Genomic DNA, 115,343 nt, shown 5'->3' with positions numbered 1-115,343 from the left:
GCGCCTTTTTTTCTGGTACGTGCACCCTGCAATGGCTGCATTTGACCATTGTTTGAGGGGTATCGGCACGCTGCGCTCGCTTACTGCGGGCTGCGCTCTTTGCCTTTATGCGACGCCACAGGGTCAACAAGGCGAACACGACGAGTGCGAGCACCAGCAGTTTCATAAGCCCCATGGTCTTGCCCCCAGCAAAATGATGGGACATTGTAGCTTAACCACGACTGGCGCCAAAGCCTGGACACAGTCTCCAGACTTGAAGGTGATGTCTTACGATGTGCTGTTGCGGGGTAGCGAGTGACCATGGCCAGATCCCCATGAAGAGGCTCTGGCCAGAGAGTGGCGGCGATCTAGTCAAATAGACCGAAGGTAATGCGGCTCCAGATCGAGCGACCCTGTTCTTCTTCTACGTCTTGTGAAGGAGCACGGATCTCGCGGGGTAACGCATTCAGAGCCTCAAGATATTGCTGCTGCATCTCACGTTCCATCTGCGTTCCAGTGTTACGTGATGGCGGGGTCATGACCTTGTCCATCAGGTCGCCAGCCATGCCAGTGAACATACCGCGCTCGCGCTTGGCAGGCTCGACATGATGGCGGAAGCTGTCCCCTTCAAGGCTTGGATGCTCAGGGTAATTGGCCCGTAGTACTGCCAGAGACGTTTCTGCCAGCTCTGGCATCGCCATGCGTTGATAGGCTTCGACCATGATTGCAAGGCCGTCGGCTACTGCTGGGGTCTGCTGAAAATTCTCGACCACGTATCGCCCGCGGTTTGCAGCGGCAACGTTGGCTTGACGTTTGAGATAGTAGTGCGCCACGTTCACATCGTAGGAAGCCAGCAGGTTGCGCAGGTACACCATCCGCAAGCGCGCATCCGGGGCATAACGGCTTTCAGGGTACCGGCTCACCAACTGGGCGAATTCATTGAAGGAGTCGCGTGCTGCACCAGGATCACGGCGGGTCATGTCTAGCGGGAGAAAGCGCTCGAAAATGCCCCTGTCACGGGTGAAGGAGGTCATTCCTCGCATGTAATAGGCGTAGTCCACGTTCGGATGCTGGGGATGCAGGCGGATGAACCGATCTGCCGAAGATTTGGATGCTTCCGGCTCAAGGTTTTCATAGTAGGCATATATCAGTTCCAGCTGCGCCTGCTGGGCAAAACGACCAAATGGATAGCGTGACTCCAGAGCGCGCAGTTTTTCCACCGCTGCGCTGTAACTGTTGGCATCCAGATCCTGTTGGGCCAGCAGGTACAGTTCTGATTCGCTCAGGGATTCGTCTAGCACCTGATTGGATGCACAGGCTGAAATGAGCGCGAGCAGACCGACCAGCAGAAAGTGTTTCATCGACATATGTGACACCTGGATGGACGACCATGCGCTGTTGCGCCGACAGCCGTCCTGTTATAGTTGCAACCTGTTTTCGGGTATCCGGCTGAGTCGGCTGGTACCCGTAAAGAAGCCGTATTTAACCACAGCGCATCGCCGATTCCAAAATAGGATTGCGTCGCCGCCAAAGCGCCCATTGCGCCCTCCAGTGAGTCCCGAATGTCCGATCGTATCTGCATGACCGCGTTAGTTGCCCCCGAAAGTGGTGGCCAGCGCCTTGACCAGGTGGCCGCCCAGCTATTTCCTGATTTTTCCCGTTCAAGGCTGCAGGGGTGGATCAAAGACGGCTGTCTTACCGTGGACGGCCGCAGCGTGCGCCCTCGGGATACGGTATACGGGGGCGAGAAACTGGTCCTTGATGCAGAGCGGGAAGTGCAGGGTGACTGGCAACCCGAAGCCATTGCGCTGGATGTTATTTATGAAGACCAGGCGCTGATGGTCATCAACAAACCCGCCGGGTTGGTAGTCCATCCGGCAGCAGGGCATCAGGACGGCACGCTGCTTAATGCGCTGTTGCATCATGCGCCAGAGCTGGCCAAGGTGCCCCGGGCGGGCATCGTACATCGTCTTGACAAGGACACGACCGGCCTGATGGTCGTAGCCAAGACACTGGAAGCGCAGACGGATCTGGTTGCGCAACTCCAGGCGAGATCGGTAACCCGGGAATACGAAGCGGTAACTGTTGGCGTCATGACCGCCGGTGGGAAAGTCGATCAGCCGATTGCCAGGCATGGCACCAACAGGCAGAAAATGGCGGTGATGGTCGGCGGTAAACAGGCAGTTAGTCATTACCGGGTTATCACGCGTTTTCGTGCACACACCCATGTGCGGGTGAAGCTTGAAACTGGACGTACTCACCAGATCCGCGTGCACATGAGTTATATCCATTTTCCGCTGATAGGCGACCAGACCTATGGCGGGCGCATGCGGATTCCCGCTGGCGCGACCCCTGAACTGATCGAAACCTTGCGCGGCTTTCCTCGTCAGGCGTTACATGCAAGGCGCCTGGAGTTGCAGCATCCCGACGACGGGCGGACCATGAGTTGGGAAGTGCCGTTGCCCGCGGACATGCAGAATCTGCTGGCGCTGTTACGTGAAGACGGTGAGCTGGGCGAATGAGTTTCACTGCTCTACAGGCTCAATGGCCGGCCCCGGAGCAGGTGAGGACCTGCATCACGACCCGTCGTGGAGGGTGCAGCCAGGGACCCTGGAAAGGGTTCAATCTCGGTGATCACGTGGGCGATGAACCAGCCCATGTCGCGGCCAACCGGGCGGAGTTGCAGCGGTCGCTGGGAGCGAGGCCAGCCTGGTTGAAACAGGTCCACGGAACTGTCGTCGTTGAGGCCAATGCAGGGCAGATACTGGAAGCTGATGCGGCATGGACAGAGGAGCCTGGATTGGCCTGCAGCATAATGACGGCCGATTGTCTGCCAGTGCTGCTGTGCAATCAGGCCGGCACGCGAGTGGCGGCAGCCCATGCGGGGTGGCGGGGATTGCTCGCTGGGGTTCTGGACAATACGGTGGACGCAATGGATGAGGCCCCCGGGAACCTGATGGCCTGGCTCGGACCTGCCATCGGACCTCAGGCATTCGAGGTCGGGCCAGAAGTATTCGAGGCCTTCTGTGCTGCTCATGCGCTTTCGCGTGAGGCCTTCGTGCCCTCAGGGCGCAGTGATCATTACCTGGCCGACATATACATGTTGGCTCGCCAGCGCTTAGAAGCGTGCGGGGTGCAGCGCATTTACGGGGCTGAGCATTGCACGGTGAGTGACCCAACCCAATTTTTTTCCTATCGACGTGATGGCCAGACTGGACGATTCGTTTCGATGATCTGGCTCGAGAACCCGGCTTGACTGCAAGTCTTTAACGCATAATGACAAAAAATTGACTCTGATCAAGGTTTCACACCTTGAAACGTCAGCTACTGTCCCTATTAAAAGTCCATACTCAATGATAACGATGCTGCCAGGCGCCGCCTGCGGCTTTCAGTAAAGGATGGACATAGTATGCGAATCGACCGATTTACCAGTAAATTGCAGATGGCACTCTCCGATGCCCAGTCATTGGCTGTCGGGCGCGATAATCCGCAAATCGAACCAGTACATCTGATGCTTGCCCTGATGGATCAGCAGCAAGGCTCGATCAAGCCTTTGCTGCGTCAGGTGGGTTTTGACACCAATGCCCTGCGTGCGGCTCTGGACGATGCTCTCGAGAAGCTTGCGACTGTCAGTAACCCCACCGGCGATATCAATCTTTCACAGGATATGGCCCGGCTGTTCAATCAGGCCGACCGTTTGGCGCAGCAGCGCAATGATCAGTTCATATCCAGTGAACTGGTGCTGCTTGCCGCCATGGAAAGTAATACCGCGCTGGGCAAGATCCTGCTCGACCAGGGCGTATCCAAGAAAGCCCTGGAAACCGCAATCAGCAACCTGCGCGGCGGCGAATCAGTCAACGACCCGAACGCGGAAGAGTCCCGTCAGGCGTTGGACAAGTACACCGTGGATCTGACGGCCAAGGCCGAAGCAGGCAAGCTCGATCCGGTTATTGGCCGTGATGATGAGATCCGTCGCACGATTCAGGTCCTGCAGCGCCGCACCAAGAATAACCCGGTACTGATCGGTGAGCCCGGCGTGGGCAAGACTGCAATCGTCGAGGGGCTGGCGCAACGCATCATCAATGGCGAGGTGCCCGACGGCCTGCGCGACAAGCGACTGCTGTCATTGGATATGGGCTCGCTGATTGCCGGCGCCAAGTTCCGCGGCGAATTCGAGGAGCGGCTCAAATCCGTACTAAACGAGCTGTCCAAGCAGGAAGGGCGGGTCATCCTGTTCATCGACGAGCTGCACACCATGGTCGGTGCCGGCAAAGCCGAGGGCTCGATGGACGCGGGCAATATGCTCAAGCCCGCCTTGGCCCGCGGCGAGCTGCACTGTGTGGGTGCCACCACGCTGGATGAGTACCGCAAGTACATTGAAAAGGATGCCGCACTAGAGCGCCGTTTTCAGAAGGTGCAGGTGGATGAGCCCAGCGAGGAGGACACCATTGCCATTCTGCGTGGCCTGAAAGAGCGCTATGAGGTGCACCACAAGGTCGCTATTACTGATAGCGCGATCATTGCCGCCGCCAAGCTGAGCCACAGGTACATCACTGATCGCCAGTTGCCGGACAAGGCAATCGACCTGGTCGACGAAGCGGCGAGTCGTATTCGCATGGAAATCGATTCCAAGCCGGAGGTGCTCGACCGACTGGAGCGCCGCCTGATACAGCTCAAGGTCGAACGTGAAGCCTTGAAGAAGGAAGATGACGAGGCCGCTCTCAAGCGCCTGGAGAAACTCAAGGAAGATATAGCCCGGCTTGAGCGCGAGTACGCCGATCTGGAAGAGATCTGGAAGTCGGAAAAAGCTGACGTCCAGGGAACCGCGCAAATCCAGGAGAAAATCGAGCAGGCTCGCCAGGAGCTCGAGACCGCCCGGCGCAAGGGCGAGCTGGCGCGCATGGCCGAATTGCAATACGGCGTGATACCCGACCTGGAGCGCAGCCAGCAGATGGCCGAGCAACACGGGCCCACCGAGAATCAGTTGCTGCGTAGCAAGGTAACCGAAGAGGAAATCGCCGAAGTCGTTTCCAAGTGGACCGGTATTCCGGTATCGAAGATGCTTGAAGGCGAACGTGACAAGCTGCTGCGCATGGAGGAGGGCCTGCACAAGCGGGTGATTGGCCAGCATGAAGCGGTGGTCGCGGTATCCAATGCGGTGCGCCGCTCCCGGGCCGGTCTGAGCGATCCGAATCGCCCCAGCGGCTCGTTCATGTTCCTCGGGCCGACTGGTGTCGGCAAGACCGAACTATGCAAAGCGCTGGCAGAATTCCTGTTCGATACCGAAGAGGCGATGGTGCGCATCGACATGTCCGAGTTTATGGAAAAGCATTCTGTGGCGCGCCTGATCGGCGCCCCTCCGGGATATGTAGGTTACGAAGAGGGTGGCTATCTGACTGAGGCGGTTCGCCGCAAGCCCTATTCGGTGATCCTGCTGGACGAGGTCGAAAAAGCCCACCCGGATGTGTTCAACGTATTGCTGCAGGTGCTTGAGGATGGTCGTCTGACGGACAGCCAGGGGCGCACTGTGGATTTTCGCAATACCGTGATTGTGATGACCTCAAACCTGGGCTCCACGCAGATTCAGGAGCTGGTCGGAGATCCCGAAGGGCAGCACGCGGCAGTGATGGATGCCATTGGGCAGCATTTCCGTCCTGAGTTTATTAACCGGATCGACGAAGTAGTTGTTTTCGAGCCGCTGGGAAGGGATCAGATTGCAGGTATCGCTGGTATCCAGATGCAACGCCTGGGCGACCGCCTGGCCGAGCGAGAGTTGAGTCTGGAGCTAACGGATGAAGCCCTGGAAAAACTGATCGCTGTTGGCTACGACCCGGTCTACGGGGCGCGGCCGTTGAAACGGGCCATACAGCGCTGGATCGAAAACCCACTGGCACAGCGTATTCTGTCTGGTGATTTCGAGCCGGGTGTAACCATCCAGGCCACAGTTGTAGATGATCAATTTGTTTTCACTGGCTGAGGAATGACCGGGGACCGAGTTCTGTCTCGGCCCCCGGTGTAACTACAACAACATAGACCGAATGTCGCCCAGTAGCTCGCCTAGCCGCTTGGTGAATTGCGCCGCGGCTGCACCATTAATGGCCCGGTGATCGTAGGACAACGATAGCGGTAACATCAGGTGCGGCTGAAACGCTTCACCATCCCATACCGGCTGCATGGTCGCTTTCGACACGCCGAGTATGGCCACCTCGGGTGCATTGACGATCGGCGTGAAGTAAGTCCCGCCGATATGCCCCAGGCTGGAGATAGTAAAGCAGGCACCCTGCATCGCATCGGCGCTGATCTTCTTGGTGCGTGCTTTTTCCGCCAGTTCGGCCGCTTCGCCGGCCAGTTGCAGCAAGCTCTTCTTATCCACATCGCGAATCACTGGCACCATCAGACCGTCCGGCGTGTCGACTGCAAACCCGATATGCACATATTTCTTGTAGATCAGCTGTTTTCCATTCGGCGCCAATGAGGCGTTGAAATTGTCCATCTCGCGCAGCAGATGGGCACAGGCCTTGAGCAGGAAGGGTAGCACGGTGAGCTTGACTCCAGCTTTCTCGGCGACGGTCTTCTGCGCCTTGCGGAAGCTCTCCAGCTCACTGATATCCGCCAGGTCGAACTGGGTCACATGCGGAACATTCAGCCAACTGCGGTGGATGTTTGTAGCCCCGGCCTGCTGTAGTCGTGTCATGTCTCGGGTTTCGATCTCGCCGAAACGGCTGAAATCGATTTGTGGTACCGACGGAATGCCCGCGCTGCCCGCGGCCGCAGATTGTTTCTCCTGTTTGGCCAGGCTTTTCACGTACTTTTGAACGTCTTCCTTGAGGATACGGTCGCGCGGACCGCTGGGTTTCACCTTGGCCAGCTCTATGCCGAATTCACGGGCCAGCAAACGCACCGCTGGACCGGCATGTACCTTGGTACCTTCGCGGCTGGGACCACCCACCGGCGGCGGAGTTTCTTCCTCGGGCTGCTCGTCCTGTTTGTCGCCGACCTCTTGCCCAGTCTGCTTCGGAGCGGCGGGCTCGGGATCGTTTTTCTTTTCTTCCGCCTTTGGGGCAGATGCCTGAGTATCGGGCTTTTCCGGTTTTGGTTTTTCTTTGCCCTCACTCGCGGTGCGCATGTGCAGGATCAGATCGCCGGTACCAGCCTGATCGCCTTTTTTGACCTCCACCGACTCCACGGTGCCGGCAAAGGGTGCTGGGATCTCCATGCTGGCCTTGTCGGATTCGAGCACAATAAGTGACTGGTCTGCCTCGACCCTGTCGCCCTTGGCCACTAGTATTTCAATGACTTCGGCCTTGCTGTCGGAACCCAGATCAGGAACCTTGACCTCTTTCACTTCACCTTTGGTATCACTGTCGTCTGCACTCGCTTTGGTTTCCGCAGTTGCGGGCTCTGCGGGTTCGTTATCCTGCTTCTCTTCTTGCTTGGTCTTGTTGCTGGATTCTTTGGCTTCAGGCTCCTCCTCTGACTTGTCCTCTTCTTCGTCTGTAGCCTCCAGCTCAATCAGGTCATCGCCTTCCTTGAGGCTGTCGCCCATGCTGACCTTGATTGACTTGACCGTGCCTGCCTTGGGGCAGGGGATTTCCATACTGGCCTTGTCGGACTCCAAAACTACCAGGCTTTGCTCCGCCTCGACCTTGTCGCCAGCCTTGACCAGTATTTCAATGACTTCGCCTTCACCGTCACCGATGCCGGGTACCTTGATTACTTCACTCATTGCATCGCTCCTCAGCAGTCCAGCGGGTTGGTTTTGCCTGGATCGATACCGAAGGATTTCAGCGCGTCGCCGAGCACCTTTGAATCCAGATCCCCGGACTCCACTAGCGCGACCAGCGCGCTGTAGGCCACCCAGTTACGATCAACCTCGAAGAAATGCCGTAGCTTGCGACGGCTGTCGCTACGCCCGAAACCATCGGTTCCCAACACTTTGTAGGTGCCAGGCACCCATTGGCGAATCTGGTCGGCAAAGAGCTTCATATAGTCAGTCGAAGCGATGACCGGACCCGCACGCTTGGCCAGATTACGCTCGACGAAGCTGACCTTGGCGGTTTTGGTCGGGTGCAGGCGATTCCAGCGTTCTACATCCAGGCCGTCCCGGCGTAGCTCATTGAAACTGGTCACGCTCCATATATCCGCGGTGACCTTGAACTGCTCCTTGAGGATATTCGCGGCTTCGATTACCTCGCGCAAAATGGTGCCGCTGCCGAGCAGCTGTACGTGCAGCTTGGCTGGTTTCTTCGCCTCTTCGAGCAGATACATGCCGCGCATGATGCCCTCTTCAACATCCTTGCTCTTGGGCATCGGCGGTTGTTCGTAGGCTTCATTCATCACGGTGAGATAGAAATAGACGTTCTCCTGCTCCTCCATCATCCGCCGCGCACCCTCGCGGATGATCACAGCAAGCTCGTAACCATAGGTGGGGTCGTAGCTACGGCAGTTGGGGATCGTCGACGCCAGAATATGGCTGTGACCGTCCTCGTGTTGCAGGCCCTCGCCGTTGAGAGTGGTACGCCCGGCTGTGCCACCGATCAGAAAGCCCTTGGCACGGCTGTCACCGGCCGCCCAGGCAAGATCGCCGATACGCTGAAAGCCGAACATTGAATAGAAAATGTAAAACGGCAGCATCGGCTGGTTGTAGGTGCTGTAGGCCGTGGCGGCGGCTATCCAGCTGGACATCGCCCCGGCTTCATTAATGCCTTCCTCGAGGATCTGACCCTTCTTGTCCTCGCGATAGAACATCACCTGATTCTTGTCGACGGGCTCGTAAAGCTGGCCGACCGAGGAGTAGATGCCCAGTTGGCGGAACATGCCCTCCATACCAAAGGTTCGTGCCTCATCCGGTACGATAGGCACGATTCGCGGTCCTAGCTCCTTGTCCTTCACTAGTTGCGAGAGAATGCGCACAAACGCCATGGTCGTGGATATCTCCCGATCGCCGCTGCCATCGAGGATCGCTTTCAGGGTGTCGAGTGGTGGCACGGGCACCTTGAAGCTTTCGGCACGACGCTGGGGCATATAGCCGCCGAGTTTCTCGCGCCGCGAGTGCAGGTACTTGTACTCGGCGCTGCCTTCTTCGGGTTTGTAGAAGGGCAGTTTCTCCAGATCCTTGTCGTTGACCGGGATGTCGAATCGGTCACGGAACAGCTTGAGACTGTCAATATCGACTTTCTTGGTGTTATGAGCGGTGTTCTGACCCTGGCCGGCGCCGGTGCCGTAGCCTTTGATAGTCTTGGCCAGAATCACAGATGGCTGACCAGTGTGGTTCACCGCGTCGTGGTAGGCCGCGTAAACCTTGTAGGGGTCGTGGCCACCGCGGTTGAGCTTCCAGATTTCCTCGTCGGTCAGATCCTTGACCATCTCCTGGAGTTCCGGGCGGGTGCCGAAGAAATGCTCGCGTACGTAGGCGCCATCGTTCGCTTTGTAGTTCTGATAGTCACCATCGACCGCTTCTTCCATGCGCTGCTGTAGCAGGCCGTCGTGATCGCGAGCCAGCAGAGGGTCCCACATGCGGCCCCAGATGACCTTGATCACGTTCCAGTCGGCACCGCGGAAGCTGCCTTCGAGTTCCTGGATAATCTTGCCATTGCCGCGCACCGGACCATCCAGGCGCTGCAGGTTGCAGTTGACGACGAAAATCAGGTTGTCGAGCTTCTCTCGGCCGGCCAATGAGATGGCACCCAGGGACTCGGGTTCGTCGGTCTCACCGTCGCCAACAAAACACCAGACCTTCTGCTTGCCGGGCTTGATAAAGCCTCGGTGCTCAAGATACTTCATGAAACGTGCCTGGTAGATCGCCTGGATGGGACCAAGCCCCATGGATACGGTCGGGAACTGCCAGAAGTCAGGCATCAGCCAGGGGTGAGGGTAGGAGGAGAGTCCTTTGCCATCGGTTTCCTGACGAAAGTTGTTGAGCTGGTCTTCGGATATGCGACCTTCCAGGTAGGCGCGGGCGTAGATGCCGGGGGAAGCGTGCCCCTGGAAGAAGACCAGATCACCGCCGTGTTCATCGGTGGGTGCCTTGAAAAAGTAATTGAAGCCTATGTCGTAGAGCGTAGCGCTGGAAGCAAAAGTGGAAATGTGACCACCCAGATCCGGATCTTGCTGGTTGGTACGCATGACCATGGCCAGGGCGTTCCAGCGAACCATCGAGCGGATGCGCCGCTCCATGAACAAATCACCGGGCATCGGAGACTCGTGGGTAACAGGTATGGTATTGCGATAGGGTGTAGTGATTGCGTAGGGCAGCGGTGTGCCGCTTCGGCTGGCGAGCTCCCCGAGGCGGGTGATCAGGTAGTGCGCACGGTCCTCGCCTTCGTTATCCAGAACAGATTCCAGAGAGTCGAGCCATTCCTGGGTTTCAAGGGGATCGATATCGTCTTGCTTCATTATTAGCTCCAGACCTTGTGGGCCTTATCAGTCCCTGCGAGCACAACGCTCAAGTTGACTGACGAGTATTAGATTCGGTGTTTGTAGTATAACTACAAAAAATACGCTTATCACGATAATGAGCTGCTACTTTGGTAGTAAAACTACATTATGACCAGGCGGTCCATGGTTGGGCCTCTTTTCCATACCTTGTTGGCGTGGCAAGCTGCAGCATTATCGATTACAGGATAGACCATGGTTTTTTCTCCGCCGTCCCCCCTCCCGGTTTCGTTGCAGCCGCTGGTTGATCATCATTTGGCCCAATGGAGCGCGGCAGTCGCGCGCGATGACCTCAAACAGCCGCAAGAGTATGTTGAAGTGTTCACGGCCGAGCTGCGTCATGTGCTGGCAGGTAGCGATTTCGTTGCCGAGCAGTTGCGACGCGATCCGGCCATGGCCTGGAGGTTAACCTGCGATGATCTGCTATGGCGCCCTCTGGCCGAGGGCGAGATGGCGACAATGCTGGCCGAGGCTCTGGCCTCGGCTGATACGGAGGAATTGCTGGGGCAAGCCCTGCGCCGGTTCCGCCAGGAACAGCAGGTGCGGATTATCTGGCGGGATCTGACCCGCCGGGCTGCAACTGCTGAGACCGTTCGAGATTTATCCGAGATGGCTGATCAATGCATCGAGGCTGCCTATCGTTGGTTGTACGCAGATACCTGCACCGCCCAGGGAACGCCAACGAGCGAAGCGGGCGAACCTCAGCATCTGGTGGTGTTGGGGATGGGCAAGCTGGGTGCGCGCGAACTCAATTTGTCCTCGGATATCGATCTGATCTTCGCCTACCCGGAGGCCGGCGAGACGCAAGGCGGGCGGCGCAGTCTTTCCAATCAGGAGTTTTTTATCCGGCTTGGACAGCGGTTGATCAAGGCACTGGACGCTATAACCGTTGATGGCTTCGTTTTTCGCGTGGACATGCGGTTGCGCCCTTATGGCGACAGTGGTGCGCTGGTATTCAGTTTCGATGCCCTGGAGCAGTACTACCAGAGTCAGGGTCGTGACTGGGAGCGGTATGCCATGATCAAGGCCCGCGTTGTGGCCGGAGACCAGGCAGCGGGCGCCGAACTGCAAGCCATGCTCAAGCCTTTTGTATACCGGCGTTACCTGGATTTTGCTGCCATTGAAGCGCTGCGTAGTCTCAAACTCATGATCCAGCGAGAGGTTCAGCGCAAGGGCCTGCAGGACAACGTAAAACTGGGCTCCGGCGGTATTCGTGAAATCGAGTTTATCGGACAGGCTTTTCAGCTCATCCATGGTGGACGCGAAAGAGCGCTACAGCAGCGACCGATTCTCACGGTGCTTGATGTATTGGGGGCCAACGTATATCTGCCGTCGGCAGTAGTGGAGGAGCTCAAGTCAGCTTATCTATTTCTCCGTGATGTCGAGCATGCACTTCAGGCCATTGATGATCGTCAGACCCAGATGTTGCCAACAGACGCTCAGGGCCGGGCTCGCATCGCCTACATAATGGGATTTGACGACTGGAGCTCGTTCCGAGAGACACTGGATATGCACCGCGATCGTGTCGCAAATCATTTCGCAGGTGTCATTGCCGATCCTGATGAGGATCAGGATGAGGAGCCCGGCTGGCATGCCGAATGGATACCGGTATGGGAAAGTGGTGATCCTGAGCAGGCCGTCGAGCAGCTACGTTCAGGAGGGTTCAAGGATCCTGATGAGGCCTGGCGCAAGATCGGTGGCCTGCTTAATTCGGGTCGGGTCAAGTCCATGCAGAGGCTGGGTCGCGAGCGACTGGATGTGTTTGTACCTCGGCTTCTGGGTATGGCCAGCGAACAGGATGACCCGGATCTGGCCCTGGATCGCGTCATGCCACTTGTAGAGGCTGTTGCCCGGCGGTCAGCCTATCTTCTGCTATTGACCGAGAACCCCGGGGCGTTGCGTGAATTGCTGGTGCTGTGTTCTGCCAGCCCCTGGATTGCCGGACAGATAACCCGCTATCCGGTTGTCCTGGATGAGCTGCTGAATGCAGGGCGGCTGTATCGGCCACCGGAAACCGAAGAGCTTGTTGATGAGCTTCGTCAGCAATTGATGCGCATTCCCGAGGATGACCTGGAACAGCAGATGGAGGTGCTTCGATACTTCAGGAGAGCCCATGTGCTGCGGGTTGCGGCCTCTGAAATTGCTGGCAGCCTGCCGCTCATGAAAGTCAGCGATTATCTTACCTGGATCGCCGAGGCGATCTTGCAGCAGGTTCTGCAGCTGGCCTGGCGGGAGATGACTCTGCGCCACGGCAAGCCCAAGCGCGCGGATGGCTCCGACTGTGAAATGGACTTTGTAATTCTGGGATACGGCAAGGTTGGTGGCGTTGAACTGGGTCACGGGTCTGACCTGGACCTGGTTTTCATCCACGATGGAGATGGCCAGGCTGAAACCGATGGTCCCAGGCCGATCGATGGCAGCAGGTTTTACACCCGTCTCGGTCAGCGGATCATTCATATGCTTAATGCGCAGACCACATCCGGCGCTCTGTATGAAGTGGATATGCGCCTGCGCCCCTCCGGCGAGTCTGGTTTGTTGGTGAGTTCGCTGGCGTCCTATGCGCGTTATCAGCGCGAAGAAGCCTGGACCTGGGAACACCAGGCTCTGGTCAGGGCTCGCGTGTTGGCCGGGTGCAAGCGCTTGAGTCATCGTTTCCACGTGTTGCGTGCCGAGGTGCTCGGCAAGCCCCGTGACGAGGCTGCACTGCGTGCCGAGGTCACGGGCATGCGACAAAAAATGCGCGACAATCTGGGTACCAGGGCAACCAGTGCGGGATTCGCCCCGTTGGCGTTTACTGAACAGGCGTCGTTTGATCTCAAGCAGGATGCCGGAGGTATCGTCGACATCGAATTTATGGTGCAATATGCCGTCCTGGCCTGGTCGTGCCAGCACCCCGAATTGCTGCGGTACACCGACAACATCCGAATACTTGATGGGCTGCGAGACGCTGGCTTGGTATCTGGCGAAGACGTGCAGCGTCTGCAGGAGGCTTACAAAGCTTACCGTGCAGCAGCCCACCGCCTGGCATTGCAAAAGCAGCCAGGCAAGGTAAGCGGCGACCAGTTCCACGATTTTCGTCGCGCTGTCATGGCCCTCTGGCAACAGTGGCTACCTGATTAGGCGTGGCAGGATCGGTCGTTCTTCTCGACAGAGGAGGGCGGCCGACACAAACGAGTTTAGATCTACCAGTTTAGTACAACCTCATATTATGGAGCGGGCTGCAATGTCGATGGCCGATCGTGATGGCTTTATCTGGTTTGACGGCGAAATGGTGCCTTGGCGCGACGCCAATATTCATGTGCTTACACATTCTCTGCATTACGGCATGGCCGTATTCGAGGGTGTACGCGCCTACAAGACGCCGGATGGCACCGCAATATTCCGGCTCGATGCGCACACCGACCGGCTGTTCGATTCAGCTCACATCATGGGCATGAAGATCCCCTTCAGCAAAGAGGAGATCAACGAAGCCATGCGCGCTGCAGTGCGTGACAACAATCTGGAAACCGCTTACATCCGCCCGCTGGCATTTTACGGATCCGAAGGCATGGGAATCCGGGCTGACAACCTCAAGGTACACGTGACAGTCGCCGCCTGGCATTGGGGCGCTTACATGGGTGATGAAGCGCTGGAACGCGGTATCAAGATCCGCACAAGTTCCTTTACTCGCCACCACGTCAACATCACGATGACTCGGGCCAAGGCCAGCGGCGCTTACATGAACTCCATGCTGGCGCTGCAGGAAGCCGTATCTGCCGGTGCAGATGAAGCCTTGCTGCTGGATCCAGAAGGTTACGTGGCTGAAGGGTCGGGCGAGAATATCTTCATCATCAAAGGCGGAGTGATTTACACACCCGAGGTGACTGCCTGTTTGAACGGTATTACCCGTAGTACGGTTCTGACACTGGCACGCGAGCTGAATATTCCGATTGTTGAGAAGCGCATCACCCGGGATGAAGTCTATATTGCCGATGAAGCCTTTTTCACCGGTACAGCCGCGGAAGTAACGCCCATTCGCGAATTGGACTGCCGTCAGATTGGTGCGGGTCACCGGGGCCCTATTACCGAGAAGCTGCAGAAGGCCTACTTCGATCTGGTCAACGGCCAGAGCGGCGCTCATCCTGAGTGGCGGACGCTTGTCCGGTGAGCGCTCTGCCGCAAGCGTCGAGCTGCACCCCCTTCTTTACGGGGTGCACGCTACTGACTTGCCGCCTGAAACGTGCGGTCTGACGCTGAGTTTATGAATATTCTTATTGTTGGACCCAGCTGGGTCGGGGATATGGTGATGGCGCAAACGCTGTTCACCTGCCTGCGTAACCAGCATGGCCCAGACTGCAAGATCGACGTGCTGGCTCCAGACTGGAGCCGGCCGATTCTCGAACGCATGCCGGAAGTCAGGCAGGCGCTCAGCTTTCCGCTGGGGCATGGCGCACTTGAGCTTGGTACTCGCCGGCGTATAGGCAAGGAGCTGGCAGGGTGTTACGACCAAGCCTTTGTTCTACCCAATTCGCTCAAGTCCGCACTGGTCCCCTTCTTTGCCGGGATTCCCATGCGGACCGGTTGGCGTGGCGAAATGCGCTATGGCTTGCTCAACGACGTGCGAGTGCTGGACAAGGCGCGTTATCCGCTCATGATCGAACGTTTCATGGCTCTGGCTTTTGCGCCTCAAGTTGCAATATCCCAGCCCTATCCAAGACCCGCCTTAAAGATCGAGAATGATAGCCGCGAAGCAGCGCTTGGCCGTTTTGGCCTGGCCCTGGATCGACCAGTGCTGGCTCTTTGCCCGGGTGCAGAGTTTGGCGAGTCCAAGCGTTGGCCGAGCGAGCATTATGCTGCTGTGGCGGATGAGAAAATTCGCCAGGGTTGGCAGGTGTGGATTTTCGGCTCGAAGAAGGACCATCCGGTCGGCGAGGATATTCGCCAGCGCCTGATACCTGGATTACGTGAAGAGTCAGTCAACCTCTCGGGTGAGACCAGTCTTGCCGAAGCAATCGATCTGCTGTCCTGTGCCGGCGCTGTAGTCAGTAACGACTCGGGCCTGATGCATGTGGCGGCGGCGCTGGATAGGCCTCTTGTTGCTGTCTATGGATCCACCTCACCCGGATTCACACCGCCTCTGGCTTCCAGCGTGGAGACTCTGCAGCTGGGCCTCGAATGCAGCCCCTGTTTCGATCGTACTTGCCGGTTTGGCCACTACAACTGCCTGCGCGACCTGCGCCCCGGTCTTGTCGTAGCGGCACTTGATCGTCTTGTCGGCGAGCCTCTTGCCGACCCGCAGGACAGCTGACCCATGCGCGTACTACTGATCAAGACCTCCTCCATGGGGGACGTGATTCATACCCTGCCTGCCTTGACCGATGCGCGCCGGGCGATTCCCGATATCGAGTTCGACTGGGTGGTGGAGGAGGGATTTGCCGAGATTCCGGCCTGGCATCCGGCAGTTGCGCAGGTCATCCCTGTGGCTATTCGTCGCTGGCGCAAGAACCCGCTGAAAACCTTGCGTAGCGGCGAGTGGAAGAGTTTTCGCCGCCGCCTGAAAAGCACGCGATATGACCTGATTATTGATGCTCAGGGTTTGCTCAAGAGTGCATTTCTGACCCGCTACGCCCAGGGCCCGGTGGTCGGGCTCGACCGTACTTCGGCCCGGGAGCCGCTTGCCAGCCGGTTTTATGATAGTGGTATCGACGTGCCCTGGGGCCAGCATGCGGTCGAGCGAGTGCGGCAGTTATTCGCCACTGCCCTTGGCTATCCGTTGCCGACCGGAATGGGGGACTACGGGCTCGATTGCGAGTATTTCAACGGTGGACCTGTCACTCAGCCCTATGTGCTTTTTCTACACGGTACCACCTGGGCCTCAAAGCACTGGCCAGAGTTGTATTGGCGCAGGCTGGCTGAATTGGCGAGAGAGCAGGGCCTTGAGGTGCGGCTGCCCTGGGGTAGCGCTGCCGAAAAAGCCCGGGCCGAGCGAATTGCCGACAGTCTTGATGGTGTGCAGGTATTACCTCCAATGCAGCTGGCAGGGATTGCGCGAATCATCGCCGGAGCCCGCGCCTGTGTTGCGGTCGACACCGGGCTTGGCCACCTTGCCGCTGCCCTCAATGTACCCGGCATCTCCCTGTTCGGGCCAACCAATGCCGGATTCACCGGCGCCTATGGTAGCGCTCAGATTCATCTGGCGAGTGATTTTCCCTGCGCGCCGTGCATGCAGAAGCGCTGCGTATATACTCCCACGCCTGCTGATGCCCGCGAGTTCGATCTGCACAGCGAACAACCACTATGCTTTACCCGGCTGTCTCCCGACAGAGTCATGACTCAACTGGAAGGACTGTTGGCGCAAGAGAGAGCGCTCTGATGCAACTGGCTTTTGTACTTTACAAGTATTTTCCCTTTGGCGGGCTGCAGCGCGACTTCATGCGTATCGCCCGCGTATGCCAGGATCGTGGACATGCTGTCCGGGTCTACACGCTGATCTGGGAAGGTGAAGTCCCTGACGGATTCGAAGTATTGGTCGCGCCGGTGAAAGCGTTCTCCAATCATCGTCGTAACGAGAAATTTACCGCTTGGGTTCAGGCGGATCTGGCGAGGCGACCAGTCGACCGGGTCGTTGGATTCAACAAGATGCCAGGCTTGGACGTCTATTACGCAGCTGACCCCTGCTTTGAAGACAAAGCGCAAACGCTGCGTAACCCTCTTTATCGCATTGGGGGTCGGTATCGCCATTTCTCAGAGTATGAAAACGCCGTTTTTGCCCCCGAGCGTGGCACGGAGATCCTGATGATCTCCGAGGTACAAAAGCCCCTGTTCATGAAGCACTACCGTACCCCCGAGGATCGGTTTCACCTGCTGCCCCCGGGTATCGCACCCGATCGTAGAGCCCCACCCGACGCCGCCGCACAGCGCGCAGCCTTTCGCAGTGAATTCGGTTTAGGTAGTGACGATCTTCTGCTGCTGCAGGTGGGCTCCGGCTTCAAGACCAAGGGCCTGGATCGATCCATTGCGGCGCTCGCGAGTCTGCCCGCGAATCTGCGCAAACGCACACGGCTGATTGTTATTGGTCAGGACGATGCCAAGCCGTTTCAGATGCAGGCGCGGGCCGCCGGCTTGAGCAAACAGGTCGAATTTCTCGCCGGTAGGGATGACGTACCCCGTTTTCTGCTGGGCGCAGATTTGTTGGTGCATCCTGCCTACAATGAGAACACCGGCACCGTGTTGCTCGAAGCGCTCGTAGCGGGTTTGCCAGTGTTGGTTACTGACGTCTGTGGCTATGCACATTACATTGAAGAAGCGGACTGCGGGCGTGTGATTCCGACGCCCTTCGAGCAGCACCAGTTCAATAAGACCTTGTTACAGGTTCTCGAGGATCGTGAAGTCCGTTTGCGCTGGCATGACAATGCGCTGGCGTTTGCCGACCGCGCGGATCTTTATAGCCTGCCGGACAGAGCTGCTGATGTGATTCTGGGAGAGACGCTTTGACTTTGCACCTATCCGAACCCTTTGCCACTCTCTGGGCGGGCCGGGATGCGTTTCGCCAGGTCGAGGAGCTTCAGGGTGAGGTGTTTCGCGAACTGGAGGCACGGCGCACGTTGCGCACCGAGGTTGCCGGTCAGGGATATTTCGTCAAGATTCATCGTGGTGTCGGCTGGGCTGAAATCCTGAAAAACTGGCTAACCTTGAAACGACCTGTGCTGGGTGCCGATCAGGAATGGAAAGCCATTGGTGTCCTTACCGCTGCGGGGGTCCCCACCATGACAGCGGTTGCCTTCGGTGAACGCGGGGTGAATCCGGCTAACCTTCACTCCTTCATCATTACCGAAGAGCTCGCGCCAACGGTCAGTCTTGAGGATTTCAGTCAGGACTGGCTGGTCAATCCGGCGCCGCCAACGCTTAAGCGGGCTTTGATAATTGAAGTGGCGCGCATGACCCGTAACATGCATGGGGCGGGTGTGAACCATAGAGACTGCTATATCTGTCATTTTCTGCTGCACACCGACAGGCAGCCAACAGCTGAGAATTTCAAATTGTCGCTGATTGATCTGCACCGGGCCCAGATTCGTAACAAGGTGCCGCGTCGCTGGCGCGACAAGGACCTGGCCGGGTTGTACTTCTCGGCACTGAATATTGGTCTCACACGCCGCGATAAGCTGCGTTTTTTACGCGAATATTTCGCTCGACCGCTACGTCAGGTGCTTTCTGATGAAAGTGCTCTGTTGGCAATGCTTGAAGCCAAGGCCGGGCTTCTTCAGGCGCGCTTCGAGCGCAAGTATGCCAAGGGTCCTGATGCATGACGGGTTGGACGCTTAATCCAGAGTATGCAACCGGGGTCAGTGGAGAGCACTTTGCGGACCTCGATACGGTGTTTGCACTGGAGGGAGAGCAAATCACCAGCGACCCGATCAGTACTGTCCATAAGGTGTGGGTTGCCGACCGCTACTATTACGTCAAGCGTTATACCGGGGCAGGCAAGAATCTGCGCCGTTATATCGGGAGGGCGCGGATTCAGGCGGAATGGGAGAATCTGCAGCACTTTCAGGCATGGGGTATACCCTCTGCGATTATTGTCGGTTTCGGCCTGGAGCGTCGCAATGGTGCCTTTTTCCGTGGCGCGCTGGTTACCCAAGAGCTTTCCGATACAGCAGATCTTGCCCAGATAGCCAAAAGTAACGATCCGCGTTTTCGCAACCCTGCCTGGGTCAATCATGTTTCGCGGCAGGTCGCACACGCAACACGCATGATGCACGATCAGAGGTTCGCCCATAACGATCTCAAGTGGCGGAATATTCTGGTTGATGAAAAAACCTACCCCGATGTTTTCATGATCGATTGCCCCAGTGGCTCGTTCTGGTGGGGCCCGCCGCTTGAGTACCGGATCATCAAGGACCTCGCCTGCCTCGACAAACTGGGCAAGCAGGTCCTTACGCGGACCCAGCGACTGCGCTTCTATTTTGATTACTGTGAAAACCGTCGTCTGACGGCTAGAGACAGAAAACGTATCAAAGCTATCGTGGCGTTTTTCAGGGGGCGCGAATGACCAGTCCAGCCTTTATCGCAGTGAATGCGCGCGACGTTCTGGCCCGCCACGGACTTGATAGCTTTGACAGCCTCTGGCGTTACGGTGATGCAGAGAATGGTTTGGCGCCCTCGCGTGGCAAGGGCTGGAAAAAGGTCGTGCGTATCGAGCTTGAAGATGCCAACGGCGCCCCCCAGAGTTTTTATCTCAAGCGACAGGATCACCAGTTGGCGCGCAGTTTCAGACATCCGCTGGGCGAGCCGACATTCGCCCGCGAGTTTCGCGCTATCCAGCATTTTGCGCACCAGGGTATTCCTGCACTGGAGGCAGCCTTCTTTGCCCAGCGCTGCGAAGGAGGACATAAACAAGCGATCTTGCTTACCCGCGCCCTGGATATCTACAAGCCGCTCACCTGGTGGTTCGAGCGCTGGCAAACCCTGGCCTGGCGCGACAGGCAGGATCTGATTCTGGCTGCTGCGGCGCTGGTTCGCTCTCTGCACAATGCCGAGCGGATGCACAATAGCCTCTATCCGCGACATATCTTTCTCAAGCTTGACGCAGATGGCGCAGGGGCGCGGCTGATCGATCTGGTAGAGACCCGGCATGCCTGGTTTGGCGAGCGCGACAGGGTTCGGGATTTGCGTAGCCTGCTGCGCAAGAGCCATGTGGCGACGCCAGGACAGAAGCTACGGTTTTTGTTGGCTTATACGGGTAAAAAACGCCTGACGGCTTATCCTAGAAACCTTTTGTCGCAGTTGTTGACCCGTGCCGGGCTCAGGCGATAGTAGGCCTTACTCGATGAGCTCCAAGTCGTTAACTGCAATTTGCGTTATCCTTGTTACATATTCAGGTTGGGAATGAACATGAACGAGGATTTTTTTGCGGCGGGCGAGAATGGAAAATTGCTTGCTCGCCACGGTTTGAACAACTTCGAAGCCTTGTGGGATCTCAAGCTCGATGCAGTAGATGCACCAAATACCACTCGTGGTGGCTGGAGCACGGTTTATCGTATGGATCTTGAAGATGAATCAGGTAAACAACATGGCTTTTATCTCAAGCGTCAGGATAATCACCTGACCCGGAGCCTGTGGCACCCCTTCGGTGAGCCTACCTTTGCACGGGAATATAGAGCAATTCGTATCTATGCCCGTGACAAGATTCCAGCTTTGGAGGCTGTTGCCTTTGCTCAGCGTCGCCATGCAGGTCATCAACGTGCCTTGCTGGTGACAAAAGCTCTGGATCATTATGCGCCTCTGGATCAGTGGCTTGAAGGATGGAAGAAACTTCCACGCACGGAAAGGAAAAGACTGATCAGGGCCATCGCAACGCTCGTCAGTCGCTTACACCGGTCTGGTAAGGTGCACCATTGCCTTTACGCCAAGCATATCTTTATCAGGATGGACGCCGACGTTGCCAAGGCACGCCTTATCGATCTGGAAAAAACCCGTCGAAGCTGGCTTGGCAAACATGATCTGATATCCGATCTTGCCACCCTTAACCGTCGTACGACGCAGCCTACGCGCACCCAGAGGCTGAGCTTTCTGTTGGCTTACCTCGACAAGCGCAAGGTCGACGATGAAGTTCGCGTTTGGGTAAGACGAATCGGTAAGCGCATTCAAAGGAAATCAGTAGCTTGAGTCAGAGCGTTATTCATATCCTGCGCGAGGCAGGTCGAACGCCTCCGTTACCCTTGACGCTGGCGACACCCTCTGGGGAGTTGACGGTGACCAATTGGTTGCGTGTGTTGCCGCAACGCCGGCTGGTTGGTGTGGGTAAGCTTGCCGGGCAAGCTGTTCTGGTCAAACTCTTTATTGCCAATCGTGCAAGGCAGCACTGGCAGCGTGAGATTGACGGTCTGGCTGCACTTCAGGCGGCGCAACTGCAGACGCCAGGTGTTCTAGCCAAGGGTGCGCTGGCGCCGGAAGGTTTTTTTATTTGTACTGACTACCTTGAAGAAGCCGTGACTCTGCAGCAGATGTGGAGTGAGCTGGGCAGGTTATCCAATAGGTTACAGCCCTCGCCTGAGAATCCCGAAGCCATAACCTTATTAGGGCGAGCATTGAGCAGTATCGGTCTCTTGCATCGCGCCGGCCTGATTCAGTCCGATCTGCATATGGGTAATTTCCTGTTGCACGGTGACCAGGTCCACGTGATTGATGGTGACGCGGTCATTGCCTTGTCCCAGGGTCAGCCCTTGAGTGCAAAAGACGCAGAAAAAAATCTGGCAGTCTTCTTCGCCCAGCTCGACTCTTGCTGGGATTCGCTGGTCGAGTTGTTACTCATAGACTACTTGCAGGTTAACGCCGAGCGAGCGCTCAACCCTGATCGGCTGATGGTGCAGGTGCGGGAGGTACGGCTCAAGCGGTTGAACGACTGGCTGTCCAAGGCGGTGCGTGACTGTACGCATTTTTCAGTACGCCGTTGCTGGACCCGCTTTGCCGCTGTCGTGCGTGAACAGGCCCTTGCCTTGGGCCCCATTCTGGATCATCCGAATGCGCCCTTCGCGGGTGCGCCCACCCTGAAAGATGGCGGCAGCAGCAGCGTCACCCTGGTCGAGACCGCTGAAGGATCTCTGGTCGTCAAGCGCTACAACATCAAGGGCATCTTGCACTGGCTGACTCGCTTCTGGCGACCGAGTCGAGCCTGGCACTCGTGGCTGGCTGGTCATCGGTTGCAGTTTCTGGGAATTGCCACGCCAGCGCCCCTTGCGATGATAGAGAGCCGCTTCGGACCTCTGCGCCGCCGTGCCTGGTTGGTCACTGAATATTGTCCTGGACAGAATCTCCTTGAGCTCTTCGGCGCAGACGGCCTTCATCCGCCAAACGATCAGCAGGGGGCGGCGCTTTTGGCCATGACCAGCCAGCTCTTTGAAGCGCGGATCAGTCATGGGGACTTCAAGGCAACGAACCTTCTTTGGGATGCTGGTCAGGTCTGGTTGATAGATCTGGATAGTATGCAGGCGCACAACTCAGAATCTGCATTCCAGGCGGCCTGGGCCAAAGACAGGGCGAGGCTGGTGCGGAACTGGCCAACGGGCAGCCCGCTGGCTATCTGGCTCGATGCTCGCTTGCCCCGCTGAGGCCCATTGCTCGGGCTTGAGTCCTCGTGCTCGGTCGTAACAAGGCAAAGGGGGCGCGATAGCGCGTATCCGTGTAAAATCTCCGGTACATTGATAGCTGTTCTGACGAGGCAAACCTGTGGCATTGACTATTCTCGGACTCTCCGGCGCACTGAGCCATGATCCCTCTGCGGCCCTGTACATTGACGGCAAGCTGATTGCAGCAGTGGAGGAAGAGCGTTTCGTGCGGGACAAGCATGCCAAGAATCGCATGCCCTATGAATCGGCCAAGTTCTGTCTGGAGCAGGCGGGCATCACACCAGCGGATGTCGACATAGTCACCATTCCCTTTGCACCTATCAGTATCTTCGGCAAGGCCCGCTGGCACTATGCCAAGCGTTACTGGTACGCGCCGGACAGAGCACTCGATGCCATTCTGATGGGCAATCGCCGTTTCAATCGCTATCGCAAGAAGATCCTCTGGTGCCTGGAGCAACTGGGCTTCGATGCCAAGAAAGTGCGTCTTGAGCCGGTCGAGCACCACCTGGCACACGCCTCAAGCGCCTACCATTGCTCGGGTTTCAAGGAAAAGACGGCCATCATGGGTATCGATGGCAAGGGTGAGTACGCGACCACTTTTTTCGGCTATGGCGAGAATGGCAAGATCCACAAGATCAAGGAATTCTACGATCCCGATTCCCTGGGCGGTCTCTACGGCGCGTTGACCGAATACCTGGGCTTTGAAATGCTCGATGGCGAGTTCAAGGTCATGGGCATGGCGCCCTACGGTGATGCGAGCAAATATGATTTTTCGCGCCTTGCCAAATTCGAGAATGGCGAGCTGATCATCAATACCGATTACGCAAACGTGATCGGTTTCCGTCGCTATAAGGAGAAGGGCAAAGGCTATTACTTCTCACCCAAGTTGATCGAGTGGCTGGGCCCCAAGCGCGAAGGCGACATCGCCGACGACCCCTATATCCACTACGCCGCCAGCATGCAGGCTTTGTTCGAGAAGCTGGCGTTGGAGATGATGGAGTACTACCTGGGCGACATCCTGCGCGAAACGGGCAAGATTGCCTTTGCCGGTGGCTGCGCCCTGAACGTAAAACTCAATCAGCGCATTATTGCCCGTCAGGAAGTAAAGGAGCTGTTCGTGCAGCCGGCCTCGGGCGATGCGGGTACCGCCGTTGGCGCGGCAGCCTATATCTCGGAGCAAAACGGCGTGCCGGTGGAGAAGATGGAGCATGTCTATCTGGGCCCCAGCTACAGCAACGAAGACATCATTGCTGCGTGCGCCCGTCATCCGGGCAACCCCCAGTGGGAAAAGCTCGAGGACGTCACCGGAGAAATTGCCAAAGTGCTGCACGAGGGCAATCCGGTTGCCTGGTTCCAGGGTCGGATGGAGTTTGGTCCGCGCGCACTGGGTGGCCGCTCCATCATTGGCTGCCCCAGCGTCAAGGGCGTGGCCGATCGCATCAACGCTCAGATCAAGTTCCGCGAGCGCTGGCGCCCGTTCTGCCCGTCCATGCTCGATACTGTTGCTCCGCAGATGCTCGGCATGGATCACCCGTCGCCTTTCATGACCTTCACCTTCGAAGTGAACGACGAATGGAAGAGCCGTGTGCACGAGGTTGTGCACGAGGACGGTACCGCACGCGCCCAGGTACTCAAGCGTGACTATAACCCGCGCTACTACGATCTGATGAAAGAGCTCGAAAGGGTTACTGGCAATGGTGTCGTGCTCAACACCTCACTGAACCGCCGCGGTGAACCGATGGTGTGCTCACCCAAGGATGCGCTGGACATGTTCTTTGGGTCGGATCTGGAGTATCTGATCATGGAGGATATTCTGGTGGTGAAAAAGGCTGACGAGAAGGAATGAGCGCTGGCGATGTAGTGTATTTCTCGAAGATGTTTCAGGCAGTGCCTCACCTGGCCCAGGTGGGCGCGCAGCTGCCTGGTGTATTCGTGTCCAGCCGCCGCTCTACCTTGAAGGCCGTAAACAACCTTTATCCTCAATTCGAGACAGCGCGATATTCACGCTATTTTGGTCCTTTGGCCAAAGGCAATCGTTTACTCAAGAAAGCGGATGTTATTGTCACTGGTTCGCCCTACGGGTCGTTCCTTGCACCCTACACAGCTGCAAAAAAATGCACTGTATTCCACGGCACCTACATGATGCTGAGCAGGGACGCGTTGTTGAGAAACAGTCATTTTGATCTCTTGTGCGTGATCGGACCTCGCATGCAGGGCATGATCGAACGCTTTGCTCCGGAAATTGCGTTGCATACAGTGGAAACCGGATTTCTTCCTTTTTGCGAGTACCCCGAACGCTCGGATTCCTTGCGCAGTGCGGTACTAGCCGGTCTGAACCTTGACCCTGCCAACCGCACAGTTGTGTACACGCCCAGTCGACGCGGTATCGGCTCCTGGGAGCGAGTGGCTGAGCAACTGATACGTACTGCGCCAGCGCACTTCAACCTTATCCTGAGGCCGCACCCCAGTCAGGGGTTGACCTCCAGGTCTCGTGATCGGGCCAGCTTCAAGCGAGTTCAGTCGCTCATCTCCCAGCGCCGTAATGCGATGCTGGACCTGACCTCGCAGCCATTGCCTGTTGCGTTAGCTGTGGCTGACCTTGTGTTGTCGGATGCCAACTCCCCAGCGGAAGAGTCGCTGTTTTACGATTTGCCGCAATTTTTCATTGAAACACCGGAATTCTCACGCGCTACGCTGGCTCAATTGGGCAAGCGTGAGGAGATGCACCCGACTGATCTTGATCGATTGCTTGGGTTGTATGATTGCGGTACGTCGGAGTTTGTTGACAATCAATGCGACTTTTCCGACTCTCTGGACAAAGCAATCGATGAATCTGCCCGTTATGCCGAACAACGCCAGGTCTATTTTTCCTGGGTGTTCGGCGCCCGTGACCGCGATGCCAACCGGCGTGTAGCTGAAGCTATCAAAACTCATTTGCTCGTATAGGCCCCTGTATATGTTCAACAACAAGACTATTCTTATTACTGGCGGCACTGGCTCCTTTGGCAACACATTCGTGCCCATGACGCTGGCCAAGTACAACCCGAAAAAGATCATCATTTTTTCCCGGGATGAAATGAAGCAGTGGGACATGGCCAAGAAGTTCGAGGATGACCCGCGGTTGCGTTTCTTCATCGGTGACGTGCGTGACAAGGACCGGCTTTACCGTGCATTGGACGGGGTGGATTATGTGGTCCACGCGGCAGCGACCAAGATCGTACCGACTGCCGAATACAACCCCTTCGAGTGCATCAAGACAAACGTATTCGGGGCGATGAACCTGATTGATGCCTGCATCGACAAGGGCGTGCAAGGCGTTGTTGCGCTCTCAACCGACAAGGCCAGCAGTCCGATTAACCTGTATGGGGCGACCAAGCTCACGTCGGACAAATTGTTCGTTTCCGGAAACTCCTATGCAGGCGAACACGGTACCCGCTTTTCTGTAGTGCGTTACGGTAACGTGATGGGTTCCCGCGGTTCTGTCATTCCCTTCTTCATGTCGATCAGGGACAAGGGCGTGTTACCTATCACTGACGAGCGGATGACCAGATTCATGATCTCCCTGGAAGAGGGTGTTGAGCTTGTATGGCATGCCTTTGAAGACATGGAGGGAGGGGAAATCTACGTGAAGAAGATTCCGTCCATGAAGGTCACAGACCTGGCCCGTGTAGTCGCGCCGGAGGCCAGACAGGAAGTCGTTGGAATCAGAGCGGGCGAGAAGTTGCACGAACAGATGATCAGCGCTGAAGATGCCTATTACACCTACGAGTATCCGGAACATTTCAAGATACTGCCGGTGATTAACAATTGGAGCAACTCGCCAGAACGTATCAAGGACGGCAAGAAAGTGGCCGAAGGTTTCGTCTATTCCAGCGACAATAATGCCGAGTGGATGACTGACGCTGATCTGCAGAAATGGATTGACGATAACCGCGAAAAAATCGGGAATATCTGATCATGATTCCTTATGGCCGGCAGGAGATTACCGAAGAGGATATCGAGGCTGTGGTCGCGGTACTCCGCTCCGACTTCCTCACCCAGGGACCCATGGTTCCTCGTTTTGAGGCGTCGGTTGCGGAGCATGTCGGCGCCCAGCATGCGCTTGCCGTCAACAGCGCAACCTCAGCACTGCATATCGCCTGTCTTGCACTTGATCTGACTCCTGGCGACCTGTTGTGGACTTCACCGGTTACTTTCGTCGCGTCAGCCAATTGCGGTTTGTATTGCGGTGCCGACGTTGATTTTGTGGATATAGACCCACGTACCTATAACCTGTGCCCGGTCGCGCTGGAAATCAAACTCGAACGCGCTGAGGCGGCTGGTCGGCTTCCCAAGGTTTTGGTGGCAGTGCATCTGTGTGGGCAGCCTTGTGACATGGCCCGTATTTACGCCCTGTCGCAACGTTATGGCTTTCGGATCGTAGAGGATGCATCCCATGCGATTGGCGGCAAATACCAGGGTGAATTCATTGGTAGCGGACGTTACAGCGATATCACGGTCTTCAGCTTTCACCCGGTGAAGATTGTTACCACTGCAGAGGGTGGCATGGCGCTGACCAATGATGCTGTACTGGCAGATCGAATGAACAGGCTGCGCAGTCATGGGATTACCCGTGAACCGGAGCAGATGACCCACGCCTCCGACGGCCCCTGGTACTACCAGCAGATCGACCTGGGCTTCAATTACCGTATGACTGAACTGCAGGCGGCACTGGGTGTCAGCCAGATGCACCGACTAGACCAGTACGTCGCCGCCCGTCATGCGCTGGCCAGACGTTATGACCGTGAACTGGAAAGTCTACCAGTGGTCATTCCTTGGCAGCATCCGGATAGCTATTCCGGCTTGCACCTGTACCCGATTCGCCTGGACCTGACGCGTACCTCACGCAGTCACCGCCAGGTATTCGAGTCGTTACGCGAAAAAGGCATTGGAGTGAACCTGCACTATATCCCGGTTCATCTGCAGCCTTACTATCAACAGCTGGGTTTCAATCCTGGCGACTTCCCAGAGGCCGAGCGCTATTACAGCGAGGCGGTCAGCCTGCCGATGTTTCCCGGCTTGACCGAGGCGCAACAGGACGAGGTGGTCGATGCGTTGCGGGCAAGCCTATGAGCGTCCTGGAAACAGAGCGCCTGCTCCTGAGGCCCTTGACCGAGGCTGATGCCAGCCAGCGTTATGCAGGCTGGCTGAATGATCCTGAGGTCAACCAGTACCTTGAAACGCGGCACTCGCTTCAGACAGTCGATAGTTGCCGGGAGTTTATTCGACAGTGCAATGCCGACCCGGGAAGCCATTTGCTTGGCGTGTTCCTCAAGGGGAGTGGGCAGCATATAGGCAATGTAAAGGTGGGCTTTATAAATGCCCTCTATGAGCACGGCCAGATCAGCCTGTTCATCGGCGAAAAGACCTGTTGGGGTCAAGGGTTTTCAAGCGAATTGGTGCGGGAAGTCAGCCGTTATGCATTCGCAAATCTGGGTCTCAACCGGCTAGAGGCGGGTTGCTATGAGGACAACCTGGCATCGCTGCGGGTCTTTCTGAAATGTGGTTATACGGTGGAAGGCTTTCTGCGCGAGCAGGTAACTCTCAATGGCAAGAGGATGGGGGTCTTCTGGCTTGGGGTGCTCAAGCATGAGTACAACTGAAACTCTTAGCAAACTGGCGCTCGGCACTGTGCAGTTCGGCCTGCCCTACGGAGTGGCCAATCAGCAGGGTCAGGTGCGCAGGGATCAGGCCAGCCTCATCATAGAGCGGGCGCGTCTGGCGGGTATCAGGACGCTCGACACTGCTATCGCGTACGGTACCAGCGAACAGGTTCTGGGCAGTATGGATCTGAGCGATTTCGATATCGTTACCAAGTTGCCGGCTTTGCCTGATGATTGCACAGATGTGGATGCTTGGGTCGCGTCTCAGCTCGACCAATCCCTTGCCAGGCTCAGTGTGGCAAGCGTCAACGGCCTGATGTTGCATCGTCCTGGCCAGTTGCTTGAAGCCAGAGGCGCAGAGCTTTTCCAAGCTATGCAGTCGCAGCGTGACCAGGGCCGGGTTGAGCGCATAGGCATTTCCATCTACGCGCCTGCGGAACTTGACGCGCTTTGTGACCGTTACCATTTCGATCTGATCCAAGCGCCATTCAATATAATGGATGACCGGCTAGCCGAGTCCGGCTGGCTGGATCGCTTGCATGCGTTGGGCACATCTCTGCACGTGAGGTCGGTATTTATGCAGGGTCTATTGTTGATGCCCGAGGGCACAAGGCCTGAAACATTTGACCGCTGGACCGACCGTTGGCAGGTCTGGCAAACCTGGCTTGATGATGTCGGGCTGACACCGCTCCAGGCTTGTCTGCGCCACGCCCTGTCAGTGCCCCAGATAGAAAAGGTCATAGTGGGTGTCGACAGCCCGACGCAATTGGCAGAAATTATTGACGCAGCCGGGGGGCATTGCCCGACCCGACCCAATGCCATTGGCTGTACCGACGAAGCGTTGCTTAACCCGTCTCTCTGGAATCTGTCATGAAAACCGTTGCCATTGTACAGGCGCGTATGGGCTCAACCCGGTTGCCGGATAAGGTCATGAAAATCATTGGCGGTCGCCCGATGATTGAAGTGTTGTTGCAGCGCCTGGCCAGAGCAGGAGAAGTTGACGAGATTGTTGTTGCGACCTCGATCGAGCCCCGTAATGACCGGCTCGTACAGCATGTGCGTCAATTGGGCTATCGTTGTGTGCAGGGAAGCGAAAATGATGTATTGAGCAGATTTATCACGGCTGCAGCGCAAAGCGATGCAGAGGTTATTGTGCGTATCACCGGCGACTGTCCGTTGGTCGATCCGGCTCTGGTCGATGAGGCGATACGCCGGTTCCGTGCTGCCGACGTGGATTATTTCACCAATGCTGCGCCCCCAACCTACCCCGATGGGCTGGATATCGAAGTATTCACCATGACAGCGCTCGAACGTAGTGCCAGGGAGACGAATAGCCCATTCGACCATGAACACGTTACGCCCTACCTTCGTGAGTCGGGACGCTTTCTGACGGATGTTATGCTCAATGCACAGGACCTCTCAGCGTTACGCTGGACAGTAGACGAGCCTGCTGATCTGGAAGTGGTCCAGCGTATCTTTCAGCACTTCGCGCCGGATCTGCACTTCGGATGGCAGGAGGTGCTCAAGCTCCAGCACGCGCAGCCTGAGCTGTTCAAGGCTAACCAAACCCTAATACGCAACGAAGGAGCCACCATGGGCACCGGACAAAAACTCTGGAAACGAGCCAAACAGGTTATACCCGGCGGCAACATGTTGCTGTCCAAGCGTCCCGAAATGTTCCTTCCTGAACAATGGCCCGCCTATTTCAGCAAGGCCAAGGGCTGCACCGTATGGGATATGGATGGCAACGAATTTACCGACATGTGCATCATGGGTATTGGCACCAATACCCTGGGTTACGGGCATCCGGAAGTGGACGACGCGGTGCGCGGCACGATCGACAGCGGCAATATGTCGACCTTCAATTGTCCGGAAGAGGTGTGGCTTGCCGAGCGATTGATCGAACTACATCCATGGGCGGACATGGTCCGTTACGCGCGATCCGGCGGTGAAGCCAACGCCATAGCCATCCGCATCGCCCGCGCAGCCTCGGGTAAAGACAAGGTCGCAGTATGTGGCTATCACGGCTGGCACGATTGGTATCTGTCGGCAAACCTTGGCGATGATGCGAATCTGGCCGGTCATCTGCTGCCAGGTCTGGATCCTAAAGGCGTCCCGGCCAACCTTAAGGGCACGGTCTTTCCGTTCAACTACAACAACTATGACGAGCTTGAAGCGCTGGTAAATCGCCATGACATAGGTGTGATCAAGATGGAAGTGGTCCGCAACATGGGGCCGGAAAACAACTTCTTGCAGCGAGTCAGACAGTTGGCTACAGACCGCGGCATAGTGCTTATCTTCGACGAATGCACGTCCGGCTTCAGGCAGTCCTTTGGTGGCCTGCACAAGCTTCACGGCGTGGAGCCGGACATGGCAATGTTCGGCAAGGCCCTGGGTAACGGTTATGCTATTACCGCGACTATAGGCCGTCGTGAAGTCATGGAAGCAGCGCAGTCGACCTTTATCAGCAGCACGTTCTGGACCGAGCGCATCGGACCAACTGCCGCACTGAAAACACTGGAAGTGATGGAGCGCGAGAAATCCTGGGAAACCATCACCCAGACAGGTCTGAACATCCGTGAGGGCTGGCAGAAGCTGGCAGACAAGCACGGCTTGAGCGTCAATCACTTCGGTTTGCCGGCCCTGACCGGTTTTACCTTTAATAGTCCTCATGCACTCGCTTACAAGACTCTGATTACGCAGGAAATGCTCGCCAAGGGCTATTTGGCGAGCAACGCCGTGTATGTCTGTACTGAACATACCAAGTCGGTGGTCGACGCTTATTTTGAACAGTTGGACCCGATCTTTGCCTTGGTCAAGGAGTGTGAGGACGGACGCTCGGTAGAAAGCTTGCTCAAAGGCCCTGTTTGTCATGGGGGGTTTAAAAGGCTTAATTGATGAAGCTGAATATCTGGTTTCGGGTGGATGCTGCAACCTGGATTGGTATTGGTCACGTTATGCGCTGTCTGACCTTGGCTGATGCAATGCGCAAGCTCGGACATAGCTGCCAGTTTATCTCCAGGTCACATGCCGGAAACCTGATAGCGCACATACGGAGTAAGGGTTACGCGGTTACTCAGTTACCCGGTATTGATAGGGTGTTATCAGGAGCGACGGCCGGATCGGTTCAACCCGATCATTCTTCTTGGCTTGGGTGCCATTGGAGCGAGGATGCAGCGCAGTCCCAGGCGGCCCTAGGAGACAGTTCGGTTGATTGGTTGATCATCGATCATTATGCGCTGGACTCGCGTTGGGAATCTGAGCTGAAAGCGGTTTGCGGCAGAGTAATGGTGATTGATGATCTGGCGGATCGTTCACACGATTGCGACCTGCTCCTCGATCAGACCATAGGGCGTCGTCCAGCGGATTACCTTCCCTGGTTAAAGAAGGGCTCCGAGGTGTTGTGTGGGAGTCAATACGCGCTGTTACGACCCGAGTTTGCCCGATTGCGTTCCAGTAGCCTTCTGCGGCGACGTACTGACGATATCCGTCATGTGCTGATCACCATGGGAGGCGTAGATCAGCATAATGCGACGGGGCAGGTGCTTAATGCACTGAATTGCACAGGGTTTCCCCAGGATGGCCGCATAACGGTGGTTATGGGTGCGACTGCGCCCTGGTTGGCGGAGGTGCGACAGCAGGCCGGCCAGTTGGCTATGTCGGTCGAGGTCAGGACAGATGTAATTGATATGGCCGAATTGATGGCAGTCAGTGATCTCGCTATTGGTGCGGCAGGTGCAACCTCCTGGGAGCGTTGCTGTCTTGGGTTGCCGGCTATCATGGTGGTGCTGGCAGCGAATCAAACCGGCGTTGCTGCAGGCTTAAAAGAGGTTGGTGCTGCCGAGATTATCGAAGATACGCTGCAGATTGGAGCAAGACTGCCGCGGCTAATCGAAACCCTGTTAGCCAGCCCCGAGCGTTGCAGGGAGATGAGTCAGCGTGCGGCGACCGTCGCCGATGGTTGCGGTGCCGGGCGGGTAGCACAGCGTCTGGAGGCGTTGATATGAACTCACAGGTCGCAGCCTTGCGCTCGATGAAGGAGACTGATCTCGAACGGGTGCTAACCTGGCGCAATCATGAGGATGTACGGCGGTTCATGTACACCCAACATGAGATTGGTACGCAGGAGCATCGGGCGTGGTTCGAACGCGCCTCCCTGGATCCCAGGCGCCACCTGCTGGTTTTCGAGGTAGATGATATGCCTCGGGCGTTTCTGGCAATCAATCTGACAGGTAGCGACACCGTCGCCGACTGGGGCTTTTATATTGCACCGGATGCGCAGCCGGGTACTGGTAGGGCATTGGGCGCTGCTGGCCTGCACTATGCGTTTGTCGTGCTGGGCCTGCACAAGATTTGCGGGCAGGCGCTGGGCTACAATGACCGCTCCATTCGGTTTCACGAGCGTCTTGGCTTCACCCGAGAGGGCGTGTTGCGCGATCAGCACTTCGATGGAAAAGATTATCATGCCATTGTCTGCTTCGGCCTGCTGGCCGAGGAATGGCGTACTGTACAAGCGCAAAAGAGTACATCATGAAAACGACACCCAGTATTCACATTGCGGGCCGCCGCATCGCTGCAGACGAGCCGCCCTACATCATCGCCGAACTGTCTGCTAACCATAACGGTAGCCTCGATACAGCGTTGAAAATCATCGAGGAGGCGAAGATCGCAGGTGCAGATGCGGTCAAGTTGCAGACCTACACAGCTGACACCATCACACTTGACTGCGACTCCGAAGAGTTCCAGATTCACGGCGGGCTGTGGGATGGAAAGACGCTCTACAAGCTTTACCAGGAAGCCCATATGCCCTGGGAGTGGCATGCTCCGCTTTTCGCCCGTGCCCGTGAACTGGGTATCACCATATTCAGCTCGCCCTTTGATACTACCGCGGTAGATCTGCTCGAGGATCTTGATACGCCTGCCTACAAGATTGCCTCCTTCGAGGCGATTGACCTGCCTCTGATTCGCTACGTGGCGCAGACCGGCAAGCCGATGATCATTTCCACGGGTATGGCAGATGCGGAGGAAATAGAGGAGGCCGTCGAGGCTGCTCGCTCGGGAGGCTGTCAGGAGCTGGCGATACTGCACTGCGTGAGCGGGTATCCCGCACCTGCCGCAGATTACAACCTGCTTACCATCCCTGACATGATGCGTCGACATGGACTGGTAACTGGTTTGTCTGACCATACGCTGGACAACACGACGGCTATTGCCAGTGTTGTGCTGGGCGCCTCGATCATTGAAAAACACTTTACGCTGGATCGTAGTGGAGGCGGCCCGGATGACAGCTTTTCGCTTCAGCCTGCAGAGTTGATGGAGCTGTGTCGGGATAGCAAAACCGCCTGGTCAGCACTTGGGCAAGTCGATTACGGCAGGAAATCCAGCGAGCAGGGCAACGCCCAGTTCCGACGTTCTTTGTATGTTGTCAGGGACATGAATGCTGGTGAAGCTTTTACCCTTGAAAATCTTCGAAGCATTCGGCCCGGGTATGGCCTTGCCCCCAAACATCTGGAAAGGGTACTGGGTAAACGATCTTCCCAGCCGATAAAGCGCGGCACACCCCTTAGCGAAGCTCTTTTGGCTTAGGTTTAGGAGGTCCTGTTTGGGCGGGTGAAGCTTTCCTTGCGTGTTATGTAGGTAACATCGTCTGGAATGTCCTTGTTGACGAAACTCATGGCGCCAATCCTTACATTGCTTCCAATGACCAGTCCGGAGCCAATGATGCATGTATGCGCGCCGATATCGACATTGTCTCCCAGAGTTATCGCCTGATTACCCACTTCGATTGAACCGATGGTGGTGCACTGGCGGATGCAACAGTTTTTGCCAATATGAACACCCGAGTAGATGATGATCGCAGTGGGGTGTCCGAGTGATAGCCCCTCGTCGATTTGGGCACCCAGCATGATCTCAACGCCGAATGTCCGAGTCAGTGACTTGTTTATCTGTTTGCCTATCGAGCGGGTGACACGATAAGGCAGGCTGTACAGATACTGGGAAAGCCTGAGCCAGAATAGACATTTGGACGAATTGCTTCGGCGCGCCCTGCGAATGAGGCGCCACCAGGAAAAGCGTTTTTTCGAGTCGAGTATCTCGACATGCCAGAATTGCTTCAATTGGGCAAAAGTGGAAGGCATGACAGTTCCTGGAGCAAAGCAGCAGAAGCGGATCAGGTTTTTCTGCTGTATGGGTCAATTACATTCCGAGCACTAGGATTAACCAACGCCCAGTCGTTCTGGTAACGCAACAAATGACGATAGTTCCGATTGCGCATTCGTCTGGATAGCGGCTTGCCCAGGCAGCGCATGTCGGAGATGTCGATCAAACCAAGTTCGCCAGCGGGCGTCAGTACGATATTACCCAAGTGCAGCGAGCGAAAATAGACTCCAATGTCGTGCAAATGTGTGATGAATTCGGCCAGCATGCCAAAGAGTTCGAGCTGTTCAAGACTGGGCTGCTGGTTGAGCATCTGCCGGAGCGTGATGCCTTCCAGAGGTTCGTAATGGACCACCGAGCGGTATGGGTCGGTCAGTTTGTACAGTTTGATGATGCGAGGGCAGGGTATGCCCAGACGCTCCAGCTCCTCGGCATTTTTTGCAAAGCGCGTCGCTGGTGGAAACAGCACGGTTTTTGAGAGCCAGCTCTTGCGGCGGAACAGTTTGAGATAGGAGCCGTCTTTCAGTCGCAGAACCTTCTCGCCATGGCCATCCTTTTCCACAACCTCGGCATCTCTGCGCATGGCTGCGAACTGCTCGCTACTCATTGACTGCATAGGGCTTTCCTGAACCAAAACGGCAGTTTACCTCACTTTCGCAGCGCTCGCTGCGCCCCCCGGTTGCTGTGTTAAACTCTGGGCCCGGTCCATTATCGCGAAGTGCCCATGTCCGATTCCGAGAAAGAAAGTTTCGCCCGATCCAGTGCGCGGATCTACATGCGTCTGCTGGGATACGTGAAGCCATATTGGTTGCCTTTTGGTATCAGTATCCTGGGGTTCATGATCTTCGCTTCGAGCCAGCCAGCCATGGCGTGGATGCTCAAGTATTTTGTCGACGGGTTGAGTCAGGGGTCGGGCGGTATGTTTCTGGGCGTTCCGCTGATCTGGGGCTTCCCGCTGTTCATTATTCTGGTTGCGTTCTATCAGGGCGCCGGTTCTTTTTTGGGTAACTATTACATCGCAAAAGTGTCACTTGGCGTGGTGCATGACTTGCGCACATCGCTGTTCAACAACTTGCTGACCTTGCCCAATCGCTATCTTGATAACCACAACTCGGGTCACCTTGTCTCGCGTATCACCTTTAACGTGACCATGGTGACCGGGGCGGCCACTGATGCCATAAAAGTGGTGTTTCGCGAAGGTATGACGGTGGTTTTCCTGTTTGCCTATCTGTTGTGGATGAACTGGCAGTTGACGCTGGTATTGATGGCGATCCTTCCGGTGATCGGCGTGATGGTCAATAGCACCAGCAAGAAGTTTCGCAAGCAGAGCCACAAGATTCAGGCGGCAATGGGAGATGTAACCCATGTCACTACGGAAACCATTTCCGGCTATCGGGTAGTACGCAGTTTTGGTGGGGAAGAGTACGAAACCCGCCGCTTCTATCAGGCGAGCGAGGCTAACCGCCAACGTGGCTTGAAGATGACGCGCACCGGCGCGGTTTTCACTCCAACATTGCAGCTGGTTACCTTCAGTGCAATGTCGGTTGTGATGTTTCTGGTCCTGTTCCTGCGGGGGGATTCCACTGTGGGTGACCTAGTTTCCTATATTACCGCTGCAGCGCTTCTGCCCAAACCGATCCGTCAGCTATCGGAGGTAAGCGCGAATATTCAGAAAGGTATTGCGGCGGCCGAGAGTATCTTTGAACAGCTTGATGAAGTGCCCGAGACTGACAGTGGCACTATCGAACGTGAGCGGGTTTCCGGGGAAATAGAAGTCCGCGATCTGGATTTCAGTTATCCCAATACCGACAAAAAGGTGCTTGAAGGTATCAATTTCCGCGTTCAACCAGGACAAATGGTCGCTCTGGTAGGTCGCTCCGGAAGTGGCAAGTCGACACTTGTCAGCCTGATTCCGCGTTTTTATCACCATGATCAAGGGCATATTTTAATCGATGGAGTGGACGTAGAAGATTTTCGGCTACGCAATCTTCGCCGGCACATTGCCCTGGTCACCCAGCACGTCACGCTGTTCAACGATACGATCGCCAACAACATCGCCTATGGTGATCTGGCTGGTGCGCCCCGTGATGCCATCGAGAGAGCGGTGGAGGCAGCCTATGCCAAGGAGTTCATCGACAAGATGCCCCAGGGTCTGGATACCATGGTTGGCGAAAATGGCGTGCTGCTTTCCGGCGGGCAGCGCCAGCGTTTGGCTATAGCCCGTGCGTTACTGAAAGACGCTCCGGTGTTGATTCTGGACGAAGCCACTTCGGCACTCGATACTGAGTCAGAGCGGCACATTCAGGGTGCATTGGACCGGGTTATGCAGGGCCGTACCACGCTGGTGATAGCACACCGGCTGTCGACCATCGAAAAGGCCGACATCATCATGGTGATGGATCAGGGCCAAATCGTAGAGCGCGGTAGCCACGCGGAGTTGATTGCGCAGAATGGCTATTATGCTCGCCTGCACAGCATGCAGTTCCAGGATGAGCCCTCCGCTGAGGCCTGAGACCCTTATATTTGCCCTTAGGGGCTGACTGAATACAGGTAGAACCAATGAAGTTGACCATGCCACGTTTTGACTCGGCGCCGGTGCTGGTGGTGGGCGATGTCATGCTTGATCGCTACTGGCACGGACCTACCCATCGAATATCGCCAGAGGCGCCGGTCCCGGTAGTCAAGGTTGAGCAGATCGAGGATCGGCCTGGCGGTGCAGGGAACGTGGCTTTAAACATTGCAGCGCTGGGTGCGCCGGCCTGGTTGGTCGGGGTGACAGGCGAAGATGAAGCCGCGCTAAGTCTGCGTCAGCGGTTGAATGCCGCTGGCGTGTATTGCGATTTTCAGGCCCATAGCGATCGCCCCACCATCACCAAATTGCGCGTCATGAGCCGTCACCAGCAACTCATTAGGCTCGATTTTGAGGAGCCCTTCGATACTGACGGCAAAGCGATTCTCGAGTCGGTGCGCGGTCTGCTCGACAAGGTCAAAGTAATGATCCTGTCGGACTACGGTAAAGGCGCGTTGGTCAACCATCAGGCGTTGATTGCTCTAGCAAAAGAGCGCGGCGTGCCGGTGCTTGCCGATCCCAAGGGCAAGGACTTCAGTATTTACCGGGGCGCTACGCTGATTACCCCGAATATGACCGAGTTTGAGGCGGTTGTTGGCCATTGCAGCAGCGAGCAGATGCTTGTCGAAAAAGGTATGGCGCTGGTCGAGGAGTTGCAACTGGACGCTATGCTGGTGACCCGAAGTGAGCAGGGTATGACGTTGCTGCGCCGCGGAGAGCCGGCGCTGCATATGCCCGCCAGGGCCCGGGAAGTTTTTGATGTAACGGGTGCTGGCGATACCGTTATTTCCACTCTGGCCGCTGCCCTGGCCGCAGGGGAGGCGATGCCTAACGCAGTCGGTTTATCCAATTTGGCTGCCGGGATTGTTATTGGCAAGTTGGGTACAGCCGCTATCAGTGCGCCGGAACTGCGACGCGCAGTTCAGCGCGAACAGGGGAGCGAGCGGGGTGTGGTAGGGCTGGAGCAGCTTGTTCAGGCAGTTGACGATGCGCGCGCCCACGGGGAGCGAATTGTATTCACCAATGGTTGCTTCGATATTATCCATGCGGGCCACGTGGGCTACCTGGAGGAGGCTCGCAGTCTTGGCGATCGACTCATTGTTGCGATTAACGATGACGCGTCAGTGAGCCGGCTCAAGGGGCCGGGCCGGCCGATCAATAGCGTGGAGCGGCGCATGACGGTGCTGGCGGGGCTGGGGGCGGTCGATTGGGTGGTCAGCTTTGCCGAAGATACCCCCGAGGAATTGCTCAAGGCCCTCAAGCCCGACATTCTGGTCAAGGGTGGAGATTACAGTGTTGACCAGGTGGTAGGCGCGCCTTTGGTGCACAGCTGGGGCGGTGAGGTAAAGGTGTTGAATTTTGTTGAAAGCTGCTCGACAACGGCCATCGTCGAGCGCATCCGCGAGCGTGACAAGGACTGAAGCGCTTCACAGCCGCTGCAGACCCTCTTCCCAGTCGCAGCGGCTGGCGTCAACAACCCATCCCTCTTGAGCGGCCATGGCTTCGCTGAAAAACCGATTCTGCGGGCGACGCAGTTGCAACTCGCCGCGGATCAGGCTGAACAGCTCTCCAGTGGCTTTGCCATCGCGTATTTCAGCCAGAAAAATCTCGGGCTTCTGATAATCCATCTCTACCACAAGCTCGCCGGTACTTTCCTCAAGTCTCTCGTCTGCATGCAGGAGCGTGAGGTCGTTACATTTCTCCGGCAGCTCCAGCTGCATGGCGTAAACCAATTGCAGGGAGTTGGTTGGCAGATGCAGATAGGCGCGAGGACGCTCGACCAGGTGCAATTCACGGCAGAGTATTGGCCGGGTGCCACATTGTCTGGGTGACAGCTTGAAGGAAAAGCGCTTGCAGCGGTTCAGCAGTGGTGCATAGGGCGTCGGTAGCCAGGTATCGAGATAGCTGCCCTGTAACCAGCCATGGCTGCATTCAATAAGAAGCTCTTCGGCAAGCTCGGTCATGACCGGTAGCAGCGGGACGCGGAGCTCGTGGGCCGGCACATAGCCGGAGATCAACTTGAGCACACTGTCACCCTGATCGGTTCGTTTCTGACGAATCAGCACCCGAAACTGCCTGTCCTGCCAGTTCAGGCTCAGGTCAACAGAGACGCCGAGGTTGGCTGCGGTCAGCTCGAAATTGTCCGGATCGTCGATCTCAATGGGTTCACGCAGGGCCTGCATCTGGCTGAAACTCAGAGGGTTGCCAACGGGGGTGTAGCAGAGCACTTCTGAGCTGGCTTTGACTTCAATGGCCTGGGTTCTGAATACTTCCGGATCCTTGCGGGCGATGATACGTGACATGCGCTTGCCTCTTATCGATGCAATACCCTGAGCGCCGTAGCGACGTTCTCGCGCAGGTGGGTTGGGTTGATGGTGCCAATCACGGCACTGGCGACGGCTGGATGGCTATAAATGAGCTGAAGGCTGGCGAACATCGGGTCTTCACCGTTAAGGCAGACATGTCCACTGGCCAACGCTTTTTTGATCAGTATGCCCTTGTTGTGTGACAACGCATGGTCGAGCACGGGCTTTTCCTGCTGATCTTGCAGATTGTACGTCACCATCGCGCAATCACCCTCATCCAATCCGCGAATACCACCATCTATTGTCTTGCCTGAAAAGCCGAAGGCGCGGATGAGGCCGGCACGCTTGAGCTCCGCCAATGTCGAGTAGACTGCCTCCCCAAGCACACCGATGTCATTTCCGTCGGAATGCACCAGCACCAGGTCGAGATAATCGGTTTTCAAGCGGCGTAACGAGCGTTCGATCGACATGCGGGTATGGGCCGCGCTGAAATCGAAATGGGACTGCCCGTTTTCAAACTCCTCGCCGACCTTTGTGCATATCACCCAGTCGTGGCGGCTGCTTCCGAGAAGGCCGCCCAGGCGCTCTTCGCTGATCCCGTAGGCTGGCGCGGTGTCGAGCAGATTGATCCCCAGATCATGCGCCAGGGCAAGTATGTCCTTTGCCTGGCGATCATCCGGTAGCTCGAAACTGGCAGGGTACTTGACGCCCTGATTGCGACCGAATTTGACGGTACCCAATCCCAGGGGGGAGACCATCAGTTCGGTACTGCCCAGGCGTCGAAAAAACGGCTGCAGACTGGTCATCGAAAACAGATGTCCCAAGCCGGTGCAGCAAGCTGTGGCCGGGGCAAGTCCGCGTAGTCGTCGCTGAGACTGGGGCGCACTCCCTGGCTATGCAGCTGGCTGACGGCCTGATCGCTCAAATCAGGAGCCAGGGCGAGTTTGGTCGGCCAACTGACCAGCACGTTGTGTACTGGCTGCAGATAGGCGGTATCGGGACGGACCAGGCCGCTCTGTGCGGGTTCGGCCCGGTTAACGGGCAGGGTGGTCCATTGGCAATGGGTGAGATCGACCCAGGGCAGTAATTCCTTAAGCTCCTGCTGGGCCTTGCTCACCAGTGCATCGGGGGTGAGCTGCACGCCCTGCTCGGCCAATTCGCCACCCAGATACCAGCACCATTGCCCATCGGCGCACGGATGGGTCGTGATCGTCATACGCGGCTTGGGGCTGCTCCCCAGGCAGTGAGCATAGAGGGGCGGCAGATTGGGACCCTTGACCAGTACCATTTGCAGAGGACGGCGCTGCATGGCTGGTTGAGTGACGCCCCAGTCCTGCAGAAGGGCTTCGTTGCCTTCGCCGGCGGTCAAGACATATCGTTGAGCCTTGATCTGATACCCGTTAATGCGCACGGCATCGATGCTGCCATCTTCGCGACGCTCAATCTGTGGTGCGCTATCGGAAACCAGGCTGTCACCTGCCAGCTCGCTCAGGCGTCTCACCGCGTCGGGTACATCGATTACCAGTTCAGCGAGCCGATAGACCTTGCCCCGAAAGGCGGGATTGGCAAACACCTCGGGCAGGTCCTTGCCCTTGACCGCATCAACCTTGCCGCGCAGAGCCTTGCTGGCGAAAAAGCCTGCCAGGTTGCTGATCAGGCTGCCAGGGGACCAGAGATAATGATGTTCTGAAAGAAGATTCACTCCGCGCAGATCAAGTTCGCCGTCACCCTGCAGGCAGGTTCGCCAGCGATTGGGCATGCCGGCAATAGACTCGGCTGCGGCGGTCAACTTCCCATGAAGCGCATATTTGGTGCCGCCATGAATGATGCCCTGGGACTTGCCACTTTGCCCGCCCCCGAGCGCACCACGCTCGATCAGGAGGGTGCTGTAGCCCAGACCACGTAAGCGGGCGTTAAGCCACAGGCCGGCGATTCCGCCGCCCAGAATACAGATGTCGGTTTCGAGAGTTTTACTCATGGACTCCGGCGCTCGCGCGCTTGTGTATGTCTAAAGGGGGCTAGTATAGACACTGCCGGTGCCTGTGGTCACATCTGCTACTATGAGTCGCACGCTGGAACCCTGTTCTGAGTGCCTTGCCCATCGAGGATCTTCAATGACGCGTACCCTCTACAGTGTTTTTTTCACTCTGTGCATGCCGCTGGTATTGCTGCGCTTGCTCATACGTGCTCGCAAGGCACCCGCCTATGCCCGACGCTGGCATGAACGTCTCAGCCTGGGCGGTGATCTGCGCCCTGACGGTATCTGGGTACATGCGGTTTCGGTGGGCGAAACCATTGCCGCTGCGCCTATGGTGAAGGCGTTGCTGGAGCGTTATCCGCACCTTCCCATCACCATTACCTGTATGACACCCACAGGTTCGGAACAAATTCGCAAACTGTTTGGTGACAAGGTCGGGCATGCCTACCTGCCCTATGACCTGCCGTGGCTGCAAGGCCGTTTCATCCACCGCCTCCGTCCCCGCATTGGCGTGATCATGGAGACCGAGCTATGGCCAAATATGGTGCATGAGGCCAAGGCCGCCAGGGTGCCGCTGGTACTGGCCAATGCGCGGCTTTCAGAGCGCTCTGCACGGGGTTACCAACGGGTGGCTTGGCTGGTGCGCCCGATGTTTGCCGCGCTTGACTGGGTAGCAGTGCAGACCCAGGCCGAAGCTCAGCGATTTGCTCGTCTGGGCGTAGACCAGAGTGCGATGTCCATTACCGGCAGTATCAAATTTGATCTGCAGCCTGATCCGGCAGTGCTTGATCAGGCATCCAGTCTGCGTGCACAAATGGGTGAGAGACCCGTCTGGATCGCGGCCAGCACCCACGGTGGGGAGGATGAGCAGGTATTAGCTGCACACCGGGAGGTGTTGGCGTTGCACCCGGACGCGTTACTTATTCTTGTACCCCGTCACCCGGAGCGCTTTAACGAAGTGGCCAGACTGATTGAGGATGCAGACCTGAAGTGTGTCCGACGCAGCAGCGGCGAGACGCCTATGCGAGCAGATCAGGTACTGCTCGGTGACAGCATGGGCGAGCTGTTGATGTTTTATGCCTGCGCAGATGCAGCCTTTGTTGGCGGTTCGCTGGTGTCCCATGGTGGCCATAATTATCTGGAGCCAGCGGCACTGGGTTTGCCGATTCTCTCTGGTCCCCATTCGTTCAACTTCACTGAGATCAGCGAGCTTCTCGAAGGTGCAGGCGCACTGCAGCGTGTGCAGGATCAGGCCGAGTTGGCAGAGGCAGTCACACACCTGTTGAGTGAGCCTATGGTAGCCAGGCAGACAGGTGCCAAGGGTCTAACTGTGGTTAGGGACAATCAGGGGGCGCTGCAACGTCTTTTGGATGGTATCGCCGTCAGGCTGAGGGCTTGAGGCTAAGCAATGATGGATGTCTGATCCGACATCACCCCCGCTGATTGATCAGCGGGGGCAAGCGTCAATCAGAATGTACTGCGCACAGGTTCATTGGCTGTGTCCGTGTCCATGTCGAACGGGCCACTGCGTTCAACCGGGCCATTGGGCTCAACTGAACCGCTTCGCTCAACGGCGGGACGTTGCATTGACATGCTCTGAACCTCCTCCTCATTGAAGGGAGGAATGAAATCCTCGTCGGGATTATATTGCGGATCAAGCCACTGAGAGAGCTCTATCAGGTCCTCAGGGCTCAATGTGCCCGCTGCCTGCTTCAGACGCAGCGTATCAATAATGTAATTGTACCGGGTGGTGTTGTAGTCGCGGACTGCGCGAAACAGATTGCGCTCAGCCTCAAGGACGTCCACCACGTTGCGCGTACCCACTTCGTAACCGGTCTGGGTAGCATCACGTGCTGCCCTTGCAGAAATGATTGCCTGCCTGCGCGCTTCAACTTCTTCGACACTGGAGGTTACCGTGCGGAAAAGATTCCGGGTCGACTCCACTACCTCACGCAACCTGGCTTCGCTGAGGCGCTCACTCTGGGTCAGACGGTAGCCTGACTCTCGCACCTGTGAGCTTCTGCTTCCGCCTATGAACAGCGGTAGGGTCACCTCGATACCGATGCTGGCCTGTTCCGTATCGCCGTTCCTGTTGGTGGCTCCAAGTGCACCACCCAGTTCGGCTCCGCCGCTGCTGTGGTTGTAACGGGCAAAGGCGTCAACGGTAGGCGCAAAAGTAGCCTTGCTGCCGCGCAGTGTTTCAGCCGCCGTGTCCACCGCCAGTCGACTGGCTTGCAGGCTGAGATTCTGGCTCGCTGCGGTATCTACCCACTCCTGCAGATCTGCCGGCAATGGCGGCATGATGGGCATTTCATGGCGTATACCTGCCAGGCTGTCGTAATCGCTCAGCGTCAGGCGCGTCAGTGCCTGGTAGCTGACGGTCAGATTGGTCTGTGCGGTAAGCCGGGTGGCCCGGGCGGTATCGTAACCCGCCAGCGCTTCAAGTACATCTGTACGGGCAGACAAACCCACCTCGAATCGTTCCCTGGCCTGATCCAGCTGACGCTCGAAAGCATCTTCTTCAGCTCGGGCGGTCGCGAGATTATCCGATGCACGCAGTACGTTGAAATAGGCTTGCGCCACTTCAATGATCAAGTCCTGCTGAATTGCGGAAAACTCAACCATCGCCTGGGCGCTGACCGACTTGGCGGCCTGATAATTGAACCAGCTCTCTGCCCTAAATAGCGGCTGTGTCAGGTTCGCCTGGTAATAGTTGGTATTGTAGGTGTCGTTTCCCTGGCTCTCTATCTCAATGCGTTCACGGGATACACCCGCGCCCAGGCTGATATTGGGCAGAAGCAACGCGCGTGCCTGGGGCAGGGCTTCCTGTCGAGCGAGCGTGTCGGCCTCGGCTGCGGCCAGGTCGGCACTGTATAGAAGGGCTTCTTGGTAGACGGTCATCAGGTCAGCCTGGGCGGCAGCCTGGCCTGAGACTCCAGCCAGCACAATGGCAACGTACAGAGGGCGCAGCATGCAGAGTTCCTTCGCATGGGAGAAATAATCAGCCAAGGCTAAGGAGATGTCGGCTGGGGGTCAAGCAATGCTTGGGGCCTGGTGCGGAACAAAGTGTTTCTCACTCTCTCAGCGGGCGTATGTTAAGCTTTTTACTCATCTTGACGGGGTGCCTGCGGTTTTGCCGAGGGCTGAGATAATACCCGTTGAACCTGATCCGGTTTATACCGGCGTAGGAATCGAGATGCGTGCCTGCCCGCAGACCTTCGGGGTCCGTGCCGCCTGCCGTTTCGGTTCCCTGCGAACCACAACGCAGCGGAGCACAATAATGAGTTTTCAGCAGTCCGATATTGCCATTCTTACCTCTGGCGCCGATGGCGCCGCTTCCCAGCCATTTCCGAAATCGCGCAAGGTTTACGTAACCGGCTCACGTCCGGATATCCGCGTGCCTATGCGTGAGATCAGTCTTGCCGACACTCCCACCGACCTGGGTGGTGAGAAGAATGCGCCGGTAACCGTTTACGATACCTCAGGCCCTTACACCGATCCGCAGGTCAATATCGATCTGCGCGCTGGACTGGCGGACGTGCGTGGTGCATGGATCGGAGAGCGTGATGATACCGAAATCCTTACCGGTCTTAGCTCCGAATTCGGCAGGCAGCGCCTGGCCGATCCGGCCCTGGACAGGATGCGCTTTGCCCATGTGCGGCACCCTCGTCGGGCGAAAAAAGGTCGTAACGTGTCTCAGATGCATTACGCGCTTAAGGGCATCATCACCCCTGAGATGGAATACATCGCTATTCGCGAAAACATGAAGCTGCAGCAGGCGCGTGATGCCGGATTGCTGGCTAATCAGCACCCAGGTCAGAGCTTTGGGGCGTCAGTGCCGCAGGAGATTACGGCCGAATTCGTTCGTGAAGAAGTGGCCAGGGGTCGAGCGATCATTCCAGCCAATATCAACCATCCGGAATTGGAGCCGATGATCATAGGGCGTAATTTCCTGGTCAAGATCAATGGCAATATCGGTAATTCGGCGCTGGGTTCTTCGATTGAAGAAGAAGTGGAAAAAATGACCTGGGGTATACGCTGGGGTTCGGACACCATTATGGATCTGTCCACCGGCAAGAATATTCACGAAACACGTGAGTGGATTATCCGTAACTCACCCGTACCTATTGGTACCGTGCCGATCTATCAAGCACTTGAAAAGGTCAACGGCGTTGCCGAGGACCTGACCTGGGAGATATTCCGCGACACATTGATAGAGCAGGCCGAGCAGGGCGTCGATTATTTCACCATCCACGCTGGCGTGCGGCTGCGTTACGTCCCGATGACGGCCAAGCGTGTCACCGGCATTGTTTCGCGCGGGGGTTCGATCATGGCCAAGTGGTGTCTGGCACATCACAAGGAAAGCTTTCTCTATACCCATTTCGAAGATATCTGCGAAATCATGAAGGCATACGACGTGTCTTTCTCCCTGGGAGATGGTCTGCGACCGGGGTCCATCGCCGACGCCAACGACGAGGCCCAGTTCGGTGAACTGGAAACCCTTGGCGAACTGACCAAGATTGCCTGGAAGCATGATGTTCAGGTAATGATCGAGGGCCCCGGTCACGTTCCAATGCAGTTGATAAAGGAAAACATGGATAAGCAGCTCGAATGCTGTGACGAAGCGCCGTTTTACACCCTGGGGCCTTTGACTACGGATATAGCGCCGGGCTACGACCACATCACCTCGGGTATTGGCGCCGCAATGATCGGCTGGTTCGGCTGTGCGATGCTTTGCTATGTGACCCCCAAGGAGCACCTGGGGCTGCCGGATCGTGACGATGTGAAAACCGGCATTATTACTTACAAAATTGCGGCGCACGCTGCAGACCTGGCGAAGGGGCATCCTGGCGCACAGATTCGCGACAATGCCTTGTCCAAGGCCCGTTTCGAGTTTCGCTGGGAAGACCAGTTCAATCTGGGTCTGGACCCTGACACGGCGCGCAGCTATCACGATGAGACGTTGCCCAAGGACTCGGCCAAGGTCGCCCACTTCTGTTCCATGTGTGGGCCCAAGTTCTGCTCGATGAAAATCACTCAGGAGGTCCGTGAATACGCGGCTGGCCAGCGCATTGAAGCAGTCGATCTTGCGTTGGAGGAGGGTATGAAAGCCAAGTCTGCGGAGTTCAGATCCAGCGGTTCACAGTTGTATCAAAAGGTCTGAAGCCTTGCCGAAGCCCCGGCAGGTATGCGAGTTTAGGTAATCAAACGCATACATCGCCTTGGGGGCTTCTGGTTGGACACTTTTACACGCGCCGATGTGGAGATCATTCGCAGGGAAACCGGCTTTAGCGGTTTCTACCGGATGGATATTCTCACGCTCCGCCATCGCCTCTTTAGCGGTGGCTGGGGGCCCGAGCTCAGGCGCGAGCTTTTTGTGCGCCGCGATGCCGTCTGCGTGCTCCCTTACGATCCTTGGGCAGACACCGTGGTGCTGCTTGAGCAGGTGCGGGTGGGCGCCCTGGACAAAAGCGAGCGTCCCTGGCTGGTCGAACTGGTTGCAGGCTTGTTCGATGCTGGCGAGAGTCCGGAAGAGGTAGCCCATCGCGAAGCGCGAGAAGAGGCTGATCTGACATTGCTGCAATTGCTGCCGATCGTGCGTTACTACCCCTCTCCCGGCGGCAGCGACGAGCGGGTACACCTGTACTGTGCGCTGGTCGATAGCAGGGGCGTCGGCGGCATCCATGGTCTTGAGACCGAAGGCGAAGATATTCGCGTCAGCGTCTGGTCGCGCACTGAGGCGATCAGCGCGATGGAAAAAGGTCAGATTGATAACGCGGCGAGCATAATCGGTCTGCAATGGCTGAGCATGCATGCTGCGCGTCTTCGTGCAGAAGCGGGGGCTCGACCATGAACGCCCTGCGCAAGCCCCGTTACAAGGTTGATCTGGTTGGTCTTCAGGCCGTATGTGAAGCCAATTATTGGCGGCTGATCAGCCTGATGCCGGATATGGCCTCTAGCGATTACCTGAGACTGCTTGTCGAGGCAGAGGATGGTCAACCGCAAAGTCTGAGCCTGCATGTGCTCGAGCGTTGCCGTTACACCACGACGTTGCGCCTGACACATCAGCGTGAGCATGAATGGCTGACCCCACCGAGCATGGAGGTACGCTTGTATCACGATGCGGGAATGGCGGAGGTGGTTGCTGCCTATAATCGGCGGCGTTTTCGCGGGGTTTACCCTTATCCGAACGAACAGATGCTGCAGCCGGACGAAAAATTCCAGTTGAATCAGTTCCTCGGGGAGTGGCTCGGTTACTGCCAGCAGTATGGTCGCAGTGACCAGCCTGTTATCATTCAACGCTAAAATGCGGCTCGCCACCCTGCGGAGGCTCAGGCTGTTAACCAGTCGCTGGAATCAGCGCCACCTTATTGCCATTATAGGCGCAGTACAGTGATCAGGAGCGGGTGATTGATGTCGTCACCGATAGGAAACCAATCAGAGGCCGTTTGCATCGTACAGCTTACGGACTCACATCTTTACGCAAGCCCTGATGCAGACCTGCTTGGTCTGGATACCTATGCCAGCTTGCGCGCGGTAGTTGACCTGGTACTGGATCAGGTACCAAAGATAGATCTCGTGCTGGCCACGGGCGACATTACACAGGACGGCGACGAGCGAGCCTACCGCCGGTTCATAGATACCGTCGAGCCGCTGCCGGCTCCCTGTTACTGGATACCCGGCAATCATGACGACGCCAGTATCATGGCCCGCCTGGGGACTGACGAGGGTCTGAGTGAGGAGTGGGTTGATGCTGGTAACTGGCGCATCGTTCTACTCGATTCCAGCATTCCCGGCGCTGTGCCTGGTCATCTGTCAGGGCAGCAATTGAACAGGTTGCAGCGGGCCATTGATAGCGCAGACGAACGTTTTGTGATGGTTTGTCTCCACCATCATCCGGTACCCATTGGATGCGACTGGATGGATCCGCTGGGGCTGCTCAACGCGGAGGATTTCTGGTCGCGATTGCAGGCCGCCGAACGTGTCAAACTGGTGCTCTGGGGACATATTCATCAGGAGCTGGATCAGCAGCGGGACGGGATTCGCCTGCTGGCTACGCCATCAACCTGCGTGCAGTTCGCCAGACACAGCTCTGATTTTGCGACGGATACGCAGGCGCCCGGTTATCGTATGCTCAGGTTGATGCCCGACGGGCACATTGAAACACGAGTTTCGCGTCTGGAGTCAGGTCGTTTCTTACCTGATCCGGGCGCGGTAGGATATTGATAAGGCACATGCCTGAATTAATTGAGATCAATGCATCTAGATAAATGGATCGCGGTCGGGGGGACGCAACCGGATTGCACGTTACCTCCCCCTGAATGTTAATCTCCCCCGCATTGCAAGAATCAAGGATACCCAGACAGCCCATGTCTCAATCGACCTATAACGCCGATGCACTGGAAGTTCTCAGTGGTCTGGACCCGGTGCGCCGCCGCCCGGGGATGTACACCGATACCACCCGTCCGAACCACTTGGCCCAGGAGGTCATCGACAACAGCGTCGATGAGGCCCTGGCTGGCCATGCGCGCCGGCTATCGGTCATTCTTCACGCCGATAATGCGCTGGAGGTATCTGACGACGGACGCGGGATGCCGGTCGATATCCACGCCGAAGAAGGCATATCCGGGGTTGAATTGATCTTTACCCGGCTGCACGCGGGCGGTAAGTTTTCGAGCAAGAACTATATGTTTTCCGGTGGCCTGCATGGTGTCGGAATTTCCGTGGTTAACGCGCTTTCTTTGCGTGTAGACGTTCGGGTTCGTCGGGACGGCCAGGAATTCGCCATGGCCTTCGAAAATGGCGAGAAAGTCAGTGAGCTCGAGGTTGTTGGCACTGTTGGCAAACGCAATACCGGCACCACGGTAACCTTCCATCCCAACCCCGATTATTTTGATTCCCCCAAATTCAGCATCACCAGGCTGAAGCACCTGCTCAAGGCCAAAGCGGTGCTGTGCCCAGGTCTTACGGTCGAGTTTGACGACCGCCAGTCCGGCGAGCAGCACACATGGTTCTACGAAGACGGTCTGCGTGATTATCTTATGGATGCCTGTGCCGAATGGCCCAAGCTGCCGGAGGAACCTTTTACCGGTAGCCTCAAGGCGCGCCAGGAGACAGTCGATTGGGCCGTACTTTGGCTGCCTGAAGGCGGCGACCTGGTGCAGGAAAGCTACGTCAACCTGATTCCTACTGCCCAGGGCGGCACTCACGTCAATGGTCTGCGTGCCGGTCTGCTTGAGGCAATTCGCGAGTTTTGCGAGTTTCGAAACCTGTTGCCGCGTGGCGTCAAACTGGCGCCCGAAGATATCTGGGAGCGGGTGAGCTACGTTTTATCGCTGAAGATGGCTGAAGCGCAGTTTTCCGGTCAGACCAAGGAACGGCTGTCTTCACGTGAGTCCGCTGCTTTCGTCTCCGGCGTGGTGAAGGATGCATTCAGTCTATGGCTGAACCAGCACGCCGATATTGGCATGCAAATCGCCGAGCTGGCGATCAATCACGCCGGACGCAGGCTGAAGGCAGGCAAGAAGATCGAGCGCAAACGCATCACCCAGGGCCCTGCATTACCGGGCAAGCTGGCTGATTGCGCAGGTCAGGATAGCCGCCGCTCCGAGCTGTTTCTGGTGGAGGGTGACTCAGCCGGGGGCAGTGCCAAGCAGGCGCGGGACAAGGAGTTTCAGGCCGTCATGCCCTTGCGTGGCAAGATTCTCAACACCTGGGAGGTGGACTCGGGCGAGGTGCTGGCTTCCCAGGAAGTGCACGATATTGCCGTAGCCATCGGGGTGGACCCAGGCTCGCCAGATTTGCTGCAGTTGCGTTATGGAAAGATCTGCATCCTTGCTGATGCCGACTCGGATGGTCTGCACATTGCAACGCTCTTGTGTGCCCTGTTCGTCAAGCATTTTCAGCCACTGGTTGCCGCCGGCCACGTGTTTGTGGCGATGCCGCCTCTGTACCGCATCGATATTGGGAAAGAACTTTTCTACGCCCTGGATGACGGAGAAAAGCAGGGCATCCTTGATCGTATCGAAGCCGAAGGCAAGCGGGGCAAGATCCAGGTAACGCGATTCAAGGGCCTGGGCGAGATGAATCCCCTGCAATTACGTGAAACCACCATGGCTCCCGATACTCGACGTCTGGTGCAACTGACCATTGATGATATGCCTGGAACCGAAGCGTTGATGGACATGCTTCTGTCGAAAAAGCGCGCGCCTGATCGCAAGGTATGGCTGGAGAGCAAGGGTGATATGGCCGAAGTGTTGTTGTGATCAGCGGTTGAGGCGACTTCACCGCCTGGGAGGTTGATAATTGAGCGAGACCGGATCAACACAACGCATGGGCAAGGTCATGATGATACTGGCCTGGGTCATCGGACTCGGTCTGGCGGCCATGTGGTTTTCCGGCGTGGAAGAGCGACGACTCAATCCCAATCAAGCGCCTCAATCGATTACGACCAACAGCGGTATCGAAGTGCGCCTGGCGTCCAACCCCCAGGGACATTACCTGATGACAGGCGAAATAAACGGCCGCGAGGTAACCTTCCTGCTGGATACCGGCGCGACCTTCGTTGCAATCCCCGCTAACGTCGCCAACCGTCTGGACTTGCCCAGAGGACGACGTATAGCGGTCAGCACAGCCAATGGTACGGCCGATAGCTTCACCACCAATATCGATACATTGCAGCTGGGGGAGATCCTGCTCAATGACGTGAACGCGGGTATTGTGCCCGGGATGGATGGCGAGGAAATATTGCTCGGTATGAGCGCGCTGCGTCAGCTGGATTTTACCCAGCGCGGCGGTGAGTTGATATTGCGTCAGCATCGCTGACAGACGCTGGCGGGTCATCCCGCGAGCTATGCCCAATAGAGGATATGTATGAGTGACAGTCTGGATCTGAGTATGGATGGTGTTGAGCGCCGGGCTTTATCGGCCTTTACCGAGGAAGCCTATCTCAACTACTCCATGTACGTGATCATGGATCGGGCGCTACCGCATATCGGTGACGGCCTCAAGCCGGTACAAAGACGCATCATCTATGCGATGAGCGAGCTAGGGCTTAGCGCCACCTCCAAGCACAAGAAATCCGCGCGCACCATTGGTGACGTGCTGGGTAAGTATCACCCCCATGGTGACTCGGCCTGTTACGAAGCCATGGTGCTGATGGCTCAACCTTTCTCCTACCGCTATACGCTGGTAGACGGCCAGGGCAACTGGGGTGCTCCGGATGATCCCAAGTCCTTTGCTGCAATGCGTTACACCGAGGCCCGTCTGGCACGGTACAGCGAAGTATTGCTGACTGAAGTAGGGCAGGGCACGGTCGACTGGCAACCTAATTTCGACGGCACCCTAGATGAGCCCATGGTGCTACCCGCCCGGCTGCCTAATCTGCTGCTCAATGGCACTACCGGGATTGCTGTGGGTATGGCGACCGATGTACCTCCCCATAATCTGCGTGAGGTCGCAGCGGCTTGTGTGCGCCTGCTTGATGATCCCGGAGCGGGACTCGACGAGTTGATGGAGCACATTCAGGGCCCAGACTACCCCACAGAAGCTGAAATCATTACGCCACGCAGCGATCTGCTGAGGATGTATGCCAGCGGCCGTGGATCGGTCAAAGCACGCGCGGTCTGGACACGTGAAGATGGCGATATTGTGATAACGGCACTGCCGCACCAGGTCTCCGGCTCCAAGGTATTGGAGCAGATAGCCGCACAGATGCAGTCAAAAAAGCTGCCGATGGTTGCCGATTTACGTGATGAGTCCGACCACGAAAATCCAACCCGTATCGTGATTGTGCCGCGCTCCAACCGTGTGGATGCCGAAGAGCTGATGCAGCACCTGTTCGCTACTACCGAGCTCGAGCATAGCTACCGCGTCAATATGAACGTGATTGGCACTGATGGCCGGCCCGCCGTGAAAGACCTGCGCGGACTCATCGGTGAATGGCTGGGCTTTCGTATCTCGACGGTGCGGCGTCGCTTGCAGTTCCGCCTCGACAAGGTGCTGGCACGCCTGCACCTGTTGGAAGGTCTGATGATAGCCATGCTCAATCTGGACGAGGTGATTCATATCATCCGTACCGAGGAGCATCCCCGTGCCGAACTGATGAGCCGTTTTGCTCTGAGTGAATTGCAGGCCGATTACATCCTCGACACGCGTCTGCGCCAGTTAGCCCGCCTGGAAGAAATGAAGATCCGCGGTGAGCAGGATGCTCTGGCTGAGGAAAGAGACAAGCTTCAGGCATTACTGGGAAGTGACAAGTTGCTGCGCAACCTGGTGCGCGATGAGCTCATAGCTGACGGGGAGACTTACGGAGACGATCGTCGCTCACCGCTGGTGGAGCGGCGCGAGGCGAAAGCACTTTCAGAGACCGAGCTGCTGCCATCGGAGCCGGTCACCGTAGTGCTCTCGGAAAAGGGTTGGGTGCGTTGTGCCAAGGGCCATGATGTAGACGGTACAGGCCTGGCTTACAAGGCGGGGGATGCCTTCCTGGCGCAGGCTAGCGGGCGCTCGAATCAGCAGGTTGTCTTTATCGATTCGACCGGTCGCAGCTACTCGCTGTTGGCACACACGTTACCCTCCGCGCGTGGCCAGGGGGAGCCGCTGACTGGAAGGCTCAATCCAGTGCCGGGCGCGCGCTTTGAAAGCGTCCTGATGCCAGATGATCAAGCTTTGTACCTGTTGGCATCAGACGCAGGTTATGGCTTTGTTGCCCAGGGTGCAGATCTGCAGGCGAAGAACAAAAACGGTAAAGCACTGCTCTCTGTGCCAGAGGGGGGGAAGGTGATGAACCCAGTTGCGATAGCCAACGACAAGGAAGATCAGGTTGTTGCAGTGTCGAATGAAGGACGGTTACTGGTCTTTCCCCTGGCCGATCTGCCAAGACTGGCCAAGGGCAAAGGCAACAAGATTCTGTCCGTGCCCTCGGCTCGGGTGAAAACCCGCGAGGAATTTGTGCTCGATATTGCTGTGCTGCCACGCGAGGCGAACCTGGTGCTGACTGCCGGCAAACGCACGCTGACTTTGCGCCCCAGTGATCTGGAGCATTACCGGGGTGAGCGGGGCCGGCGTGGCAACAAGTTGCCACGGGGTTTTCAGAAGGTGGACCAGGTCAGTATCGAGCAGGCAAAGGGTACTGTCAGTTCGGACGCTGATGGTAAAAGTGTGTGAGTTGGCGTTCCAGCATGGCCTGGTAAGGACCACTGAGTCTTTCGATACAATAGATCCCCGGCTGGCTGGCCAGTCGGCGAACTATGCCCCGCTCCTTGAGAGCGCCACTGTCAGCCAGACTGGCGTCGAGCAAAAGCAGGTTGCGGCTGTGCTGGACGATGTCGAGAATAGCCAGGCATTCAGCCCGGCCAGCCAGGCTTTTATCTGATTCAGATCTCAGATCCTCGCTGTGACCGATCGCCAGTTGTACGTGCAGCGTGATTCCCGTATCGGCGATTTCGACTTGAAGCTCATGGCCCATTACGCGCAAGAGTTCCCCGCAACAGAGGGCATGGGTCAATTCGTCCTGACGACACTCCCTGGCATGGAACACGAGCAGGCTGGTGCCATCATGGAGGGTGTGCAAGTGGCCATTATATAGCTCACAGGCCCGCTGCAATTGTTCCCGGTAGCGTTCAAGGAGTGCCATCAGGCGCGGACGCGGAAGGCGCCTGAGTGCTTCCTGGTTGCCCAGTCTGACGGCCAGAATTGCTGATTCTGGCTGGCTCGGGACTTGCGGTATCGGCTCTTGTGAACCGGCGTCTGTTGCTTGGTCTGATGCTGACTCTTCTTGAGATACCTCGACATTAAAGTCATTGGTGTTTGTCAGCCCTTGTGTCTGGTCGACTTGTTCCGTTGGATCACTGGGCTTTGTTGTCTCGATCTGTGGGGGGTCGTCAGCCAACGAACTATCCGACTCCAGAGCGGATTTCTTGCTTATGGGATCGGTAACTTCCGATTGATCATCTGCGATATGGGCGGTCGGTTGTTCGATCGAGTGTTCTGGTTCTGGTTCTGGCGGCAGATCGACAATGCGGCGCTTTTCGAATGTACGTGCGAGTTCGCCCAGCTCGTCCTGTCGCTGGGCGCCTGGTATCGGTTGTCCGGAATCGCCATACCACAGGCCGAGCCCGCGCACAGTCTGGCGCATGCCGCTGCCCAGTCGCCAGGCGACGAGTCCAGCCAGTAGCGCCACTATCAAGGCACCCCAGAACAGACGCCACAGCACATTGTTTGAAGGACCGACAAAGGGCTCAGCCGCAAGGTGCAATTGAACCTGACCAACCATAGCCTCCTGAAAATAAACTGTAGCGTCGAACTGACCTTGTCCGGGCGCTACCTTGTTGCGCCCAGTTTCGCTTCCGGCTTCGGCAATCAGGCGATTTTCGGCTGTAAACAGCCGGATATGACTTACGAGGGGATTGCGCTTCCATTGTGCCAGTTGAATGTTGAGACTCAACTGGTCGTCCGCTGCCAGCGGGTCTGACACCGAGGCGGCGATCTGTCTAGCCAGTTCACCGCCGATGGCGTCGGCTTGATCGGCAACATCAACATGAAGCTGGACCTTGGCAATGCCCAGCAGCACAACGATTGCCATAAGTGGAATGAGCACGAGTAATAGCAGCCGGCCGGTCAGTTTCGTGCTGTGGGCACGCCAGGCGGCATAGCAGCGTAGAAACAGGTTGTCGGAATCCGGAGGTGTCTGATTCAAGGTATGACTCTGTCGGTGAGAGAGTGAACAAAAGGGGCCGCAAGTCAAAATGGTGACGGCAAAGCGGTGCCTGAAGGCGTATTGCGCGAAGTATAGCTATTCCTGCCAGACCGCAAAAGGCTGCATCTGTGAGCTGGTAGCCAATTGCAGGTAGAATGGGCCCATTATCAAGTTGAGACTGGAGCGGGTATTTTGAAGGAAATTGTGCTGATTAATATAACCGGCCCGGACCGGCCCGGCCTCACAGCTGCTATTACCGGTATTCTGGCCCGCGCAGAAGTGAATATCCTGGATATCGGACAAGCTGTGATTCACGACACTTTGTCCTTTGGCATTCTGGTGGAAATGGATGGCGGCGAAGTCATGGCCGACGTTCTCAAGGATGTGCTCTTTCGTGGCTACGAGCTGGATCAGCAGGTACGTTTTACGCCAGTCAGCACAGAGGAGTACGGTCGCTGGGTTACTGGCCAGGGGAAGCCTCGGCACATAGTGACCCTGCTTGCCCGCCGGGTAACCGCTGATCACATAGCCAGGGTCAGCGAAATTACCGCACGCTATGGTTTGAATATCGATCATATCGACCGCCTGTCCGGACGCATTCCCGAGGGTTTGCCTGCTGATCAGGGCAAGGGCTGTATCGAGTTCTCGGTTCGCGGCGAGCCTGGCGATCCAGCCCGCATGCGTGCGGAGTTCCTTACCATCGCTCAGGAGCTCAACGTCGATATTGCCTTCCAGCAGGATAGTGTTTTCCGACGCAACCGTCGACTCGTGGTCTTCGATATGGACTCCACTCTGATCGACGCTGAAGTGATTGATGAGCTGGCGAAGGCAGCCGGTGTCGGTGAACAGGTGTCTGAGATCACCGAACGTGCCATGCGTGGCGAGTTGGATTTCAAAGCCAGTTTCCGTGAGCGTATGGCGCTACTGAAAGGACTCCCTGAAACCGTGTTGGAGGAGGTCGCCAGCTCACTTCGCATGACTGAGGGAGCGGAGACTCTGATCAGTCAGTTACGCAGGCTGGGTTACAAGACAGCCATTCTTTCAGGCGGTTTCAGTTACTTTGCCGAAGGGCTGCAGAAGCGACTGGGGATCGATTACGTATACGCCAATGCGCTACAGATCGAAAACGGGATGGTCACTGGCGACGTTGTGGAACCGATTGTGGACGGCCAGCGCAAGGCCGATTTGCTGCGCGAGCTGGCTCAACGTGAAGGCATCAGCCTGGAACAGACCATTGCAGTAGGTGACGGTGCCAACGACTTGCCGATGTTGTCCATCGCCGGGTTGGGCGTAGCATTCCGGGCCAAGCCTCTGGTTAAACAGTCTGCAAAGCAGGCAATTTCGACGCTGGGCCTGGATGGTATTCTGTATCTGTTGGGGTTCCGCGACCGCGATGGCTTCTGAGCCACCGATTACTCGGCGGAGAAGTCGTAATTCATGCTGTCGGTTGGCGACTGCAAATAATGCCCCTGAATATAGTTGACTCCGGCCTGCCAGAGGGTCGGCATCATGGTTGCGCTGTCTACGTAGGGGGCGATAGTCAGCTTACCCATTCCGTGTAGGGTGCCGACCATTTCCTTCAGCGTTTTAACCGCATCTGGGTCCGACAGTTCTCGGGTGAAGGAGCCATCTATCTTGATGAAGTCGACTTGCAGGTGTTTCAGAGCCGCATAAGGATTGAGCGCGCACCCAAAATGACTCAGTGACACCTTGCAGTGCATCGTTTTGAGCGACTCAGTCAAAACCTTTGCCTGCTTCATATAGGTGTTGGCATCGGCGTCGTTGAACTGGAATATGATGCAGTCGGAGGGCAGCCGGTTTTCCTGTAGCAGGCCCGAGACCCAATGGGCCAGTTGAGGATCCTGCAGGCTTGCACTGCTGAGATTGATCAGCAGCCGGGTATCAGATCCCTTGCCGCGTTGTCCGGCAAGCAGGCGTATAGCCTGACAAATGACCCAGCGATCTATCTGAGCTGCCAGGCCGGCATCGTTTATGGCCGGCAAAAACTCGGCTGCAGGTACTTCTTCTCCCTGGGAGTTGAGCAGGCGCAAGTAGGTTTCATAATGCTCGTGGTTGTCGCCACGCAGGCTGATCACGGGCTGAAAGAGCAGCTTGAAACCGTTGGTCTCCAGGGCATGGGTTACCAACGCAATCAGGTTGCCCCGGTTTGCCTGGTTTGCCAGTTCTTCCAGGGGATTGAAGATCTTGATCGCGTTGCCCCCTGCCTGACTGACCTGCTCGGCCAGGCGATGGGCCCGGTCGATTGCTTCCTCAGGCTTGGGACTGGTCTCATTGATCGAGGAAACCCCCATGCTTACAGTGACTTGCAGGGTTTTTCCGCTGGCTTCGAACAGGTTCGCCTCGATTTTGTCCCGCAAGTTGTCCAGGGCCTTGAGGATCGTTTCTGGCTCCTTGCCATTGAGCAGAATGCTGAAGGCGTCGTCGCTGAAGCGCGAGATTAGTGTCGATTCCGGGAAGGCCTTGCGCAGTATCTGGGCAAGATCGGCCAGCAGCAGGTCGGCGCTGCCGATCCCTATTTTGGTTTGCAGGGCGCTGAAGCTGTCAACGCTCATGTAGATCAGCGAGCTGGCCATGCCACCCTGGACTACCTGCTCGCTGACGCGTTCCAGCTCTTCCTGGAAGTAGGCGCGATTGAACAGGCCGGTTACCAGATCCTGGCTGGCCAGAGTCTTGAGCTTCTGTTCGAAGTCGGCACTGGCCGTTTCAACGCGGATCACCACTTGGGTACAGGGTTCGCCATCATAGCTGGCAGGGGAAAAACTCAGCGTGACAGGGAACTGCTTTCCATCCACATCCATGCCGTAGCAGCGCATCTCGTTCTGCCCGCCCTTGTCGTTGTAATGGCGCAGGAAGGCTTTGAATTCAGTTTGGTCTTTTGACGCTATGAGCCCCACCATGGGCTCGGCAGCCAGATCGTCGGCATCCTCATAGCCAAACAGCCGAATATAGGCCCGGTTGGCGTAAATGTGCATCCCGTCGTGAACGTAGGCAATCGCGTCAACCGAGCTGTCGAGCAATAGCTGACAACGTTTCTCGGTTTCGCGCAGTGACTGTTCGGCAATGCGTTGCTGGCGACGGGCCGACAGACTGGCAAGCTCGCGTTTGACAACAAGGGCAAGTAGCGCGTCGGAAGAGTCTGCGACAGCATCTTGCATGCCCTGGATCAGGGCGTCAGCGCGAGTGCTTTCGGTCATGTCGCTGGTGATCAGTACGAAGGGAATGTCACGTGATTGGCGGATGATCATGGCGTGGGCATCATTGGCGCCCATGAAGCTGGTTTCCGCCGCTGCTAGGCACAGATCCCAGTTCTGCTGCAGTGATTCCTGTAAATCTTCAACCGAGGTGATTCGATGTGCCCGGGTTGCGTGTCCGGCATTTCGTAGGATGCTGACCAGGCGCTCGGCGTTGTTCTGCGAGTCATCCAGAATCAATAATCTGATGGCGTGAGTATCGGTGCCCATGGTCTTCCAGACTTAAGTAGGGCCGACGCGACCCGTTATTTATAAGACCTGAATTTACAGAGACTTCCAGAGGGAGTCAAAGTCATCATCGGTACTCACCGTGAGTGCCGAGCCGACAGGTTGAGGCTTGTTCTTGTTATCGCCGGGCTCTTCAATCAGATGATACTCGAACTGGCTGAAGCTGCCGCTGGCTGCAATACGATCAGTCAGATGTGCACGGTTCTCACGATTCCCTTGCAGGATCATTACCTTGCTGTTGACGCTGAACGGCATCCTCGGGGTAATGATAGTCGCTGGACGGTCTATAGCCGTTACCTCTGGCAGAATCAGGCCGCGCAGATACTGGCTGGGCTGCCCCGTCTTGCGGATCAGTTTGATCGCGCAGGGCGTACAATGCGGGGCAATCAACTCGACACCCATTTGCGTGCCACCGCCCCGGACCTGACGAATCCAGCGTACTACAGCCAGACTCCAGTCCTGATCGCTTTCTTCCTGAACGCCAAGCAGTTCACCAGCCTGCAGCTGTTTGGGTACTTCTTTTGGCCAGGTCAGACAAAATCCACCGGGGCTGTGGTTGACGATGGGCAGGGCGTGTATCGGATAATGCTCCTCGCCCTCATCAGAACTGTTGTCACCCAGTTCATTGTAATGAATCTGCTCCACGCCATGCGGTTCCCAATCTACCGATGTACCACCGTCGAACGCACCGCTCCAGCCTTCCTGGCGGGCTCTCTGGGCTGAGTCGGAGAATGGGTTCATATCGTGTTCATCTGCGCTGATGAACTTTGCGAAAGAGCTCTGTGCGATGCGAAAGTGCGTAGCACTCATCCCGATGCTGATCTTCAGCGAGCCGCGGCCAGGCACGCGATTGAAAGTGCGCTCTGCAAGGTCTCCCCAGGACTGGCTAAGGTGCTGCAGCATTTCGACGCCCAGGCCATCTGGAACACGCAAGGCAATCTGGCTTTCGCCGTTGAGCATGTATTCCTTGATCGCTCCGACCAGCCGATCGGTACTCAGACCGAGACTTTCCGACAAGTTTTCATCGCGTATCAGGGAGCGGTAACGGGGAGGGCAGTCCATCGTGGGATTGATGATGAAAAGTGCTTTTGGATCTTCTGGCGAAACGAGTGAGGCTAGCCTGGACCAGTCCTCAAGGACCGCAAAGAGTCTGCCCATGGCGCTCTGGCGCATCTGGTTGGGTCTGGCGGATCCCATCAGCAGAGCTATCAGATAGCATTGTTCAATGCTCAGAGGTTTGCCTTCGAGGCTTTCGTTGTCCTGAATTGGCTGCAGGTGCAAGTCCCGCTTGCGGGCCAGTTGATACAGCTGATGCAGTTCGACCCATACGCCGTCAGCTACCGGGCAGTAGAGTTGAAATGCTCTGAGCAGCGGACCGCACAGGCCGCGCATGGCACGCTGGATCGCTAGGCCGATAATGGCGCTGTGATCGCGCGAGCGGACCTGACGTTCGTGTGCCACGACTATCTTGTAGCCGTTGGCCAGATGATTCTGCAGAGACTGGGACAGGTTGGCGACTTTGCGTGGCTTGTCCTCGAGCACTATCGACTGGCCCAGATAGTACTTTGACAGGGCGCTACAAACATAATGAACTTCCGGGCGTATCTTTTCGAGGATCGCCAGGCGTTTCTCCGGTGCAATGTCGAGCTGATTGATTTCTATCAGCCCCTGATACAGCTGCCGGGCAGTCTCGCCAATGTTTGCTTTGGGCAGATTGGCGATCCAGTGGACAATGCCCTTCTCGCTACTCTCGGCAAAGCTCAAGGATTTGAGATTTTGCTGAGGTATACGCAAATTCAGCTTTTGGGCGTTGCTATCCATAACGGTCTTGTCCCTATCAAACGTTCCAGTCTGAGTCCCGCTTTTTTTTGAGCGGATTCCGAATATGCGAAAAGAAGGCGGCATCGTCAATACTCTAGCAGCAAACCCCTATTCGCGCGAAGCTCTTGCGTCTGTTGTGCCAAGGCAGCTTGCTTGCCATGGAACTCAGTCAAGCGCGAGACGCTTCATGCTGATACCAGGTCTACGTGAATTGGCACCTTGGCCGCTTCTCCGGCGACCTCGCGTACAAGTCGGGGTACTAGAAACCCCGGGAGACGAGTAAGCATCCTGCCAACCAGCTGCTGGGCATCAGCGTCGGCCACATGAAAGTGGTGTGCGCCTCTAACCCGATCAAGTACATGGAGATAATAGGGTATTACGCCCTGATCGCCCAGTGCTTCGCTCAGATCGATCAGTTGTTCGAGCTTGTGGTTGACGCCCCGCAACAGTACCGCCTGATTCAATAATGTCATGCCGGCTGCACGCATTCGTTGAATTGCCTGCGCCGTATCCCCGTCGATTTCATTGGCATGGTTGCAATGCAGCACCATTGTGACCGGCAGGCGCGTGCCACACAGGGCGTCAATCAACGTGTCAGTTACCCGTTGGGGAATGACCACGGGGAGCCGGGTGTGCACGCGCAAACGTCGCACATGGGGTATGGCAGCAACTTCTCGTGTCAGCCAGGCGAGGCGCCGGTCATTCACAGCCAGCGGGTCACCACCGCTGAAGATGACCTCACGGATGCTCATATCCTGACGTATATAGTCAATCGCGTCCTGCCATTGAGCAGTGCCGGGGTTGTTCTGCTCATATGGAAAGTGTCTACGGAAGCAATAGCGGCAATTGATCGCGCAGCCACCGCTGACAATCAACAGAAGTCGGCCATGATATTTGTGTATTACACCTGGCAGGGCATTGGCGTGTTGCTCGCCCAGGGGATCAAGCACATAGCCGGGCTGTTCCCGCAGCTCCTCGCCAATAGGTAATACTTGCCTGAGCAGAGGGTCGTCCGGGTCTCCGGGCCTCATCCTGGCCAGGTAGGGCTCGGGCACGCGCAAGGCGAATTCACGACTTGCCGCGTGGATGTGTGAATCCAGATCAGGATCCAGATTGAGCCTGCGCAGCAGTTCAGCGGGATCCGTGATGCTCGTGGCGAGCAGATTTTGCCAGCTTGCGGGCTCAACAGGCGTCGAAGATACATGTATCATTGGGGTTTTCCGCGCATGGGTGGCTGGGCATTCGTCTGACGAAGGTTCAATACGCCGGGCACAGTCCGGGTTTGCTGGCTGGAGCTTTGCTCTGCGCGTTACCGGATCTTCCGTTCAAACTGTCAGTGGGAAATGTATGGCCAATTATTCTACCAACGAATTCAAGCCGGGTCTCAAGGTGATGCTCGATGGCGATCCCTGTGCGATTATCGAGAACGAGTACGTCAAGCCGGGCAAGGGTCAGGCGTTCAACCGGGTCAAGATTCGCAATCTGAAGACCGGCCGAGTCAACGACCGTACCTTCAAGTCTGGTGACAGCCTGGAAGGCGCGGACGTCATGGACCGCGAGATGGAATATCTCTATGCCGACGGCGAATTCTGGCATTTCATGGCTACCGACGGTTCCTTCGAGCAGGTTGGTGCAGATGAAAAGGCTGTCAGCGATGCCAGTAACTGGCTCAAGGAGCAGGTTATTTACCAGGTGACATTGTTCAATGGTGCACCCATCGCCGTAACCGCACCCAACTTCGTTGAGCTTGAAGTGGTCGATACTGATCCGGGCGTGCGCGGCGATACTTCCGGTGGTGGGACCAAACCTGCCAAGCTGATGACTGGCGCCGTGGTCAAGGTGCCTTTGTTCATCAACGTCGGCGATGTGCTCAAGGTTGACACACGTAGCGGTGATTACGTCGGTCGCGCCTGACCTGCAGTGCCATTGTGGCGCCTTTTGAGGTGCCTGATATGTAATATGAAAACCGGGGCCTGGCTCCGGTTTTCTCATTCCGGTGCGGAGAATAAGCATGCAGCAGTGGCAACCGTCAGCGTCGATCGAGGCTCTGCGTGGCCGTGCAAGGGTGGTTGACAGGATACGTCAGTTTTTCGCTGCAAAGGGGGTGCTGGAGGTGGATACACCCGTTCTCTCGGTTGCTGCGGTGAGCGATCCTCAGCTATTTCCCTTTTCTACTGCTTTTGTTCCCGACGGCGGAGGCCCGTCCAGCTGGCGCTATTTGCATACGTCCCCGGAATATCCCATGAAGCGGCTGCTCGCCGCTGGTAGTGGGGCGATATGGCAATTGTGCAAAGTTTTCCGCAATGGTGAAAGTGGAGGGCGGCACAATCCTGAATTCAGTATGCTGGAATGGTACCGGCCGGGCTTTGATCATCATCGTTTGATGGACGAGGTTGATGAGCTGGTCTGCGATATTCTGGGATGTGCACCGGCTAGACGCGTTGGATATGCAGCGCTTTTTGCCAAGATACTGGAGTTGGATATCTATTGCTGCTCCGATGAGCAGCTTGCCAGGGAAGGGCTCGAACGTTGTGGATTTGTCGGGGAGTTGGACCGCGATGGCTGGCTTGAGCTGCTGTTCTCGCACTGCATCGAGCCCACTCTGATCGAGCCAACCCTGGTGTACGCCTTTCCTGCGTCGCAGGCAGCACTGGCCAAAATTGTCGAAGACGATGACGTTTTACCCAGTGCTGCGCGCTTCGAATTGTTCGTCAAGGGGATGGAGCTGGCCAACGGGTATCTGGAGCTGACTGACCCTGAGGAGCAGCGTCGGCGGTTTGGTGCGGACAAGCAGCGGCGTCAGGATCTTGGGAGGGCCGTTCTGCCGATGGATGATCTTTTGGTTCAGGCGCTTCACGCAGGCATGCCATCCTCTGCTGGGGTCGCGCTTGGAGTAGACAGACTGGTAATGCTGGCGCTGGGAGCCGAACGCATCGATCAGGTGATTGCGTTCGGCTTTGACCGCGCCTGAACAGGAGCGGTTGGCACTCAGTTGCTGTTGACGCGTCCCATGCTCTGCCCCATGCGCACTGCGTCCCCGGCCTTGAGGGAGTCGTCCCAACCAGTTTGCCCTGGGCCGAATAGTACAATGGCCGTTGAGCCAAGTTTGAATCGCCCCATTTCCTCGCCTCGGCTCAGGCTGGGTGCAGCCTGTCCATAGGCCTGCGCTTTGAGTTGACGTCGAGGCGGCGTCACCAGTCCGGCCCAGGGGGTTTCCACTGAGGCGACGATCATCGCACCGACCAGTACCACCGCCATAGGTCCGGCATCAGTGTCGAACAGGCATACAACCCGCTCGTTGCGTGCGAACAGTTCAGGCACATTTTCGGCAGTACTGCGATTGACCGAGAAGAGTTTGCCGGGCACGTAGATCATTTCCCGAAGTACACCTCCCAGTGGCATGTGCACTCGGTGATAGTCCCTGGGAGAAAGATATACCGTAGCAAACTGACCGCCCTGGAACATAGCTGCATGCTCTGGGCTGCCGCCGAGCAATTCAAGGGCACTGAAGCTTTGACCCTTGGCCTGGAAAATACGGCCATGCTCAATGGCTCCCAATTGACTTATTGCACCATCGGCGGGGCACAGAATACTGTCTGCGGCCGGGTCTAACGGGCGCGCGCCATCTTTCAGCTTGCGGGTGAAAAAATCATTGAAGCAGGGGTATGCGGTGAGGTCCTCCTGAACGGCTTCGGTCATATCAACCTGGTATCGTTTGGCAAACCAGCCGATAAAAGCGTTCTTCAGCCATGGCCAGCGACAATCGGCTACGCAGCCGGCTAACCTGGAAATCAGGTGCTGGGGCAGCAGGTATTGCATGATGATAAACAAGCGTTCGCGCATTGGGTTTCCTCAGGATTCGACGGGAGTGTCGGGATGGTTGCCCCATTCGGACCAGGAGCCCGCATAGGCTCTGACGCGTGGATAACCAAGAATTTTTGCTGCCAGGTAGGTAAAGCCGGAGCGATGGTGGGTCTGGCAATGGGTAACAATTTGCTTGTCAGGTGTAATACCCACCGCCTCTAACTGCTGCGCGAGATCGCTACGCAGCCGCAGGCCACGATGGGGATCCATGCCGGCGGTCCATTCGAAGTTTATTGCTCCCGGAATATGGCCACCTTTTTTAGCGAGGACCTTCTCGCCCCGGTACTCTGAAGGGCTGCGCGCATCCCATATAACCAGATTGTCGTCCTTGAGAGCTCCATGCAGTTCATTGAGGCTTATGCTCGGGCTGGGCTCGATATGCAGTTGAGGAAGTGTGCTAGGGACGCTATTTGAGGTTTGTTCGGTCGGTAGTCCCGACTGTATCCAGGCCTTGAGGCCACCGTTTATATAGCTGTAGTTTTTATGACCGACCGAATCGAGTAACCAGATGAAGCGTCCGGCCCAACCGCCACCCTCGTCGTCATAGATCACATAGTGAAGTCCCGCATGGTGACCTAGCTCACCCAGAAGCTGCTGAAGTTGCTCATAAGGAGGCAAAAACCCCGGGATCGGAGGGCTGGAAGCGGTTCGCGCTGGTGCCAGATGCACGGCACCCGGGATATGGGCTTGTTGATACTGGTCTGGCGTAGAAAGATCTACCAGGCGCAGCATGTCGTGGCGCGGGAGCCGAGCGAATTCTTCGGGTTCCATCAGCAGTGGTAACAGAGGCTCGGGCATACTTATCTCCAGTCTTCGTGTGCAGGCATCATAGCGGTTCAGGGCTTCTGCATGAAGCCGACAAGCGCATGGCTAAGGCATTCGGCAGTCTTGATCAAAGCTTTCCGACGTTTTTCATCAACTGGTCCCTGCCCTGTTATGTCGCCCTGACAGCCGAGTAATCCTATGATCAACCCCTTGTGCAGCAACGGAAACAGGCTTGCTGTTGCTTCGCCCGTAATTCGGCGCATTTCTGGCGGAACGGTTTCGCTACTGCGTCGGCGCCCTCCGGCGCTCAAGTCATGACTGGCACTGCTTAGCAGCCAGCGGCCCCAGGCGGTGCCCCGGCAGTCACCAAGCTGTATACCCACCGGATCTTTATCCTCGGTGAAACCATTTGCGGCATACACAGTAAGCTGGCGTTTGCGGGCGTTATAAAGGGCAATCCAGCACTGTTCAGCCCCTAGCCCTTGAGCAGTTGCTTGCAGCGCAGTGTCGACTATTGCCGCGATGCTGGAGAAGCCGGATGCCTGGGAGGCCAGCGCCTGGCAGTTTTTTCGCCAGAGGGCGGCGCCAAGCAGGGGTTTTTCTTCCATAGAGCTTTGGGAGACTGCTGGCGAAGCAATTACCTCGCCCTGACCCTTGTGCAGTCGTGTTCCACAAGGCCAGATCAGTGCCTCAGCCGGCAGCCAAACGGAGTCGCCGTAGTGCTTGTAAATGGCCCTGGCGCTGGAGACCGCATTGGCATGGCAAGCGGTTTGTACCTCGTCAACTTGCTGGCCGAGATATAGCGCCGTGAGCTGTTGCCAGCGGCGGGTGTGTCTGGCATCCCAGTCATGATGGGCTCCAAGGGCAATACCATTTGCCATGAGCAGGCTGTTGGCGGGTAACGTCAGCCATTGATAGAGGCTACGGTCTCCATCCAGGGCGGCTTGCTGTTCTCGGGGATGCTGGGTGTCGCGGGCTATGTGCAAGGCCCGAACCATGGTCCTGCGGCTGCTGCCAAGGGAGCGATAACCCTGGATGATCCAGGGTGGTAGCCACCAGTCCTCGGCCAGTTGCTGTGCCAGACCCAGCACACGATCGCTGTCCAGCAACCAGTGACTGAGTGAGCTGCCAGCGGCTTTGCTGTCCAGATGACGCGCGTCCCATTCGGCAAAGACTTCCGGACGCTGGTAAACCAGAACCCAGCAAGGTGCCAGAAACAACAGGCTGGCAAGAGACACCTCGTGCCAGAGTCGTGCCATGCGATGCGCGAACAGGCCCTGCGCCTGCGCCAAGGCGTGCTCGCTGATACTCAGCAATTGCCGGTAGGCATATGGCGTTTGCTCGGCCTCAATCACCGGCAGGCTTCTGATAATGTTTGTCAGGCGTTGGGTGCCAAGCATATTGCAGGCGTGTTCGAGGGTCAGAACATCAATGTCCCTGCGCCGCGCAGCCTCACCTGCCACGCGGCAGACCTGCAATGCGGCGGCGGGCACCTGAAGGAGCTTGGCGGTCAGTTCTGACAGGTTCAGCATCTCGCTCTCGAGGTGTTCGCAAAGCATCTGCTGCTGTTTTATTTCAATTGGCAACACAAAGCCATTCAGGCTTTGCCGTAGGCTGCCGATATCATCATTTACCGCGCTTTTAGTTTCTTGTTCTGTGCTCATAGGGTTTGCGGCTTTACAATTGGGGTATTGGCTACTCACACGACTATAACGTGAACATGGCTGTTTTGCTGCCGCAGCAGGGTAGTTTCGTAACTTTCAAGGAATTTGACGGGTTTATGTTGAAAATCGGCGGTTATCTGGTTGTTCTATGCAGCGTGCTCGGTGGCTTCATGCTGTCCGGCGGACAGCTTGCGGCACTATGGCATCCCTTCGAGATCCTCATTATCGGCGGGGCGGCGTTTGGCGCATTCCTGGTTGCCAACAATATGTCGACGATCAAAAAGGTATTTGCCAAGGCGCCGGTGATTATCTTTGGCCATCGTTTTGGCAAGCCATTCTATCTGGATGTGCTTGGTGTGCTCTACGAAGTACTCAACAAGAGCCGGCGCGAAGGCATGATGTCGATCGAAGCGGATATCGAAGAGCCTGCGGAAAGCCCGATATTCAGCAAGTATCCGGCGATTCTGAAAGACAAGCACATGACAGAGTTCGTCTGTGATTATTTGCGCATCATGTCAACGGGCAATATGGCGCCCCACGAGTTGGAGGCCCTCTTCGATGTCGAGATTTCCAGTCTTACCGAGGAGCTGCAAGGCCCTAGCCATGCGGTAACGCGTATTGCTGACGGTTTGCCGGCGTTTGGTATTGTCGCTGCGGTATTGGGCATCGTGATTACCATGAGTATTCTGGGCGATGCCGATAGCACGATGATCGGTCAAAAGGTTGCGACCGCTCTGGTGGGTACTTTCCTGGGTATCTGGGCGGCTTACGGTTTTGTCGGACCCTTTGCTGCAGCGATGGAGCATGAGGCCCACGAGGAAGCCAATACCTACGAGGCGATCAAGATGTGTCTGGTAGCCAGCGCCCAGGGCCTGCCTCCGGCCCTCGCGGTGGAGTTTGGACGTAAGGCGCTGTTGCCAGAGCACCGCCCCAGCTTTATTGAGCTTGAAGAGTCGGTCAAGGGGCGCTGATAGGTGGATAATAATCAGCCGATCATTGTAAAGCGCATTAGCCGCAAGGCCGGTGGCCACCATGGTGGCGCCTGGAAGATTGCCTTTGCCGACTTCGCAGTGGCGATGATGGCATTCTTTCTCGTTATGTGGCTGTTGACCGTTGCGAGTCCAGAGGAACTGCAGCAGATTTCTGGTTATTTCAATGATCCCATCGGTTTTGAAGAGGGCGGCAGTCCCTTCGCCATTGACCTGGGCGGTACCCCGACAGTTGCGCCCGACCGCACGCTAAGTGATATCCAGGAGGATCAGTCACGTATTCCTGATGACGGCCAAGCCGAGTCAGCAGCTCAAGAGGCTGAGCGGGTTGTGAGTGAGAGCGTTGAAAAGCTCGAGCTGGACATGCTTCTCCAGGAGTTGCAGAACAAAATCGATGAGGAGCCTGTGCTGCAGCGCTTCAAGGATCAGATTTTACTTGAGATTACTCAGGATGGACTCCGAATCCAGATTGTGGATGCCGAAAACCGGCCGATGTTCGCCAGCGGGAGTCCGCAATTGCAACCCTATTTTGAAGAGATCCTGCTGTCTCTTAGCGAAACCATTTCGGTCGTCCCGAAGAAGATAAGCATAGGTGGTCACACGGATGCAGCGCCCTTTGTGGGGCGAGGCGGATACGGAAACTGGGAGTTGTCGACAGAGAGGGCCAACGCCGCTCGCCGCACGATGCTCGCCGCAGGATACCCGGAAGATCAGCTCGCAAGGGTAGTGGGATTCGCTGATTCTGCCCTGTTTGATCGTGCCGATCCTTTGAATCCGATCAACCGGCGAATTGATATTGTAGTGCTGAACAAGCGCGCTGAAGATCAGATTCTTGATGGTCTGGGGGATAGAGAAGGCGGAACGGGTCCCGAGGAATTGCCCTCGACTGACGAGCCCGATCCGAATCTGGGTGCTTCCGCCATTGGCTTGCCTGCGCCGCTTCCCGTCGTGGAGGAGCCGCCAGTCGAGACTCCTAGATCAATAGGCCCGCGGCCGACAAACTTCTTCGATGACGGCGGGAACGCGCAGTCTATTGATCCATAGGTCAGTGCCGGGCGCTCAGTAGCTTTGCGGACCGATGCTGGACAGTATCTGCCGATAGCTGCTGATGCGACTGGCGGAGATGTCCCCGCGTTCTACGGCATTGAGCAGGGCGCAACCGGGTTCGTGTAGGTGCGCGCAATCGCGGAATTTGCAGAATCCGAGAAACGGTCTGAATTCGACGAAGCCTTCCAGCAGATCTTCATGACTGATATGGGTCAGTCCGAATTCACGAATACCGGGGGAGTCAATCAGATCGCCGCCCTCGGGGAAGTGAAAGAGTTTGGCCGTGGTGGTTGTATGCGTTCCCTGGCCGCTGGATTCCGACAGAGCCCCTACTCGTAGATCAACGCCCGGCAACAATGCGTTGATCAGCGATGACTTGCCCACCCCGGATTGCCCGACAAATACGCTGATATGGTCCTTGAGTGCCGCCTGCAACTCTCCCAGCCCCGCCCCGGAGCTCGCCGAAAGTTCGAGTACCTGGTAACCAAGTCTGGCATACACATCCAGCCAGGAGCGGATGTCAGCGAACTCGCCACCCAGTAACAGGTCGGCTTTGTTCAATACCAGCAGGGGGCTCAATCCGGCCTGCTCCGCAGCGACCAGATAACGATCGATCAGCGTCGTGTAGGGAGTGGGCAGGGGCGCAAAAACGATAACCAGCCGATCAACGTTGGCGGCTACCGGCTTGAGCTGACCCCGGTGATCCGGACGGTTCAGCTCTGACTCGCGTGGCAGTTGGGCGACGATGACACCGCCAGACTGATTGTCGGCGCGCCATATTACCCGGTCGCCAGTGACCATCGCCGGCAGGTTTGCACGCAGGTGACAGCGGCGAATCTGCCCGGCGTTTGCCCCCTCTGTGGTTTCTACATCAACCTGCACGCCAAAGTGCGCGATAACCAGTCCCTGCTGCTCAGGACCCAGGTCTCCACCGAGGATGCTTTCTTCGGCCTGATCTGCTCGGCGGCTGGCGCGTACGGTGCGCTCGTCCTGGATTTTCTGAATACGCCAGTTCTGGCGTCGGGTGAGGTGTCGCTTGGCCATGTGTCGCACTATTTCCGGAAGTTTCGCCAGTGTAGCACGCGCCGCGTATACTCGATTACATCCATCTTATTGCAGGAGAGCACATGACAAACGACGAGAACCTCATCTGGATCGATCTGGAAATGACCGGCCTGGATACGGACAATGATGTCATTATCGAGATTGCTACCGTAGTGACTGATTCACAGCTCAATGTGCTCGCAGAGGGGCCGGTCATGGCTGTAAAGCAGCCAGATGCCCTGCTTGATGGCATGGACGAGTGGAATACCCGACAACATGGTGGCTCGGGTCTGACCAAGCGAGTGCGAGAGAGCAATGTTAGCGCCGCCGAGGCGCAGGCTCAGACACTGGCTTTTCTCCAGCAGTGGGTCCCGGCGCGCAAGTCACCCATGTGCGGCAACAGCATTTGTCAGGATCGACGTTTTCTGCACCGGGGTATGCCAGAGCTTGAGCAGTACTTCCATTATCGCAATCTCGATGTTTCGACCCTCAAAGAGCTGGTTTCCCGCTGGGCGCCGGAGCTCAAGAGCGGTTTCAAGAAGGACAGCAGTCATCTTGCCCTTGATGATATTTATGACTCAATTGCCGAGCTGAAGTATTACCGCGAACACTTTTTGAAGTATTGATCAGGCTGGATGATCGTGGCGCTGCAAAGCCCAGGTGACATGTTCGCGAACCAGTTCGGAGGGGTGATCGAGGCGCGCCTTGAGGGCTTCGATTACCGGGATGCTGGTGGTTGCATTGCCAAGCCCCACGGCCAGGTTACGCAGCCAGCGCTCGTGACCGATGCGTCGTATGGGTGAGCCTTGCGTATTACTCAGGAAGGTATCTTCATCCCAGAGGAACAGGCTCGCCAGCGTGGCCTGATCAAGCTGATGGCGGGGGTTGAAGTCACTTTCGGCAGTTGGCCTGGCGAACTTGTTCCATGGGCAGACCATTTGGCAGTCGTCACAGCCGAATACACGGTTTCCCATTAATGGCCGCAGTTCAAGTGGTATTGAGCCCTTGAGCTCGATGGTCAGGTAGGAAATGCAGCGCCGTGCATCAAGCACGTGGGCGTCGACGAATGCGTCGGTGGGGCATGAAGTAAGGCATGCACTGCAGCTTCCGCAATGTTCCTTTTCCTGGGCATCATCCACCGGGAGTGGCAGATCCGTGAACAGTTCACCGAGAAAGAAATAGCTGCCGGCCTTCGGGTGAATCAGCATGGTGTTCTTGCCAATCCAGCCCAGACCTGCGCGGGTGGCGAGCGCGCGCTCCATTACTGGCGCGCTGTCAACGAAGGCGCGGTAGCCAAAAGGGCCGATCAGCGCCTGGATCTGCTCAGCCAGCTGTTGCAGCCTGCGGCGCATCAGCTTGTGATAATCACGTCCAAGGGCGTAGCGAGATATGTAGGCGTGTGAGGATTGTTTGAGGCGTTTTGCCATGGCGGTATCCGCCGGCAGATAGTCCATGCGCACGGAAATTACCCGACAGGTGCCAGGGACCAGTTCGGCGGGGCGGGTGCGCTTGCTGCCGTGGCTTGTCATCCACTCCATTTCACCCTGATAGCCTGCGTCCAACCAGGAATGCAGCCGCGCTTCGTGCTCGCCTATCTGTGCGGCACTGATGCCCACTTGCTGAAATCCCAGTTCCTGTCCCAGTTCCCGAATGCGTTCTGCGAGCATGTTCGGGTCGAGGGAAAGGTTGGTGGTGGCGTCGGTCATACTGATCCGGTCTGAATAGTTGGGGGGCAGCAAATTAGTACCTACAATTGTGCCAGACATTGCCAAAGGGAACATGCCCATGACCATCACACTACCGACCCGTATCTACAATGCCGCTCAAACCCGCATCATTGACGCGGCTATTATCGAGGGTGGTGTTGCGGGCAGCGAGTTGATGCAGAGGGCTGCTGAGGCATTGTGGGAGCAGCTCCTGCGGCGCTGGCCGGATAGTGGCGAGCTGACGGTGCTCTGTGGGGGTGGAAACAACGCTGGCGACGGTTATCTGGTAGCTCGCCTGGCTCATATGGCGGGCTGGGACGTTCGCATTCTGGCGGTCTCGGCGCCTGAGAAGTTGAGTGGGGACGCAGGGCGAGCATACCAGCTGGCAACCGCCTGCGGAGTCGAGGTAATGGCCTGGCAGGAAGGTGAGCTGCTTCGCGGAGTGGTGCTTGATGCGATGCTTGGTACCGGGCTTGATGCTGAAGTGCGTGAGCCCTTTGCAAGGGCGATCAGGGCAATCAATGCCAGTGGTTTGCCGGTGGTATCGGTCGATTTACCCAGCGGTTTGCACGCTGATACTGGCGCAGTGCTAGGGGAGGCAATCAAGGCAGACATGACGGTCACCTTTATTACCTTGAAAATCGGATTGTTCACCGGGCAGGGTCCGGATATGGTCGGCGAGCTGCATTTTGCTCCGCTGGCGGATCTGCCCTTCGAAATGCCTTCACCAGTTGCGCATCGGTTAAGTCTCAACGGTTGGTCCGAGACGCTAGCGCCGCGATTGCGCAGCTCTCACAAGGGCATGTTCGGCCACGCGCTGGTTATCGGCGGTGGTCTGGGAATGGGTGGCGCTGTGCTGCTCGCTGCTGAAACCGCGCTGCGCAGCGGTGCGGGCAAGGTCAGTGCGGCAACGCGAAGTGCGCATATTGCGCCGTTGCTGGCCCGCTGCCCCGAGGTGATGGTCCACGCTGCGGATGATCCGCAGGAGGTAGAAGAGCTCATAGGTCATGCCAGCGTGCTGATTGTGGGCCCGGGGCTGGGCAGGAGCCAATGGGCGCAAGACATAATGGACCGGGTATTGCGCAGTGATCTGCCCAAGGTTCTGGATGCGGATGCTCTGAATATCATTGCCGAGCGTTTTGTTGATGGCAGGGACCTCGGCGAGAACTGTATTATCACGCCACATCCAGCCGAGGCCGCGCGTCTGCTGGGATGGTCCACGTCGGATATCCAGAAAAACCGTCTACTGGCGTTGGAGCAACTGACCCGGCGCTACGGTTGCGCGGTGGTGCTCAAGGGCGTAGGTACTCTGGTGGCTGGCGGTGATCCGAGTGGGGCGCCGGTCGCACTGTGCACGGCGGGCAATCCCGGCATGGCTACTGCCGGCATGGGTGATGTGCTGTCAGGCCTTTGCGGAGCCTTGCTGGCGCAGAAAGTACCGGCCGGAACTGCAGCCCGTTATGCAGTCCTGGTTCACGCATTGGCCGGTGACCAGGCCGCGGCGCTGGGGCAGCGCGGCCTGCTGGCTACCGATCTGATGATGGCAATTCGTCGATTACTCAATATACGAGAGATAACATGATTCAAGTCATCCATGCCGAGGGAGATCAAGCCATGGAGGCGGTCGGCGCGGCCATTGGTCGCGCTATGCAAGCGCGTGGCGTAATCTATCTGCAGGGCGATCTTGGTGCGGGAAAGACTACCCTGAGTCGAGGTCTCATTCGTGGGCAAGGGCATTCGGGGGCGGTCAAAAGCCCGACCTTTACCCTGGTCGAACCCTATGAGCTTAATGATAGCGCTATTTATCATTTCGACCTGTATCGTTTGCTGGATCCTGAAGAGCTGGAGTTTCTGGGTATCCGTGACTATTTTTCCCCGGACAGCCTGTGCATGATCGAGTGGCCAGAGAAGGGGGCGGGAGTTTTGCCAAGCCCGGATATGACCATTACCATAGGCACTACGCCGACTGGTCGCAGGCTCGAGGTGCAAGGGCATAGCGAGCATGGCCAGACAGCATGCCGACAATTACAAACACGGGATGATGCACAGACGTGATCTTGAGAGGCGGAAGTACAGGTCGGACAACACTTTGCTGGCTGATCGGAGGCATTTGCATGCTGGTCGCCGGTCTGGCGCAGGCGGCAGATATCGAGAACGTCAGGCTATGGCGAGCTCCTGATAACACGCGTCTGGTGTTTGATCTTTCCGGGCCGGCTGACCACAGTCTGTTCAGTCTATCTAACCCTGAGCGGTTGGTTATTGATATCAGTGGGGCCCGTTTTACCGCGGACGTATCGGGCCTGCCGCTGAGTGATACGCCTCTGACCGGGGTGCGATCTGCTCCCAGGGACGAGAAAGACCTGCGAGTGGTCCTGGATTTATCCCGGGAGGTCAACCCCAAGAGTTTTGCCCTTCCGCCCAACCAGCAGTATGGACATCGTCTGGTAATCGATTTGTACGACCATGCCGAGCCGCGTGAAACATTGACTGCCCCTGCGCCACCCAGTGCTTCGCCGCTTCCTCAGGCACCCAGCCGGCCTGCCAGCCTGGCGGGAGAGCGTAATATCAAGATCGCGATCGATGCCGGACACGGCGGTGAAGATCCGGGAGCAATTGGACCGGGTGGCGTCCGTGAAAAGGAAGTTGTACTGGCAATCTCCCGTGAGCTGAAAAAGATGGTTGATGCCGAGCCAGGTTTCGAGGCGGTTCTGGTGCGCACGGGGGATTATTTCATTCCGCTACGCAAGCGTACTGAAATTGCCCGCAAACACAGTGCGGACTTGTTCGTTTCAGTGCACGCCGATGCCTTCACCAGGGCCAGCGCCTTCGGCGCTTCCGTATTTGCCCTGTCGGACAGTGGTGCCACCTCAGAAACTGCCCGCTTTCTGGCGGATCGGGAGAACCGTTCGGATCTGATCGGTGGGGTTGGCGGAGTGAGTCTGGATAACAAGGACCAGATACTGGCCAGCGTATTGCTTGATTTATCAATGACAGCGACATTGTCGGCCAGTCTCGATGTCGGTCAGCAGGTCTTGTCAGCGGTGGGCAGTATTACTCCGCTTCACAAGCGCCGGGTTGAGCAAGCGGGTTTCATGGTGCTCAAGTCCCCGGATATTCCGTCGATTCTGGTCGAAACGGGTTTTATTTCCAATCCGGGCGAAGCCCGCAAGTTAGTTACCGGAACTCATCAGCAGGCGCTTGCGCGGGCCATGCACTCAGGCATCAGGGATTATTTTCACCGTAACCCGCCGCCGGGTACGCGGGTAGCGGCATTGAAATCCAGCGGTAAGCTTCAGGCTCAGCGCCCGCGCCAATATGAGGTGGTCAGAGGCGATACACTGTCCCTTATCGCTACGCGTTTTGGTGTGAGTCTGTCTGGCTTGCGTCAGGCCAACAGTCTGGGCAGTGACAAGATACGGGTCGGACAGATTCTGACGGTGCCGGCCGGCAGCATGCTGGTCAGGAACGAGCCCTGATATGTCACGCATCGAACTACTTAGTCCTCGATTGGCTAATCAGATTGCAGCCGGTGAGGTCGTGGAAAGGCCTGCATCGGTAATCAAGGAGTTGCTGGAGAATGCTCTGGATGCGGGCGCAGCGCGTATCGATATCGAAGTGGAGCAGGGCGGTGTGAAGCTTCTGAGGGTGCGTGATGACGGCGAGGGTATCGTTCAGGACGATCTCCCGTTGGCGCTATCCCGTCATGCGACCAGCAAGATCCGCGACCTTGACGATCTTGAAAAGGTGATAACTCTTGGGTTTCGCGGTGAAGCTCTGGCTTCTGTCAGTTCGGTTTCCCGTTTGACCCTGACGTCCTGTGCAAAAGGGGCTGATCAGGCCTGGGCTGTCGAGACCGAAGGGCGTGATATGGCGCCTCATATGCAGCCGGCTGCTCACCCCCAGGGCACCACTGTTGAAGTGCGTGATCTGTTTTTCAATACGCCGGCCCGCCGCAAATTCCTGCGCACTGAAAAAACAGAATTTGGCCACCTTGAAGAGGTAGTCAAGCGCCTGGCGTTATCTCGCTTTGATGTGGCTTTTACGCTGCGTCATAACGGCCGCACCGTGTTCAGCTTGCGTCCAGCCCATGGGGAGATGGAGTTACGTCGCCGTGTGGCCAGTGTGTGTGGGCCGACGTTTATCGAACAATCGCTGTCTATTGATAGCGAGCGCAGCGGCTTGCGGTTGTGGGGCTGGGTCGGGCTGCCGACCTTTTCACGCAGTCAGGCCGATCTGCAATATTTTTTCGTCAATGGCCGCATGATCAGGGACAAGTTGGTCGTGCACGCGGTACGCCAAGCCTATCGCGATGTATTGTTCCATGGCCGTCATCCGACGTTCGTGCTGTTTCTCGAGGTGGATCCTGCTGTTGTTGATGTCAACGTGCATCCCACCAAGCACGAAGTACGCTTTCGCGACGGTCGAATGGTGCACGACTTTCTGTTCAGTACGCTTCATCGTGCGCTGGCAGATCAGCGCCCGGGTGATCGTTCGCAAAGTGATCTGAGCGAAGCGCCCGTCAATATGCCGTCAGCGACAGGCCAGGCGGCCGGGATCTTTTCCGGACAGGAGCGCATGCCTCTTAACGAGTCGCGCGGAGAGTGGTCCGTCCCTGGTTCGTTACCCGAGCGTCCATCGCATCGAGAGCTGGCAGGCAACCTTGATGCCTACCCTGGTCTGTACGGTGTTAATCCTGTTCAGGGTGATTCGGCCGCCGCGTCCGGCCAGAGTGCCACTGCTGTAGTGAGTGAGTTCGCGGTTAGCCCGGACCATGGCGTGCCGCCACTGGGCTATGCGCTAGCCCAGCTGCATGGGGTGTACATTCTTGCAGAGAATGCGGAAGGTTTGATTGTTGTCGACATGCACGCGGCCCATGAGCGCATTACCTATGAACGACTCAAGCTCGCTATGAATGAGGAGGGATTGAGGGGGCAGCCTCTGTTGGTTCCTGAATCGGTCGCTCTCAGTCAGCGGGAAGTGGATTGTGCAGAAGAACATGCCGACTGGTTTTCCCGCCTGGGCTTTGTGGTGCAGAGGATGGGGCCTGAAACGTTGGGTATTCGCGAAATACCGGCGCTATTGCGCCAGGCAGATGCGGTGCAGCTGGTCCGGGATGTCTTGAGTGACCTTCTCGAATATGGCACCAGCGACCGTATCGAGGCGCACCGCAACGAACTTCTCTCCACCATGGCCTGTCACGGTTCAGTCCGCGCCAACAGGCGGCTTACACTAACGGAAATGAACGCTCTTTTGCGTGATATGGAGCAAACAGAGCGCAGCGCCCAATGCAACCATGGCCGCCCAACCTGGACGAAAATGAGTATGAGCGACCTTGATAAGCTGTTTCTGCGTGGTCGCTGACCTGTTGCTGGTGATAGCCCCATGAGCGATCTGCTGCCGCCCGTCATTTGCCTGATGGGGCCAACGGCTTCCGGCAAGACGGAGTTGGCCATGCATCTGGCTGATCGCTATCCCTGTGAGCTGGTGAGCGTGGACTCGGCGCTGATCTATCGCGGTATGGACATAGGTACCGCCAAGCCTGACAAGGATACCCTGCTGCGCTATCCGCATCATCTGGTTGATATTCTCGACCCAAGCGAAAGCTATTCTGCGGCGCGATTTCGTGCCGATGCCCTCGAACTCACACGCGATATTGTTGCGCGGGGTCGGATACCCTTGCTGGTGGGCGGCACCATGCTGTATTTCCGGGCGCTTGCTGAAGGACTCGCATCCATGCCCGCTGCTGATGTCGGGGTCCGTAAGGAAATCGAGCAGATAGCTGCGAGCGAGGGATGGCAAGGTGTGCATGCGCGGCTTGCTGCTGTCGATCCAGAGGCTGCACAACGCATTCATCCGAATGATCCACAGCGCCTGCAGCGTGCTTACGAGGTATACATGTTGACAGGTATAAGCCTGTCTGAATGGCATCGCCGAGAAAGCATAGAAAAAGCGGAAGCGAAGGGCTCCCACGATAACTTTTTGCCTTATACTATGCACTATATGTCCATTGCTCCCCTTGAAAGGCGGGTTTTGCACGATCGAATAGCCAGTCGTTTTGACGTCATGATGCGGCAGGGATTTCTCGAAGAGGTCGAGTCCCTGTATGCCAGAGCCGACCTGAACCCATCCCTGCCCTCTATAAGGGCAGTGGGTTACAGGCAGCTCTGGGACTACCTTGATGGGAAACTCTCGCTAGACGACAGTGTCGAACGCGGGATAATAGCTACCAGGCAATTGGCCAAACGACAAATGACCTGGTTACGCGGTTGGAAGGCAGAAATTGACTGGTTTGACAGCCTGGATCCGAATAGATTTGACCAGGCCTTGAAACGTCTTGAGCGAATCGCCATATAGTATTCTGGCAGCGTGCGGGTTTTTGCTTTGGCTGGTCATGTTGATAATTGCACCACTACGCCCGATGGATAATGGGCCGGGTGGTGATAACGCATTGAATTAATGCATATAAATACGGTTCCCATAAGGAGTAAGGCAATGTCAAAAGGGCATTCATTACAAGACCCTTACCTGAACGTTCTGCGCAAGGAACGTGTTCCGGTATCCATTTATCTGGTCAACGGCATCAAATTGCAGGGCCAGATAGAATCATTTGACCAGTTCGTTATCCTGCTGAAGAACACCGTCAGCCAGATGGTCTATAAACATGCCATCTCCACTGTTGTGCCGGGACGTCCGGTGCGCTTGCCCGTTCAGGGCGGCAGTGAAGAGGCTGAGTTGGAAAATCCTTGATTTGTCCGGAGGCTTGATTGTTCTTTGAGCGCCATGAAGGTGGTGAGCGGGCGATACTCGTTCACCTCGAAGGGATGGACGAGCGCACTCGGGAGGATCCTCAGGAATTCATCGAGCTGGCCAATTCGGCCGGCGCGGAGACTGTTGCCTTTCTTACCATAAATCGACACCAGCCCAGCCCTCGCTTTCTGATAGGTAGCGGCAAGGTCGAGGAGCTGCAAGCTCTTGTTGGAGAACATCAGGGCGACCTGGTTATCTTCAACCACGTTCTTACGCCCAGTCAGGAACGTAATCTTGAAAGTGAACTCAAGTGTCGGGTGATTGATCGCACCGGTCTCATTCTTGATATTTTTGCCCAGCGTGCTCGGACCCATGAAGGCAAGCTTCAGGTCGAGCTTGCCCAGTTAGACCACCTCAGTACCCGTTTGGTCCGCGGCTGGACCCACCTTGAGCGTCAGAAAGGTGGTATCGGCTTGCGAGGCCCAGGCGAGACGCAGCTCGAAACCGACCGTCGTCTGCTGCGTGAACGCATAAAGCAGATTACCCGGCGCTTGGAAAAAGTCCGCAGCCAACGAGAACAGGCTCGGCGAGCTCGCAGACGTGCGGAGATACCGGTGGTATCGCTCGTTGGTTATACCAATGCAGGCAAGTCTACGCTCTTCAATACCCTGACCACATCTGAGGTCTATGCGGCTGACCAGCTCTTTGCGACGCTCGATCCGACTCTGCGTCGAATTGAGCTCGACGACATTGGTCCAACCATTCTCGCCGACACGGTCGGGTTTATCAGGCATTTGCCCCACAAACTGGTCGAAGCCTTCAGGGCTACTCTTGAGGAATCTGCCCAGGCCGATCTTCTGCTGCATGTGATTGATGCCGCCGACCCCGAGCGTACCTCACATATAGAGCAGGTGATGAAAGTGCTCGGCGAGATTGGTGCCGCGACGCTGCCGATGCTTGAGGTCTACAACAAGGTCGACCTGCTTGATTTAGTGGAACCGCATATTCAGCGGGATGAAGATGGTCTGGCGGTAAGGGTATGGGTATCAGCGCAAAGTGGTGAGGGTCTTGAGTTACTGGCTCAGGCAATGGCTGAACGTCTATCGGTAGATGTGATTCAGGAGTCCGTTGTGCTCGAGCCCGCTGAGGCGCGTCTGCGTGCCCAGTTTTACGAGATCGGGGCGGTTGTCAGCGAGAGTATTGCTGATGATGGACGCCAACAGCTTGATCTCAGATTGCAGCGCAGTGATCTGAATCGATTGCTCAAGCGAGAAGGCTGGCAAATGGACGCTTTTATTGAGCAACATGCGTTGCAATAAAGGCGTCGTTCGATTCGCTCGTCAAGCGCGGTATGCTGTACCCTTGATCAGATAAGCGGAGAGGCTTCAGAGCCTTGACGCACACAAGTTTACGAATAACGGAGAACGCTATGGCCTGGAATGAGCCTGGTGGTGGAAAGAATCAAGACCCTTGGGGTGGTGGCGGAAACAATGGCAATCGCGGTGGCAAGCAGGGACCACCTGATCTTGACGAAGCGCTGCGCAAGCTACAGGACAGCCTGAACGGCATGTTCGGTGGTAAGAAAGGCGGTGGTGATAACGGCGGCAATCGTGGTGCCGGTTCCGGTCAGGGTTTTCCCAAGGCAGTGCTGGGTATTATTGCCCTGGCGTTTGTCGCTGTCTGGTTGTTCTTTGCCGTATACACGGTAGATGAGCAGGAGCAGGCCATCGTTCTGCGCTTTGGTGAATACAACCGCACAGTCGAATCCGGCCTGCATTTGTACTTCCCCCCTATTGAGAAAAAATTTCAGCGCAATGTTACTCAGGTGCGTTCGTATCGACAGCAGGGTCAGATGCTGACTCAGGATGAAAATATTGTCGAAGTGCCGGTGGCTATTCAGTACCGGATATCCGATCTCGAGAAATTTATTCTTGAAGTCGAGGATCCCGAGACCAGCCTGCGCCACGCAACCGAGAGCGCATTGCGCCACGTGGTCGGCTCTACCCCTATGCACCAGGTGCTGACGGAAGGTCGTGAGCAGATGGGTGTCGAAACCACTCAGCGGCTGCAGCGTTATCTGGATACTTACAACACCGGTATCACAGTTGTTCAGGTGAACATCGAAAGTGCCCAGGCGCCCTCCGCAGTGCAGGATGCCTTTGACGACGTGATTCGGGCCCGTGAGGATGAAGTGCGCGTGCGCAACCAGGCCGAGTCCTATGCCAACGGCGTGATTCCGGAGGCCCGTGGTCAGGCACAGCGACTGCTCGAGGAAGCCAACGGTTATCGCGATGAGGTTGTTGCCCGTGCAGATGGTGAGGCTCAGCGCTTCGACCAATTGGTAACTCAATATCGTTTATCGCCTCAGGTCATGCGTGAGCGTATGTATATTGAAACCTTGCAGGACGTCATGAGCAATACCAGCAAGATTCTTGTGTCGGGTGGTGATGGCAACAATAACTTGCTTTATCTGCCTCTGGACAAGTTGATGCAGCAAGGCGGTAATGCCGGCTCAGGCTCGGCTTCAGCCCCCTCCGGTTCGATGGCCAATGATGCTGCTACTCGCCAGTCCCAGCAGACACCGCCGCGTGACTCGCGCTCAAGGGAGACTCGTTGATGAGCAACAAGACAATATTCGGTCTGATCCTGGCTTTGATAGTCGTTGTGGTCGGCTGGCAGAGCTTTTTCGTAGTCAGTGAAATTCAACGCGGGCTGGTCCTGCAATTCGGTAAAGTGGTCAAAACCGACGTACAGCCGGGCCTGCATTTGAAATTGCCCTTTGTGCAGGAGGCGCGTCTGTTCGATGGTCGGCTTTTGACTCTGGATACCGCTACCCAGCGTTATCTGACCCTCGAAAAGAAGGCCCTGATGGTCGATTCCTACGCCAAATGGCGAATCGCAGATGTCGAGCGCTTCTACACGGCAACGTCCGGATTGCGTGCGTTGGCAGAAGATCGCCTGTCTCGCCAGCTGGAATCGGGTTTGCGTAACGAAGTCGCCCGCCGCTCCTTGAACGAAGTCGTTTCCGGTGAGCGTGATCAGTTGATGGCGGATATCACGACAGTGCTGGATACCAGTGCCCGTCGTGAGCTCGGGATTGAGGTTCTTGATGTCAGAGTCAAGGCTATCGATCTGCCTACCGAGGTTAACCGTAGCGTGTTCGAGCGTATGAGCAGTGAGCGTGAGCGTGAAGCTCGCGAGCACCGAGCCAAGGGTTTCGAGTTGGCTGAAGGTATCCGTGCAGACGCTGATCGGCAGCAGAGGGTTATTCTGGCTGAAGCTTTCCGTGAGGCCGAGCAGATTCGCGGTGATGGCGACGCGCAGGCGGCTGCGATTTATGCTGAAGCCTACAACAAGGATGCGGAGTTCTATTCCTTCTATCGCAGCCTTCAGGCCTATCGTGAAAGTTTCTCCAGCAAGTCGGATATCCTCGTTCTTGATCCCGACAGTGAGTTTTTCCGCTATCTTCAGGGCGGCAGCGCTCCCTAGGTAAAGCCTGGCCACACCCTCAGCCTTTGCGGGTGTGGCCAGGGAAAAACGTGCTACAATCGCGCAGCCGGGTCTTCCCGGCTTTTTTGTGACCGTCGTCCGACTCTGCAGGGCTTGATGCGGTCTGGCCAGTACAGGGAATGCAGTCGATGTGGCAAAGTCTGGCAACCGCACTGTGTCTGGTGCTAGTCATTGAGGGGCTGATGCCATTCCTGGCCCCAGATCGCTGGAAGCGCATGCTGACTGGCGTGGCTCAGATCAGCGACAGTCAGCTACGAATTGTAGGGTTCTGCAGTATGTTGATCGGCACTCTTTTGCTGTATCTGGTGCGTTGATGCTCCCTGATGCAGGACACTTGTATTCACCATGTAGGAAAGGTTGTGAAAATGCCAACTGTTGATAGCTGGCTGTTGCCCGAGGGCATCGAGGAAGTCCTGCCCGAAGAGGCCGCACTTATCGAGACCGCACGCAGGCAACTGCTGGATCTGTTTTCTTCCTGGGGATATGACCTGGTCATCACCCCCCATATCGAATATGTAGAATCGCTGCTTACCGGTGCTGGACACGATCTGGAGTTGCAAACCTTCAAGATGATCGATCAGTTGTCTGGACGCATGCTTGGCGTGCGGGCCGACATCACGCCACAGGTCGCGCGCATTGACGCGCACACGCTGGGTGCCGAAGGTCCGAGTCGGCTTTGCTACTGCGGTAGCGTCATGCACACTCGGCCGCGGACGCTTTCTACGGCGCGCAGTGTGATTCAGCTGGGTGCTGAACTCTATGGTGATGCGTCCAGTGCCAGTGACATCGAAATTATCACACTGATGCTCGAAACCCTGTCCAGTTGTGGTGTGCGCGGTGCGCATCTGGATATCGGGCATGTAGGTATCTATCGCGGGCTGGCGCAGGCAGCTGGTCTGGATGAGAAAGTCGAGCAGACGTTGTTCGACGCGTTGCAGCGTAAGGCGGTAGATGAGGTCCGGGCGATTGCCGAGCCCCTGGGACAAAGCCAATCTTCCCTGGCAGCGATGCTCTGCAGTCTGGCTGAGTTGTCGGGCGGTGTTGAGGTGTTGGAGCGTGCGCATGTGCTGCTTGATGGTGCGCCAGAGTCGGTGATGGCCGCGCTGGATGATCTCGCTGAAATTGCTCAGACCCTGGCTCGCCAGTATCCGGAGATACCCCTGTATTTCGATTTGGGTGAGTTGCGCGGATATCATTATCATACCGGCGTGGTTTTTTCAGCTTACATACCCGGACTGGGCCAGAGTATTGCCCAGGGTGGTCGTTATGACGACATCGGCTCGGACTTCGGTCGTGCGCGCCCGGCAACCGGGTTTTCGACAGACCTGCGACTGCTGGTTGAGCGCGGCAATATTGCCACCGGTACCGAACGCTCAAGTGCCATATGGGCAGCTTATGCGAACGAGGCTGGCTTGCAACGCGAAGTGATGAAGCTGCGTCGCGAGGGTGAGCGCGTCATTGTTGCCTTGCCGGGTCAGGTTGACGCCGACGCAGTCGAGCACGGCTGCGATCGTATCTTGCGGTGGCAGGGTGGTGCGTGGCAGGTAAAAAAGCTGGAAAATTGATTCAACGGCCGAGCAGGCCGTTCAAATTCGAATGAGGCGAGAGCTGAAATGGGCAAGAATGTAGTCATCCTCGGTACCCAGTGGGGCGATGAGGGCAAAGGCAAGATCGTGGATTTGTTGACCGATCAGGTCGCTGCCGTCGTCCGTTACCAGGGCGGTCACAATGCGGGCCATACACTGGTTATTGATGGTGAAAAAACCGTATTGCACCTGATCCCGTCAGGAATCCTGCGCGAGAACGTCACCTGCTTTATTGGCAACGGCGTGGTTCTTTCTCCTGAAGCTCTGATGAAAGAGCTCAAGGAGCTGGAAGCAAAGGGTGTGCCCGTACGCGAGCGGCTTCGTATAAGCCCGGCTTGTCCATTGATTCTGCCTTATCACGTGGCGCTTGATCAGGCACGGGAAAAAGCCCGTGGCGAGGCCAAGATTGGTACAACAGGCCGCGGCATTGGCCCGGCTTACGAGGACAAGGTTTCCCGTCGAGGTTTGCGGGTAGCGGATCTGTTCAATCCCGAGCGCTTTGCCACAAAGTTGGCCGAAGTACTGGAATATCACAACTTCTCCCTGGAGCATTATTACAAGGTGGAGCCTGTTGACTTCCAGAAGACGTTTGACGAGGCGATGGGCTATGCGGAGTGGTTGCGTCCGCTGATGACGGATGTCACGGCCAGGCTGCATGAGCTTCGCCGCGAAGGTGCCAATATCATGTTTGAAGGCGCTCAGGGTTCGTTGCTGGATATTGATCACGGTACCTATCCCTATGTGACCAGCTCCAATACGACGGCCGGCGGTACGGCCACTGGCTCGGGATTTGGTCCGCTATATCTGGATTACGTTCTGGGTATCACCAAAGCCTATACCACTCGTGTTGGCTCGGGTCCTTTTCCTACCGAGTTGTTCGATGATGTTGGTGCGCGTCTGGCCGAGCGAGGGCATGAGTTCGGTTCCACCACGGGTCGGGCACGTCGTTGTGGTTGGTTTGACGCGGTCATCCTGCGTCGCGCAATGGAGGTCAACAGCATAAGTGGTCTATGTCTGACCAAGCTGGACGTACTGGATGGGCTGGATGTCATTCGTATTTGCGTCGGTTACCGCAATGAGGCGGGTGCGGTTATCGAAGTGCCAAGTGATGCCGACAGTTATCTGGGGCTTGATCCAGTCTACGAGGAGGTGCCGGGTTGGAGTGAGTCGACCTTGGGTGCTCAAACGCTGGAGCAGCTTCCAGAGAACGCCCAGGCCTATATTCGTCGCATAGAAGAGTTGGTGGCCGCGCCTGTCGATATTATTTCGACCGGACCTGACCGTAATGAGACCATCATCCTGCGGAAAATATTTCAGGACTGATAGCAGTTCTCGACGAAAAAGGCGCCTCTAGGCGCCTTTTTTGCGTGCGCGAAAAAGTCTATTGCACCATCAGTGGCAATTAAATATACGATTTGGACGAAGTTGGGCAGATACTGCGCATGAGGAATCGTCGTATGCACAGGGAAAATGAAATGGGGTAGTAACGTGCTTGTTGATGAGGGAATCAACAATAAGAAATGGTGCCCAGGAGAAGACTCGAACTTCCACGGCCTTGCGGCCACCAGCACCTGAAGCTGGCGTGTCTACCAATTTCACCACCTGGGCATTACAGTCAATCTGGATGCTAAGCTGAAACAGGCGTTTCTCGCCGCAACCGTTGTTGTGTTGACGGCGCGAATAATACGTAGCGCCCATGGGGTTGTAAACCCCTCGGCAAAAATAAATCGGTAATCGCCGGAAACAGGTGCATGAAAAGCCAATTCGCGGTTCAATAGACAACTATGACGAAAAAATCAATATCAAAAGACTCGGCCGCGCCGAGCAATTCCGAACGTACTTCCGCATCATCAGTCGACTGGACCGCACTCGATCCAGAAGCGACACGCGAAGCCCAGAAATACGAAAACCCCATCCCCAGTCGCGAGCTTATTCTCAAGTTGCTCGAGGATCGTGGAGCGCCGGCAACCCGAGCGCAACTCCAGGACGAGCTGGGTATAACCGGTGAGGAGGGCATCGAAGCCCTACGACGCCGGTTGCGCGCGATGGAGCGCGATGGTCAGTTGATCTATACCCGCCGCGGTGCCTATGCGCCGATTGACAAGCTGGACCTTATCAAGGGCCGCGTTCAGGGACACAGGGACGGCTTCGGCTTCCTGGTTCCGGAATCGGGCGGTGATGATCTTTTCCTGAGCCCTGCGCAGATGCGCCTGGTGTTTGATGGTGACAAGGTCCTGGGTCGAGTAACCGGCGTTGATCGCCGTGGTCGCAGCGAAGGCACCGTTGTCGAGGTGATAGAGCGTGCCCATGAAGTTCTGGTGGGCCGCTATTACCGCGAGAACGGTATAGCCTACGTCGCAGCTGATAATGCCAAGATCAATCACGAGGTGCTTATCCAGCCGGGCTGCGAGCATGGTGCCGAGCCCGGGCAGTACGTCGAGGTCAAGATCACACAGTGGCCGAATATTCACCGTCAGGCCCAGGGTGAAGTCGTCGAGGTGGTAGGCGACTACATGGCTCCCGGCGTTGAAATTGAAGTTGCCCTGCGTAGTTACGACATTCCGAGCGTCTGGCCCCAGGCCGTTCTCAATGAGGCGAGCAAGCTCAAGGACCAGGTTGAGGAAAAGGACAAGCTCAAACGTGTCGATCTGCGGCATTTGCCGCTGGTTACAATCGATGGGGAAGATGCGCGCGATTTTGATGATGCGCTCTACTGCGAGCCGCAGAAGGCTAGCGGTTGGCGCCTGTTTGCCGGTGGCTGGAAACTCTATGTAGCCATTGCTGATGTTTCCCATTATGTGCCGGTGGGTTCGGCTCTGGATGAGGAGGCTGAGCTGCGTGGCACCTCGGTTTATTTCCCCAGCGAAGTCGTGCCTATGTTGCCGGAGGCTATTTCCAACGGACTCTGTTCATTGATGCCAAAGGTTGATCGCCTGGCTCTGGTATGTGAAATGACGCTCTCCAAGAGTGGCGAGCTGACTTCCTATGAGTTCTGTGAGGGTGTCATTCACTCCCATGCGCGCCTGACCTATACCCAGGTTTCGAACATGCTTGAGCACCCTCGCAGTCAGGAGGGCATGGCGCTGTCCAAGCAATATGCCGAAGTACTCCCTGCGCTCAAGGATCTCTACGAGCTATACAAGGCCCTGGCCAAGGCGCGTCAGGGTCGAGGTGCTATTGATTTCGAGACCACGGAAACGCGCATTGTTTTTGGTGAGAATCGCAAGATAGCCGAAATCCGTCCCACGACACGAAACGATGCTCACAAGATCGTCGAGGAGTGCATGCTGGCAGCCAACGTTGCCACTGCTCGCTTTCTCGGTGACCTTGAGTTGCCCGGTTTGTATCGCGTGCATGACGGTCCCAAACCCGAAAAGGTTGAGCGTCTTCGCGAATTTCTCAATGCGTTGGGTTTGTCTCTGACTCGAAAGAAGGGTGACCCGACGCCAGAGGATTACGCCGAAGTTCTGCGTAAGGTTCAGGGGCGTCCGGATGCGCAGTTGATTCAGACTGTAATGCTGCGCTCGCTCAGTCAGGCTGTTTATAGTCCGCATAACGCGGGCCACTTTGGCTTGAATTACGAGGCTTACACGCATTTCACCTCGCCTATTCGCCGTTACCCGGATCTGCTGACGCATCGCGCGATTCGCAGTGTTATCCGCTCGCGTCGCAAATCTGACCTGGTCAAGCGGGCCGGTGCTGGCAACATACCCAAGGCGGTCATTTACCCCTACGACATGGCGGCACTTGAAAGACTCGGCGAGCAATGCTCGCAGAACGAGCGTCGAGCTGATGAGGCAACGCGCGATGTAGTCAGTTGGCTCAAGTGCGAGTTCATGCAGGATCGAGTGGGCGAGAGCTTCGATGGTTTGGTCACTTCGGTTACAGGCTTTGGTCTGTTTATCGAGTTGAAGGATATCTACATCGAGGGTCTGGTTCATATCACTGCGCTGCCGGCTGATTACTACAACTTTGATCAGGTTCATCATCGACTGGTTGGAGAGCGCTCCGGCAGGAGTTTCCGTCTTGGAGACACAGTACGCGTGGTGATCGCCCGTGTTGATCTCGATGAGCGAAAGATCGATTTCGAGATGGACAAGAGTCAGCCGGAAAACCAGCGTACAGATGTGGAGGCCAGCCGTGCCGCTCGCAAGAATCTGATCGAGGGCTCGAAGAAGGCAGGGGCGGGCGCAGCCAAACAGGGGCGTGCGCCACGGTCAAAGAGTGGCGCCAAGGCTTCAGAGGGTAGAAAGCCTGCTGACAAGTCCTCCACTGGTTCCGGTCCGCGTGCTCCACGTGCGCCCCGGGCCCCGCGTAAGCGCAAGACTTGAGGCGGGTGGCTGAGCAGATATGAGCGACAGTGAATACGTTTTTGGTGTGCACGCGGTTCAAGCGATGCTTGAGCGTTCGCCCAAGCGCGTCAAGGGTCTCATCCTGACGCGCGGCCGTCTGGATGGGCGAGCGCAAACGCTTGCCGATCTGGCCGAAAGTATCGGGATCGGTATTCAGCGTCTTGCGCCCGAAGATATGGACAAGCTGGTCGAGGGTGTTCATCAGGGTGCAATTGCACAGGTTTCCCCCAGTCAGATGTGGTCCGAGGAGATGCTCGATCGGCTCCTCGATGGGCTGGATGCTCCGGCGTTGTTACTGGTTCTAGACGGCGTTACTGACCCACATAATCTAGGGGCCTGTCTGCGCAGCGCCGATGCTGCAGGTGCGCATGCGGTGATCATTCCACGTGATCGTTCCGCGAGCCTGACCCCGGTAGTACGCAAGGTTGCCTGCGGTGCTGCCGAAACGGTTCCACTGGTTGCGGTAACCAACCTCGCTCGCACACTGAAGCAGTTACAGCAGCGTGGCTTGTGGGTGATGGGTACAGCGGGTGAAGCCGAGCAATTGATCTATCAGGTCGATCTAAAGGTGCCCAGCGTCATTGTGATGGGTGCTGAAGGCAGCGGCATGCGTCGACTCACCCGTGAGCATTGCGATTACCTGGCGAAGTTGCCGATGGCCGGAAGTGTTAGCAGCCTTAACGTCTCGGTCGCCAGTGGGATCTGTCTCTTCGAAGCTGTTCGCCAGAGAAGCTAGCCGCTTGAGGTTTGGGGGTATCGCCTTAAAGCTTGCAGCTTCCCCACCACTCCCATAGAATGTGCGCCCCAAACTAGAGTTCTACTCCTTGCCAGACCATGTTGGGTGGCTGGCTACAACCCGTAAGGAGCACTAATGCGTCATTACGAAATCGTATTCCTGGTTCACCCGGATCAGAGCGAACAGGTCGGCGGCATGATCGAGCGCTACACCAAGCTCATCGAAGAAGACGGCGGCAAGATTCACCGTCTGGAAGATTGGGGTCGCCGTCAATTGGCTTACCCGATCGACAAGATCCATAAAGCCCACTACATCATGATCAACGTCGAGTGCAGCGCCAAGGCACTGGAAGAGCTGACCGAAAACTTCCGTTATAACGATGCCGTTATCCGTAACATGGTCATCCGTCGTGACGAAGCTATCACCGAACAGTCCGACATGCTCAAGCCCGAAGATACCGGTCGTGGCGAGCGTCGTGAGCGTCGCGAGCGCACCGAAGGTGACGACAGCGATTCTGACAACGATAGCTCGAACGACAACGATAACGACGGCGACGACGAGTAAGTCATCCCGGTCCCATTTCCAGTATTCAAGGAGACGCTGCCATGGCACGTTTTTTCCGTCGCAGAAAGTTCTGCCGTTTTACCGCTGAAGGCGTTAAAGAGATCGATTACAAGGATCTCAACACTTTGAAAGCCTACATTACCGAGACCGGCAAGATTGTTCCTAGCCGCATTACCGGTACCAAGGCCCGTTACCAGCGTCAGCTGGGTGTCGCTATCAAGCGCGCCCGTTATCTGGCTCTGCTGCCCTTCACCGACAGTCATGGTCGTTGATAGGTAACTTATTACTTACGTAATCAGGGATATCTGACCGGCATGCGTGGGTTGGCTGAATACATCATGCGGGGACGTAAGGAGGCTACTCTTGTAGTAGCCATCTCTGCGGCCATTCCGCTGTTGTTCTGGGTCAGCGCCGCAGCCCTTGCTCTTGTCGTGCTTAGGCGCGGCCTGTCCGAGGCGTTGCCGGTGTTGGCTTGGGGTATTTTACCGGCCATTGCCTGGGCGTGGGTGGGCGACATTACGCCGCTGTTGGTTATCGGCGGCACTGTAGCCCTTGCCACTTTGCTTCACAGTCGAAGCGACTGGGCGTCAGTATTGCTGGCGTCAGTTCCGCTTGGCCTGGCCTACGCACTACTTCTGTTGACCGTGCTGAACGAGCCTTTGCTGGCTTTGGCTGCACAGATTCAGGAGCGATTGCCGCAGCTATTGGCCGATATAGGCGGGTCTGTCGACGAGGCTGGTCTAGCTCGCATTGAAGCTTTGCTGGTGCCAGTGCTCGCCGGCCTGATGGGTGCGGTGCACACGATGATGGTGCTGGTTAGCCTCATGGTAGGGCGCTCCTGGCAGGCCAGGTTGTACAACCCCGGTGGATTCCGTCAGGAGTTCCACTGGTTGCGGTTGTCGCCTGTAGTGGCGGGCGCATTGCTACTTATAACGCTCTTCGGTCCACAGTTCGGACAGTTTGCGTTATTGGCGCCGGTAACCAGTCTGCCACTGATGTTGGCAGGGCTGGCATTGATTCACGGCACTGTCGGTATCAAGAAGCTCGGTTCCGTCTGGTTGGTGATACTCTATGTGGTGTTTGTTCTAGCCGCCCAGTTTGTGTATCCCCTGATTATGTTGTTGGCATTTATTGATAGCCTGTTCGACTTTCGTTCCCGTCTTGCGCCGGCCCAGGGCCCCCGTGACGATAACGACCCGAACGGCCAAGACTGAATACAAGAGGTTATTTCTATGGAAGTTATCCTGCTCGAAAAGATCGCGAATCTGGGTGGCCTTGGTGACAAGGTTGCCGTGAGCGCCGGTTATGCACGCAATTTCTTGCTGCCTTTCGGCAAGGCTACCCCGGCTACTGCATCCAACCTGGAAGCCTTTGAAGCTCGTCGCGCTGAACTTGAGCGCATTGCTGACGAGAAGAAGGGTGAGGCTGAAGCACGCGCTGCCAAACTGGTTGATCTGACTGTAACTATCGCAGCCAACGCCGGTGAAGAAGGCAAGCTGTTTGGTTCTATCGGCACCCGTGATATCGCTGACGCGGTAACTGCGGCTGGCGTCCAGATCGAAAAGAGCGAAGTGCGTCTGCCAGAAGGTCCTCTGCGTAACGTCGGCGAGTACGACATTGCGGTGCAATTGCACACAGATGTAGAAGCCAGCGTCAAACTGGTTGTAATCAACGGTTAATCCTCAAGGCGGCAGGCACTCGCTCCGAACAGTGTTCAGCTCGGCAGGGTGAGTTCCGCGGCCTTTAAGGTTAGACTGTCCAGCACGGCGCCTGTCTTTGACAGGCGCCGTGTTGTTGTTTTTGTGTCCCGGTTATTTGCTTCTCGGGGCGTCCTGATCGAATAGCGAGCAAGTACCGGGCCTGTGCCGATGAACGAACCTATGTACACCGACAATACGGAACTTGATCTGCAGGCCTCTTCGCTGAAGATTCCTCCGCACTCAATCGAAGCCGAGCAGGCGGTGCTGGGCGGTGTCATGCTGGAAAACACAACCTGGGAGCGGGTTGTGGAATTGCTCAGTGAGGCCGACTTCTACCGTCATGATCATCGCTTGATTTTTCGTGCGCTCGCCAGCCTGGCATCGCGTAATCAGCCGTTCGATGTGGTGACTCTTGCAGAAGAGCTCGACCGTGAAGGTCTGATTGATCAGGTCGGGGGTTTGGCTTATCTGGGGCAATTGGCGAAAAATACGCCGTCGGTTGCCAATATTAGTGCCTATACGCACATCATTCGCGAGCGCTCGACCCTGCGCAAGTTGATCAGTACCAGCTCGGATATTGCCGACAGTGCATTCAACCCGAAGGGCAAGCAGGCAAATGCGATTCTTGACGAGGCTGAAAGACAAATATTCGCCATCGCTGAGAGTCGGCCCAAGACGGGTGGCCCCGAGTCGGTCAATAATCTTCTGACCAAGGCGATCGACAGGATCGACACGCTGTTCAACAGCGATGGGGCTATCACCGGTCTTTCAACCGGATTTGCCGATCTTGACGAGATGACTTCGGGGTTACAGCCAGCGGATCTGGTGATCATAGCGGGGCGCCCTTCCATGGGTAAGACGACCTTCGCGATGAATCTGGTCGAGAATGTGGTGCTGCGTTATGACAAGGCTGTACTGGTGTTCTCCCTGGAGATGCCAGGTGATTCCCTGGTTATGCGTATGTTGTCATCGCTTGGGCGAATCGATCAGAGCAAGGTGCGCGCAGGTCGTCTGGATGACGACGACTGGCCGCGCTTGACCTCGGCGGTAAACCTGCTGAATGACCGAAAGCTGTTCATCGATGATACAGCGGGTTTGTCACCGATGGAGATGCGCGCCCGCGCGCGGCGTGTGGTGCGCGAACATGGTGAGATCGGGATGATCATGATCGACTATTTGCAGTTGATGCAGATTGGCGGCTCCTCGGAAAATCGAACCAACGAAATTTCCGAGATTTCACGATCACTCAAGGCGCTGGCCAAGGAATTCAACGCCCCAGTTGTGGCGCTTTCCCAGCTCAATCGATCACTTGAGCAGCGGCCCAACAAGCGTCCAATCAACTCCGACCTCCGCGAGTCCGGTGCAATCGAGCAGGATGCGGACGTCATCATGTTCGTCTACCGGGACGAGGTCTATCATCCGGATACTCAGGATCAGGGTATCGCCGAAATCATCATCGGCAAGCAGCGGAACGGTCCTATCGGCAATATTCGATTGGCCTTTCTGGGCAAATTCACCCGTTTCGAGAATCTCGCACCTGGCTCCTATGCCGGGTACGGTGATATGGAGTAACCATGTCTGCCAGCATGCCGGCCGCGAGGCCGTTGTTCGATTATCCCAAGTACTGGGCCGAGTGTTTCGGCGCAGCGCCTTTTATGCCCATGAGCCGGGACGAGATGGACCTGCTTGGTTGGGACAGTTGCGACATCATTATCGTGACCGGCGATGCCTATGTGGACCATCCTTCGTTCGGCATGGCGATCATCGGTCGTCTGCTCGAAGCCCAGGGTTTCCGTGTCGGGATCATCAGCCAGCCTGACTGGCAGAGCAAGGATGCCTTCACCAAGCTGGGCAAGCCAAATCTGTTTTTTGGCGTCGCCGCGGGCAATATGGATTCGATGATCAATCGCTATACAGCGGATCGCAAGATTCGTTCGGATGATGCTTACACGCCGGGTGGCAAGGCCGGGAGTCGACCGGATCGAGCCAGTCTGGTGTATAGCCAGCGCTGCCGTGAGGCTTTCAAGGATGTGCCTGTGGTTCTGGGTGGTATCGAGGCTTCCCTGCGCCGTATAGCGCATTACGACTACTGGCAGGACAAGGTTCGCCATTCGCTGTTGCTTGATGCAAAAGCCGACATCCTTTTGTACGGAAACGCCGAACGGGCCGTCGTCGAGATTGCCCAGCGGCTTAGCCGCGGCGAAGATATCCAGACGATTACCGACATACGTGGCACGGCCTTTATGCGTCGTGATACTCCGCTCGGCTGGTTTGAACTCGATTCAACCCGGATCGATCGTCCAGGTAAGGTCGACAAGATCATCAATCCCTACGTGAATACCCAGGACACCAGTGCCTGCGCCGTAGAGCAAGCCAAGGGTCCAGCTGAGGAAGGCACGACGGATACTGGCGCTGAGGGTGTACAGGTAGTACAGCTGTTGCCGCACCCGCGCCTGGAACGCGACAAGACGGTCATTCGGCTTCCGTCCTTTGAAAAGGTGAAAAGCGATCCGGTGCTTTATGCACACGCCAACCGGGTCCTGCATCTTGAAACCAATCCCGGTAACGCCCGGGCATTGGTGCAGCGCCACGGAGAAAAGGACGTGTGGTTCAACCCACCTCCGATTCCGTTGACCACTGAAGAAATGGATTACGTGTTCGGTCTGCCCTATGCGCGTGTTCCACACCCCGCCTACGGGGATGCGAAAATACCCGCCTACGAGATGATCCGTTTTTCGGTGAATATCATGCGCGGCTGTTTTGGTGGTTGTACCTTCTGCTCTATTACTGAGCACGAAGGAAGAATTATTCAGAACCGCTCCCACGATTCGATTATTCGTGAAATCGAGGAAATTCGTGACAAGGTGCCAGGCTTTACCGGGGTCATCTCTGACCTGGGCGGTCCAACTGCCAATATGTACAGGATCGCCTGCAAGAGCCCTGAAATTGAAGCTGCATGCCGGAAACCATCCTGTGTGTACCCGGGAATCTGTGAGAATCTTAATACCGATCATTCGTCCCTGATCGGTTTGTATCGCAAGGCGCGTGAGCTGCCGGGTGTGAAAAAAGTACTGATCGCCTCGGGATTGCGTTATGACTTGGCTGTAGAGTCGCCCGAATACGTCAAGGAGCTGGTTACCCACCATGTGGGTGGTTACCTCAAGATAGCGCCTGAGCATACCGAACAGGGACCGCTCAGTCGCATGATGAAGCCTGGTATCGGGACTTATGACACCTTCAAGCGTCTGTTCGAGAAATACACCAAAGAGGCAGGCAAGAAGCAGTACCTGATACCGTACTTCATTGCGGCTCACCCCGGCACCTCGGATGAGGACATGATGAATCTTGCGCTGTGGCTCAAGACCAACGATTTCCGGGCCGATCAGGTGCAGGCGTTCTATCCTTCGCCCATGGCTACTGCCACTGCCATGTATCACTCGGGCAAGAACCCGCTGCGCAGGGTGACATACAAGAGTGATGGAGTGGATAGCGTGAAGGGCGAGCGTCAGCGCCGCTTGCACAAGGCGTTTCTGCGTTATCACGATGCCAAAAACTGGCCGCTATTGCGTGAAGCACTGAAGGAAATGGGACGTGCAGACCTGATCGGTAACGGTAAGCAGCATCTGATCCCGACCTTTCAGCCTGCCGTGGAAGGCTATGCCAGTGCGCGCCGCAAGAACTCTACACCTGCAGGCGGTAAAGCCAAGCCGGGCGTTATCCTGACCCAGCACAACGGTCTGCCCCCGCGGGAAAGTGGTGCGCGCAAGAAGCCGAGCGGTAAAAAAGTTGGTAAGTCAGCGCCGAGAGCGTCTTCACGTCGATCATAAAGACGCGGTAGCCCTTTCTGGACCGACATCAGCTAGTCAGGAGGGCTTGTTTTCCTGCTTGTGCCCGACCCAGTAGTCGATCTGCTCACGTAATTGCGTGAGCTCGACAGGTTTAGCCATGTGTGCGTTCATGCCTGCGCGGCGCGAGCGCTCCCGATGCTCAGGAAGAATATGAGCTGTGAGGGCTATTATGGGTACTGGTTGTCTGCCCCTGCCTTTTTCCCAGTCGCGAATTTGCTTCGCCGCAGTAAATCCATCCAGTTCGGGCATCTCACAATCCATCAACACCAGATCGTAATGTCCGGCTTTTACGGCTTCGACTGCTTGGTGGCCGTTCTGTACGGCCGTCGCTTGCAGGCCCAACTTGGCGAGCATGCCGCGGATAACCTTGGTCGAAATGGCATTGTCCTCGGCAACCAGGACCCTGAACTCATCAAATGAGCTTTCAGGAGGGCTTTCCGGTACTTCCTCTTTCATGCGATCAAGCGTGCCGAGGTGCTGCTGCCATTCTTCGGCGAGGGTAGTGCGCAAGGTATATCCAGCCACCGGCTTGCTCAGTATGCGTCGCACTCCGGCTGCTCTGGAGATGACTCGGCTAGGCGCCTGGCTGACGCCGGTGAGCATTATGATCATCAAGCTATTGCGAATGGCCTGATCGTCCTTGATCCTGCTGGCGAGCTCCAGTCCGCTCATTCCGGGCATGGCCTGGTCTACCAGGAGAACCTCGAACGGATTGCCCAGGTGAGACTGGGTGCGCAGCAATGCTAGCGCCTCCTTGCCACCGGCTACAGTCTCGGCCTGCATACCCCATGCGCTGCATTGATTCTGCAATACCTTGCGGCAAGTGGCGTTGTCATCGACGATCAGTGTGCGCAGGTCCTTGAGGGAGCGTTCATCAGCGGCCGAGACCTCGGGCTTCGCTGATTGCGCGGTGTTGATATTGAGCGAGAACCATATGGAGTTACCATGCTCGGTGGCGTACTTGATACCGATTTTGCCGCCCATCATGCGGACCAACTGGCTAGCGATTAGCAAGCCCATGTGAGCGGAATGATCGGCCTGTTCAAGTAAGCGGGCTGTGTCCATCGTGGTTTTTGAAAGGGCTTCGCGTGCCCGGTCGGGCATCGAGCTGCCTGTATCCTGGACAGCGAAACGTAATATGGGCCTTTCGTCTTCTTCCTCCAGTCCGACTACCAGAAGTATTTCGCCCTCGGCAGTGAAACGAAGTGAGTTGTTGAGCAGGTTGGTAAGCACTTGCCGAAGTCGTGTGGGATCACTTTCGATGGTGCGTGGTACCTCGGGGTGCACATAACTAATGAGTTCGATGTTCTGATTGCCTGCCCGGCTACGTACTGTCTCCAGGCAGTCATTGATCAGTCCGTGCAGATCGAAGTGGACCGACTCGAGAATCATCTCACCTGATTCCAGGCGGGACATATCCAGAATCTCGTTTATCAGATTCAAGAGGTCGCTACCCGATCCATGGATTGTTTGCACATAATCGCGCTGCTTGGCTGACAGGGCGGTGTCCAGTAACAGCTCGGACATTCCTAGTACGCCGTTCATCGGGGTACGAATCTCGTGACTGATTCGAGCCAGAAATTCTGCTTTGGTGCGCCTCTCGGCCAGGTACGCAGCACTGACCTGACGATGACCAAATTGCTGAGCAATCCGTCGCTGCAGGCGTTTATTCAAACCCCATGCATAGCCTACCAGCGCGAGCCAGAGCAGCAGGATGACGATGCCATCACCAAAGGGGTGTGCGGAAGGTCGGTATTCAGCGACAAAGCTGCCCAGCATGAAAAATATCGAGGCTAAAAATCCCTTTTCCACCGGCTGGTGTCGCAACCAGAGAAATAGCATCAGGATGGCAATCGATAGGGGCAGCCCAAGCCTCAGGATTGTCGTTGCGAGGTTAAGCAGGCTGACATCCAGTGCGGCGACGAGAATGACTAATCCCATTACCGACGCCACCAGTATCAGGCTCTGGGGGACGCTGCCCTTTGCACGCAGGCTTTCCGGTGGCAGCAGGCTGAGAAGAATCAGTGCCATTACGGGGTAGCTTGCCAGTTGGATCAATCCCGCACTGTGGCCTCGGAGGCCGGGCAGCGCAGCTACGATCGAGCTGATACCGCTCAGGGCGCTGATCCCTAGCAACAATGCGGCCAGTGCAAGCAAGAGATGGAATGGGTCACGGCTGACAATGCCATGCAGTAGCCCGTGGACTGCAAGGGCCAGCAGCAGGCCTATCAGGACCCCCTGGAGTGCCTGACTGGTACTCTGGCTGGTGGCTGCTTCCTTGACGCTGGGCACCTGAATCAGGGTGGTCAGCGGAAAATCGCTGCGCAATCTCAGGTAGGCGTGGTATTCGCCGCCCTCACTCGTATCAAGCAGGAAGGCAAAGCCTGGATAGGGCAGGGTACCTGCAGAGCCGGGAATCCCTGACCCGTCAAGATATTCGGCGATGAGCTTGTCATCGCGCAGCAGATACAGCTCTGCTCTGGATATCAGGGGATTTTCCAGGAGCAACTGCCGGGCGTATCCACCCTGTAGGGAAATCTGTATCCACAGTGCCCCCTCTGCGGATATGTGGAGAGGCCCCGGGGCGCGAGGAGCAAACCGGTGAATATAGCGGCTGGAGGCGACATCATTGAGGGTCAGCTGCCCACTGGTGTCGACAAAGGTGCGATAGGCAGGGTCTTTGGTCTCGGTCGCGGCTACCCATCCGGCCATGGCCAGGGCCAGGCTTGCGAGAATGGCTAGAAACCAGCTCGTCTGCTTCAAGGTAATGGCGTCCTGTCCATGGTCAATCGAAAGGCAGATCGTGATTCTGAGCGATCAGTATAGCTCAAGGCATGGCCGCTCGGAATGGGCCATCCAGTGTTGTCACCGGCTGGGGAAATTCAGTGACTTCCCCGTCCCCGGATTTCAGGCAGAATTGAAATCAACCCTCTTGCTGTTCTCTTGCTATGGCCCTGTAGCCAATGTCGTGGCGATAGAAGCTACCTTCCCAGCTGGGCTTCTGCGCTAGCAGATAGGCATTTTCTTGCGCTTCAAGAACAGTTGAGCCCAGAGCAGTGGCGCATAGAACTCTGCCGCCGCTGGTGACAACATTCTTGCCCGCCAATGTCGTGCCGGCGTGAAAGATCTTGCCGTTGGGGTCATCGGACTGATTCAGTCCGCTTATGACCGAGCCCTTGGCATAGTCTGCGGGATAGCCGCCCGCCGCCAGAACTACGCCAAGGCTGGGACGTGGATCCCAGACGGCCTCTACCTTGTCCAGCTCGCCAGCCAGAGCGGCTTCCGTCATTTCGACCAGACTGGATTGCAAACGGAGCATGATTGGCTGCGTTTCGGGATCTCCAAAACGGCAGTTGAATTCGATAACTCGCGGTGCGCCCTCCGAGTCAATCATCAGTCCGGCATATAGAAAGCCGGTGTATACATTGCCCTCGGCGGCCATGCCGCGAACAGTCGGCCAGATGACCTCGTCCATCACGCGCTGATGCACGCTGGGGGTCACGACAGGAGCGGGGGAATAAGCCCCCATGCCGCCTGTATTCGGGCCTGTGTCGCCGTCACCGACGCGCTTATGGTCCTGGCTGGTAGCCATGGGCAGGACATGCTCACCATCGACCATAACGATAAAGCTGGCCTCTTCGCCGTCGAGAAAGTCCTCGATCACGACGCGCGAGCCGGCCTCACCGAAGGCATTACCCGATAACATGTCACGCACGGCATCTTCTGCTTCGGCAAGCGTCATCGCCACAATGACGCCTTTACCGGCAGCGAGACCGTCCGCCTTGATCACGATAGGCGCGCCCTTGCGGTGCAGGTATTCCAGGGCCGGTTCAATGTCGGTGAAATTGGCATAATCGGATGTTGGGATACGATGTCTCGCCAGGAAGTCCTTGGTAAAGGCCTTGGAGCCTTCGAGCTGCGCAGCCCCTGCGGTGGGGCCGAAACATTTGAGACCCCGTTCGCGGAACAGGTCGACCACGCCTGCGACCAGTGGCGCTTCGGGACCGACGATGGTCAGTTGCACGTTTTCTGCGGCAAAGTCGGCGAGCCGACCTAGCTCCAGAACGTCGATAGCCACGTTCGCGCATTTTGCTTCAGTGGCTGTGCCAGCATTACCTGGGGCTACATACACGGTCTCAACGCGGGGGTCCTGGGCTGCTTTCCAGGCCAGAGCGTGTTCCCTTCCGCCACTACCGATAATCAATATGTTCATGGTCTCTCCCTTGGAGAGAGCGGCAAGCCGCAAACGTCAAATCGCTTACGGGACGTCCTGGGCCCGTATGCCGTCTTGTCGCTGCTGACTTGCGGCTCGCTGTTAGTGTCTGAAATGTCGCATGCCAGTAAACACCATGGCGATGTCAGCTTCATCGGCGGCCGCTATCACTTCTGCGTCGCGCATCGATCCACCGGGCTGAATCACAGCGCTGATGCCATTGGCCGCAGCATTATCGATACCGTCACGGAACGGGAAGAATGCATCCGAAGCCATGACCGCACCCTTGACCTGCAAGCCTGCATGTTCAGCCTTGATTGCGGCGATGCGCGCCGAATTTACACGGCTCATCTGCCCGGCGCCTATGCCCACCGTCTGGCGTTGACTCGCATAGACAATGGCGTTGGACTTGACGAACTTGGCAACTTTCCAGGCGAAGACCAGGTCATTGATCTCCTGCTCGGTGGGTGCGCGCTGGGTGACCACCTTGAGGTCCTGGGCGGTAATCATGCCTACGTCGCGGCTCTGCACCAGAAGGCCGCCATTGACACGCTTGAAGTCCCAATCCGCTGCCGCTTGAGCCTTCCATTCACCGCACTCGAGCAAACGCACGTTGGCTTTGGCACTGACTACCTCCCGGGCAGCAGCGCTGATCCGTGGCGCTATAATCACCTCGACGAACTGGCGCTCGACAATGGCCTTGGCCGTCTCTGCGTCCAGTTCGCGATTGAAGGCGATAATGCCGCCGAATGCTGATTCGGTATCAGTGGCGTAGGCGAGTTCATAGGCCTGACGAATACCCCCATCTGCCTCGGGCACTACGGCTACGCCGCAGGGATTGGCATGTTTGACGATCACACAGGCCGGCTTGGTGAAGCTTTTCACGCACTCCAGTGCAGCGTCGGTGTCAGCCACGTTATTGTAGGAAAGCGCTTTGCCTTGTAACTGGATTGCGGTGGCGATAGAAGCATCGGCTGGGGACGCTTCGCGGTAGAACGCGGCTGCCTGATGTGGGTTCTCGCCGTAACGCATATCCTGCGTCTTGATGAACTGGCTATTGAAGGTGCGCGGAAACGGGGAGCGGTTATTGGTGCTCAGCGTATCGGACTGACGGTCAATGGTGCCCAGATAGTTGGCGATCATTCCGTCGTAGGCGGCGGTATGTTCGAAGGCCTGCAGTGCCAGGTCAAAGCGTTGAGCGTAGGTCAGGCCGCCGGCCTTCAACGCCTCGATAATGCCAGCGTAATCGCCTGAATTTACGACGATCGCAACATCCTTGTGATTTTTTGCCGCTGAACGGACCATCGTAGGTCCGCCTATGTCGATATTCTCGATGGCATCGGGGAGGCTGCAATCGGGGTTGGCGACGGTGGCGGCAAACGGGTAGAGATTGACGACCACCATGTCTATGGGCTGGATGCCATGCTGCTTCATTACCTCGCCATCAACGTCGCGACGACCCAGGATGCCGCCGTGGATCTTGGGGTGCAGCGTCTTCACGCGCCCGTCCATCATTTCCGGGAACCCTGTGTAATCAGCCACTTCCACTGCGGCCAAACCTTGCTCACGGAGCAGCTTGAACGTGCCACCGGTAGAAAGGATCTCGACGCCTTGAGCGCTCAGTTCACGGGCGAATTCGACGATTCCGGTCTTGTCGGACACGCTGACAAGCGCGCGACGAACCTGCAGGCGGGTGGTTTGGTCAGTCATTGGGTATCCAGTTATGGTCTATTGAGAATGATCGCCGGTCGCATTACAGCTCCGATCGGTAAAGCCTTGCAATCGTCTTCAGCTGTTTCAGAGAAGTCCGTATTGCTTGAGCTTTTTGCGCAGGGTGCCCCGATTGAGGCCGAGAATTTCAGAGGCCCGGGTCTGGTTGCCCTTGACGTGTTCCATCACGCTCTCCAGGAGGGGGGCTTCGACCTCGCAAAGCACCATGTTGTAGACATCCGTCACATCCTGCCCGTCCAGATGTTCGAAATAGTTTTTCAAAGCCTGTTCAACGCTATTGCGCAGTGTGCGGCTGCTCTGGCTGAGCTTGTCGGGCTCTACAAAAGGGGGATCTTGGGGTACGTCGCTCACGGTGTCAGGTCCAGTCATCACTGATGCGTTCAATAGGCTCATGCCGCAAGGTCTCCTTCCAGCAAGCGGGTAAAAAAAGTCTTTATGCTTTCGTGTTGCTGTGCAGGGCACTCTATCCGATTGAACCCGCGTCTGAATTCCTCGGCTCCGGGAAGTGTCTGCAAATACCAGCCCACATGTTTGCGAGCTATTCTTACGCCTTGATGTTCACCATAGAACTGATGCAGCGCGTCCAGGTGTTCAAGCAGGGTGTGCTGTTGCCACTCCAGCGGTGGTGGGGGCAGCAGCTCACCATGCTTTAAATAGTGAGATATTTCTCTGAAGATCCATGGCCGACCCTGCGCGGCACGCCCAATCATCACAGCGTCCGCTCCGGTATGACGTAATACCGCCAGGGCCTTTTCCGGGGAGTTAATATCGCCATTGGCAAAAATGGGTATGCCCGCTTGCTGTTTGATCGCTGCGATGGTGTCGTATTCGGCGCAACCGGTATACAGCTGATTTCGAGTACGGCCGTGCACTGCCAGGGCCTGGATGCCTGACTCTTCAGCGATTCGTGCAATGTTCAAACCGTTGCGTGACTCTGAGCACCAGCCGGTACGAATCTTCAGTGTGACCGGTAGATCCACGGCCCCGACTACTGCCTCAAGTATCTCTGCGACAAGTTTTTCATCGCGCATCAAGGCCGAGCCGGCGGCCTTGTTGCATACCTTTTTGGCTGGACAGCCCATGTTTATGTCGATGATCTGAGCGCCCAGCTGTTGGTTCATACGTGCAGCTTCAGCCATCATCAGCGGTTCGCCGCCGGCGATCTGCACGGAGCGTGGCTCGTCTTCACCGCTGTGATCAAGCCGGTTGCGAGATTTGCGACTGTTCCACAGACGAATGTCACTGGTAACCATCTCGGACACCACCAGTCCAGCTCCAAGCTTACGGCAGAGTTGCCGGAAGGGGAGGTCGGTAACGCCCGCCATCGGTGCGAGTATGACCTGATTGGCGAGCTGGTAGGGTCCGATACGGATCACAGACTGGTTCATCCCTGCAAAATCGACTCATCAGTGACAGGCCGCGCAAACGACGCCAACAATAAGGAGTCATCCGGTGCCGGCGTTAAATTTGCGCAAAAAGGGCGCTAATCATACCCGCTCCGGGTGACCATATAAAGACTGGACTGGATGAAATTTGAACAGATCCGCCGACCGGTTCAGGGGCTGAGGAAATCCAACTGGTAGCCGGCGGCCTCAGGCCCGGGGTCAAGCATGTCGAGTGCTACATGAACCGGGGTTTGCGGCGGCATAAGAGAAACGCCTGCCAGCTCACCACCAAGATATTCATCAGGCCTGAACTGCTTGCTGAGTACTTCCTCGCCACGGGTATTGTTAAAGGTCATGCGCAGTACAGGGAACGGCTGGGCAAAGTCGGCACGGTTATAAACGATCACATCAATTGCCAGCGCCCTTGGGTATTCGGGGTGTGGTCGCACCAGCAGGTTGCTACTGCGAATCAGGGTTATATCAACCCGAGCCGGCAGGCTACAACCGGTTAGAAAACAAAACTGTTCGAGATAGGGACGGGTTTGTTCGCCGTGGGCGAGGGTGCTGAAGTTGTAATACAGCGCCTGGGCTGGCAAGCCAAGCAGGGCGAGCAGGCTAAGGAGAAGCCACAGCGGTCTGTATCTGCTGCGCCTGGAGCGTTGCTGAGGATATAGCTGCAGGGGTTCATCAACCAGGTCGGGTAGATCAATCAGTTTACCCAGTTCAGGCTCAAGACGATCTTCATGCTCCTCGTGTTCCTGCTCGGCCCCATGTGCATCCGCACGCAGGATGTCGGCGTGGCTGCTAGTGGGGCGGTCTCGCAGAAAGATACCCCTGTCGGCTTCCGGCGTTCCAGCGGACCTGGACGAAAGCGTTTCATCCGCTTCGGTGTTGTCGGTAGGGGCTGGCGCTATCGCAAAATCCTGCGCGGTAGGCGTCGCTACAAAGTCGTCGTGAAGGTCGAGATCATCGTTATCCGGCAGCTCTGGGTCTGTCTCTGTCTCTGTCTCCGATGGCGCTTGTGCTGAAAGCTCTATGTCGTCGCTTTCAGGGTCGTCAAGCAAGTCCCAGGGCCCTGGCTCATCGACCTGTTCCTGCAAATGGCTGTCCGAGTATGGCTCTGGCACCTCGTCGGTGTCAGGTTCAGGTGCCAAGCGCAGTTCAGCTTGATCGGGACGATTTTCTGGGCTGCGATCTACCGACCGAACAGCGGGATTGATTTCCTCCAATATGGATTCGTCTAACCCCAATGCCTCAAGATCAAGATCATCCAGATCCATATCATCGTGGATCATCAGAGTGTCGGGACGCTCATCAGGCTTTTCTGGCGTCGTATGGGCAGGAGCGGTTATCGACAGGGTGTCGCTTGCAGACTGCGGGTCTGGCTTGATAGTCAGGTTCGCGTTGAATACCTTGAGACAGGCTCCACAGCGCACGTTGCCTGCGGCTGCCAGCAGGTGCTCCTGGGACAGCCGGAAACGCGTCTGACAAAAAGGGCATTGCGCTACCAGCAGTTCGCTCATGGGTGACCGGAGATCCTTTGCCGTCGTGAAAGCCAAAATGGCATTGTGCCGTGAACCGGATCAACCCGCCAAGCGGCGTTTACCACTGACGCGAATCCAGCCATCGTGTTCGGCAACCGGATCGAGTTCGAAGTCATCCCGGTAGGCCGCGAGTATCTCCTCGGTCTGCTCGGCGAGAATACCCGATAGTGCTATTAATCCTCCTGCTTTGACCAATCGGGACAGTTGTGGCGCCAACTGGACCAGGGGGCCAGCGAGAATATTGGCTACCAGTACGTCCGCCGGTTCCTGCGGCATGTGCTCTGGTAGATAAAGAGAGAAACGTTCGTCCGCAATCTGATTGCGTTGAGCGTTGTCGCGGGAGGCCTCGAGTGCCTGTGTATCGATATCGGTACCCACGGCTTCCCCTGCACCGAGCAACAACGCTGCAATCGCCAGGATGCCGGAACCGCACCCAAAATCGATCAATTGCTGGCCTTCAAGATGTTGACTGTCCAGCCATTCCAGGCAGAGTGCCGTGGTAGGGTGGGTGCCTGTGCCAAATGCCAGGCCAGGATCAAGCAGCAGATTGACCGCGTCTGGTTCGGGTGCCGAATGCCAGCTGGGTACAATCCACAGGCGCTGGCCAAAACGCATTGGATGGAAATGCTCCATCCAGCTGCGCTCCCAGTCCTGATCGGCAATTTCTTCTATCTCGTGCACCGGAAGGTCACCCAGACACAGGGTTCGCAATGAGCCCAGCAGCGCAGCAGCATCTGTATCGGCTTCGAACAAAGCTAGAAGATGGGTGTGGGACCAGAGCGGAGTAGTGCCCAGGTCGGGCTCGAAAATGGGCTGATCTTCGGCATCCATGAAGGTGACGGAAACCGCGCCAAGTGCCAGCAGCTGGTCCTCAAGGGGGTCGGCCTGTTCAGGAGTGATGGCAAGGCGAAGTTGTAGCCAGGGCATGGGTTGTCCTTCTGGAGCATGCTTCAAGCGGCAGGCTTCAAGCGACGAAAAAAGCTCGGGAGCGGACTGGCCGCTCCCGAGTGCTGGATCATGTTCCCGCTGATGACTGCTTACTTGATACCCAGCTTGTGCTCGAGGTAGTGGATGTTGACACCACCCTTGCAGAAGCCTTCGTCACGCACCAGTTCACGATGCAACGGTGTGTTGGTCTTGATCCCATCCACCACCAGCTCATCCAGCGCATTGCGCATCCGGGCCAGTGCCTCGTCACGTGTGGCGCCATAGGTAATCAGCTTGCCCACCAGAGAATCGTAGTTAGGCGGAACCTTGTAGCCGCTGTACAGGTGCGAGTCAACGCGAACCCCGTTTCCACCCGGAGCGTGAAAGAAGGTGACAGTACCCGGGCTGGGCATGAAGGTTTTGGGATCCTCCGCGTTGATTCGGCATTCGATAGAGTGCCCGCGGATGACAACGTCCTCCTGCGTGATGCTCAGCGGTTGCCCGGACGCGACCAGGATCTGCTCCTTGACGATATCGATGCCAGTGACCATTTCGGAAACAGGATGCTCCACCTGAACCCGGGTATTCATCTCGATAAAGAAGAACTCGCCGTTTTCGTAGAGGAATTCAAAGGTCCCCGCGCCGCGATAACCCAGATCAATACAGGCCTTTACACAGCGTGCCTGGACCATTGCCCGGGCTTCTTCGTCGATGCCCGGAGCAGGTGCTTCCTCAATGATTTTCTGGTGACGACGCTGCAAAGAGCAATCACGATCGCCCAGATGCACTGCGTGGCCCTGGCCATCGGAAAGAATCTGAACTTCGACGTGGCGGGGGTTGGTGAGGAATTTTTCCAGGTACACAACCGGGTTGCCAAAAGCCGCCCCTGCTTCAGTTCGAGTCAGGGCAATCGATTTGATCAGTTCGGCTTCGTCATGGACAACACGCATACCACGTCCGCCACCGCCACCTGACGCCTTGATGATTACCGGGTATCCAACCCGCCGGCCGATGGAGAGGCACTCTGCTTCATCCTCAGGCAAGGGGCCGTCGGAACCCGGAACAGTAGGCACGCCAGCGGCGACCATGGCTGCAATCGCCGACACCTTGTCACCCATGAGTCGGATAACCTCGGCGCTGGGACCGATAAAGGTGAAGCCCGAGTTCTCGATCTGCTCGGCGAAGTCAGCATTCTCCGCAAGAAAACCATAACCGGGGTGTATGCCGTCGGCACCGGTCACCTCGGCCGCGCTGATGATCGCGGGGATATTCAAATAGGATTCAGTGGCATTGGCCGGGCCGATGCAGACGGTTTCGTCGGCCAGCGCCAGGTGCATGAGTTCACGGTCAGCCGTGGAATGCACGGCAACGGTCTTCAACCCCAGTTCCTTGCAGGCGCGAATAACGCGCAGAGCAATTTCACCGCGGTTGGCTATCAGTACTTTTTGCATCGGAGGCTCCGGGTCGGGCTCAGGCGATGCTGAACAGGGGTTGGTCGAATTCCACCGGCTGGCCATTATCCGCCAGGATGGCCTGAACCACGCCGCTCTTGTCAGCTTCGATATGGTTCATCATCTTCATCGCTTCAACAATGCACAGGACGTCGCCGGCCTTCACGCTATGGCCTACTTCCACGAAGGAGCCAGCTGCCGGGGAAGGGGAGCGATAGAAGGTACCCACCATTGGTGACCGTACCAGGTGACCAGCCGGCTCAGCTGCGGGCGTTTCAACCAGTGAAGCGGGCGCGGTAGGCGCAGCAGCTGGTGCTGGAGCAGCGGCCGGAGCCGGTTGCGGGTAGTACTGTGGCTGAGCTACTTGCTTGCTATGGCGGCTGATCCTTACTGATTCTTCGCCTTCATGTATTTCCAGTTCGTCGATACCGGATTCTTCCAGAAGCTCGATCAGTTTTTTTACTTTGCGGATATCCATCGGTGCTTGCACTCCAGAGCAGTTTTAGTCTTGTTCGGTTTGTTCAATCAAATGTATTGCAGCATCCAGCGCCAGTTGATAGCCCCTGGCGCCCAGCCCGCAGATCACGCCCACCGCTACATCGGAAAAGTAGGAGTGGTGACGGAAGGGCTCGCGTTTATGAACATTTGATAAATGCACTTCAATAAATGGGATGCTCACAGCCAGCAATGCGTCACGTATTGCGACACTGGTGTGGGTAAATGCAGCCGGGTTGATCACAATGAAGTCGATCGCTTCGTCCCGAGCGGCGTGAATCCGCTCAATCAATTCGTGTTCAGCGTTACTCTGCAGATTGAGCAAATGATGACCGCTGGCGGCTGCCTGTTCGCGCAGCGTTTGCACTATCTGTTCGAGCGTGGCAGCACCATAGACTCCCGGTTCCCGGGTGCCGAGAAGGTTCAGGTTGGGGCCGTTAAGTACCAAGATGCTCGCCATTATCGTCGATCCACAGGCAGTGAGTAAAAGCTGACCAACAGGTCATTGGTGAAGTCTGCCGGAATCTTTGCGGACTGTCCAGAATCGCTAGGTTGCCACCAGATGTCGGCATGATTGCCGCAATTAAGCATAGATTGCTAGTTGATGTTCCTGGCAGCGCGGCTCAGAAAGCCTTCCAGGTCTATCTCGCCCTGAATACGAAGATCTTTCCTCTCTGCGCCATCGGTGGTGAAGAACAGAAAGGCAGGCGGCCCGAACAACCCCTTTTCCGTCAGCCACTGACGCTGATCGGGAGTATTATCGGTCAGATCCAGCTTGATGCGGACGTACGGTTCCAACTCTGCCCGTACCTGTGGGTCGCTGAGAACCTGACGTTCAATTACCTTGCAACTGATACACCAGTCGGCATACAGCTCAATCACGGCTGGTCGACCCATGTCGGCTGCCCTGGCCAGTAGGGTATTGATTTCGCCCTGGTTCTGGACCTTGTCGAAAAAGCCTGCTGAAGACGTACTTCGTTGCGAGCCTTCAACAGTAAGTGGCTCAAGGGGACGCAAGGGGTCGGATCCGCCTGCCAGTGCACCCGTCAGCGCCACCGCCGCGTAGATGGCGGCAAGTAACGCGATGACGTGGGAAAGTCGGCTGGCAACGCGCTGTTCAGTTCGCTCGAATAACCCGAGCTGTACCGCCAGGCCTGCTGCCAGGGCCGCCCATAGAGCCAAACTGACTGGGCCGGGTAGCAATCGTTCAAGCAACCAGATGGCTACGCCCAGCAATCCGAATCCGAACAATTGCTTGACTGTATTCAACCAGGGACCCGATCTTGGCAGCAAGGCGTTGCCAAAAATAGCTACCAGAAGCAGGGGCGCGCCCATACCGAGGGCCAGGAAAAAGAGCCGCAGGGCGCCTCCTGTTGCGTCTCCGGTGGTGCTGATATACACCAGAGCCCCTGCCAGTGGCGCCGAAATACAGGGTGAAACGACCAGGGTTGAGAGGGCGCCCATGACGGCTGCGCCGGGAATTGACCCACCCCGCGTACGACTGCCCAGGCGCTCAATAGGATCACGTAGAAACGCTGGCAAGCGCAGATCGAACAAGCCGAACATGGCGAGGGCGAAAAGCACGAAAAAGACAGCGAAGGTACCCAGCACCCAGGGCGACTGCAGGCGCGCCTGAATATTCAGTGCCGCACCGAACAGCCCTATCAGGGCGCCCACAGCAGCAAAGGTCAGAGCCATGCCCAGTACATAACTCAGGGCGAGCAATGTTGCCCGCGCCTTGTCGATATCGCTACGTCCCACTACCAGGCTGCTGAGAATGGGCAGCATTGGCAGCACACAGGGAGTGAAAGTCAGACCGAGTCCGGCGAGAAAGAACAGCACTAGCGCCAGAGCCATGCCCTGGTCGGATGCAGCAGGGGCATCATTCGCATTGGTCGCTGGGGCAGTCGTGCCACCCGGCAGCCCCAGGGTCTGTGTTTCAGGAGGGTAGCAGAGGCCCGCATCGGCACATCCCTGGAAGTTCACTCGGAGCAACTGGCCAGAGTTCAGTTCGCCCTGCAGTATGAGGGTGACTTCAAGGCTGTCGTAATAGACCTCTACGTCTCCGAAGAACTCGTCATGGCGCTGGATGCCGGCAGGCAAGCTGAAGTCGCTAACACTTGCCCCATCGCCAGTCAGCGAAAAGTCGAGCCTGTGGCGATACAGGTAATATTCAGGCGTGATCTCGAATCGAAGGCGTATTTCATCCTCGGAGAGTCCGACCACGCCGGGTCTGAACGCTTCATTGACGGGTAGAAAGCTAGTCTGTCCGGCGCTGCCCTGGAGCACGCCCGCATTTGAATCGACGGTGTTATCGAGAAGTCCCCCCGCGGCCAGGCCGGGCATGATGAGACAGATAAGCAAAAACAGACGTAACAGCAAGGTAGTTGATCCGCGCCAAAAAAGGTTGGCGAACATCATAGTCGTTACGGGGGTGCTTGCCGAGTGACAAAACGTCATGGGTGGAATGTGCTTTCGTCGTTTTGTAACGCTTCACTACTGATGTTGTGAATCATGCAACAGCTCCGGTTCTCGCTTTGATCCAGTCTTGCTCTGCCTGTATCCAATATTGAGTCCAGCCCGCCTTAAGCGTTTTGTCACCTTTATGTCCCGGGCGCTAAAGTGTGTTGAAGGGGTGGGAGTGCTATGCTTCTTTTCGAGTCGATTAAAGGAGTCAGTACATGAAGTTCGGAAAGGGCATGTTCGGCAGTAAAACAGCGGGTGGCCCAGCCGCCAGTTCGACGGATGGGCAAAAGCCAACTCTCTTGGTCAAGGGATTGTTGGGGCTGGTGCTGATCTATCTCGTTGTCTGTGTGTTCGTCGGTTGGTACTGGAACCGGGAACCCGGGATCACGCAGCTGGTACCTGCTTCATCGATCCAGACGGACCGGGTTGAGGGCGAGGTGACAGTGGCGACTGTCGAAGCGCTGATGACCACTTTGCTGAACAAGCCAGGCGGCTACCTGAGCAATGACATCATGCCTCCGGGTGTTTGGCTCGATAACATGCCCCACTGGGAGTTTGGCGTTCTGGTGCAGATTCGAGACGTTACCCGAGCAATGCGCCGGGACATGGCGCGCTCTCAGTCACAGTCTGCCGAAGACGAAGATCTGGCCCGGGCCGAGCCGCTTTTCCACTTCGACAACAAGAGCTGGATCATGCCATCTACTGAAGGCGAGTATCGCAGCGGACTCAAGGCACTGAACTCCTACGCTGAACGGTTGAATGCAGATGAGGCTGATTTTTATGCTAGAGCCGACAACCTGGGCAGTTGGCTCGGTGATGTCAGTACCCGTCTTGGCTCGTTGTCACAGCGTCTCTCAGCCAGTGTAGGTCAGGCTCCGGTTACTGATGGCAGTCGCCCCCGTGAACAGACCCCCTGGCTGGAAATAGATGATGTCTTCTATGAGTCGCGTGGCAGTGCCTGGGCTCTGGTTCATCTTCTGCGAGCCGTCGAGACGGACTTTGCCGACATCATCGCCAAGAAAAATGCCCAGGCCAGCCTGCAGCAGATCATCCGTGAGCTCGAAGCGACTCAGGAGCCGTTGTGGAGTCCAATGGTGCTTAACGGAGGTGGTTTCGGAGTACTGGCCAATCACTCGCTGGTCATGGCCAACTATTTATCCCGAGCCAACGCTGCGATTATTGATCTGCGCCGACTGATGGAGCAGGGCTAAGCACGATGGACCCGCGGGATAGGGCACATTTGGCCGCTTCGGCGGCCGAGCAGGTTATTCATGTAGACGAGAACGACCAGCCGCTGGGCGTGACAGCGCGCGGGGGGATGCACGCCAAGGGCCTGATCCCGCGGTGCACCTTCATTCTGGTTTACAACTCCGGGGGTGAGCTCTGCATCCATCGTCGCTCCCCTTGCAAGCGTCTTTATCCCGGATTCTGGGACGTGGCCGCCGGCGGGGTGGTTGCTGCTGGCGAGACCTACAGGCAGAGCGCGGAGCGTGAGCTTGGTGAGGAGTTGGGTATCGTTGGCGTTGAGCTGCAGAGGCACTTCAGATTCTTTTACCAGTCGGAGCAAAGCCGCCTTTGGGGTTGCGTCTTCAGTTGCACCTGGGATGGTCCGATTATCATGCAGCCCGAAGAGGTAGTTGCGGTCCGCTGGATAAATCCCGGAAAGGCATGGCAGCGAGACGGGGAAAGCTATGCTCCAGACTCCCTGCAAGCCCTCGAGCTGCAATTGGCAGGTTATGTTAATGATTGAGCGGGTTGAGAAAGCCTGCAATCAGGTATGAACGATGGTCAAGTCTGTTAAAGGTATGAACGCATTGGGCGGTCTGGTTTATTCAACTGAAGCAGGGCGCACGTGCCCAGGCTGCAGACAGCCTGTTGCCTCTTGTATTTGCAAGGCATCTGCACTTCCAGAGGGTGATGGAATCGCCCGCGTTCGCCGGGAAACCAAAGGGCGGGGCGGCAAGACAGTGACTACGGTCAGTGGGTTACTCTTATCGCCCGAGGAGTTGAAAACCCTGGGTAAAAAGTTGAAAACCCGGTGTGGATGCGGTGGCTCTGTAAAAGAGGGTGTCATTGAAATCCAGGGTGATCATGCCGAGCTGATCACAGCCTGGCTGACAGAGCAGGGATTTCAGTCCAAGCGTGCCGGAGGTTAAACAGACAGCCGCAGGGCAGAGTAACTGAAGATCAAAAGCGGACTGTGCGGGGCGCAGTTATCGCCTTGCATGCCCCTGGCACTTCTGCATGCCGGATGACATTCCTAAATCATTATCAGACGGGTAATGTCGAATTATGCAGGGCTATGCCCTTGTCTTCGAATCTATGCTTGAGTAGCTCTGGTGGGCCGTTAATCAGTCCGGCGCAGCCACCAATGCAGATATCGACCCAGATCACGGTAGGCAGGATGGCGGCTATACAGTAGTTCGTGCTCTACAATCTCTTCGGTGTTGACCTGTGATTGAAACTCGGGCGGCATGTAATCATAGAACACACGAATCCCACTCTTGCCCAGGCACTCAAGCTCGCTCTGAATGAGCCAGTCGGCAACCAGTGCCGGGTCCAATGGTTGTTGTGGGGTAAGGCTGCGCTTACTGCCGGCCAACTGGTTTTTTGCCAGTTTGCGAAACTGACCTTTGATCAGATTCTTGTAAACCAGTGCATCGCGATTGTAAAACGCCAAGGAGATACGACCCTCGGCGTTGCAGAGTTGTCTTAGTGCCTTGATAGCCTGCGCCGGGTCCTCCAGCCATTCCATTACCGCGTGACAGATCACCAGATCGTAGGCCTCGCCCTCTGCGGGCAAGTCCTGTAACGGGCTCTGCAGATAGGTAACGGGGTAAGCGGAGATCAGAGGTTCGAGGCGCTCTCTGGCGGCATCAAGCATTTCCGGCGAGGGGTCAGCCAGGGTGACCCTGTGCCCCTGACTCAGCAGCCACTCGCTCATGTGCCCCAGTCCGGCCCCAACATCGAGTACTCGCAGGGACTGGTCTGGCTCGCAAATAGCGGGTAACCATTCCCGCAGGTCGCGGGTCAGTACTGCCAGACGCACAGCGCCCTTTGGACCGTCATAGATCTTGCGGGCGAAATGCGCCCCCATCTGGTCGAAGTAGCGATCTGCCATAGCGTGAAGCTCCGTGGTTGCTGCGTCAGCTAGGCTGAATTTCAGGCATTAAAAAAGCCAGCTTGTGGCCGGCTTTCAAGGGGGCAAAACACTTATTTTTGGTAAGCGTTTACAGCCTTAACTATTTCCGCTCGGGCTTCATCAGAACCGCCCCAGCGATCAATCTTGACCCATTTGCCGGGCTCCAGATCCTTGTAATTCTCAAAGAAATGCTGGATCTGCTGCATCAGCAGCTCGGGCAGATCGGTATATTCCTTGATGTCGCGATACAGTGCGCTCAACTTGTCGTGTGGCACTGCGATGAGCTTTGCATCGCCGCCGCCATCGTCGGTCATATGCAGAACACCGACTGGCCGGCAGCGGATCACTGCACCAGGCGTTACGGGATGCGGGGTAACGACCAGCACGTCCAGCGGGTCACCGTCATCGGCCAGGGTGTTGGGAATAAATCCGTAGTTGGCCGGATAAAACATAGGGGTAGCCATGAAGCGGTCGACGAACAGGGTGTTGCTGTCCTTGTCGATCTCGTACTTGATAGGCGCGTGGTTGGCCGGAATTTCGATGGCGACATAGATGTCGTTAGGGATATCTTTGCCTGCGGGGATCTGGTCGTAGCTCATGGGTTACCTGATTCGGGCATGATTGAAAAATTCTGGGCGCGATTATAGAGGCTGCGGCAAGGGATACCAAGAGATAAGCGCAGAAAACACCTAAAACGATAGTCGCATACGCGCACTTTCTTTGTTACCCGCCGCAGGCGTAGTTCAAAAGAAGAATGCGCGAGGCTGCGTCAATCAGAGCTTGAGAGCGAAGTAGTGAAACTCCGAATCAGCCGAGAAGCCCAGTGAGCGGTAGAGACCGTGGGCCGTCAGGTTGTCCTCACCGGTCATGACGGTCATGCGCTTTATACCCTGGGCGCGAGCCATGACCTTGGCCTGGTTGATCAGCTTGTCGGCCACCAATTGACGTCGGGCTTCCTCGATTACGTAAATGCCCTTGAGTACCCAGCTGGGTGACAGGGTAAGCGCCGAAAAGCTCGGGATAAATTGACAGAACCCAACGACTTTGCCGGTATCCTCGTCTTCACCCAGCAAAATGATCGCTTGGTCGTTCTTTAGCCGGTCTTCGAGAAAGCGTCTCGAGGCCTCAGGCTTGGGCAACTGGCCGTAGAATTCCCGGTATTTGATGAAAAGCGGCGTTACTTCGTCCAGTCGGCTGGTATCTGCCTGCACAATACGCATACGTGTTTTCCATTATTAGTCAGATTATGTCTCATTATTTGTAATGAGTCAGTTGGCGTTATCCTGCCCCAAAGGTGGCAAATCTTCAATCGAAGATATAGCAAAACACCCCGCTCGGATGAGGTCCGGGCGGGGTGTCTGAGAGGTGCTGTCATTGCAGCCCGAAGGCACCAACAACCTGCGCGCTACAAGCTGGGGTCAGATATTGAATTCTGGCAGCTTGCGATCAACCTTCCGGTTTTGCAGTTGCACGTAAGCCGGCATGCCGTTGACGAAGGGTGGGTAATCCTCGCCCTGGATAAGAGGCGACAGGTAGCGGCGGCATTCGTCGGTGATGTGAAATCCATCTGCGGTGATAAACTCGCGCGGCATGAATTTCTCGACGTTGGCCACATCCTTCAGCGGCGCTTCAATGATGTCCCACTGGTAGGGGTTGTCCTGCAAGCGGCGAATAGCCGGCATGATCGCATTTCTGCCTTCGAGCGCAATGCGAACAGCAGCCTGACCAAGAGCATATGCCTGCTCTACGTCGACTGCCGATGCCAGGTGACGTGCAGAGCGCTGCAGGTAATCGGCAACCGCCCAGTGGTATTTGTATCCCAGTTGATCCTTAACCAGATTGGCAACGGTAGGTGCTACGCCGCCAAGTTGCGCGTGACCGAATGCGTCAGTGAGCCCGGTCTCGGACAGGAACTTGCCATCACTGTTCTTTATGCCTTCGGACACGCCTATAACGCAATAACCGTAGGTTTCGACGCACTGCTTCACCCTGGCAAGGAAAGCCTCCTGATCAAAGAGAACCTCGGGGAACAGAAGAATGTGCGGGGGCTGGCCTTCGCCTTCGCTGGCCAAGCCGCAGGCAGCAGTAATCCAGCCTGCATGGCGTCCCATGACCTCGAGAATGAATACCTTGGTCGAGGTGGCCGCCATTGATGCGACATCGAAACCGGCTTCGCGAATAGAGGTAGCTACGTATTTGGCAACGGAACCAAAGCCGGGGCAGCAATCGGTTATGGGCAGGTCATTATCGACCGTTTTCGGCACATGAATGGCCTGGATCGGATAGCCCATGGTTTCGGCCAGCTGGGAAACCTTGAGGCATGTATCGGCCGAGTCGCCACCGCCGTTGTAGAAAAAGTAACCGATATCGTGGGCGCGGAAGACTTCAATAAGACGTTCATATTCGGCGCGGTTAGCCTCGAGGCTCTTGAGCTTGTAACGACACGAGCCAAAAGCACCTGATGGGGTATGGCGCAGAGCGGCGATATTTTCTGCCGGTTCCAGACTGGTATCGATCAGATTCTCGGTCAGAGCCCCGATGATGCCGTTGTGGCCGGCGAATACCTTGCCTATCCGATCGGGATGTTGGCGGGCCGTTTCGATAACGCCTGCAGCAGAGGCGTTGATGACGGCGGTAACACCACCGGACTGGGCGTAAAAGGCATTCTTGACGGTCATGCGGACTCCATGTGTAAGGCAATGGCCGGGGTGGGAACGCGCTACCTGATCGCTTAAATGCGTGGCGAAACAGAGCTGCGAACAAAAACGGCGAATGTGTTTGGCGACCAATGATAGCCGAAAGTATGTCTGTTTGCATCGCTGGCAGGCGTATGGCAGCGCTGTTGCATAGCGCGTGATACCATCTTTGCAAATATTTCTGCCATGGGGTCTGAGCGCGACAATGCATCTGCATATTCTGGGTATTTGCGGTACGTTCATGGGGTCATTGGCGTTACTGGCCCGCGAGCTTGGCCATGAGGTCAGCGGCAGTGACGCCAATGTCTACCCGCCGATGAGCACCCAGTTGCAATCACAGGGAATTGCATTGCTTGAGGGGTATTCTCCAGAGCACCTTCAGCCGGCGCCGGATCTGGTTATTGTCGGTAACGCGATGTCGCGTGGTAATCCCGCGGTGGAATATGTACTGGACCAGGGGCTGCCTTATGTATCGGGCCCCGAATGGCTAGCCCAGCATGTTCTTCAGGGTCGCTGGGTACTGGCGGTGGCTGGTACCCACGGCAAGACCACGACCTCCAGTCTCCTGGCCTGGATTCTGGAGCACGCCGGGATGGCGCCGGGTTTTTTGATCGGTGGTGTGCCACAGAATTTTGGTATCTCGGCGCGTTTGGGGGATACGCCCTTCTTCGTGGTTGAGGCAGACGAGTACGACAGCGCTTTCTTCGATAAGCGTTCCAAGTTCGTGCACTACCGGCCTCGCACAGCGATTCTCAATAATCTCGAATATGACCATGCAGACATTTTCCCCGATCTGGCCGCAATAGAACGGCAATTTCACCATCTTGTTCGGACTATTCCCTCAAGTGGCCTGATTGTTCATCCGCATGGCGACGTTGCATTGCAGCGGGTGGTCGATATGGGGTGCTGGACGCCCCGGCAGACCACCGGCGGCGAGGGTGACTGGAGAGCTGAGCTTCTTGAGGCAGATGGTTCGCGATTCG

Annotated in this window: 96 protein-coding genes, 1 tRNA gene, 1 pseudogene and 1 riboswitch (1 of these 99 running past the window's edge); of the genes and pseudogenes, 63 read left to right on the top strand and 35 right to left on the bottom strand. The window is 56.7% G+C overall.

Features of this window, described 5'->3' with window-relative positions; translation table 11 throughout:
• Positions 1 to 205 carry the 5' portion of a PP0621 family protein gene (locus AAC076_RS05330; RefSeq protein WP_339843387.1) on the bottom strand. Its footprint begins 62 nt before the window's first position, so 205 of the gene's 267 nt are visible here — the first part of the coding sequence; the start codon lies at positions 203 to 205; the stop codon falls past the left edge of the window.
• 142 nt (positions 206 to 347) lie between these two features.
• Positions 348 to 1,346, bottom strand: a complete 999-nt coding sequence (locus AAC076_RS05325; RefSeq protein WP_339843385.1) for an outer membrane protein assembly factor BamD — start codon at positions 1,344 to 1,346, stop codon at positions 348 to 350.
• 195 nt (positions 1,347 to 1,541) lie between these two features.
• Here AAC076_RS05325 and rluD point away from each other — a divergent pair, with 195 nt between their 5' ends.
• The 3 genes from rluD (at position 1,542) to clpB (ending at position 5,956) form a co-directional block, all read left to right on the top strand.
• Positions 1,542 to 2,501, top strand: a complete 960-nt coding sequence (gene rluD, locus AAC076_RS05320; RefSeq protein ID WP_339843383.1) for a 23S rRNA pseudouridine(1911/1915/1917) synthase RluD — start codon at positions 1,542 to 1,544, stop codon at positions 2,499 to 2,501.
• Positions 2,498 to 3,235 carry a peptidoglycan editing factor PgeF gene (gene pgeF, locus AAC076_RS05315; RefSeq protein ID WP_339843381.1) on the top strand — a complete coding sequence of 246 codons (738 nt, stop codon included), beginning with the start codon at positions 2,498 to 2,500 and terminating at the stop codon, positions 3,233 to 3,235. The genes rluD and pgeF overlap by 4 nt, the downstream gene beginning before the upstream one ends.
• Positions 3,236 to 3,388: 153 nt before the next feature.
• The gene (clpB, locus tag AAC076_RS05310; RefSeq protein WP_339843380.1) at positions 3,389 to 5,956 is read left to right on the top strand and encodes an ATP-dependent chaperone ClpB; all 2,568 of its coding nucleotides are present in this window, start codon (positions 3,389 to 3,391) and stop codon (positions 5,954 to 5,956) included.
• Between the two features lie 42 nt (positions 5,957 to 5,998).
• Here clpB and aceF read toward each other — a convergent pair whose 3' ends face one another.
• Both aceF and aceE read right to left on the bottom strand, forming a co-directional pair.
• Positions 5,999 to 7,705 carry a dihydrolipoyllysine-residue acetyltransferase gene (gene aceF, locus AAC076_RS05305; RefSeq protein ID WP_339843379.1) on the bottom strand — a complete coding sequence of 569 codons (1,707 nt, stop codon included), beginning with the start codon at positions 7,703 to 7,705 and terminating at the stop codon, positions 5,999 to 6,001.
• Positions 7,706 to 7,716: 11 nt separating this feature from the next.
• Positions 7,717 to 10,374, bottom strand: coding sequence for a pyruvate dehydrogenase (acetyl-transferring), homodimeric type (aceE, locus tag AAC076_RS05300; RefSeq protein ID WP_339843376.1), 2,658 nt, complete (start codon positions 10,372 to 10,374; stop codon positions 7,717 to 7,719).
• A gap of 234 nt (positions 10,375 to 10,608) precedes the next feature.
• Between aceE and glnE the strand changes: the two genes are divergently transcribed.
• The 20 genes from glnE (at position 10,609) to pseI (ending at position 33,745) form a co-directional block, all read left to right on the top strand.
• Complete coding sequence (gene glnE / locus AAC076_RS05295) at positions 10,609 to 13,533, top strand: bifunctional [glutamate--ammonia ligase]-adenylyl-L-tyrosine phosphorylase/[glutamate--ammonia-ligase] adenylyltransferase (protein WP_339843375.1); 2,925 nt, start codon at positions 10,609 to 10,611, stop codon at positions 13,531 to 13,533.
• A 103-nt stretch (positions 13,534 to 13,636) separates the two neighbouring features.
• Entirely contained in the window at positions 13,637 to 14,560 is a 924-nt protein-coding gene (locus tag AAC076_RS05290; RefSeq protein WP_339843374.1) for a branched-chain amino acid transaminase, read from the top strand.
• A 93-nt stretch (positions 14,561 to 14,653) separates the two neighbouring features.
• Entirely contained in the window at positions 14,654 to 15,700 is a 1,047-nt protein-coding gene (gene waaF / locus AAC076_RS05285) for a lipopolysaccharide heptosyltransferase II (RefSeq protein ID WP_339843373.1), read from the top strand.
• A 3-nt stretch (positions 15,701 to 15,703) separates the two neighbouring features.
• A complete protein-coding gene (gene waaC / locus AAC076_RS05280) occupies positions 15,704 to 16,765 on the top strand; it encodes a lipopolysaccharide heptosyltransferase I (RefSeq protein ID WP_339843372.1) in 1,062 nt (353 codons plus the stop codon).
• A complete protein-coding gene (locus tag AAC076_RS05275) occupies positions 16,765 to 17,886 on the top strand; it encodes a glycosyltransferase family 4 protein (protein WP_339843371.1) in 1,122 nt (373 codons plus the stop codon). Before waaC ends, AAC076_RS05275 begins: the two co-directional genes overlap by 1 nt.
• The gene (gene rfaP / locus AAC076_RS05270) at positions 17,883 to 18,698 is read left to right on the top strand and encodes a lipopolysaccharide core heptose(I) kinase RfaP (RefSeq protein ID WP_339843370.1); all 816 of its coding nucleotides are present in this window, start codon (positions 17,883 to 17,885) and stop codon (positions 18,696 to 18,698) included. The genes AAC076_RS05275 and rfaP overlap by 4 nt, the downstream gene beginning before the upstream one ends.
• Entirely contained in the window at positions 18,695 to 19,441 is a 747-nt protein-coding gene (locus tag AAC076_RS05265) for a lipopolysaccharide kinase InaA family protein (protein WP_339843369.1), read from the top strand. The genes rfaP and AAC076_RS05265 overlap by 4 nt, the downstream gene beginning before the upstream one ends.
• Complete coding sequence (locus AAC076_RS05260; protein WP_339843367.1) at positions 19,438 to 20,205, top strand: lipopolysaccharide kinase InaA family protein; 768 nt, start codon at positions 19,438 to 19,440, stop codon at positions 20,203 to 20,205. The genes AAC076_RS05265 and AAC076_RS05260 overlap by 4 nt, the downstream gene beginning before the upstream one ends.
• Before the next feature lie 78 nt (positions 20,206 to 20,283).
• The gene (locus tag AAC076_RS05255) at positions 20,284 to 21,057 is read left to right on the top strand and encodes a lipopolysaccharide kinase InaA family protein (RefSeq protein ID WP_339843366.1); all 774 of its coding nucleotides are present in this window, start codon (positions 20,284 to 20,286) and stop codon (positions 21,055 to 21,057) included.
• Positions 21,054 to 22,499 (top strand): lipopolysaccharide kinase InaA family protein, encoded by a 1,446-nt coding sequence (locus tag AAC076_RS05250; RefSeq protein WP_339843365.1) that lies wholly within the window; start codon positions 21,054 to 21,056, stop codon positions 22,497 to 22,499. Before AAC076_RS05255 ends, AAC076_RS05250 begins: the two co-directional genes overlap by 4 nt.
• A 118-nt stretch (positions 22,500 to 22,617) precedes the next feature.
• A complete protein-coding gene (locus tag AAC076_RS05245; protein ID WP_339843364.1) occupies positions 22,618 to 24,363 on the top strand; it encodes a carbamoyltransferase in 1,746 nt (581 codons plus the stop codon).
• Positions 24,360 to 25,463: a hypothetical protein gene (locus tag AAC076_RS05240; RefSeq protein ID WP_339843363.1), complete on the top strand. Its 1,104-nt coding sequence runs from the start codon at positions 24,360 to 24,362 to the stop codon at positions 25,461 to 25,463. Before AAC076_RS05245 ends, AAC076_RS05240 begins: the two co-directional genes overlap by 4 nt.
• Positions 25,464 to 25,473: 10 nt before the next feature.
• Positions 25,474 to 26,472, top strand: a complete 999-nt coding sequence (pseB, locus tag AAC076_RS05235; RefSeq protein ID WP_339843362.1) for a UDP-N-acetylglucosamine 4,6-dehydratase (inverting) — start codon at positions 25,474 to 25,476, stop codon at positions 26,470 to 26,472.
• 2 nt (positions 26,473 to 26,474) lie between these two features.
• The gene (gene pseC / locus AAC076_RS05230) at positions 26,475 to 27,629 is read left to right on the top strand and encodes a UDP-4-amino-4,6-dideoxy-N-acetyl-beta-L-altrosamine transaminase (protein WP_339843361.1); all 1,155 of its coding nucleotides are present in this window, start codon (positions 26,475 to 26,477) and stop codon (positions 27,627 to 27,629) included.
• Positions 27,626 to 28,159 carry a GNAT family protein gene (locus AAC076_RS05225; RefSeq protein WP_339843360.1) on the top strand — a complete coding sequence of 178 codons (534 nt, stop codon included), beginning with the start codon at positions 27,626 to 27,628 and terminating at the stop codon, positions 28,157 to 28,159. The genes pseC and AAC076_RS05225 overlap by 4 nt, the downstream gene beginning before the upstream one ends.
• Positions 28,146 to 29,033 carry an aldo/keto reductase gene (locus AAC076_RS05220; protein ID WP_339843359.1) on the top strand — a complete coding sequence of 296 codons (888 nt, stop codon included), beginning with the start codon at positions 28,146 to 28,148 and terminating at the stop codon, positions 29,031 to 29,033. Before AAC076_RS05225 ends, AAC076_RS05220 begins: the two co-directional genes overlap by 14 nt.
• Positions 29,030 to 31,057 carry an aminotransferase class III-fold pyridoxal phosphate-dependent enzyme gene (locus AAC076_RS05215; protein ID WP_339843358.1) on the top strand — a complete coding sequence of 676 codons (2,028 nt, stop codon included), beginning with the start codon at positions 29,030 to 29,032 and terminating at the stop codon, positions 31,055 to 31,057. Before AAC076_RS05220 ends, AAC076_RS05215 begins: the two co-directional genes overlap by 4 nt.
• Positions 31,057 to 32,166 carry a UDP-2,4-diacetamido-2,4,6-trideoxy-beta-L-altropyranose hydrolase gene (gene pseG, locus AAC076_RS05210; RefSeq protein ID WP_339843356.1) on the top strand — a complete coding sequence of 370 codons (1,110 nt, stop codon included), beginning with the start codon at positions 31,057 to 31,059 and terminating at the stop codon, positions 32,164 to 32,166. Before AAC076_RS05215 ends, pseG begins: the two co-directional genes overlap by 1 nt.
• The gene (gene pseH, locus AAC076_RS05205; protein WP_339843354.1) at positions 32,163 to 32,693 is read left to right on the top strand and encodes a UDP-4-amino-4,6-dideoxy-N-acetyl-beta-L-altrosamine N-acetyltransferase; all 531 of its coding nucleotides are present in this window, start codon (positions 32,163 to 32,165) and stop codon (positions 32,691 to 32,693) included. The genes pseG and pseH overlap by 4 nt, the downstream gene beginning before the upstream one ends.
• Entirely contained in the window at positions 32,690 to 33,745 is a 1,056-nt protein-coding gene (gene pseI / locus AAC076_RS05200; RefSeq protein ID WP_339843353.1) for a pseudaminic acid synthase, read from the top strand. Before pseH ends, pseI begins: the two co-directional genes overlap by 4 nt.
• Before the next feature lie 2 nt (positions 33,746 to 33,747).
• Here pseI and AAC076_RS05195 read toward each other — a convergent pair whose 3' ends face one another.
• Both AAC076_RS05195 and AAC076_RS05190 read right to left on the bottom strand, forming a co-directional pair.
• A complete protein-coding gene (locus AAC076_RS05195) occupies positions 33,748 to 34,296 on the bottom strand; it encodes a serine acetyltransferase (RefSeq protein WP_339843352.1) in 549 nt (182 codons plus the stop codon).
• A 32-nt stretch (positions 34,297 to 34,328) separates the two neighbouring features.
• Positions 34,329 to 34,931 (bottom strand): lipopolysaccharide kinase InaA family protein, encoded by a 603-nt coding sequence (locus AAC076_RS05190; protein WP_339843351.1) that lies wholly within the window; start codon positions 34,929 to 34,931, stop codon positions 34,329 to 34,331.
• A gap of 108 nt (positions 34,932 to 35,039) precedes the next feature.
• Here AAC076_RS05190 and msbA point away from each other — a divergent pair, with 108 nt between their 5' ends.
• Both msbA and hldE read left to right on the top strand, forming a co-directional pair.
• Positions 35,040 to 36,827: a lipid A export permease/ATP-binding protein MsbA gene (msbA, locus tag AAC076_RS05185; RefSeq protein WP_339843350.1), complete on the top strand. Its 1,788-nt coding sequence runs from the start codon at positions 35,040 to 35,042 to the stop codon at positions 36,825 to 36,827.
• A gap of 47 nt (positions 36,828 to 36,874) precedes the next feature.
• The gene (gene hldE, locus AAC076_RS05180; protein WP_339843349.1) at positions 36,875 to 38,305 is read left to right on the top strand and encodes a bifunctional D-glycero-beta-D-manno-heptose-7-phosphate kinase/D-glycero-beta-D-manno-heptose 1-phosphate adenylyltransferase HldE; all 1,431 of its coding nucleotides are present in this window, start codon (positions 36,875 to 36,877) and stop codon (positions 38,303 to 38,305) included.
• Positions 38,306 to 38,311: 6 nt separating this feature from the next.
• Here hldE and AAC076_RS05175 read toward each other — a convergent pair whose 3' ends face one another.
• Genes AAC076_RS05175 through AAC076_RS05165 form a run of 3 tightly spaced genes read right to left on the bottom strand, consistent with a single transcriptional unit; the run spans position 38,312 to position 41,168 of the window.
• Complete coding sequence (locus AAC076_RS05175; protein ID WP_339843348.1) at positions 38,312 to 39,187, bottom strand: metal ABC transporter ATPase; 876 nt, start codon at positions 39,185 to 39,187, stop codon at positions 38,312 to 38,314.
• Between the two features lie 11 nt (positions 39,188 to 39,198).
• Positions 39,199 to 39,996 (bottom strand): aldo/keto reductase, encoded by a 798-nt coding sequence (locus tag AAC076_RS05170; protein ID WP_339843347.1) that lies wholly within the window; start codon positions 39,994 to 39,996, stop codon positions 39,199 to 39,201.
• A complete protein-coding gene (locus AAC076_RS05165) occupies positions 39,993 to 41,168 on the bottom strand; it encodes an FAD-dependent oxidoreductase (protein ID WP_339843346.1) in 1,176 nt (391 codons plus the stop codon). The genes AAC076_RS05170 and AAC076_RS05165 overlap by 4 nt, the downstream gene beginning before the upstream one ends.
• Before the next feature lie 136 nt (positions 41,169 to 41,304).
• Between AAC076_RS05165 and waaA the strand changes: the two genes are divergently transcribed.
• Entirely contained in the window at positions 41,305 to 42,567 is a 1,263-nt protein-coding gene (gene waaA, locus AAC076_RS05160; protein ID WP_339843345.1) for a lipid IV(A) 3-deoxy-D-manno-octulosonic acid transferase, read from the top strand.
• Between the two features lie 68 nt (positions 42,568 to 42,635).
• Here waaA and AAC076_RS05155 read toward each other — a convergent pair whose 3' ends face one another.
• Entirely contained in the window at positions 42,636 to 44,141 is a 1,506-nt protein-coding gene (locus AAC076_RS05155; protein ID WP_339843344.1) for a TolC family outer membrane protein, read from the bottom strand.
• A gap of 134 nt (positions 44,142 to 44,275) precedes the next feature.
• A riboswitch (TPP riboswitch) is annotated at positions 44,276 to 44,376 on the top strand.
• Between the two features lie 72 nt (positions 44,377 to 44,448).
• On the opposite strand from AAC076_RS05155, the gene thiC reads away from it, so the two are divergent.
• The 7 genes from thiC to parC all read left to right on the top strand — a co-directional run bounded on the left by thiC (position 44,449) and on the right by parC (position 53,336).
• The gene (gene thiC / locus AAC076_RS05150) at positions 44,449 to 46,332 is read left to right on the top strand and encodes a phosphomethylpyrimidine synthase ThiC (RefSeq protein ID WP_339843342.1); all 1,884 of its coding nucleotides are present in this window, start codon (positions 44,449 to 44,451) and stop codon (positions 46,330 to 46,332) included.
• Between the two features lie 72 nt (positions 46,333 to 46,404).
• Positions 46,405 to 47,022 (top strand): NUDIX domain-containing protein, encoded by a 618-nt coding sequence (locus AAC076_RS05145; RefSeq protein ID WP_339843341.1) that lies wholly within the window; start codon positions 46,405 to 46,407, stop codon positions 47,020 to 47,022.
• On the top strand, positions 47,019 to 47,474 hold the full coding sequence (locus AAC076_RS05140; protein ID WP_339843340.1) for a DUF1249 domain-containing protein: 456 nt from the start codon (positions 47,019 to 47,021) through the stop codon (positions 47,472 to 47,474). The genes AAC076_RS05145 and AAC076_RS05140 overlap by 4 nt, the downstream gene beginning before the upstream one ends.
• Positions 47,475 to 47,582: 108 nt before the next feature.
• Entirely contained in the window at positions 47,583 to 48,395 is an 813-nt protein-coding gene (gene cpdA, locus AAC076_RS05135) for a 3',5'-cyclic-AMP phosphodiesterase (RefSeq protein ID WP_339843339.1), read from the top strand.
• Between the two features lie 143 nt (positions 48,396 to 48,538).
• On the top strand, positions 48,539 to 50,434 hold the full coding sequence (parE, locus tag AAC076_RS05130) for a DNA topoisomerase IV subunit B (RefSeq protein WP_339843338.1): 1,896 nt from the start codon (positions 48,539 to 48,541) through the stop codon (positions 50,432 to 50,434).
• 79 nt (positions 50,435 to 50,513) lie between these two features.
• Positions 50,514 to 50,993, top strand: a complete 480-nt coding sequence (locus AAC076_RS05125; protein WP_339843432.1) for a TIGR02281 family clan AA aspartic protease — start codon at positions 50,514 to 50,516, stop codon at positions 50,991 to 50,993.
• 48 nt (positions 50,994 to 51,041) lie between these two features.
• The gene (gene parC, locus AAC076_RS05120) at positions 51,042 to 53,336 is read left to right on the top strand and encodes a DNA topoisomerase IV subunit A (protein ID WP_339843337.1); all 2,295 of its coding nucleotides are present in this window, start codon (positions 51,042 to 51,044) and stop codon (positions 53,334 to 53,336) included.
• Here the strand turns inward: parC and AAC076_RS05115 are convergent.
• Complete coding sequence (locus AAC076_RS05115; protein ID WP_339843336.1) at positions 53,305 to 54,867, bottom strand: hypothetical protein; 1,563 nt, start codon at positions 54,865 to 54,867, stop codon at positions 53,305 to 53,307. The genes parC and AAC076_RS05115 overlap by 32 nt on opposite strands.
• Before the next feature lie 192 nt (positions 54,868 to 55,059).
• Between AAC076_RS05115 and serB the strand changes: the two genes are divergently transcribed.
• Positions 55,060 to 56,271 carry a phosphoserine phosphatase SerB gene (gene serB / locus AAC076_RS05110; RefSeq protein ID WP_339843335.1) on the top strand — a complete coding sequence of 404 codons (1,212 nt, stop codon included), beginning with the start codon at positions 55,060 to 55,062 and terminating at the stop codon, positions 56,269 to 56,271.
• A gap of 8 nt (positions 56,272 to 56,279) precedes the next feature.
• On the opposite strand, the gene AAC076_RS05105 is transcribed toward serB, so the two are convergent.
• The 3 genes from AAC076_RS05105 to epmB all read right to left on the bottom strand — a co-directional run bounded on the left by AAC076_RS05105 (position 56,280) and on the right by epmB (position 61,399).
• On the bottom strand, positions 56,280 to 58,349 hold the full coding sequence (locus AAC076_RS05105; protein WP_339843334.1) for an EAL domain-containing protein: 2,070 nt from the start codon (positions 58,347 to 58,349) through the stop codon (positions 56,280 to 56,282).
• Between the two features lie 54 nt (positions 58,350 to 58,403).
• Entirely contained in the window at positions 58,404 to 60,188 is a 1,785-nt protein-coding gene (locus AAC076_RS05100) for a molecular chaperone (RefSeq protein ID WP_339843333.1), read from the bottom strand.
• A 185-nt stretch (positions 60,189 to 60,373) separates the two neighbouring features.
• Entirely contained in the window at positions 60,374 to 61,399 is a 1,026-nt protein-coding gene (gene epmB / locus AAC076_RS05095; RefSeq protein WP_339843332.1) for an EF-P beta-lysylation protein EpmB, read from the bottom strand.
• A 136-nt stretch (positions 61,400 to 61,535) separates the two neighbouring features.
• Between epmB and efp the strand changes: the two genes are divergently transcribed.
• Both efp and epmA read left to right on the top strand, forming a co-directional pair.
• On the top strand, positions 61,536 to 62,102 hold the full coding sequence (gene efp, locus AAC076_RS05090) for an elongation factor P (protein ID WP_339843331.1): 567 nt from the start codon (positions 61,536 to 61,538) through the stop codon (positions 62,100 to 62,102).
• 97 nt (positions 62,103 to 62,199) lie between these two features.
• Positions 62,200 to 63,159: an elongation factor P--(R)-beta-lysine ligase gene (epmA, locus tag AAC076_RS05085; protein WP_339843330.1), complete on the top strand. Its 960-nt coding sequence runs from the start codon at positions 62,200 to 62,202 to the stop codon at positions 63,157 to 63,159.
• 17 nt (positions 63,160 to 63,176) lie between these two features.
• Here the strand turns inward: epmA and asd are convergent, their stop codons facing one another.
• Genes asd through AAC076_RS05070 form a run of 3 tightly spaced genes read right to left on the bottom strand, consistent with a single transcriptional unit; the run spans position 63,177 to position 66,481 of the window.
• A complete protein-coding gene (asd, locus tag AAC076_RS05080; protein WP_339843329.1) occupies positions 63,177 to 64,031 on the bottom strand; it encodes an archaetidylserine decarboxylase in 855 nt (284 codons plus the stop codon).
• A gap of 9 nt (positions 64,032 to 64,040) precedes the next feature.
• Positions 64,041 to 64,850: a rhodanese-like domain-containing protein gene (locus tag AAC076_RS05075; RefSeq protein WP_339843328.1), complete on the bottom strand. Its 810-nt coding sequence runs from the start codon at positions 64,848 to 64,850 to the stop codon at positions 64,041 to 64,043.
• Between the two features lie 38 nt (positions 64,851 to 64,888).
• Positions 64,889 to 66,481, bottom strand: coding sequence for a hypothetical protein (locus AAC076_RS05070; RefSeq protein WP_339843327.1), 1,593 nt, complete (start codon positions 66,479 to 66,481; stop codon positions 64,889 to 64,891).
• Between the two features lie 116 nt (positions 66,482 to 66,597).
• On the opposite strand from AAC076_RS05070, the gene motA reads away from it, so the two are divergent.
• Positions 66,598 to 67,452: a flagellar motor stator protein MotA gene (gene motA / locus AAC076_RS05065; protein ID WP_339843431.1), complete on the top strand. Its 855-nt coding sequence runs from the start codon at positions 66,598 to 66,600 to the stop codon at positions 67,450 to 67,452.
• Positions 67,453 to 67,455: 3 nt separating this feature from the next.
• A complete protein-coding gene (gene motB, locus AAC076_RS05060; RefSeq protein WP_339843326.1) occupies positions 67,456 to 68,514 on the top strand; it encodes a flagellar motor protein MotB in 1,059 nt (352 codons plus the stop codon).
• 15 nt (positions 68,515 to 68,529) lie between these two features.
• On the opposite strand, the gene rsgA is transcribed toward motB, so the two are convergent.
• Positions 68,530 to 69,561: a small ribosomal subunit biogenesis GTPase RsgA gene (rsgA, locus tag AAC076_RS05055; protein ID WP_339843324.1), complete on the bottom strand. Its 1,032-nt coding sequence runs from the start codon at positions 69,559 to 69,561 to the stop codon at positions 68,530 to 68,532.
• A gap of 83 nt (positions 69,562 to 69,644) precedes the next feature.
• Here rsgA and orn point away from each other — a divergent pair, with 83 nt between their 5' ends.
• Complete coding sequence (gene orn, locus AAC076_RS05050) at positions 69,645 to 70,187, top strand: oligoribonuclease (protein ID WP_339843323.1); 543 nt, start codon at positions 69,645 to 69,647, stop codon at positions 70,185 to 70,187.
• On the opposite strand, the gene queG is transcribed toward orn, so the two are convergent.
• Positions 70,188 to 71,267 carry a tRNA epoxyqueuosine(34) reductase QueG gene (gene queG / locus AAC076_RS05045; RefSeq protein ID WP_339843322.1) on the bottom strand — a complete coding sequence of 360 codons (1,080 nt, stop codon included), beginning with the start codon at positions 71,265 to 71,267 and terminating at the stop codon, positions 70,188 to 70,190. It abuts the gene before it with no gap.
• Positions 71,268 to 71,346: 79 nt separating this feature from the next.
• On the opposite strand from queG, the gene AAC076_RS05040 reads away from it, so the two are divergent.
• The 12 genes from AAC076_RS05040 (at position 71,347) to AAC076_RS04985 (ending at position 84,433) form a co-directional block, all read left to right on the top strand.
• A complete protein-coding gene (locus AAC076_RS05040) occupies positions 71,347 to 72,849 on the top strand; it encodes an NAD(P)H-hydrate dehydratase (protein ID WP_339843321.1) in 1,503 nt (500 codons plus the stop codon).
• Positions 72,846 to 73,322 carry a tRNA (adenosine(37)-N6)-threonylcarbamoyltransferase complex ATPase subunit type 1 TsaE gene (tsaE, locus tag AAC076_RS05035; RefSeq protein WP_339843320.1) on the top strand — a complete coding sequence of 159 codons (477 nt, stop codon included), beginning with the start codon at positions 72,846 to 72,848 and terminating at the stop codon, positions 73,320 to 73,322. Before AAC076_RS05040 ends, tsaE begins: the two co-directional genes overlap by 4 nt.
• A 59-nt stretch (positions 73,323 to 73,381) precedes the next feature.
• Positions 73,382 to 74,743 carry an N-acetylmuramoyl-L-alanine amidase gene (locus AAC076_RS05030; RefSeq protein ID WP_339843319.1) on the top strand — a complete coding sequence of 454 codons (1,362 nt, stop codon included), beginning with the start codon at positions 73,382 to 73,384 and terminating at the stop codon, positions 74,741 to 74,743.
• Between the two features lies 1 nt (position 74,744).
• Entirely contained in the window at positions 74,745 to 76,628 is a 1,884-nt protein-coding gene (mutL, locus tag AAC076_RS05025) for a DNA mismatch repair endonuclease MutL (protein ID WP_339843318.1), read from the top strand.
• 21 nt (positions 76,629 to 76,649) lie between these two features.
• Positions 76,650 to 77,621: a tRNA (adenosine(37)-N6)-dimethylallyltransferase MiaA gene (gene miaA, locus AAC076_RS05020; protein ID WP_339843317.1), complete on the top strand. Its 972-nt coding sequence runs from the start codon at positions 76,650 to 76,652 to the stop codon at positions 77,619 to 77,621.
• Positions 77,622 to 77,759: 138 nt separating this feature from the next.
• Positions 77,760 to 78,014, top strand: coding sequence for an RNA chaperone Hfq (gene hfq, locus AAC076_RS05015; RefSeq protein ID WP_339843316.1), 255 nt, complete (start codon positions 77,760 to 77,762; stop codon positions 78,012 to 78,014).
• Positions 78,015 to 78,031: 17 nt separating this feature from the next.
• Positions 78,032 to 79,333: a ribosome rescue GTPase HflX gene (gene hflX, locus AAC076_RS05010; protein WP_339843315.1), complete on the top strand. Its 1,302-nt coding sequence runs from the start codon at positions 78,032 to 78,034 to the stop codon at positions 79,331 to 79,333.
• 110 nt (positions 79,334 to 79,443) lie between these two features.
• Entirely contained in the window at positions 79,444 to 80,631 is a 1,188-nt protein-coding gene (gene hflK / locus AAC076_RS05005; protein WP_339843314.1) for an FtsH protease activity modulator HflK, read from the top strand.
• Entirely contained in the window at positions 80,631 to 81,503 is an 873-nt protein-coding gene (gene hflC, locus AAC076_RS05000) for a protease modulator HflC (RefSeq protein ID WP_339843313.1), read from the top strand. The genes hflK and hflC overlap by 1 nt, the downstream gene beginning before the upstream one ends.
• A gap of 149 nt (positions 81,504 to 81,652) precedes the next feature.
• A complete protein-coding gene (locus AAC076_RS04995) occupies positions 81,653 to 81,838 on the top strand; it encodes a DUF2065 domain-containing protein (protein WP_339843312.1) in 186 nt (61 codons plus the stop codon).
• A 51-nt stretch (positions 81,839 to 81,889) separates the two neighbouring features.
• Positions 81,890 to 83,089 carry an ATP phosphoribosyltransferase regulatory subunit gene (locus tag AAC076_RS04990; protein WP_339843429.1) on the top strand — a complete coding sequence of 400 codons (1,200 nt, stop codon included), beginning with the start codon at positions 81,890 to 81,892 and terminating at the stop codon, positions 83,087 to 83,089.
• A 48-nt stretch (positions 83,090 to 83,137) separates the two neighbouring features.
• Positions 83,138 to 84,433: an adenylosuccinate synthase gene (locus AAC076_RS04985; protein ID WP_339843311.1), complete on the top strand. Its 1,296-nt coding sequence runs from the start codon at positions 83,138 to 83,140 to the stop codon at positions 84,431 to 84,433.
• Between the two features lie 198 nt (positions 84,434 to 84,631).
• Here the strand turns inward: AAC076_RS04985 and AAC076_RS04980 are convergent.
• Positions 84,632 to 84,718, bottom strand: a tRNA-Leu gene (locus AAC076_RS04980).
• A 176-nt stretch (positions 84,719 to 84,894) separates the two neighbouring features.
• On the opposite strand from AAC076_RS04980, the gene rnr reads away from it, so the two are divergent.
• The 8 genes and pseudogenes from rnr to AAC076_RS04940 form a co-directional block, all read left to right on the top strand.
• The gene (rnr, locus tag AAC076_RS04975; RefSeq protein WP_339843310.1) at positions 84,895 to 87,441 is read left to right on the top strand and encodes a ribonuclease R; all 2,547 of its coding nucleotides are present in this window, start codon (positions 84,895 to 84,897) and stop codon (positions 87,439 to 87,441) included.
• A 19-nt stretch (positions 87,442 to 87,460) separates the two neighbouring features.
• Complete coding sequence (rlmB, locus tag AAC076_RS04970; RefSeq protein WP_339843309.1) at positions 87,461 to 88,198, top strand: 23S rRNA (guanosine(2251)-2'-O)-methyltransferase RlmB; 738 nt, start codon at positions 87,461 to 87,463, stop codon at positions 88,196 to 88,198.
• A 135-nt stretch (positions 88,199 to 88,333) separates the two neighbouring features.
• Positions 88,334 to 88,762: a 30S ribosomal protein S6 gene (gene rpsF, locus AAC076_RS04965; RefSeq protein ID WP_150278309.1), complete on the top strand. Its 429-nt coding sequence runs from the start codon at positions 88,334 to 88,336 to the stop codon at positions 88,760 to 88,762.
• Between the two features lie 41 nt (positions 88,763 to 88,803).
• Positions 88,804 to 89,034: a 30S ribosomal protein S18 gene (rpsR, locus tag AAC076_RS04960; RefSeq protein ID WP_096348409.1), complete on the top strand. Its 231-nt coding sequence runs from the start codon at positions 88,804 to 88,806 to the stop codon at positions 89,032 to 89,034.
• Positions 89,035 to 89,076: 42 nt separating this feature from the next.
• On the top strand, positions 89,077 to 89,976 hold the full coding sequence (locus tag AAC076_RS04955) for a hypothetical protein (RefSeq protein WP_339843308.1): 900 nt from the start codon (positions 89,077 to 89,079) through the stop codon (positions 89,974 to 89,976).
• A gap of 18 nt (positions 89,977 to 89,994) precedes the next feature.
• Positions 89,995 to 90,441, top strand: coding sequence for a 50S ribosomal protein L9 (gene rplI, locus AAC076_RS04950; RefSeq protein ID WP_339843307.1), 447 nt, complete (start codon positions 89,995 to 89,997; stop codon positions 90,439 to 90,441).
• Positions 90,442 to 90,642: 201 nt separating this feature from the next.
• Positions 90,643 to 92,034: a replicative DNA helicase gene (gene dnaB / locus AAC076_RS04945; protein ID WP_150278510.1), complete on the top strand. Its 1,392-nt coding sequence runs from the start codon at positions 90,643 to 90,645 to the stop codon at positions 92,032 to 92,034.
• Between the two features lie 14 nt (positions 92,035 to 92,048).
• A pseudogene (locus AAC076_RS04940) lies at positions 92,049 to 94,217 on the top strand (YgiQ family radical SAM protein); the annotation flags it as partial.
• Between the two features lie 108 nt (positions 94,218 to 94,325).
• On the opposite strand, the gene AAC076_RS04935 reads toward AAC076_RS04940, so the two are convergent.
• From AAC076_RS04935 to dsbD, 11 genes are all read right to left on the bottom strand, one after another.
• Positions 94,326 to 97,073: a response regulator gene (locus AAC076_RS04935; protein WP_339843306.1), complete on the bottom strand. Its 2,748-nt coding sequence runs from the start codon at positions 97,071 to 97,073 to the stop codon at positions 94,326 to 94,328.
• Between the two features lie 160 nt (positions 97,074 to 97,233).
• Entirely contained in the window at positions 97,234 to 98,523 is a 1,290-nt protein-coding gene (purD, locus tag AAC076_RS04930; protein ID WP_339843304.1) for a phosphoribosylamine--glycine ligase, read from the bottom strand.
• A 102-nt stretch (positions 98,524 to 98,625) separates the two neighbouring features.
• Positions 98,626 to 100,233, bottom strand: coding sequence for a bifunctional phosphoribosylaminoimidazolecarboxamide formyltransferase/IMP cyclohydrolase (gene purH, locus AAC076_RS04925; RefSeq protein ID WP_339843302.1), 1,608 nt, complete (start codon positions 100,231 to 100,233; stop codon positions 98,626 to 98,628).
• 87 nt (positions 100,234 to 100,320) lie between these two features.
• Complete coding sequence (gene fis / locus AAC076_RS04920) at positions 100,321 to 100,647, bottom strand: DNA-binding transcriptional regulator Fis (RefSeq protein WP_339843301.1); 327 nt, start codon at positions 100,645 to 100,647, stop codon at positions 100,321 to 100,323.
• Complete coding sequence (dusB, locus tag AAC076_RS04915; protein ID WP_339843299.1) at positions 100,644 to 101,642, bottom strand: tRNA dihydrouridine synthase DusB; 999 nt, start codon at positions 101,640 to 101,642, stop codon at positions 100,644 to 100,646. The genes fis and dusB overlap by 4 nt, the downstream gene beginning before the upstream one ends.
• Before the next feature lie 167 nt (positions 101,643 to 101,809).
• A complete protein-coding gene (locus AAC076_RS04910) occupies positions 101,810 to 103,162 on the bottom strand; it encodes a zinc-ribbon and DUF3426 domain-containing protein (protein ID WP_339843298.1) in 1,353 nt (450 codons plus the stop codon).
• 60 nt (positions 103,163 to 103,222) lie between these two features.
• Positions 103,223 to 104,110 carry a 50S ribosomal protein L11 methyltransferase gene (gene prmA / locus AAC076_RS04905; protein ID WP_339843297.1) on the bottom strand — a complete coding sequence of 296 codons (888 nt, stop codon included), beginning with the start codon at positions 104,108 to 104,110 and terminating at the stop codon, positions 103,223 to 103,225.
• A 110-nt stretch (positions 104,111 to 104,220) separates the two neighbouring features.
• The gene (gene accC, locus AAC076_RS04900) at positions 104,221 to 105,561 is read right to left on the bottom strand and encodes an acetyl-CoA carboxylase biotin carboxylase subunit (RefSeq protein WP_150278319.1); all 1,341 of its coding nucleotides are present in this window, start codon (positions 105,559 to 105,561) and stop codon (positions 104,221 to 104,223) included.
• Positions 105,562 to 105,580: 19 nt separating this feature from the next.
• Positions 105,581 to 106,039, bottom strand: a complete 459-nt coding sequence (gene accB / locus AAC076_RS04895; protein ID WP_339843296.1) for an acetyl-CoA carboxylase biotin carboxyl carrier protein — start codon at positions 106,037 to 106,039, stop codon at positions 105,581 to 105,583.
• Positions 106,040 to 106,063: 24 nt separating this feature from the next.
• Positions 106,064 to 106,516 (bottom strand): type II 3-dehydroquinate dehydratase, encoded by a 453-nt coding sequence (gene aroQ / locus AAC076_RS04890; protein ID WP_339843295.1) that lies wholly within the window; start codon positions 106,514 to 106,516, stop codon positions 106,064 to 106,066.
• 137 nt (positions 106,517 to 106,653) lie between these two features.
• A complete protein-coding gene (gene dsbD / locus AAC076_RS04885) occupies positions 106,654 to 108,438 on the bottom strand; it encodes a protein-disulfide reductase DsbD (RefSeq protein ID WP_339843294.1) in 1,785 nt (594 codons plus the stop codon).
• A 317-nt stretch (positions 108,439 to 108,755) separates the two neighbouring features.
• Here dsbD and AAC076_RS04880 point away from each other — a divergent pair, with 317 nt between their 5' ends.
• The 3 genes from AAC076_RS04880 to AAC076_RS04870 are packed head-to-tail and all read left to right on the top strand — an operon-like array spanning position 108,756 to position 110,678.
• Complete coding sequence (locus tag AAC076_RS04880; protein WP_339843426.1) at positions 108,756 to 109,733, top strand: DUF2333 family protein; 978 nt, start codon at positions 108,756 to 108,758, stop codon at positions 109,731 to 109,733.
• 5 nt (positions 109,734 to 109,738) lie between these two features.
• The gene (locus tag AAC076_RS04875) at positions 109,739 to 110,272 is read left to right on the top strand and encodes an NUDIX domain-containing protein (RefSeq protein ID WP_339843293.1); all 534 of its coding nucleotides are present in this window, start codon (positions 109,739 to 109,741) and stop codon (positions 110,270 to 110,272) included.
• A gap of 34 nt (positions 110,273 to 110,306) precedes the next feature.
• The gene (locus AAC076_RS04870) at positions 110,307 to 110,678 is read left to right on the top strand and encodes a translation initiation factor Sui1 (RefSeq protein WP_339843292.1); all 372 of its coding nucleotides are present in this window, start codon (positions 110,307 to 110,309) and stop codon (positions 110,676 to 110,678) included.
• Between the two features lie 191 nt (positions 110,679 to 110,869).
• Here the strand turns inward: AAC076_RS04870 and AAC076_RS04865 are convergent, their stop codons facing one another.
• The 4 genes from AAC076_RS04865 to AAC076_RS04850 all read right to left on the bottom strand — a co-directional run bounded on the left by AAC076_RS04865 (position 110,870) and on the right by AAC076_RS04850 (position 114,342).
• On the bottom strand, positions 110,870 to 111,643 hold the full coding sequence (locus AAC076_RS04865; protein WP_339843291.1) for a methyltransferase domain-containing protein: 774 nt from the start codon (positions 111,641 to 111,643) through the stop codon (positions 110,870 to 110,872).
• A 92-nt stretch (positions 111,644 to 111,735) separates the two neighbouring features.
• The gene (gene ppa / locus AAC076_RS04860) at positions 111,736 to 112,263 is read right to left on the bottom strand and encodes an inorganic diphosphatase (RefSeq protein ID WP_339843290.1); all 528 of its coding nucleotides are present in this window, start codon (positions 112,261 to 112,263) and stop codon (positions 111,736 to 111,738) included.
• Positions 112,264 to 112,437: 174 nt separating this feature from the next.
• Positions 112,438 to 112,884 carry a GNAT family N-acetyltransferase gene (locus tag AAC076_RS04855; RefSeq protein ID WP_339843289.1) on the bottom strand — a complete coding sequence of 149 codons (447 nt, stop codon included), beginning with the start codon at positions 112,882 to 112,884 and terminating at the stop codon, positions 112,438 to 112,440.
• Between the two features lie 198 nt (positions 112,885 to 113,082).
• Positions 113,083 to 114,342, bottom strand: coding sequence for a 6-phosphofructokinase (locus AAC076_RS04850; RefSeq protein WP_339843288.1), 1,260 nt, complete (start codon positions 114,340 to 114,342; stop codon positions 113,083 to 113,085).
• A 223-nt stretch (positions 114,343 to 114,565) separates the two neighbouring features.
• On the opposite strand from AAC076_RS04850, the gene mpl reads away from it, so the two are divergent.
• On the top strand, positions 114,566 to 115,343 hold a 778-nt coding region (gene mpl / locus AAC076_RS04845; RefSeq protein WP_339843287.1), incomplete at its 3' end, for a UDP-N-acetylmuramate:L-alanyl-gamma-D-glutamyl-meso-diaminopimelate ligase.

The sequence above is a fragment of the uncultured Halopseudomonas sp. genome, assembly GCF_963977355.1.
Classification (GTDB): Bacteria; Pseudomonadota; Gammaproteobacteria; order Pseudomonadales; family Pseudomonadaceae; genus Halopseudomonas.
Note: the sequence above shows the minus strand (reverse complement) of the source record. Positions and strands in the feature narration are given on the sequence as shown.

Bases quoted from the DNA above. Each gene is read 5' to 3' on its own strand.
- purH (WP_339843302.1), bottom strand. From the start codon at position 100,233: ATGACTGACCAAACCACCCGCCTGCAGGTTCGTCGCGCGCTTGTCAGC.
- queG (WP_339843322.1), bottom strand. From the start codon at position 71,267: ATGACCGACGCCACCACCAACCTTTCCCTCGACCCGAACATGCTCGCA.
- AAC076_RS04880 (WP_339843426.1), top strand. From the start codon at position 108,756: ATGTTCGGCAGTAAAACAGCGGGTGGCCCAGCCGCCAGTTCGACGGAT.
- pseB (WP_339843362.1), top strand. From the start codon at position 25,474: ATGTTCAACAACAAGACTATTCTTATTACTGGCGGCACTGGCTCCTTT.
- AAC076_RS05040 (WP_339843321.1), top strand. From the start codon at position 71,347: ATGACCATCACACTACCGACCCGTATCTACAATGCCGCTCAAACCCGC.
- cpdA (WP_339843339.1), top strand. From the start codon at position 47,583: ATGTCGTCACCGATAGGAAACCAATCAGAGGCCGTTTGCATCGTACAG.
- rpsR (WP_096348409.1), top strand. From the start codon at position 88,804: ATGGCACGTTTTTTCCGTCGCAGAAAGTTCTGCCGTTTTACCGCTGAA.
- AAC076_RS05075 (WP_339843328.1), bottom strand. From the start codon at position 64,850: ATGCCCGAGCCTCTGTTACCACTGCTGATGGAACCCGAAGAATTCGCT.
- rlmB (WP_339843309.1), top strand. From the start codon at position 87,461: ATGAGCGACAGTGAATACGTTTTTGGTGTGCACGCGGTTCAAGCGATG.
- AAC076_RS05220 (WP_339843359.1), top strand. From the start codon at position 28,146: ATGAGTACAACTGAAACTCTTAGCAAACTGGCGCTCGGCACTGTGCAG.
- waaF (WP_339843373.1), top strand. From the start codon at position 14,654: ATGAATATTCTTATTGTTGGACCCAGCTGGGTCGGGGATATGGTGATG.
- AAC076_RS05260 (WP_339843367.1), top strand. From the start codon at position 19,438: ATGACCAGTCCAGCCTTTATCGCAGTGAATGCGCGCGACGTTCTGGCC.
- asd (WP_339843329.1), bottom strand. From the start codon at position 64,031: ATGCGCGAACGCTTGTTTATCATCATGCAATACCTGCTGCCCCAGCAC.
- rsgA (WP_339843324.1), bottom strand. From the start codon at position 69,561: ATGGCCAAGCGACACCTCACCCGACGCCAGAACTGGCGTATTCAGAAA.
- AAC076_RS04995 (WP_339843312.1), top strand. From the start codon at position 81,653: ATGTGGCAAAGTCTGGCAACCGCACTGTGTCTGGTGCTAGTCATTGAG.
- AAC076_RS05255 (WP_339843366.1), top strand. From the start codon at position 20,284: ATGAACGAGGATTTTTTTGCGGCGGGCGAGAATGGAAAATTGCTTGCT.
- AAC076_RS04865 (WP_339843291.1), bottom strand. From the start codon at position 111,643: ATGGCAGATCGCTACTTCGACCAGATGGGGGCGCATTTCGCCCGCAAG.
- orn (WP_339843323.1), top strand. From the start codon at position 69,645: ATGACAAACGACGAGAACCTCATCTGGATCGATCTGGAAATGACCGGC.
- AAC076_RS05140 (WP_339843340.1), top strand. From the start codon at position 47,019: ATGAACGCCCTGCGCAAGCCCCGTTACAAGGTTGATCTGGTTGGTCTT.
- prmA (WP_339843297.1), bottom strand. From the start codon at position 104,110: ATGCCCTGGCTACAACTTCGCCTTGCCATCACTCCTGAACAGGCCGAC.
- parC (WP_339843337.1), top strand. From the start codon at position 51,042: ATGAGTGACAGTCTGGATCTGAGTATGGATGGTGTTGAGCGCCGGGCT.
- AAC076_RS05275 (WP_339843371.1), top strand. From the start codon at position 16,765: ATGCAACTGGCTTTTGTACTTTACAAGTATTTTCCCTTTGGCGGGCTG.
- msbA (WP_339843350.1), top strand. From the start codon at position 35,040: ATGTCCGATTCCGAGAAAGAAAGTTTCGCCCGATCCAGTGCGCGGATC.
- rplI (WP_339843307.1), top strand. From the start codon at position 89,995: ATGGAAGTTATCCTGCTCGAAAAGATCGCGAATCTGGGTGGCCTTGGT.
- AAC076_RS05190 (WP_339843351.1), bottom strand. From the start codon at position 34,931: ATGCAGTCAATGAGTAGCGAGCAGTTCGCAGCCATGCGCAGAGATGCC.
- AAC076_RS05225 (WP_339843360.1), top strand. From the start codon at position 27,626: ATGAGCGTCCTGGAAACAGAGCGCCTGCTCCTGAGGCCCTTGACCGAG.
- AAC076_RS05070 (WP_339843327.1), bottom strand. From the start codon at position 66,481: ATGAGCACAGAACAAGAAACTAAAAGCGCGGTAAATGATGATATCGGC.
- hldE (WP_339843349.1), top strand. From the start codon at position 36,875: ATGAAGTTGACCATGCCACGTTTTGACTCGGCGCCGGTGCTGGTGGTG.
- glnE (WP_339843375.1), top strand. From the start codon at position 10,609: ATGGTTTTTTCTCCGCCGTCCCCCCTCCCGGTTTCGTTGCAGCCGCTG.
- clpB (WP_339843380.1), top strand. From the start codon at position 3,389: ATGCGAATCGACCGATTTACCAGTAAATTGCAGATGGCACTCTCCGAT.
- AAC076_RS04870 (WP_339843292.1), top strand. From the start codon at position 110,307: ATGGTCAAGTCTGTTAAAGGTATGAACGCATTGGGCGGTCTGGTTTAT.
- motA (WP_339843431.1), top strand. From the start codon at position 66,598: ATGTTGAAAATCGGCGGTTATCTGGTTGTTCTATGCAGCGTGCTCGGT.
- AAC076_RS05030 (WP_339843319.1), top strand. From the start codon at position 73,382: ATGCTGGTCGCCGGTCTGGCGCAGGCGGCAGATATCGAGAACGTCAGG.
- AAC076_RS05195 (WP_339843352.1), bottom strand. From the start codon at position 34,296: ATGCCTTCCACTTTTGCCCAATTGAAGCAATTCTGGCATGTCGAGATA.
- AAC076_RS04990 (WP_339843429.1), top strand. From the start codon at position 81,890: ATGCCAACTGTTGATAGCTGGCTGTTGCCCGAGGGCATCGAGGAAGTC.
- pseH (WP_339843354.1), top strand. From the start codon at position 32,163: ATGAACTCACAGGTCGCAGCCTTGCGCTCGATGAAGGAGACTGATCTC.
- AAC076_RS05240 (WP_339843363.1), top strand. From the start codon at position 24,360: ATGAGCGCTGGCGATGTAGTGTATTTCTCGAAGATGTTTCAGGCAGTG.
- dusB (WP_339843299.1), bottom strand. From the start codon at position 101,642: ATGAACCAGTCTGTGATCCGTATCGGACCCTACCAGCTCGCCAATCAG.
- AAC076_RS05215 (WP_339843358.1), top strand. From the start codon at position 29,030: ATGAAAACCGTTGCCATTGTACAGGCGCGTATGGGCTCAACCCGGTTG.
- parE (WP_339843338.1), top strand. From the start codon at position 48,539: ATGTCTCAATCGACCTATAACGCCGATGCACTGGAAGTTCTCAGTGGT.
- purD (WP_339843304.1), bottom strand. From the start codon at position 98,523: ATGAACATATTGATTATCGGTAGTGGCGGAAGGGAACACGCTCTGGCC.
- AAC076_RS04875 (WP_339843293.1), top strand. From the start codon at position 109,739: ATGGACCCGCGGGATAGGGCACATTTGGCCGCTTCGGCGGCCGAGCAG.
- aceF (WP_339843379.1), bottom strand. From the start codon at position 7,705: ATGAGTGAAGTAATCAAGGTACCCGGCATCGGTGACGGTGAAGGCGAA.
- accC (WP_150278319.1), bottom strand. From the start codon at position 105,561: ATGCAAAAAGTACTGATAGCCAACCGCGGTGAAATTGCTCTGCGCGTT.
- AAC076_RS05155 (WP_339843344.1), bottom strand. From the start codon at position 44,141: ATGCTGCGCCCTCTGTACGTTGCCATTGTGCTGGCTGGAGTCTCAGGC.
- AAC076_RS05265 (WP_339843369.1), top strand. From the start codon at position 18,695: ATGACGGGTTGGACGCTTAATCCAGAGTATGCAACCGGGGTCAGTGGA.
- rnr (WP_339843310.1), top strand. From the start codon at position 84,895: ATGACGAAAAAATCAATATCAAAAGACTCGGCCGCGCCGAGCAATTCC.
- epmB (WP_339843332.1), bottom strand. From the start codon at position 61,399: ATGATACATGTATCTTCGACGCCTGTTGAGCCCGCAAGCTGGCAAAAT.
- AAC076_RS04955 (WP_339843308.1), top strand. From the start codon at position 89,077: ATGCGTGGGTTGGCTGAATACATCATGCGGGGACGTAAGGAGGCTACT.
- AAC076_RS04910 (WP_339843298.1), bottom strand. From the start codon at position 103,162: ATGAGCGAACTGCTGGTAGCGCAATGCCCTTTTTGTCAGACGCGTTTC.
- hflC (WP_339843313.1), top strand. From the start codon at position 80,631: ATGAGCAACAAGACAATATTCGGTCTGATCCTGGCTTTGATAGTCGTT.
- pseC (WP_339843361.1), top strand. From the start codon at position 26,475: ATGATTCCTTATGGCCGGCAGGAGATTACCGAAGAGGATATCGAGGCT.
- pseI (WP_339843353.1), top strand. From the start codon at position 32,690: ATGAAAACGACACCCAGTATTCACATTGCGGGCCGCCGCATCGCTGCA.
- waaC (WP_339843372.1), top strand. From the start codon at position 15,704: ATGCGCGTACTACTGATCAAGACCTCCTCCATGGGGGACGTGATTCAT.
- AAC076_RS05100 (WP_339843333.1), bottom strand. From the start codon at position 60,188: ATGGATAGCAACGCCCAAAAGCTGAATTTGCGTATACCTCAGCAAAAT.
- AAC076_RS04985 (WP_339843311.1), top strand. From the start codon at position 83,138: ATGGGCAAGAATGTAGTCATCCTCGGTACCCAGTGGGGCGATGAGGGC.
- accB (WP_339843296.1), bottom strand. From the start codon at position 106,039: ATGGATATCCGCAAAGTAAAAAAACTGATCGAGCTTCTGGAAGAATCC.
- AAC076_RS05175 (WP_339843348.1), bottom strand. From the start codon at position 39,187: ATGTCACGTATCATCGCCCGCAAGGATCCGGAAGTATTCAGAACCCAG.
- rluD (WP_339843383.1), top strand. From the start codon at position 1,542: ATGTCCGATCGTATCTGCATGACCGCGTTAGTTGCCCCCGAAAGTGGT.
- hfq (WP_339843316.1), top strand. From the start codon at position 77,760: ATGTCAAAAGGGCATTCATTACAAGACCCTTACCTGAACGTTCTGCGC.
- dnaB (WP_150278510.1), top strand. From the start codon at position 90,643: ATGTACACCGACAATACGGAACTTGATCTGCAGGCCTCTTCGCTGAAG.
- AAC076_RS05105 (WP_339843334.1), bottom strand. From the start codon at position 58,349: ATGGGCACCGATACTCACGCCATCAGATTATTGATTCTGGATGACTCG.
- waaA (WP_339843345.1), top strand. From the start codon at position 41,305: ATGACGCGTACCCTCTACAGTGTTTTTTTCACTCTGTGCATGCCGCTG.
- AAC076_RS05165 (WP_339843346.1), bottom strand. From the start codon at position 41,168: ATGAGTAAAACTCTCGAAACCGACATCTGTATTCTGGGCGGCGGAATC.
- epmA (WP_339843330.1), top strand. From the start codon at position 62,200: ATGCAGCAGTGGCAACCGTCAGCGTCGATCGAGGCTCTGCGTGGCCGT.
- hflK (WP_339843314.1), top strand. From the start codon at position 79,444: ATGGCCTGGAATGAGCCTGGTGGTGGAAAGAATCAAGACCCTTGGGGT.
- miaA (WP_339843317.1), top strand. From the start codon at position 76,650: ATGAGCGATCTGCTGCCGCCCGTCATTTGCCTGATGGGGCCAACGGCT.
- tsaE (WP_339843320.1), top strand. From the start codon at position 72,846: ATGATTCAAGTCATCCATGCCGAGGGAGATCAAGCCATGGAGGCGGTC.
- rpsF (WP_150278309.1), top strand. From the start codon at position 88,334: ATGCGTCATTACGAAATCGTATTCCTGGTTCACCCGGATCAGAGCGAA.
- ppa (WP_339843290.1), bottom strand. From the start codon at position 112,263: ATGAGCTACGACCAGATCCCCGCAGGCAAAGATATCCCTAACGACATC.
- AAC076_RS05290 (WP_339843374.1), top strand. From the start codon at position 13,637: ATGTCGATGGCCGATCGTGATGGCTTTATCTGGTTTGACGGCGAAATG.
- aceE (WP_339843376.1), bottom strand. From the start codon at position 10,374: ATGAAGCAAGACGATATCGATCCCCTTGAAACCCAGGAATGGCTCGAC.
- mutL (WP_339843318.1), top strand. From the start codon at position 74,745: ATGTCACGCATCGAACTACTTAGTCCTCGATTGGCTAATCAGATTGCA.
- AAC076_RS05125 (WP_339843432.1), top strand. From the start codon at position 50,514: ATGATGATACTGGCCTGGGTCATCGGACTCGGTCTGGCGGCCATGTGG.
- AAC076_RS04855 (WP_339843289.1), bottom strand. From the start codon at position 112,884: ATGCGTATTGTGCAGGCAGATACCAGCCGACTGGACGAAGTAACGCCG.
- thiC (WP_339843342.1), top strand. From the start codon at position 44,449: ATGAGTTTTCAGCAGTCCGATATTGCCATTCTTACCTCTGGCGCCGAT.
- aroQ (WP_339843295.1), bottom strand. From the start codon at position 106,516: ATGGCGAGCATCTTGGTACTTAACGGCCCCAACCTGAACCTTCTCGGC.
- pseG (WP_339843356.1), top strand. From the start codon at position 31,057: ATGAAGCTGAATATCTGGTTTCGGGTGGATGCTGCAACCTGGATTGGT.
- AAC076_RS04850 (WP_339843288.1), bottom strand. From the start codon at position 114,342: ATGACCGTCAAGAATGCCTTTTACGCCCAGTCCGGTGGTGTTACCGCC.
- pgeF (WP_339843381.1), top strand. From the start codon at position 2,498: ATGAGTTTCACTGCTCTACAGGCTCAATGGCCGGCCCCGGAGCAGGTG.
- AAC076_RS05325 (WP_339843385.1), bottom strand. From the start codon at position 1,346: ATGTCGATGAAACACTTTCTGCTGGTCGGTCTGCTCGCGCTCATTTCA.
- AAC076_RS05170 (WP_339843347.1), bottom strand. From the start codon at position 39,996: ATGACCAGTCTGCAGCCGTTTTTTCGACGCCTGGGCAGTACCGAACTG.
- efp (WP_339843331.1), top strand. From the start codon at position 61,536: ATGGCCAATTATTCTACCAACGAATTCAAGCCGGGTCTCAAGGTGATG.
- fis (WP_339843301.1), bottom strand. From the start codon at position 100,647: ATGAGCCTATTGAACGCATCAGTGATGACTGGACCTGACACCGTGAGC.